The 95,237-nt window shown below is 37.5% G+C and carries 96 protein-coding genes, 3 pseudogenes and 1 riboswitch (1 of these 100 only partly in view); of the genes and pseudogenes, 75 read left to right on the top strand and 24 right to left on the bottom strand.

From position 1 onward, the window contains the following. The first annotated feature begins 104 nt into the window (after positions 1-104). From ACFFIX_RS14615 to ACFFIX_RS14580, 8 genes are all read left to right on the top strand, one after another. A complete protein-coding gene (locus ACFFIX_RS14615; RefSeq protein ID WP_378935181.1) occupies positions 105-392 on the top strand; it encodes an alanyl-tRNA editing protein in 288 nt (95 codons plus the stop codon). Between the two features lie 107 nt (positions 393-499). Continuing rightward, on the top strand, positions 500-835 hold the full coding sequence (locus ACFFIX_RS14610) for a DUF2294 domain-containing protein (protein ID WP_378935179.1): 336 nt from the start codon (positions 500-502) through the stop codon (positions 833-835). Positions 836-1,032: 197 nt separating this feature from the next. Continuing rightward, on the top strand, positions 1,033-2,082 hold the full coding sequence (locus ACFFIX_RS14605) for an ABC transporter substrate-binding protein (RefSeq protein ID WP_378935177.1): 1,050 nt from the start codon (positions 1,033-1,035) through the stop codon (positions 2,080-2,082). Positions 2,083-2,100: 18 nt separating this feature from the next. Next, positions 2,101-3,030 (top strand): nucleoside hydrolase, encoded by a 930-nt coding sequence (locus ACFFIX_RS14600; protein WP_378935176.1) that lies wholly within the window; start codon positions 2,101-2,103, stop codon positions 3,028-3,030. Between the two features lie 25 nt (positions 3,031-3,055). Continuing rightward, entirely contained in the window at positions 3,056-3,877 is an 822-nt protein-coding gene (locus tag ACFFIX_RS14595; protein ID WP_378935174.1) for an ABC transporter permease, read from the top strand. Between the two features lie 6 nt (positions 3,878-3,883). After that, a complete protein-coding gene (locus ACFFIX_RS14590) occupies positions 3,884-4,672 on the top strand; it encodes an ABC transporter permease (RefSeq protein WP_378935172.1) in 789 nt (262 codons plus the stop codon). Between the two features lie 15 nt (positions 4,673-4,687). Continuing rightward, on the top strand, positions 4,688-5,752 hold the full coding sequence (locus ACFFIX_RS14585; protein WP_378935170.1) for an ABC transporter ATP-binding protein: 1,065 nt from the start codon (positions 4,688-4,690) through the stop codon (positions 5,750-5,752). Between the two features lie 17 nt (positions 5,753-5,769). After that, a complete protein-coding gene (locus ACFFIX_RS14580) occupies positions 5,770-7,482 on the top strand; it encodes an adenine deaminase C-terminal domain-containing protein (RefSeq protein ID WP_378935168.1) in 1,713 nt (570 codons plus the stop codon). A gap of 84 nt (positions 7,483-7,566) precedes the next feature. Here ACFFIX_RS14580 and ACFFIX_RS14575 read toward each other — a convergent pair whose 3' ends face one another. From ACFFIX_RS14575 to tenA, 4 genes are all read right to left on the bottom strand, one after another. Then, positions 7,567-8,346 (bottom strand): energy-coupling factor transporter transmembrane component T family protein, encoded by a 780-nt coding sequence (locus tag ACFFIX_RS14575; RefSeq protein WP_378935166.1) that lies wholly within the window; start codon positions 8,344-8,346, stop codon positions 7,567-7,569. Further along, positions 8,340-10,022 carry an ABC transporter ATP-binding protein gene (locus ACFFIX_RS14570; protein WP_378935164.1) on the bottom strand — a complete coding sequence of 561 codons (1,683 nt, stop codon included), beginning with the start codon at positions 10,020-10,022 and terminating at the stop codon, positions 8,340-8,342. Before ACFFIX_RS14570 ends, ACFFIX_RS14575 begins: the two co-directional genes overlap by 7 nt. Continuing rightward, on the bottom strand, positions 10,000-10,611 hold the full coding sequence (locus tag ACFFIX_RS14565) for an ECF transporter S component (RefSeq protein ID WP_378935161.1): 612 nt from the start codon (positions 10,609-10,611) through the stop codon (positions 10,000-10,002). The genes ACFFIX_RS14570 and ACFFIX_RS14565 overlap by 23 nt, the downstream gene beginning before the upstream one ends. A gap of 147 nt (positions 10,612-10,758) precedes the next feature. After that, the gene (gene tenA / locus ACFFIX_RS14560; RefSeq protein ID WP_378935159.1) at positions 10,759-11,451 is read right to left on the bottom strand and encodes a thiaminase II; all 693 of its coding nucleotides are present in this window, start codon (positions 11,449-11,451) and stop codon (positions 10,759-10,761) included. Positions 11,452-11,899: 448 nt separating this feature from the next. Then, positions 11,900-12,001, bottom strand: a riboswitch (TPP riboswitch). A 1,035-nt stretch (positions 12,002-13,036) separates the two neighbouring features. Here tenA and ACFFIX_RS14555 point away from each other — a divergent pair. The 13 genes from ACFFIX_RS14555 (at position 13,037) to ACFFIX_RS14495 (ending at position 27,852) form a co-directional block, all read left to right on the top strand. Further along, positions 13,037-13,762: an RraA family protein gene (locus tag ACFFIX_RS14555; protein ID WP_378935157.1), complete on the top strand. Its 726-nt coding sequence runs from the start codon at positions 13,037-13,039 to the stop codon at positions 13,760-13,762. 99 nt (positions 13,763-13,861) lie between these two features. Continuing rightward, entirely contained in the window at positions 13,862-14,725 is an 864-nt protein-coding gene (locus ACFFIX_RS14550; protein ID WP_378935156.1) for an NAD(P)-dependent oxidoreductase, read from the top strand. Positions 14,726-14,895: 170 nt separating this feature from the next. Next, positions 14,896-16,236: an ABC transporter substrate-binding protein gene (locus tag ACFFIX_RS14545; protein WP_378935154.1), complete on the top strand. Its 1,341-nt coding sequence runs from the start codon at positions 14,896-14,898 to the stop codon at positions 16,234-16,236. A 162-nt stretch (positions 16,237-16,398) separates the two neighbouring features. Continuing rightward, on the top strand, positions 16,399-17,289 hold the full coding sequence (locus ACFFIX_RS14540) for a carbohydrate ABC transporter permease (RefSeq protein ID WP_378935152.1): 891 nt from the start codon (positions 16,399-16,401) through the stop codon (positions 17,287-17,289). Positions 17,290-17,299: 10 nt separating this feature from the next. Beyond that, positions 17,300-18,208: a carbohydrate ABC transporter permease gene (locus ACFFIX_RS14535; protein WP_378935150.1), complete on the top strand. Its 909-nt coding sequence runs from the start codon at positions 17,300-17,302 to the stop codon at positions 18,206-18,208. Between the two features lie 37 nt (positions 18,209-18,245). Continuing rightward, the gene (locus ACFFIX_RS14530; protein WP_378935193.1) at positions 18,246-19,307 is read left to right on the top strand and encodes a LacI family DNA-binding transcriptional regulator; all 1,062 of its coding nucleotides are present in this window, start codon (positions 18,246-18,248) and stop codon (positions 19,305-19,307) included. Positions 19,308-19,318: 11 nt separating this feature from the next. Then, positions 19,319-20,014: an RraA family protein gene (locus tag ACFFIX_RS14525; protein WP_378935148.1), complete on the top strand. Its 696-nt coding sequence runs from the start codon at positions 19,319-19,321 to the stop codon at positions 20,012-20,014. After that, positions 19,992-21,092 carry an Ldh family oxidoreductase gene (locus ACFFIX_RS14520; protein ID WP_378935146.1) on the top strand — a complete coding sequence of 367 codons (1,101 nt, stop codon included), beginning with the start codon at positions 19,992-19,994 and terminating at the stop codon, positions 21,090-21,092. Before ACFFIX_RS14525 ends, ACFFIX_RS14520 begins: the two co-directional genes overlap by 23 nt. Then, entirely contained in the window at positions 21,086-22,279 is a 1,194-nt protein-coding gene (locus ACFFIX_RS14515) for an iron-containing alcohol dehydrogenase (protein WP_378935144.1), read from the top strand. The genes ACFFIX_RS14520 and ACFFIX_RS14515 overlap by 7 nt, the downstream gene beginning before the upstream one ends. 24 nt (positions 22,280-22,303) lie before the next feature. Beyond that, on the top strand, positions 22,304-23,800 hold the full coding sequence (locus ACFFIX_RS14510; RefSeq protein WP_378935142.1) for an aldehyde dehydrogenase family protein: 1,497 nt from the start codon (positions 22,304-22,306) through the stop codon (positions 23,798-23,800). A 137-nt stretch (positions 23,801-23,937) separates the two neighbouring features. After that, positions 23,938-25,353, top strand: coding sequence for a 6-phospho-beta-glucosidase GmuD (gene gmuD, locus ACFFIX_RS14505; protein ID WP_378935140.1), 1,416 nt, complete (start codon positions 23,938-23,940; stop codon positions 25,351-25,353). An 89-nt stretch (positions 25,354-25,442) separates the two neighbouring features. Beyond that, positions 25,443-26,336, top strand: coding sequence for an ROK family protein (locus ACFFIX_RS14500; RefSeq protein ID WP_378935138.1), 894 nt, complete (start codon positions 25,443-25,445; stop codon positions 26,334-26,336). Positions 26,337-26,412: 76 nt separating this feature from the next. After that, positions 26,413-27,852 (top strand): glycoside hydrolase family 1 protein, encoded by a 1,440-nt coding sequence (locus tag ACFFIX_RS14495; protein ID WP_378935136.1) that lies wholly within the window; start codon positions 26,413-26,415, stop codon positions 27,850-27,852. A 55-nt stretch (positions 27,853-27,907) separates the two neighbouring features. Here the strand turns inward: ACFFIX_RS14495 and ACFFIX_RS14490 are convergent, their stop codons facing one another. From ACFFIX_RS14490 to ACFFIX_RS14475, 4 genes and pseudogenes are all read right to left on the bottom strand, one after another. Beyond that, complete coding sequence (locus ACFFIX_RS14490) at positions 27,908-28,162, bottom strand: hypothetical protein (RefSeq protein ID WP_378935134.1); 255 nt, start codon at positions 28,160-28,162, stop codon at positions 27,908-27,910. A 240-nt stretch (positions 28,163-28,402) separates the two neighbouring features. After that, positions 28,403-28,741, bottom strand: a complete 339-nt coding sequence (locus tag ACFFIX_RS14485; RefSeq protein WP_378935132.1) for a YrdB family protein — start codon at positions 28,739-28,741, stop codon at positions 28,403-28,405. 266 nt (positions 28,742-29,007) lie between these two features. Beyond that, positions 29,008-29,675 (bottom strand): annotated as a pseudogene (locus tag ACFFIX_RS14480) (MBL fold metallo-hydrolase). A gap of 1 nt (position 29,676) precedes the next feature. After that, positions 29,677-30,312, bottom strand: coding sequence for a TetR/AcrR family transcriptional regulator (locus ACFFIX_RS14475; RefSeq protein ID WP_378935130.1), 636 nt, complete (start codon positions 30,310-30,312; stop codon positions 29,677-29,679). A gap of 193 nt (positions 30,313-30,505) precedes the next feature. Here ACFFIX_RS14475 and ACFFIX_RS14470 point away from each other — a divergent pair, with 193 nt between their 5' ends. From ACFFIX_RS14470 to ACFFIX_RS14325, 30 genes are all read left to right on the top strand, one after another. Continuing rightward, positions 30,506-31,288, top strand: coding sequence for a helix-turn-helix domain-containing protein (locus tag ACFFIX_RS14470; RefSeq protein ID WP_378935128.1), 783 nt, complete (start codon positions 30,506-30,508; stop codon positions 31,286-31,288). 126 nt (positions 31,289-31,414) lie between these two features. Continuing rightward, positions 31,415-32,173: an alpha/beta fold hydrolase gene (locus ACFFIX_RS14465; protein WP_378935126.1), complete on the top strand. Its 759-nt coding sequence runs from the start codon at positions 31,415-31,417 to the stop codon at positions 32,171-32,173. A gap of 394 nt (positions 32,174-32,567) precedes the next feature. Beyond that, complete coding sequence (locus ACFFIX_RS14460; RefSeq protein ID WP_378935124.1) at positions 32,568-34,418, top strand: BglG family transcription antiterminator; 1,851 nt, start codon at positions 32,568-32,570, stop codon at positions 34,416-34,418. Positions 34,419-34,422: 4 nt separating this feature from the next. After that, a complete protein-coding gene (locus tag ACFFIX_RS14455) occupies positions 34,423-35,550 on the top strand; it encodes an amidohydrolase/deacetylase family metallohydrolase (RefSeq protein WP_378935122.1) in 1,128 nt (375 codons plus the stop codon). A gap of 13 nt (positions 35,551-35,563) precedes the next feature. Next, a complete protein-coding gene (locus tag ACFFIX_RS14450) occupies positions 35,564-35,881 on the top strand; it encodes a PRD domain-containing protein (protein WP_378935120.1) in 318 nt (105 codons plus the stop codon). Positions 35,882-36,050: 169 nt separating this feature from the next. Then, positions 36,051-36,410, top strand: a complete 360-nt coding sequence (locus ACFFIX_RS14445; protein WP_378935118.1) for an SFCGS family glycine-rich protein — start codon at positions 36,051-36,053, stop codon at positions 36,408-36,410. Between the two features lie 4 nt (positions 36,411-36,414). Beyond that, the gene (locus ACFFIX_RS14440) at positions 36,415-36,768 is read left to right on the top strand and encodes a DUF4312 family protein (RefSeq protein WP_378935116.1); all 354 of its coding nucleotides are present in this window, start codon (positions 36,415-36,417) and stop codon (positions 36,766-36,768) included. Between the two features lie 13 nt (positions 36,769-36,781). After that, positions 36,782-37,567 carry a DUF4311 domain-containing protein gene (locus ACFFIX_RS14435; protein WP_378935114.1) on the top strand — a complete coding sequence of 262 codons (786 nt, stop codon included), beginning with the start codon at positions 36,782-36,784 and terminating at the stop codon, positions 37,565-37,567. 1 nt (position 37,568) lies between these two features. Then, positions 37,569-38,246, top strand: coding sequence for a DUF4310 family protein (locus ACFFIX_RS14430; RefSeq protein ID WP_378935112.1), 678 nt, complete (start codon positions 37,569-37,571; stop codon positions 38,244-38,246). Between the two features lie 11 nt (positions 38,247-38,257). Continuing rightward, complete coding sequence (locus ACFFIX_RS14425) at positions 38,258-39,361, top strand: DgaE family pyridoxal phosphate-dependent ammonia lyase (RefSeq protein WP_378935110.1); 1,104 nt, start codon at positions 38,258-38,260, stop codon at positions 39,359-39,361. Between the two features lie 5 nt (positions 39,362-39,366). Continuing rightward, positions 39,367-40,083 carry a KDGP aldolase gene (locus ACFFIX_RS14420; protein WP_378935108.1) on the top strand — a complete coding sequence of 239 codons (717 nt, stop codon included), beginning with the start codon at positions 39,367-39,369 and terminating at the stop codon, positions 40,081-40,083. Between the two features lie 64 nt (positions 40,084-40,147). Next, positions 40,148-40,801, top strand: coding sequence for an HAD family hydrolase (locus tag ACFFIX_RS14415; protein WP_378935106.1), 654 nt, complete (start codon positions 40,148-40,150; stop codon positions 40,799-40,801). A gap of 286 nt (positions 40,802-41,087) precedes the next feature. Beyond that, entirely contained in the window at positions 41,088-42,296 is a 1,209-nt protein-coding gene (locus tag ACFFIX_RS14410; RefSeq protein ID WP_378935104.1) for an alanyl-tRNA editing protein, read from the top strand. Positions 42,297-42,343: 47 nt separating this feature from the next. Further along, positions 42,344-42,739, top strand: coding sequence for a Uma2 family endonuclease (locus tag ACFFIX_RS14405; RefSeq protein ID WP_378935103.1), 396 nt, complete (start codon positions 42,344-42,346; stop codon positions 42,737-42,739). Continuing rightward, the gene (locus ACFFIX_RS14400; protein WP_378935101.1) at positions 42,717-42,944 is read left to right on the top strand and encodes a Uma2 family endonuclease; all 228 of its coding nucleotides are present in this window, start codon (positions 42,717-42,719) and stop codon (positions 42,942-42,944) included. Before ACFFIX_RS14405 ends, ACFFIX_RS14400 begins: the two co-directional genes overlap by 23 nt. Before the next feature lie 551 nt (positions 42,945-43,495). Next, positions 43,496-44,533: a LacI family DNA-binding transcriptional regulator gene (locus ACFFIX_RS14395; RefSeq protein ID WP_378935099.1), complete on the top strand. Its 1,038-nt coding sequence runs from the start codon at positions 43,496-43,498 to the stop codon at positions 44,531-44,533. Between the two features lie 346 nt (positions 44,534-44,879). Continuing rightward, positions 44,880-46,142, top strand: a complete 1,263-nt coding sequence (locus ACFFIX_RS14390; RefSeq protein ID WP_378935097.1) for an ABC transporter substrate-binding protein — start codon at positions 44,880-44,882, stop codon at positions 46,140-46,142. A 98-nt stretch (positions 46,143-46,240) separates the two neighbouring features. After that, positions 46,241-47,167, top strand: a complete 927-nt coding sequence (locus ACFFIX_RS14385; RefSeq protein ID WP_378935096.1) for a carbohydrate ABC transporter permease — start codon at positions 46,241-46,243, stop codon at positions 47,165-47,167. Beyond that, positions 47,167-47,997: a carbohydrate ABC transporter permease gene (locus tag ACFFIX_RS14380; protein WP_378935094.1), complete on the top strand. Its 831-nt coding sequence runs from the start codon at positions 47,167-47,169 to the stop codon at positions 47,995-47,997. Before ACFFIX_RS14385 ends, ACFFIX_RS14380 begins: the two co-directional genes overlap by 1 nt. A gap of 30 nt (positions 47,998-48,027) precedes the next feature. Continuing rightward, the gene (locus ACFFIX_RS14375; protein WP_378935092.1) at positions 48,028-49,353 is read left to right on the top strand and encodes an alpha-glucosidase/alpha-galactosidase; all 1,326 of its coding nucleotides are present in this window, start codon (positions 48,028-48,030) and stop codon (positions 49,351-49,353) included. A gap of 471 nt (positions 49,354-49,824) precedes the next feature. After that, on the top strand, positions 49,825-50,484 hold the full coding sequence (locus tag ACFFIX_RS14370) for a GntR family transcriptional regulator (protein ID WP_378935090.1): 660 nt from the start codon (positions 49,825-49,827) through the stop codon (positions 50,482-50,484). 234 nt (positions 50,485-50,718) lie between these two features. Then, positions 50,719-51,819 (top strand): mannonate dehydratase, encoded by a 1,101-nt coding sequence (gene uxuA / locus ACFFIX_RS14365; RefSeq protein WP_378935088.1) that lies wholly within the window; start codon positions 50,719-50,721, stop codon positions 51,817-51,819. Positions 51,820-51,970: 151 nt separating this feature from the next. Beyond that, on the top strand, positions 51,971-52,981 hold the full coding sequence (allD, locus tag ACFFIX_RS14360) for an ureidoglycolate dehydrogenase (RefSeq protein WP_378935086.1): 1,011 nt from the start codon (positions 51,971-51,973) through the stop codon (positions 52,979-52,981). A 128-nt stretch (positions 52,982-53,109) separates the two neighbouring features. Next, the gene (locus tag ACFFIX_RS14355; RefSeq protein WP_378935084.1) at positions 53,110-54,111 is read left to right on the top strand and encodes a TRAP transporter substrate-binding protein; all 1,002 of its coding nucleotides are present in this window, start codon (positions 53,110-53,112) and stop codon (positions 54,109-54,111) included. 72 nt (positions 54,112-54,183) lie between these two features. Next, positions 54,184-54,678 (top strand): TRAP transporter small permease, encoded by a 495-nt coding sequence (locus ACFFIX_RS14350; protein WP_378935082.1) that lies wholly within the window; start codon positions 54,184-54,186, stop codon positions 54,676-54,678. Then, positions 54,678-55,949, top strand: a complete 1,272-nt coding sequence (locus ACFFIX_RS14345; RefSeq protein WP_378935080.1) for a TRAP transporter large permease — start codon at positions 54,678-54,680, stop codon at positions 55,947-55,949. Before ACFFIX_RS14350 ends, ACFFIX_RS14345 begins: the two co-directional genes overlap by 1 nt. A 12-nt stretch (positions 55,950-55,961) precedes the next feature. Next, on the top strand, positions 55,962-56,978 hold the full coding sequence (locus tag ACFFIX_RS14340; protein WP_378935078.1) for a zinc-binding alcohol dehydrogenase family protein: 1,017 nt from the start codon (positions 55,962-55,964) through the stop codon (positions 56,976-56,978). A gap of 14 nt (positions 56,979-56,992) precedes the next feature. Further along, a complete protein-coding gene (locus ACFFIX_RS14335) occupies positions 56,993-57,130 on the top strand; it encodes a hypothetical protein (RefSeq protein WP_378935076.1) in 138 nt (45 codons plus the stop codon). Then, positions 57,127-57,963 carry an SDR family oxidoreductase gene (locus tag ACFFIX_RS14330; protein ID WP_378935074.1) on the top strand — a complete coding sequence of 279 codons (837 nt, stop codon included), beginning with the start codon at positions 57,127-57,129 and terminating at the stop codon, positions 57,961-57,963. The genes ACFFIX_RS14335 and ACFFIX_RS14330 overlap by 4 nt, the downstream gene beginning before the upstream one ends. A 304-nt stretch (positions 57,964-58,267) precedes the next feature. Further along, positions 58,268-59,242, top strand: a complete 975-nt coding sequence (locus tag ACFFIX_RS14325) for a Gfo/Idh/MocA family protein (protein WP_378935072.1) — start codon at positions 58,268-58,270, stop codon at positions 59,240-59,242. Positions 59,243-59,326: 84 nt separating this feature from the next. Here ACFFIX_RS14325 and brnQ read toward each other — a convergent pair whose 3' ends face one another. Beyond that, positions 59,327-60,661, bottom strand: a complete 1,335-nt coding sequence (gene brnQ, locus ACFFIX_RS14320) for a branched-chain amino acid transport system II carrier protein (protein WP_378935070.1) — start codon at positions 60,659-60,661, stop codon at positions 59,327-59,329. A gap of 395 nt (positions 60,662-61,056) precedes the next feature. Between brnQ and ACFFIX_RS14315 the strand changes: the two genes are divergently transcribed. Genes ACFFIX_RS14315 through menC form a run of 5 tightly spaced genes read left to right on the top strand, consistent with a single transcriptional unit; the run spans position 61,057 to position 66,486 of the window. Further along, the gene (locus ACFFIX_RS14315) at positions 61,057-61,914 is read left to right on the top strand and encodes a MurR/RpiR family transcriptional regulator (RefSeq protein ID WP_378935068.1); all 858 of its coding nucleotides are present in this window, start codon (positions 61,057-61,059) and stop codon (positions 61,912-61,914) included. A gap of 39 nt (positions 61,915-61,953) precedes the next feature. After that, complete coding sequence (locus tag ACFFIX_RS14310; protein WP_378935066.1) at positions 61,954-63,333, top strand: YjiH family protein; 1,380 nt, start codon at positions 61,954-61,956, stop codon at positions 63,331-63,333. Positions 63,334-63,371: 38 nt separating this feature from the next. Continuing rightward, on the top strand, positions 63,372-64,508 hold the full coding sequence (locus ACFFIX_RS14305) for an amidohydrolase (RefSeq protein ID WP_378935064.1): 1,137 nt from the start codon (positions 63,372-63,374) through the stop codon (positions 64,506-64,508). 31 nt (positions 64,509-64,539) lie between these two features. Then, entirely contained in the window at positions 64,540-65,349 is an 810-nt protein-coding gene (locus ACFFIX_RS14300) for a GNAT family N-acetyltransferase (protein ID WP_378935062.1), read from the top strand. Positions 65,350-65,376: 27 nt separating this feature from the next. Beyond that, positions 65,377-66,486, top strand: coding sequence for an o-succinylbenzoate synthase (gene menC, locus ACFFIX_RS14295; RefSeq protein ID WP_378935060.1), 1,110 nt, complete (start codon positions 65,377-65,379; stop codon positions 66,484-66,486). A 392-nt stretch (positions 66,487-66,878) separates the two neighbouring features. Here menC and ACFFIX_RS14290 read toward each other — a convergent pair whose 3' ends face one another. The 3 genes from ACFFIX_RS14290 to ACFFIX_RS14280 all read right to left on the bottom strand — a co-directional run bounded on the left by ACFFIX_RS14290 (position 66,879) and on the right by ACFFIX_RS14280 (position 70,670). Beyond that, positions 66,879-68,465 carry an alkaline phosphatase family protein gene (locus ACFFIX_RS14290; RefSeq protein ID WP_378935058.1) on the bottom strand — a complete coding sequence of 529 codons (1,587 nt, stop codon included), beginning with the start codon at positions 68,463-68,465 and terminating at the stop codon, positions 66,879-66,881. A gap of 89 nt (positions 68,466-68,554) precedes the next feature. Then, complete coding sequence (locus ACFFIX_RS14285) at positions 68,555-69,091, bottom strand: CBO0543 family protein (RefSeq protein ID WP_378935056.1); 537 nt, start codon at positions 69,089-69,091, stop codon at positions 68,555-68,557. A 526-nt stretch (positions 69,092-69,617) separates the two neighbouring features. Continuing rightward, the gene (locus ACFFIX_RS14280; RefSeq protein WP_378935054.1) at positions 69,618-70,670 is read right to left on the bottom strand and encodes a lactonase family protein; all 1,053 of its coding nucleotides are present in this window, start codon (positions 70,668-70,670) and stop codon (positions 69,618-69,620) included. A gap of 165 nt (positions 70,671-70,835) precedes the next feature. Between ACFFIX_RS14280 and ACFFIX_RS14275 the strand changes: the two genes are divergently transcribed. Beyond that, positions 70,836-71,012, top strand: a complete 177-nt coding sequence (locus ACFFIX_RS14275; RefSeq protein ID WP_378935052.1) for a hypothetical protein — start codon at positions 70,836-70,838, stop codon at positions 71,010-71,012. On the opposite strand, the gene ACFFIX_RS14270 is transcribed toward ACFFIX_RS14275, so the two are convergent. From ACFFIX_RS14270 to ACFFIX_RS14260, 3 genes are all read right to left on the bottom strand, one after another. Further along, the gene (locus tag ACFFIX_RS14270) at positions 71,004-71,204 is read right to left on the bottom strand and encodes a hypothetical protein (protein ID WP_378935050.1); all 201 of its coding nucleotides are present in this window, start codon (positions 71,202-71,204) and stop codon (positions 71,004-71,006) included. The genes ACFFIX_RS14275 and ACFFIX_RS14270 overlap by 9 nt on opposite strands. Positions 71,205-71,220: 16 nt before the next feature. Continuing rightward, positions 71,221-71,568, bottom strand: coding sequence for a DUF4257 domain-containing protein (locus ACFFIX_RS14265; RefSeq protein ID WP_378935048.1), 348 nt, complete (start codon positions 71,566-71,568; stop codon positions 71,221-71,223). A gap of 71 nt (positions 71,569-71,639) precedes the next feature. Next, positions 71,640-71,804, bottom strand: a complete 165-nt coding sequence (locus tag ACFFIX_RS14260) for a hypothetical protein (RefSeq protein WP_378935046.1) — start codon at positions 71,802-71,804, stop codon at positions 71,640-71,642. Positions 71,805-71,982: 178 nt separating this feature from the next. Here ACFFIX_RS14260 and ACFFIX_RS14255 point away from each other — a divergent pair, with 178 nt between their 5' ends. Both ACFFIX_RS14255 and ACFFIX_RS14250 read left to right on the top strand, forming a co-directional pair. Next, complete coding sequence (locus ACFFIX_RS14255; protein WP_378935044.1) at positions 71,983-72,552, top strand: TetR/AcrR family transcriptional regulator; 570 nt, start codon at positions 71,983-71,985, stop codon at positions 72,550-72,552. 57 nt (positions 72,553-72,609) lie between these two features. Then, positions 72,610-73,542, top strand: a complete 933-nt coding sequence (locus ACFFIX_RS14250) for an SDR family NAD(P)-dependent oxidoreductase (RefSeq protein ID WP_378935042.1) — start codon at positions 72,610-72,612, stop codon at positions 73,540-73,542. A gap of 261 nt (positions 73,543-73,803) precedes the next feature. On the opposite strand, the gene ACFFIX_RS14245 is transcribed toward ACFFIX_RS14250, so the two are convergent. Next, on the bottom strand, positions 73,804-74,580 hold the full coding sequence (locus tag ACFFIX_RS14245; RefSeq protein WP_378935040.1) for a SurA N-terminal domain-containing protein: 777 nt from the start codon (positions 74,578-74,580) through the stop codon (positions 73,804-73,806). 367 nt (positions 74,581-74,947) lie between these two features. Here ACFFIX_RS14245 and ACFFIX_RS14240 point away from each other — a divergent pair, with 367 nt between their 5' ends. The 7 genes and pseudogenes from ACFFIX_RS14240 (at position 74,948) to ACFFIX_RS14210 (ending at position 79,753) form a co-directional block, all read left to right on the top strand. Further along, positions 74,948-75,046, top strand: a complete 99-nt coding sequence (locus tag ACFFIX_RS14240; RefSeq protein ID WP_378935038.1) for a YjcZ family sporulation protein — start codon at positions 74,948-74,950, stop codon at positions 75,044-75,046. A 77-nt stretch (positions 75,047-75,123) separates the two neighbouring features. After that, entirely contained in the window at positions 75,124-75,264 is a 141-nt protein-coding gene (locus ACFFIX_RS14235; RefSeq protein ID WP_378935191.1) for a YjcZ family sporulation protein, read from the top strand. A gap of 53 nt (positions 75,265-75,317) precedes the next feature. Beyond that, positions 75,318-75,581: pseudogene (locus ACFFIX_RS14230) on the top strand (metallophosphoesterase); the annotation flags it as partial. A gap of 358 nt (positions 75,582-75,939) precedes the next feature. Then, positions 75,940-76,812 (top strand): pyrroline-5-carboxylate reductase, encoded by an 873-nt coding sequence (gene proC, locus ACFFIX_RS14225; RefSeq protein WP_378935189.1) that lies wholly within the window; start codon positions 75,940-75,942, stop codon positions 76,810-76,812. A gap of 57 nt (positions 76,813-76,869) precedes the next feature. Continuing rightward, positions 76,870-77,988 carry a glutamate 5-kinase gene (gene proB, locus ACFFIX_RS14220; RefSeq protein ID WP_378935036.1) on the top strand — a complete coding sequence of 373 codons (1,119 nt, stop codon included), beginning with the start codon at positions 76,870-76,872 and terminating at the stop codon, positions 77,986-77,988. A gap of 35 nt (positions 77,989-78,023) precedes the next feature. Further along, entirely contained in the window at positions 78,024-79,283 is a 1,260-nt protein-coding gene (locus tag ACFFIX_RS14215) for a glutamate-5-semialdehyde dehydrogenase (protein ID WP_378935034.1), read from the top strand. Between the two features lie 338 nt (positions 79,284-79,621). Beyond that, the gene (locus ACFFIX_RS14210; RefSeq protein WP_378935031.1) at positions 79,622-79,753 is read left to right on the top strand and encodes a YjcZ family sporulation protein; all 132 of its coding nucleotides are present in this window, start codon (positions 79,622-79,624) and stop codon (positions 79,751-79,753) included. Positions 79,754-79,792: 39 nt separating this feature from the next. Here ACFFIX_RS14210 and ACFFIX_RS14205 read toward each other — a convergent pair whose 3' ends face one another. The 3 genes from ACFFIX_RS14205 to ACFFIX_RS14195 are packed head-to-tail and all read right to left on the bottom strand — an operon-like array spanning position 79,793 to position 81,716. After that, positions 79,793-80,482 carry a hypothetical protein gene (locus tag ACFFIX_RS14205; RefSeq protein WP_378935029.1) on the bottom strand — a complete coding sequence of 230 codons (690 nt, stop codon included), beginning with the start codon at positions 80,480-80,482 and terminating at the stop codon, positions 79,793-79,795. Continuing rightward, positions 80,479-81,351 carry an ABC transporter ATP-binding protein gene (locus ACFFIX_RS14200; RefSeq protein WP_378935027.1) on the bottom strand — a complete coding sequence of 291 codons (873 nt, stop codon included), beginning with the start codon at positions 81,349-81,351 and terminating at the stop codon, positions 80,479-80,481. The genes ACFFIX_RS14205 and ACFFIX_RS14200 overlap by 4 nt, the downstream gene beginning before the upstream one ends. Continuing rightward, on the bottom strand, positions 81,348-81,716 hold the full coding sequence (locus ACFFIX_RS14195; protein WP_378935026.1) for a GntR family transcriptional regulator: 369 nt from the start codon (positions 81,714-81,716) through the stop codon (positions 81,348-81,350). The genes ACFFIX_RS14200 and ACFFIX_RS14195 overlap by 4 nt, the downstream gene beginning before the upstream one ends. A 176-nt stretch (positions 81,717-81,892) precedes the next feature. Between ACFFIX_RS14195 and ACFFIX_RS14190 the strand changes: the two genes are divergently transcribed. Continuing rightward, on the top strand, positions 81,893-82,927 hold the full coding sequence (locus ACFFIX_RS14190; protein WP_378935187.1) for a M42 family metallopeptidase: 1,035 nt from the start codon (positions 81,893-81,895) through the stop codon (positions 82,925-82,927). Positions 82,928-82,989: 62 nt separating this feature from the next. Here ACFFIX_RS14190 and ACFFIX_RS14185 read toward each other — a convergent pair whose 3' ends face one another. Continuing rightward, positions 82,990-83,553, bottom strand: coding sequence for a sugar O-acetyltransferase (locus tag ACFFIX_RS14185; protein WP_378935025.1), 564 nt, complete (start codon positions 83,551-83,553; stop codon positions 82,990-82,992). A 416-nt stretch (positions 83,554-83,969) separates the two neighbouring features. Beyond that, a complete protein-coding gene (locus tag ACFFIX_RS14180) occupies positions 83,970-84,488 on the bottom strand; it encodes a hypothetical protein (RefSeq protein WP_378935023.1) in 519 nt (172 codons plus the stop codon). Positions 84,489-85,143: 655 nt separating this feature from the next. Here ACFFIX_RS14180 and ACFFIX_RS14175 point away from each other — a divergent pair. From ACFFIX_RS14175 to ACFFIX_RS14155, 5 genes are all read left to right on the top strand, one after another. Continuing rightward, positions 85,144-86,019, top strand: coding sequence for an ABC transporter ATP-binding protein (locus ACFFIX_RS14175; RefSeq protein ID WP_378935021.1), 876 nt, complete (start codon positions 85,144-85,146; stop codon positions 86,017-86,019). A 15-nt stretch (positions 86,020-86,034) separates the two neighbouring features. After that, a complete protein-coding gene (locus tag ACFFIX_RS14170) occupies positions 86,035-86,829 on the top strand; it encodes a DUF2705 family protein (RefSeq protein WP_378935019.1) in 795 nt (264 codons plus the stop codon). Between the two features lie 23 nt (positions 86,830-86,852). Further along, positions 86,853-87,506: a TetR/AcrR family transcriptional regulator gene (locus ACFFIX_RS14165; protein ID WP_378935017.1), complete on the top strand. Its 654-nt coding sequence runs from the start codon at positions 86,853-86,855 to the stop codon at positions 87,504-87,506. 114 nt (positions 87,507-87,620) lie between these two features. Continuing rightward, positions 87,621-88,136, top strand: a complete 516-nt coding sequence (locus tag ACFFIX_RS14160) for a YtxH domain-containing protein (RefSeq protein ID WP_378935015.1) — start codon at positions 87,621-87,623, stop codon at positions 88,134-88,136. 346 nt (positions 88,137-88,482) lie between these two features. Continuing rightward, entirely contained in the window at positions 88,483-89,367 is an 885-nt protein-coding gene (locus tag ACFFIX_RS14155; RefSeq protein ID WP_378935013.1) for an EamA family transporter, read from the top strand. Between the two features lie 280 nt (positions 89,368-89,647). Here the strand turns inward: ACFFIX_RS14155 and ACFFIX_RS14150 are convergent, their stop codons facing one another. Further along, positions 89,648-90,787 carry a histidine kinase N-terminal domain-containing protein gene (locus ACFFIX_RS14150; RefSeq protein WP_378935010.1) on the bottom strand — a complete coding sequence of 380 codons (1,140 nt, stop codon included), beginning with the start codon at positions 90,785-90,787 and terminating at the stop codon, positions 89,648-89,650. Positions 90,788-91,487: 700 nt separating this feature from the next. Between ACFFIX_RS14150 and ACFFIX_RS14145 the strand changes: the two are divergent. From ACFFIX_RS14145 to ACFFIX_RS14135, 3 genes and pseudogenes are all read left to right on the top strand, one after another. Continuing rightward, positions 91,488-91,634, top strand: a pseudogene (locus tag ACFFIX_RS14145) (ATP-binding cassette domain-containing protein); the annotation flags it as partial. Positions 91,635-91,669: 35 nt separating this feature from the next. Beyond that, the gene (locus ACFFIX_RS14140; RefSeq protein WP_378935008.1) at positions 91,670-91,882 is read left to right on the top strand and encodes a hypothetical protein; all 213 of its coding nucleotides are present in this window, start codon (positions 91,670-91,672) and stop codon (positions 91,880-91,882) included. Positions 91,883-92,107: 225 nt separating this feature from the next. Continuing rightward, positions 92,108-93,598, top strand: a complete 1,491-nt coding sequence (locus ACFFIX_RS14135) for a cobyric acid synthase (RefSeq protein WP_378935006.1) — start codon at positions 92,108-92,110, stop codon at positions 93,596-93,598. Positions 93,599-94,039: 441 nt separating this feature from the next. On the opposite strand, the gene ACFFIX_RS14130 is transcribed toward ACFFIX_RS14135, so the two are convergent. Together ACFFIX_RS14130 and ACFFIX_RS14125 are read right to left on the bottom strand one after the other, a co-directional pair. Next, a complete protein-coding gene (locus ACFFIX_RS14130) occupies positions 94,040-94,867 on the bottom strand; it encodes an endonuclease I family protein (RefSeq protein WP_378935004.1) in 828 nt (275 codons plus the stop codon). After that, positions 94,867-95,237: the 3' end of a S8 family peptidase gene (locus ACFFIX_RS14125; protein ID WP_378935002.1), read on the bottom strand. 595 nt of this gene lie beyond the right edge of the window; the window shows 371 of its 966 coding nt (coding positions 596-966); its start codon lies off the right edge, out of view; it ends in the stop codon at positions 94,867-94,869. The genes ACFFIX_RS14130 and ACFFIX_RS14125 overlap by 1 nt, the downstream gene beginning before the upstream one ends.

Raw genomic sequence — 95,237 nt, 5'->3', positions numbered from 1 at the left:
TCAATAGTAATGTTTCAAACAAGGTATAACGTCCTTTCGGCTGCCATTACTACTTAAGAAATTGATAGTACAGATACTATGTATCGGGTTTGTAGTATAACTTAATGTCTACTTTATCTTATCAGATATTTACAACAACGTTAACAGCTGCGTTTGAAGGAGTTTTTTCCTATAAAACGGTCAGTTTTTATTTGGGAACAGAAGTTTCAACGATTGAATTAGCTATCAAAGATTTAACGGAAACAGAAGCAGCTGAAACGGAGATTTTAGTTAATCGTATTATCAAGGAAATTGGCCGATCGTTAGGACCTGTTGGAGGCCAAATGCATTTGGAACTACATAGACAAACCATGATAGTTCGGATATTACTAAAGATTTTTCATAAATTTTGATATAAACACACTTTTTTCATTAAAAACCGTATGTTATCTTGTAAAAGGATAAAATTTATGTATAATAATTAATAATAACAGTTTGGCAGGTGATTCACATTTTTCCGATGGACTCTAATGAAGCGAAGAAATTACTTTCTCATATGTACAATGAGGTATCAAAGGAATTGTTCGGTGTCGGTACAACACTGCTGAAGGTTACAGTTGAGCAGAATGTGATTTCGTTTCAAGCTATACACCGTCGTGCTCCGCGTTCTGCTGCTTTAGAGGGTGAGGTTCCTAATTTAAAGCAAGAAGTCGACTTTCATATGTCACTTCTTTTTAAGAAGAAAATAAGAAAAAAGATGGAAGAACAGACGAGTTGGGATATCGAAGCTGTTCTAAGAGATTATGACTCAGCTACCCAACGTGCTTTTACGAATATAGTAATAAAGGAAAATTAAAATAATGGATTTCCTACTCGGATTTATCTGAAGAGGAACGCCAAAATATCGAGACTACATGATAGGCTTATCTTTGTTTACAAAGAAAAGACAATCTTGGGTAGAATTTTTATTCTATTTAAGATTGTCTTTTTTTTTTTAATAAATAATCAAGAAAGGCAATACTAAACACAAATAAAATATTGGAGGTTTAAATGATGAAAAAAATTGTTAGTTGTCTCATAGTGTTATCTCTGTTTGTATTAGTTGCATGTACTTCAAATGAAAATCCTACTAGTGAAAAGGAAAAGCCAGCGAAATTGGTAATTTCCACTTGGGGGTTCGCTGCGGACTTCTTTCGTGATGAAGTTTACAAACCGTTTGAAGATAAGCACAATGTTGAAATTGTTCTGGATACAGGAAACAATGCCGATCGCTTGAACAAAGTACGTCAAGGAAATTCAGATGTGGATGTTATCTTCCTGTCTGATTACTATGCACAGCAGGGTATTGATGATGGTTTATTTGAAACAATTGATCGCAGCAAGGTTGCGAATATTGACAAAATATACGATATGGCTAAAGCTCCACTTGGCGAAAATTATGGACCAGCCTATACAGTAGCCCAATTTGGTATTGCTTATAATCCAGATGAAGTAGGTAAGGAGATTGCTTCGTGGAAAGATCTTTGGAGTAATGAATTAGAAGGTAAAATTACGATTCCTGGGATTACTTCTACAACAGGGCCAATGTTTTTAGATGCTGCTTCAAAAGTCAGTGGTAGTAAAGAATTTAATGAAGATAAAGCTTTTGAGCAAATGAAAATGATTATGCCAAATGTTGTAAAGGAATATGGGCAAACATCTGAGTTTGTCAACATGTTTGCACAAGGGGAAATTGTTGCAGGCCCTATAATGGAAATGTACTTTGCCGATTTGCAGGAAGCCATTCCAAATGCCAAGTTTGTGTCACCTGAAGAAGGCGGATACGCAGTAATGAATACGGTGAATGTTGTTAAAGGAAGCGATCAAAAAGAATTGTCTGAGGAATTTATTAATTACATTTTAAGTAAGGAAGTTCAGGAGAAATCAGCAAAAGCGAAGGTGGATTCTCCAGTAAACACAGATGTTCAGCTTACTGAAACAGAGGCACAAGGCCTAACCTATGGAGAAGAAGTAATTAATGATTTATTAGTATTAGATATGAAATTTATCAATGAAAGTTCTAAAGCATGGATCGATCGTTGGAATAGAGAGCTCGTACAGTAAGAAAACGAGGTGTGATCAATGAGGGAAAAATTGATTCTCGATGTGGATACTGGAATCGATGATGCAATTGCGATCATTCTTGCTGTGAAAAGTCGTCAATTTGATATATTGGGAATCACAACAGTTAACGGGAATGTATCACTTGATTCTGCCACGCGGAATACGTACAAAATACTAGACCTTTTAGGTGAACAAGCAATTCCAGTCATTAAAGGGGCCAACACTCCTATCCTCAGGAATACATTTTTTGAACATCGAATTCATGGTGAAGACGGTCTTGGTGGTGCCTTAAAGGATGTTCATGTTAAACAACATAATGATGATGGTTTTGCTCCAGACTTTATGATTAATTCCATTTTAGGCTTTTCTAAAAAAGTAACGTTGGTGATGACAGGACCTCTTACGAATTTAGCATTAGCTGTAAAAAAATGTCCGCAAATTGCCAAGCATGTAAAAGAAGTGATCTTCATGGGAGGAGTTATACAAGGAGTTGGCAATGTGACACCAACTTCGGAGTATAACACGTATGTTGATCCTGAAGCAGCAAAAATTGTTTTACATGCTGGGTTCGAATCAATAACACAAGTCGGGCTAGATGTCACAAGAAAGGCTCTTTTGACTGACGAGCATATCCAATTGATTACAAACCGTACACTTGCTAATTATATAAAAGAAAGTACTGCTGATTACAGAAACAAGTATTTTGAACGGAACGGTGTTTTCGCCTGTGCCATGCATGACCCTTTAGCCGTGGGGGTCGCGTTGCAAAAAGATCTTGTCACGAGAGAAAAATACTATGTGGATGTGGAAACAAAAAGCGAGCTTTGTGACGGACAAATGGTTTGTGATTTACAAAACCGGCTTATGAAGCCTGCAAATTTAAATGTTAGTCTAGGTGTAAATGCGAAGGAGTTTTTTAACCTGTTTATTCGCATCATCAACTCATAATTTAATTCGAACAGGGGTTTAGGAGATGAAAAAATATTATCTATACCTGCTGCTGTTGCCAGGAGTTCTTTTTTTAACGATCTTTATGATTATTCCAATCTTCTTAACGATTGGATCGACAGTTAATAATGAGAGTGGTTTTACCATACAAGGATATATCGATTTTTTCCAAGATCGATACTTCATTGGAATTCTGCTTACGACACTTAGAGTGAGTATGATAACAACCATTATCTGTATTTTGCTAGGGTTTCCAGCAGCGTACTATATTTCAAAACTTGGATCAAGAAAAAAAGCAATCATGCTTTTGCTGACGATTTTTCCGCTTTTAACAAGCCCTGTTGTTCGTTCGTTTAGTTGGATGGTCATTATAGGAAGGAATGGAGTATTGAACAATCTGTTAATGAGCGTGGGCTTGATTGAAGAACCTCTTGACATTTTGTACACGCCAACGGCCATTATTATCGGATTAGTGCACTTGTTTTTACCGTTGATCATCGTAACACTTGTTGGAGTAATGGAAAATATCGAATCCGATTTATTAAAAGCAGCGGAAAGTTTAGGGGCATCAAGATTGGCTGTATTTTCAAAGGTAGTTATTCCACTTTGTGTTCCAGGCTTAGTCATTGGAAGCATTCTAGTTTTTGTAGGGAGCTTTACTGCTTATACAACACCTGCGTTACTTGGTGGAAAGCAGCGTGTCATTTCAACGTTTCTTTATCAAAATGCCATTACATTGAATGATTGGAATCTGGCTTCGATTGTTGCTACGATCATGATCGTTGTCACAATTTTGATTATTACGATTATGAATGGAATGGCTAAAAAATTAAATCCAAAGGGGTAGAGGTGTATGCAGGAAAAAAATCGAGGATTGGCCCTGTTTACATTCCTAGTGTTTATCTTCTTACTAGGGCCTTTACTGATCATATCGATAACATCATTTGAAGGCGGCACTATTTTAAAATTTCCACCAGAACAGTTTTCTTTAAAATGGTATAAAAATATTTTTGAAGTGAAGATGTTCTTAACCACATTCAATACTTCTATTCTAGTTTCACTTGCAGGCAATCTTTTAGCACTATTGATTGGTGTACCTGCAGCCTATGCATTAAGCAGGTTTGATTTTAAAGGTAAAAGTATTGTGAATGCATTTTTTGTTTCTCCCATATTGATCCCGGGAATCGTGCTAGGCTTTACGTTTTTGCGTTACATTGTGGTGATATATCAGCTTCCAATTTATGCGGGTCTGTTTATTGGACATACAATCATTATGCTTCCTTTCATTATACGAGTTATTTCTTCAAGCTTATCAAACTTTGACTTTTCAATTGAAGAAGCAGCCGAGAGCCTAGGTGCGAGTAAGCTAGGAACCTTTTTTACAGTTGTTCTCCCAAATATAAAATCAGGAATTTTAGCGGCTGTTATGATCGCCTTTTTAGAATCCTTCAATAATGTTGATATTTCAGTCTTTATGACAGGTCCTGGGGTAAGTACGCTTCCGATTCAGATGTTGACATATGTAGAGAATTATTTTGATCCTACTATTGCAGCTATTTCTGTATTGCTCATGTTCATTACCGCCTTCTTCATGTTTATGGTTGAGAGGCTCATGGGTTTGTCATATTTTACAAAACGATAAAGGGAGTAATAATGGATGGCTTTATTTACTTTACAAGACATATCTGTTGCTTACAACAAACAAAATATATTGAAAGATTTTAATCTTGAGATTGAAAAAGGGAAGCTTGTTTCACTGCTTGGACCGAGCGGCTGTGGAAAAACGACAACCTTGCGTTTAATTGCAGGATTTTTACAAGCTAACCATGGAAAGTTTTTATTTAAAGATAAGGATTATACAAAAGTACCTGTGAATAAGCGGAACTTTGGCTTTGTATTTCAAAACTATGCATTATTTCCACACTTGTCAATTTTCGATAACATTGCATTCGGCCTTAGGTTACGAAAAATAGCTAAAAGTGAAATCGAAAAGCGTGTCATGAATGTTTTAGACATCGTTAATTTAAAAGGATTTGAAAAAAGATATCCTCAGGAGCTTTCCGGAGGACAAAAGCAGCGTGTAGCTATCGCAAGGGCACTTATTATTGAACCAGATATTCTATTATTTGATGAGCCTTTAAGTAATCTCGATGCAAATTTAAGGGTGAATATGAGAGTAGAGATCCGCCGTATCCAGCAAGAGCTAGGCATTACTACTGTGTATGTTTCTCATGACCAGGAGGAGTGTTTCTCAATCTCTGATCAGGTGGCGATAATGAATAATGGCGTTATTGAACAGCTAAACGACCCTGCTACCATCTACAAATATCCAGGGACTAAATTTGTCGCTGACTTCATCGGGTTTAAAAACTTTATTAAGTTTGATAAACGGTCAGATTATGAGGATAGAATTGAACTTAGTAAGTCTGGTCAAGTCTTTGTCATTCAAAAAGACTCACAAATGATCAATACTTCTGGAAAAACAGGTGCTATCCGTCCGGACAATTTCTTGATTCAGGCAAAAGATACTCTTGAATCTCCTCTAGAAAACGGGTTATATGGCAAAGTTAAGGTAAGCACATATCTTGGAAGAAGCTATCAGTATGCTGTTGAAACGAGTTTAGGAGATTTCACGGTGAACAAGGAAATGATAGAACCTTATCGTGCTGGTCAGGAAGTTATCCTGGGAATTCCAAGAAACCAAATGGTGCTTGTTGATTAGCATAGGGAGGGTAAACAATGGAGATTGATCTGCTGGTAGTAGACAGTTACGTCTATAACAGCTATTTAAAAACATTTATTAAAGGGAATGTAGTGATCAAGGATGGGAAGTTTTTGTATATTGGTGAACGAGAGTTAGAAACCTTCCAGCCTAAGAAGTTTATTGACGGTAATGGAAAGTTTTTGATCCCAGGTTTGATCGACATTCACTTGCATATTGAAAGCACGATGGTGACTCCTTCTACGTTTTCTTACGGGTTAATTAAAAATGGTGTGACTACCATTGTCCCGGAACCGCACGAGATGGCCAATGTGTTTGGGATTTCAGGTGTAAAGGAAATGATTAAGGCTAGCAAGGAATGTATTGTGGATATGTTCTATGCCATTCCAAGCTCTGTACCTGCGACGTCAATGGAAACAACAGGTGGGACAATTGAAATTAGTGATATAGATGAGTTGATTCAAACAGAAGACATTAAATGCTTAGGCGAGATCATGAACTACTATGAGGTTATTTCCGAGCCAGATTGCAAAACAAATCAAATTTTGTCGCATGTCCGTTCCCACTATCCGGAGTTAATCATAGAGGGGCATGTTCCAAAGCTGCTCGATTTAGACTTGCAAAAAATGGTCTATGCGGGAGTGAATTCAGACCACACCCATCAAACTGTTGATGGAATGGAAGCTCGGATTGAAGCCGGAATGTTTCTTGAGATTCAAGAAAAATCGATGACTAAAGAGGTTATAGATTATTTAACTGAAAAACAAGTAGATGAGCATTTCTGTTTTATCACGGATGATGTCATGGCTGACTCTTTCCAAAGAAGAGGACACCTCAATGTACTCCTAAAGAAAGCGATCCAAATGGGCATGTCTCCAGAAAAAGCAATTTATGCATGTACTTATACACCAGCACAGCGCATGAGAATGTACGACAGGGGAGCAATTGCACCAGGAAAAGTTGCAGATTTTCTGCTTGTATCAAATCTGCAAAGCTTTGATATTGAAATGGTATACAAAAAAGGTGAGCTTGTATATGATTCTGCAATGCCCTATGAGCAGTCAGTAAAGGAAAGACAATTTCCTGAGGCATTCTACCAAAGCGTGAAGCTTGAAGAGCTCAAAGTAGACAATTTTGAAGTTCAGCTTCCACTCAAGGATGATCGTTACAAGTGCCGCATTATGAACGTTCAGGACGGTTCAACCTTTACCGAGGAAATACATGATGTGCTTGAGGTGAGAGACGGTAAGCTTTACTGGGAAGAAAGTTCCTACGGACTAATTACAACATTCGAACGGTATGGAAAAAACCGTAACTATGCGCAAGGATTAATTGGTGGAGATATATTGAAGCGGGGCGCAATCGCTACTACCTATTCCCACGACAATCACAACCTTTTAGTAGTAGGTCAAAATAAGCAGGATATGTTGCTTGCTGCTAATGAAGTTATACGTAATCAAGGTGGAATTTGTTGCGTAGAAAATGGGAAAATCCTTTCCGTACTCCATCTTCCAGTAGGTGGGATTTTATCTGAAGAGCCATTGGAAGTGATCTCTGGGAAGGTTCGTCATCTAACAACTGCGCTCAAATCATTAGGATACAAGCATTACAATGTTATCATGTCATTCAGCACACTTTCACTTCCTGTTAGTCCAGCATTAAAAATAACCGATCATGGATTGATAAACGTAAATGAAGGGAAAATAGTACCTCTAGTAGTGGCTGATTGAGAGAAGTGATTGAAACTAAAGAATCCTCATATAGATGGAAACAGGAGGTCATTCAAAATCTGATTTTGAATGACCTCCTGTTTATTAAAATAAGTATCTTTTTCTTAAGAAAATCAATCCAGTATATAAAATAACCAAACCTCCCCCAAAAAACAAATCCTTTTTTGTCCACGGAACGACATGGTAGAAGCTGCGCTGTCGGCTGCCATCGAAGCCTTTTGACTCCATTGCGATAGCGACTCTCTCTGCTTTTCGAATCGCGCTGGCTAAAAGAGGGATGATATATCGTTTCGTTTCTCGAAAACGTTCGGTTAATCCACGTGATTCTCCTAATCCACGGATACGATGTGCTGCACGGATCTGATTCAACTCTTGTTTAAATAAAGGGAGAAATCGGTATGCGGCCATCATTCCATATCCGAACCGAGGCGGGAGCTTACAATGTTGGATCAGACTTAGCATAAGCTTTGTAGGCTCAGTTGTGAGCACAAATAATAATGACCAGGAAGCAAATAGAAGGGAACGAAGCCCTAAAGAGATACCTGTTACGACATTTTCAAGAGCAACTGGCATACTTCCAATCTGAAATAGAATCATTTCCCCCCGTTGATTAGGAAAGACAACATTTATCCAAATAAAACTAAAAGCAAATAAACTAAAAGGTAGGAGAATCAGTAATAAAAAACGAAAAGAAACGCCTCCTAAAATGATGATGGCTCCTACTGTTAAGATGAGCAGGACAAAAGGAGTCCATGGATCAAAAATTGGAACCATGAAGAAGATTACGACAACAATACTTATTAGCTTCAAAGTTGGGTTTACTTGTTGTAAAAAATGGTTGCCTTTTTGATACTGCTCTAACATAGAAACGCCTCCTCCTTAACTCCCCTTGTTAACGATTGTAAGGAGTAGGAAAGGGGTACTTTAATTGAGGCTTTTTCAAGCAATTCTTGTTCCTTAAAAAAAGGAACAACGTCGCCGTGATAGGTAATTTCACTTTCATTTAACAGAATGACTTTATTCGCGTATTCGGAGACTAGCTCCATATCGTGAGTAATCATAAAAATGGTTTTACCGCTTTGATTTAATTCTTTTAATAAATTCATAATCGTATTCGTATTGACATAATCTTGGCCAAATGTCGGTTCATCCAGAATGAGAAGTTGTTGATCATTCATAAGCATGGTCGCGACAGACAGACGACGTTTTTGACCCTGACTTAATGAAAAAGGATTATTTTGTCTTTGTTCTGTTAAATAAAATTGCTCTAAAAGTTCATCAACACGTGGTTGCCACTCTTCTTTTCTCCACCCACGTATTTTTAAACCATATGCCAATTCTTGCTCCACCGTATCACATATGAATTGGTGTTCAGGATTTTGAAAAACATAACCTATTTTTTGGATAAGTTCTGATGTTTTTAATTTGCTAAAGGGATCGTTATTTAAAAAGATTTCACCCTTTTCAGGCTTTAAAAGTTTAATTAAAAGTTGTGACAATGTACTTTTGCCAGCACCGTTTGGACCAAGGAGGGCGACAAAATCACCACTTGAAACTGAAAAATTAATGTTCTTTAACACAGGGTGATTTTGATAAGAAAAAGAAATATTTTTGAATTGTAGAATCGTCGAACGATCAGAATGTTCATTGCTATTTTGTTTGTTTGTCTCCATTTGAAGAGTTTGGATATCTAGTTGTTGTCCTGTAAATCCTTTTTTCCACTCTTCCATTGTGAGAGGGAAAAGACTCCATTTCATGCCTTGACTCTCTAACTCTTTTGCATACTTACATATTTGCGGTACCCAAATACCTTGCTGAATGATAGCAGAAAAATAGTGGTTAAAAATGTCTCGTGGAGCACCATCTGCGATCAGTTCACCTTCTTTTCCTAGGACAATCACTCTTTCTAAGTATGGCAATAGATGATCAAGCTTGTGCTCAATAAAAAGTAACGTTTTGTTTAATTTATAAGAGAGCTCAATCAATAAATTAAATATTTCCTCAGTGCTGGTGGGGTCTAGGTTTGCTGTTGGTTCATCTAAAATAAACACTTCAGGATCCATCGCAAGTAAGCATGCAAGCCCAAGTTTTTGTTTCATTCCACCTGAGAGCTCTTTTAATTGTGCTTTTCTCCAGTTTGTAAGTCCAACTAACTCTAAACTTTTCTCCAGTCTTCTTTCCATTTCCTCTCTATGGAGGCGGAGGTTTTCCAAACCGAACAGGACCTCATCTTCAACAGATAACATACAAAATTGTGTTTCAGGATCTTGAAACAGGATGCCTACTCGTTCGCTTATTTCACGGAAACTTAATTCGATTGGAGAGTATCCATCTACCGATACTGAGCCAGTCATCTCAGCTTCTATAGATCTTGGGATTATCCCGTTTAGCGTAAGTGCTAACGTGCTTTTTCCGCCACCGCTAGGACCAAGAATCAGTACCTTTTCCCCTTTATTGATTTTTAAATTAATCCCTTGCAACACCTTTTTGAGTTGAAAGGGATAGCTTACTGTTAAATCACAAATGTCGAGATAGCTCATCATGATCCACTTTCTGCTGACGATAGATTTTTCCTAATGCAAAATTATCTAGTACACCTGTACGACATAAGGCATCAGCGATACGTTTGCTTCCCCATCCAGCTAGTAAGGCACCGCTAATGAGCATTGACACGATCATCAAACCGATAATGAATGAAGAGTATTGACTATACCCATACAGATAGTAAATCGTGATAAAGTTAGCCACAATGCCAAACATACCAGCTAACATTAAGTTAGGTAAACGGTAGCTTCGATATAAAAATAAAGCTAGAGCTAGTTCGGCCCCAAGTCCTTGAGTAAAACCGAGAATAAGTACAGCACCTGCACTGACTGAACCGACAAGAATTTCAGTTCCAGCAGCAATCATTTCGGCAATTAAAGCAACTCCAGGCTTTCGAATAATGTAAGCACAAACGATCGGTGCCATAATCCAAAACCCAGTAATCAATCCAAAGCCAATTGGCCCAAATACGCCTTGTATAAACTGGCCAAAGAAAATCCAAGCAAGATACAGAATACCAAAAACAACCGAAATTGAAGCAATCACAACAATTTCTCTTAAATTTAAAGACTTTGAATTTTTCATGTGGATCTCCTTTTGAAAAGCCATTTTTGCTAACTTTGTAGTATTGAAATAAAACGATTACTCAGATATAAGAGTGAAAGCAATCGGCTACAAACCGATTGCAATATTACTTTCACAAACATCAACTTTTCTATTAGAAAAGAATCTTTACTCTACAACAGCAACACGTTCTTTTTGTACAGGCCAGTCTTGCAAGGTATAGGCCATATCAAAAAATAGATATTCAAGCTGACAGCTTAGCATGAAGTGCTCCTTCATTTTGGTTCTTTCTTGTTCAGAAGCCTCTTCAGCTAGTTGATCAAGCCTCTTTAGGTAGAGATTCATTCGTGGATCTTCTTGGCCACCATAAAACGTAATCCAGTCATAAAAAGGATGAGACTGATCTGGTTGGAATTCTTCAATGATCCGATCTCCAATGTATAAATAAATATATGGACAAGGTAGAACGACAGCAATTGTTTCACCTAGCGTTCCAGAGCGACCAACATTTAGCATATGTCTCGTATAATGCTGTGCAGTTGGTGCTAATGGGAATCCTTGCAGATCTTCAAACTTAACTCCCGCTACATGACAAAAGTTATTATGTGGGTGTACTTCACTATTTAATACAAAGGAAATGCTCGTATTAAACATGACCATATCTTCACGATTTGTACATTTTGAGATACCCAATGCATACGCCTGGATAATTGCATTTAAGTATTCAAAATCCTGTTTCACATAATGAATTAATTGCTCCTTACCAAGTGTACCGTCTGCAATCCCCCTGACAAATGGGTGATTGTAGCATGCCTCGAAAATGTGATCCGCTTCTTTACGCAATTGTTCTGAAAAGCTCATTAAAATTCCTCCTTTTTTATTAGCATCAGAATTTATATGAATTATAAACTCAAAATGCGTTTCGCAAGTCCAGCTCCGACGCACAGGACGTGCAAGTGCAGTCAATGCGACAGGACGTCGCGCTTTTGACTGCCAGCGCCTAGCCCCTCGAGGTCATAAGTCAATTCTAAATTGAAGGCAAAGAACGCCTTCTATTTAGAATCATCTTATGCTTGTCGGAGGCCTGCAGGATGCAGGTCAGAAAGGCGTTGCAACAGGACGTTGCGAACTTAGCTTTTCTTCCTCTAACAAGGCGCTTGCGCTTTTTTATTAAAAGGAAATCCGAACTGCGGGGAGTGATCTAATTCAATAAAAAAAGCCGCTCCGGAATGGAGCGACTTTTTAATAAATAGTCTTATTCTTAATCAACTAGATTCATAATAAATCTGACATTAAGATTAGACAAACATTTATGCCGACTCCACTTCCCTACGCTAGTACGAACTAGATCAGGTTCAAAGGGATTAAGAATAATCTTATCTCAGCCAAAACGGCACCCCCAGTGGACTTCCTATTTAATTGACTAAAACTTACCACGTGAGAGTAAATTTGTCAAAAAAGATTATTAAACTTTTTATCATTTAGTCTATCATATTTGATATTTTCTTAAGGTGAAATTAATAAATCTAGGGCTTAGAAGGAGGATAAAGGAATTGATAACTTAATAGATATGGAACGTCCTCGAAATAGCTTTACCCACTTATCGTTTAAACTCATGCTTTTAATTAACCCCGAATTTTGAGTATCCATATTTTTTGACGAACACATATTATTACATGCTGACATTTTAGTATGTGAAGATGACCTTTCCAACTAACGCTAAAAATGAAAACAAACCAATACTTTCCTTCATCACGATACCCCCCCATTAATTTCAAGAATTTTTAACCTTACTTTGGTATTTTTAGAATAACAAGCGATCACTTTCTTGTCACACAACATGTAAGAGAATGTAACGCGATTATTTTTTTCTTTTAATAAATGTTCCTTTTTTCCTTTTATTAATAAAATAATTTGTCTACATATAAACGAAACAACTATGGTCATATTTTGCTTAACGATTAAATATAAAGCTTGTTGAAATCCAGAAAATAAGTATCTAGATTATTTTCAAATCAACATGGAATAATACATCTCAAAATTAGTTATACTGAATTTTATTTTAGTAGAAGAATTGATTAAGAGTTTTAAGTATCTAAAGATTTTAAATATTCCAAAAAGTGTGTTGACTTTAAAAACCCAACGTTGTAAGGTTTTAATTGTAAGGGGAACGGTTTCCAAAATCGATTTCCAAAGTTGCTTTTAAGACTTACACCTTTAGTATTTGATCCAAAAACCACTATATCTTCTTTTTCCTCACGACATTCACAATCTTGAAAGTACTGATGACTGAAAGATAAAGCGCTGTTTTTATATTTGAAAATTAAAGCGCTTTCATTTTAAGGAGGTGAATCTATTTCCGATACCTAAGTACTACTTCTAATAGGACCAAAGCCGTTTTCTAAAGTGAACTGATTTGAACTATACAAAAAAGGGAGAGATATAAATGTCAGTAAATGAAACAGTAAAAACTAAAGAGGTAACAGATGATCGTAAAGAAATCCTAGAGTTGTATAAAGATTTGCGTGTAACAGATGTTCGTGATGGTATGGATTGGATTGGCATGAATGGGTTTGGAACTGTCCATTATGAAATTAAGCCATTATTCCGTACAAAAGTAATCGGGATTGCTCGTACAGCGCGTTATTTACCATTTGAAGGTCCATATCCAAAAGTAACTGGTGACGAATATACAACTTGGTCCAATTGGTATTATAAGGAGGTTTGTACAGATCCTTGGGGGAAAGATATCGAAGAAGGAGATTTCGTTTGCCTTGATATAGCTGGTATTGATGTAGGTCTACTGGGCTCAAATAATACGCTCGACTTTAAAGGAAAAGGTGCAAGAGGCTATTTAACAAACGGCGGAGGAATTAGGGATACAGATGAAGTTATTCTTCAAGGAATACCTGTCTGGTCTAAGTTTGTTTCTCAAGGGATGGATCAAGCGCGAATTCGTTACCATGAAAAAGACATCCCAATTGCCATTGGTGGAGTAGCAATTTACCCAGGAGATGTAGTTGTTGCGGATGGTGACGGCGTTGTAGTTGTTCCTCGTAAACTAGCAAGAGAAGTAGCAAAATATGCTCACCAAGAATTAAAGGGTGATAAAGAAGGTAGAAGAAGACATTACGAAAGATTAGGGTTGGAGTTAGATAACACAGTACTATAATATCTTAACTTTTCTCTTAATATCGGAAAAATACTTATACTTAAAAGTCAAAGGGCTGACTAGGTTGTGTCAGTCCTCTAATTGGAGGGATTATGTTAAATGGGTTTCAAACGCATTGGCTTTATCGGACTTGGAGCTATGGGATTTCCGATGGCAAAGAACCTTCTGAAAAATGATTATGAGTTACATGTTATTGCACATAGAAATCGTGAACCTGTCGATGAATTAACAGCACAAGGTGCTACTGAGCATAAATCAGTAGCAGATATTTTCTCACAATGTGATTGTATTATTAGTATCCTCCCAACTGATAAAGAAATGGAGAGCGTCCTTCTAAATCAACAAGTACTAGATGCGATAAACCCTGATAGTGTTCTAATTGAAATGACATCAGGTTCTCCAGAAATGATGAAAAAGGTTCATGACGCTTATCAGCTGAAGGGAATTCCCGTATTGGATGGACCTGTAAGTGGCGGTACGATTGGTGCAGAGAATGGAACGTTAACTGTCATGGTTGGTGGTGATCCTGATGTACTTGAAAGAACAAGGCCAGTACTTGAAGCAATGGCGAAAAATATTTACTTAGTTGGCTCTGTTGGAGCTGGAAAAGCAATAAAGGCCATTAATCAAATGTTAGCAGGTATTCATATGGTTGCATCAGCAGAAGCTGTTGCTTTAGCAGAAAAGCTTGAAATCGATATGGATAAGCTTAAGGAAGTTGTGGGTAACAGCTCAGGGGCTTCATGGATGTTAGCAAATAAAATGGATGGCCTCGTAAAGCGAGACTTTACGCCAGGCTTTAAATTAAATTTAATGAAGAAAGATATCCAAATCGCAGTGAATGAAGGGGTAGATAAACAACTACCACTCGCAAATTATGTTCTTGAGCTCTTTAAACAATCAGAAAAAGAATCTGGTGAAGAGGATTTTTCAGCTATTGGTAAATCATCGCTTTCTACATAGTGAGTTAGTAGTAACTACTATGAAGGCTGTTGTGGAAGTATGCAGCGGGAGTTAATTTGTGGACAGGGATTACTAGAGAGAGAATATTTTACTATTAAACTACCTACAGTAGCTAGCTATTTCGACTATTCATAACAGGGACGAATGTTGAACAAAGGGTAGCCAAATTTATGGATGGGGTGAATGAAGTGGGTAAAATGAGAGCGCTTATAATTTTGGTATTCTCCGTTTTTCTTATCATTGGTTTAGCTGGCTGTTCAGGTGGAGAAACGACTAGTACTGATGAAGGGTCTAAGGGTGAAGGCTCAAAGGATGAAAAGGTTGAAATCCGTTTTTCTTGGTGGGGAGATACGAAGCGAAACGAAGTGTATAACGCAATTGTAGATCGTTTTGAAGAAGAGCACCCAAATATTACAGTTGAACGTGAGTTTGGTGGTTGGACAGATTATTGGGATCGACTAGCGACTCAAACGGCTGGTGGAAATGCACCTGATGTTGTTAGTATGCATCAATTTTATGTTGCAGATTACGCACGTCGAGATGCCTTGCTGAATTTAGGTGAGTTTGCAGATTCAGGAACGATCAATTTAGAGAATTTCCCTGATACAACGATTGATAGTGGTAAAGTCGGTGAGGATCTGTATATGGTTGCAAAAGGAGTAACAATGTCAGGCTGGGTTTATAATACAGCATTGTTCGATGAGCTTGGAGTAGAGTACCCAGATATGAACTGGACATGGGACGATTTTGTCGCAAAAATGAAGGAATTAAACAAAGCTTCTAATGGGGAAATATGGGGATCTGCTGATATGAGTGGCGGACAACTACAACCTAATATCCGCTACTTCCTAAGACAAAAAGGTAAGGATCTATTTGATGATGAAGGGAATTTATCCTTTACGAAAGAGGATGTTGTTGAGTGGTGGACAATGTGGGATGAATTACGTAAAGAAGGTGCGATTCCCGATGCTGCAACCTCTACTGAGTACGAAGGTGCTTCATTAGAACAAAATCTATTCGTAACGGGGAAAACTGCGGTTCAGCAGCTACCAGCTAATCAAATTTATCTATACCAACAGCAATTCCAAGAAGGTGAAATTCAGATAGTAAGAATGCCAGAAGTTGAAGGTGGAGAAAACGGAGAATACATTGAAGGTGCTTATTTAAGCATTACAGAAAAATCGAAACATCCTAAGGAAGCAGCAATGTTCATCGATTTCTTTGTGAATGCAGAAAAATCCCTTGAATTATTCAAAGTTGAACAAGGTGCTCCAGGTTCTAAAGAAATGCAAGAATATGTTAAACCACTTTTAGATCCTGCTCAACAACGAGCAGTCGACTTCATTCAACAAACAGTTGAAGATGCAAAACCTGCTGCATATGCTCCGCTTGGAATTAATGAAGTAGAGCAAGCATTTAAAGATAATGCAACTGCAATTTCATTTGGAGAGAAGTCAGTAGAACAAGCTGCAGAAGATTTTATCGAGTCTGCAGAAAGTATTTTAAAATAGTCTAGATTATTAACTGACACTATTCTTAGTAGTGATGAGGGTGACTCAGTAGTTAAGTGCCGGATTCCTTCAGATGGATAAGAAAACAAACAATCCACCTGAACTTGATGTTGAATAATCAGGCGCTTACGAGTCATCCTCATTAAATATGGAGGGTTTAGGATGAAAACTCTAAAACAAAGTTGGCAGAAGAATTGGGTAGGATATTTCTTCTTAACACCATGGTTAATTGGCTTACTGGGACTAAGTGTCATTCCAATGGCAGCTTCTCTCTATTTTTCTTTTACTAGCTATGATATGTTTTCTGCACCAAAGTGGATTGGTATCGAAAACTATATTGAAATGTTTCAGGATGGTAAGTGGCTTAATAGCGTTAAGGTTACCCTTACCTATGTATTTATCGGTGTTCCGTTACAATTAGGATTTGCCCTTGGTGTAGCTGTTTTATTAAATCGAGGTTTAAGAGGACTCCGAATCTATCGAGCTATTTATTATGTACCATCGTTATTTGGTGGAAGTGTTGCGGTTGCCTTACTTTGGCGCCAATTATTCGGTGGTGATGGATTATTGAATGGTTTACTAGCGACGATTGGTCTTGAAGGAAAGAACTGGATTTCTTCACCAGATACAGCACTATATACACTCATTCTTTTGACAGTCTGGCAATTCGGTGCACCTATGGTTATCTTCTTGGCGGGATTAAAGCAAGTACCTATAGAATTATATGAATCTTCTAAGATCGATGGTGCTGGACCAATTAGACAGTTTTTCAGCATTACCCTTCCATTAATTACCCCTATTATCTTTTTTAATCTAGTTATGCAGATCATTAACGCATTCCAGGCATTTACTCCTGCCTATATTGTCAGTGGTGGCAGTGGTGGACCCATTGATTCTACTTTATTTTACACTCTATATCTCTATCAAAAGGGCTTTACGCAATTTCAAATGGGATATGCATCCGCGATGGCTTGGTTTTTATTAATCTGTATTTCATTCGTTACGGCACTCGTTTTCGTTTCCTCAAAAAAATGGGTGTACTACCAAGAATAGAGGTGATGATATGGAAACAAGTAAATCGACAGAATCTCTTCATCATGTAACAGCTTTGAACCAAAACTTTCAAGTGAATAAAAAGAAAGTAAACCCTAAAAATATTGTTCTTCATGTTCTTATTATTGGCATAGGGATAATCATGCTCTATCCGCTTTTATGGATGGTAAGCAGTTCATTTAAAGAAGGAACTGAGATCTTTAAAAATGTTTCGTTTCTGCCCACTAAAGTAACTTTCGAAAATTATTTGCAAGGATGGGCAGGGCTATCTGGTATTCAATTTAGTAGATTCTTTTTAAACACATTTACATTAGTTTTCTTCTGTATTATTGGGAATGTTATTTCTTGTTCAATGGCGGCTTACGCTTTCGCAAGGCTCGACTTCTCTTTAAAAAAGGTTCTGTTTGCGATCATGCTGGTCACAATGATGCTTCCATTTCATGTCACTGTTATTCCGCAATACATTATGTTTAATAAACTTGAGTGGATTAACACGTATATACCGTTAATATTACCGAAATTTTTAGCGGTGGATGGGTTCTTTATTTTCTTAATGGTTCAATTTATTCGCTCTATCCCACGTGAATTAGATGAAGCTGCAAAAATAGATGGGTGTGGGCCGATCAGAATGTATTATTCGCTGATCATGCCTCTTGCATTACCAGCTGTCATCACAACGATTATCTTTACATTCATTTGGACGTGGAATGATTTCTTTAGTCAGCTCCTGTATATAAGTGACATTAAACTTTATACAGTTGCATTAGGATTGAGAATGTTTTTAGATGCGACCGGTCAGAATTCTTGGGGAGCATTGTTCGCAATGTCAACACTTTCACTTATTCCATTGTTTATCATCTTCATTTTCTTTCAAAAGTATTTAATCGAAGGGATAACAACTGGTGGGGTAAAAGGGTAAGAATATCTTTGAATGTAAAATTTAGGGTGGCTATGTAATTGTTTTACGAGAAAAGAGGTTAATTAAAATGAAGGTGACAATTTCGGATGTTGCAAAAATGGCTGGTGTTTCTAAATCTACTGTTTCGAGAATAATGAATGGAAACCTTGAACAAAACACGGAAGGAACAATTCAACGAGTATTAAAAGTAATAGATGAATTAGATTATAAGCCAAATGCATTAGCGAGAAGCTTAAAATCAACAAAAACAAATGTAATTGGAATTATCTTATCAAAGCTCCAAAATCAGTTTTGGTCAAGTGTTTTAGAAGGTGTTGAAGATACATGTAGGAATTCTGGCTACAATTTAATGATTTGTAACTCCAATGAAGAAGCACAGCTTGAGGAAGATCATATTCGTTCATTTCAAATGCATCAGCTTGATGGATTGATTATTAATCCAACATTAAAGAATCCGCACCTCTATAAGAAGCTATCAGAAGATCAATTTCCTTTTATAGCAATCAATCGGAAAATGTATGATCTAGATGTTCATATGGTTACCGTAAACAATATAAATGGTGCCAAAGTGGCTATACAGCATCTAATCGATTCAGGAAAAACAAGAATTTCCATATTTTTATATCCCCCTGATGGAATAAGTCCTAGATTAGAGAGATTAGAAGGTTATAAGCAGGCTCTTCAAAGCAATGGGCTTAAAGTTAGCCAATCTCTTATTCAAATAGTTGGAGAAGGTAAGGGGGAAGTAGAAGATGCGGTGAAAAAGTTGCTTCATTCTTCTGACCGACCAGATGCCATTTTTTCAACGAATAACATGATGACTCTAGAAATTTTAGAGGGGATAAAGAATCAACAATTAAAGGTACCAGAGGATATTACGCTTGTTGGGTATGATGAAACAATTTGGGCAAAGCATCTGAATCCCCCGCTCACAACTGTTAACCAACCTGCGTATGAAATGGGGAGTCTAGCAGCTAAAAAGTTAATTCATCTAATCGAGGCAAAGGGAGTAGAGAGTGAGATTCCAAAGGTCGTTTCACTTGAGCCTAGTTTAATTATACGTGAGTCTTGTGGAAGCAAACTTCAACACAAAAATTAGGAGGGTTTGTATTGAATAATAGCGGATTTCGTATTTTACCTATTAACCGGAAAGTTGACAAAAAAATCATAGAGGAATATAGAAATGTCGTTACACCTCATATTAGTGATAATTTGAATCGGATGCATGCGATTGGATCCAAGCTTCGTCCTTATCATAAAGAAGGGAAATTAATAGGAACTGCTATAACGGTTAAAACAAGACCTGGTGATAATTTAGTCGTTCATAAAGCAATCGATATTGCCCAACCAGGTGATGTCATTGTCGTAGATGCTGGAGGAGATACAACAAACGCAATCGTTGGAGAAATAATGCTTCGGATTGCAAGACGGAATGGAATTGTTGGTTTTGTAATAGATGGTGCTATTAGAGATACAAAAGCGTTTATGGAGGGCGATTTTCCAGTATATGCTGTTGGAGTGACTCATCGAGGACCTTATAAAGATGGTCCAGGTGAGATTAATGTACCTATTTCAATTGATGGTATGTGTGTAAATCCTGGTGATCTCTTAATTGGTGATGAAGATGGTCTTGCAGTAATTCCTGGAGAAGATGCTGAGGAATTGTTAATTAAAATAAAAGCACAGGAAGTCAAGGAACTAGAAATCTTAGAATCTATCGAAAACGGTACCATTGATCGGAGTTGGGTTGATGAAACGCTGAAGCAGAGAGGTTGTGAATTTAATGACAGTTCCCAAAAGGTTTGATTGGGAAAAATTACAACAATTTTGCTCTGATGTTTTTGTAAATGCTGGGGTCATGAGAGACAGTGCTGATATTGTAGCAGCTTCTTTAATTCAAGCAGATTTGAGAGGTGTGGACTCACATGGTGTGGTCAGAACGGCCATTTATTTAAATAGAATTGAAAAGAATATGATCAACCCATCAGCTGAAATTTTAATTGAAGCAGAAGATGATGCCATTGTTTTAGTGAATGGAAATAATCATTTTGGGGCAGTAGTCGGTACGAAAGCTCTTGATATTGCTTTACATAAAGCACAAGAAAAAGGTGCTGCAATTGTAGGTGTAAAAGGTTCAAACCATTTTGGAACAGGTGCATTTTATGTACTAAAAGCCATAGAGAAAAACATGATTTTATTGGTGTTATCAAATGCTTCACAAACAATGCCACCAACAGGAGGGATAAGACCATTTATTGGAACGAACCCTTTAGCAATAGGCGTACCCGCTGGTGAAGAAGAGCCTTTCATATTAGATATGGCAACAAGTGTTGTTTCTAGAGGGAAGATTATTGTCGCTGACCAAAAAGGGGAAAATATTCCTTTAGGTTGGGCAATAGACAAGGATGGGAATCCAACAACTGACGCTAGAGATGCTCTAGAAGGTTCTGTATTACCTGTCGGTGGCGCTAAAGGATATGGAATATCTATGTTTATTGATATTTTAGCAGGTGTATTAACGGGTGCAGGGTTTGGTAAATATGTCAACAATATGTATGAAAATTGGGATGAACCACAAAACGTCGGTCACTTTTTTCTAGCAATTGATATCAATCGATTCATGCCAATTGAGACATTTAAGCTGCGTATGGATCTTTATTTGAAAGAAATAAAAGGCGAACCAAAAGCTAACGGAGTTGAAGAAATATATATCCCAGGGGAAATAGAGACTCTTAAAGAAATCGAACGAAAGAAAAATGGAATTGAATTGCCAAGCAAAGTGGTAGAAGAATTGATAGAGATAGGAAAGCGTTATCATTTAGATCTGCTGAATGCTACCATTTCACAGGAAAATGAACATAGGGAGGCACTTAAAGAATGTTAACTTCAACCACTTTTCGTTATGAAATCCCAACTATTGTTGAATTTGGCCAAGGAATTGTTCATGAGCTAGATAAGCATGTAAAAGCATTAGGTGGCAAGAAAGCATTGATCGTTGGAGATCCAGGTGTCCTTGAAGCGGGAATTGTACGACGTGTCGAAGAGCCTCTTGAAAAATCGGGAATTCCTTTTATTACATTTACAGAAGTAGGTGTAGAAGCATCTATAGATTCAGTAGACCGTGGAATAGAGCTCGCTTTAACAACAGGATGTGATCTTGTAGTTGGCGTTGGTGGAGGGAGTGCCCTTGATACGGCAAAATCGATTGGAATCATGTTAAAGAATGCCGGGGATATAAGAGATTACGTGGGATTAGATAAAGTCCCAGGACCTGGTGCACCTGTTATTGCGATCCCTACTACAGCTGGTACTGGGAGTGAGATGACTCGATTTGCGGTACTATCCGATAAAGAAGCAAAGGCAAAATTAAGTGTAGGAAGCATGTATATTTGCCCAACTTTAGCTCTATGTGATCCAGAGTTAACGACTTCTTTACCACCACATATTACAGCCGCAACAGGTATGGATGCACTGACACATGCACTAGAATCATATGTAAATAAGGCAACACAACCAATATCAGAGGGTTTGTCCATTCAATCTATGAAACTAATTTCAAAGAGTCTTAGATTAGCTGTCATCCAAGGAGAAAATATTGATGCACGTCATGACATGCTAATGGCTAGCACCCTTGCAGCGATGGCTTTTAATACAACCCGGCTCGGTTTAGCACACGCGTTAGCTATTCCATTAGGGGCACATTTTAAAATTCCACATGGTGTTGTAAATGCAATTTTACTACCTGAGGTTATGCAATTTAATATTATCGGAAATACAGAAAAATTCGCTGAGATAGCCAAAATTCTTGGTGAAAAAACGGATCATCTTACAACCAGAGAGGCTGCTGAGCTTGCTGTAACTGCTGTTCGTAGGCTAAATAAAGATGTAGGAATCACTCAGGTCTTAACAGACTATGGAGTAGAGGAAGAGCATCTTGATTTAATCGTTGAAGAAGCTATTGCTTCAGGAAATGTGCCGGTAAACCCTGTCAAACCAACAAAAGAAGATTTAAAAAATATTTGTAGGGCTGTTATGAAAAAAAAGAACAAAGAAAAAGTTGCGATCGGTTAAATTTTTTAGGAGGTGGGAGAGTAGATGATTTCAATGATAAATACAGACATGTTAGCATGGTTAGATAAAAATGTAGAGAAGTCATATGGAAACTTTATAAACGGTGAATGGACTGAGAGTAGCAGTGGAAAAACATTTCCGATTTACAATGCTGCAAAAAAAAATCAAATACTAGGCTTTTTCCAGGATTCAAACGAAAAAGATGTTGAACTTGCTGTCGAAGCAGCACATCAAGCATTTAAAAGTTGGGCAAAGGTACCTGGTCCAGATAGAGGAGTTATTATCTATCGATTTGCAGATTTACTTGAGAAGAATGTTGATGAATTAAGCTACATGCTTTCAGCAGAGCAAGGAAAATCAATCGCAGAATCAAAAGGAGAAGTCCTTCGTGCAGCAAAGGAAGCACGTTTTTGTGCAGGCGAAGCATTCCGAATAGAAGGTGATACTTTACCTGGAGAAAGAGAAAATCTATATAGTTCAACGATCAGACAACCAATAGGGGTAATTGCGGCGATTGCACCTTGGAATTTCCCTGTTGTAACACCTGTCAGAAAAATCGCACCTGCCCTAGCATATGGGTGTACAGTCGTTTATAAGCCTGCATCAGCAACACCATGGACTTCAGCACGAATAATGGAATTACTTACAGAAGCTAAAGTGCCAAAAGGGGTCGTGAATTTAGTTGTTGGCGGTGGATCTAAAGTTGGTAATCCGTTAGTTGAACATCCTTTAGTGAGAGGAATTAGTTTTACTGGATCAACGAAGTTAGGTATCGAAATTAATGAAAAGGCAGCAAGACGGTTGGCAAAAACCCAACTTGAGCTAGGGGGTAAAAACCCAGCAGTTGTTTTGGATTACGACAATGTAGAATATGTTGCAAAACAAATTGTTTCGGCTGCATTTGCTTGCAGTGGGCAAAGATGTACTTCTATAAGCCGGGTTATTGTTGTAAAAGATAAAAAACAAGAACTTACAGATGCATTACTACAGGAAATAAAACAAATGAAGGTAGGACCTGCTTGGGAAAGTAACATTTCCATGGGCCCTCTAGTGAATCAACAACAACTAGATTCCGTACAAGAATATCTTAAAATTGGCATCAATGAAGGTGTACGACTCCGGTATGGTGGTGAAATTCTCTCGACAGGGATATTTGCTGATGGAGCATACATGCAACCAGCTTTATTAGATTCCGTTACCCCTCAAATGAGAGTCGCAACCGAAGAAATTTTTGGTCCTGTTTTATGTGTAATTGAAGCAGAGGATGTAGAATCAGCATTTCAGATTGCAAACTCAGTAAGCTATGGTTTAGCTGCTTCAATTTTTACTGATCAATTCGGGGCTGCTCATCAATTTGTTCAGGATGCTGAAGTTGGAATGGTTCATGTTAACCATGGAACGGCAAGTGCTGCCCATATGTCATTTGGAGGATGGAAACAATCTGGCTTTGGTTCATTTTCGATTGGGAAGTCAAATAGTGAATTCTTTACTGATCTCAAAGCGGTTTATTATCAATATTGATCATTAACAAGTTCCTAAAATAATAGTGAAGTAGATAAATGTTGGCATTTGAAAAATGAAAATGGAGGGATCGGATACTTAATTGTATAAACAGTCAGAAGCTAAGAGTTTGATTCTTTACAATGGGGGGAACGAAAATGAAAACGCTTGACGAAGTACAAAAAGATTTGCACTATCGCTTTCCGGAAGGGTTTTGGTGGGGATCTTCTGCATCGGCAACCCAAACTGAGGGTGCTGCAAATCTTGATGGAAAAGGACAAAACATTTGGGATTATTGGTACGAACAAGAGCCCAATCGTTTCTTTAACAAAGTTGGTCCAGTAGTCACGTCTCAATTCTATTACCGTTATAAAGAAGACATTGCATTAATGAAGGAAATTGGCCATAATTCCTTCCGTTTATCGATTTCCTGGTCGAGAATGTTTCCAAACGGTAAAGGAGAAGTAAATGACAAGGCGGTAGACTTCTATAATAGCGTAATTGACGAATTGGTTGCGACTGATGTGGAACCGTTTGTGAATCTCTATCATTTTGACATGCCTATGGCGATGCAAGAAATAGGTGGGTGGACGAATCGTGTAGTAGTTGATGCTTTTGTAGACTATGCAACAGTGTGCTTTAGGTTGTTTGGTGACCGTGTTAAAAAGTGGTTTACACATAACGAACCTATTGTTCCAGTCGAAGGCGGTTATATGTACGACTTTCATTATCCAAACGAAGTAGACTTTGGAAAAGCGATTCAAGTTGGCTATCATACCCTTTTATCAAGTGCAAAGGCCATCAAAGTATACAAGGAATTGGAACAAGATGGCAAGATAGGTATTATCCTTAACTTGACTCCTTCATATCCACGAAGTCAACACCCTGCTGATGTAAAGGCTTCTCAACTTGCAGATGCCATTTTTAATCGCTCCTTTCTTGATCCATCTGTAAAAGGCGGGTTTCCTGCTGAACTTGTATCTATATTAAAAGAAGAAGGTTACATGCCAATGATTGAAGAAGGAGACATGGATATTATTAAAGCCAATACAGTCGATCTCCTAGGTGTGAATTATTATCAGCCAAGAAGGGTTAAAGCAAAAGAAAATCTTCCTAATCCTGAGGCACCATTTATGCCCGATCGTTATTTTGACAATTATGTGATGCCTGGACGGAAAATGAATCCTCACAGAGGTTGGGAAATTTACGAAAAAGGTGTCTACGATATCCTAATGAATGTAAAAGAAAATTACGGTAATATTGAATGTTTTATTTCAGAAAATGGAATGGGTGTAGAAGGAGAAGAGCGTTTCCGTGATGAAAATGGAATGATTCAAGATGATTATCGAATTGAGTTCATTGGAGAACATTTAAAATGGGTTCATAAAGCAATCCAGGAAGGTGCAAATGTAAAAGGATATCACTTGTGGACCTTTATGGATAATTGGTCATGGACAAATGCGTATAAAAACCGATATGGTTTTGTCTCCGTTGATCTTGAAAAAGATTCAGAGCGCTCGATTAAAAAGAGTGGGCACTGGTTTAAGAAAGTTTCAGAGAATAACGGTTTTTAAGTAAGATGGCCAATTTGGCCATCTTCTTTTGAAGGACATGAAATAGAATGCAAAACCCTCTTATAAATAAGCAATTGGAGGTCCTACACATGAGTTACTATGCAGTCTTTGATGTAGGAGGATCGGCCATTAAATATGCTTTGATGGACGAAATGACTACGTTTCTAAAGAAGGGTTCAGTGAAAACCCCAATGGAAGGAATCGACTCATTTGTTAAAACGATTAATCAAATAGTCGAGCAGTTTAAAGAGAAATACTCTATTGAAGGGATAGCACTTAGTATGCCTGGTGCAGTTGACGTGAAGACGGGTTACATTGGTGGCGGTAGTGCCATCCCGTATATTCATGGTCAGAATATAAAAGAACTAGTGCAAGAAAAAACTGGAGTAAGAGTTGAGCTAGAAAATGACGCAAATTGTGCTGGTTTAGCTGAAGGGTGGATGGGGGCAGCGCGAGATGTCAATGATTATGTCTGCATCGTCATAGGCACTGGAATTGGTGGTGCAATCGTTCTTGATAAAAGGCTTCGCCACGGAAAAAACCTACATGCAGGAGAGTTTGGTTATATGTTGATGGAAGGTTATCTCGAACATCCCCTCGGAAGGAACTGGAGTCAAGTAGCGTCGACGGCTGGTTTGGTACGCTATGTGGCAAAACGAAAAGGAGCGGATAGTCGTGTTCTAGATGGCAAAACTGTATTTGAAATGAGCGACCAAGGGGACGCGGATGCGCAAGCAGAGATTAATACTTTTATTAAACGTTTAGCAGTTGGTATTTATAACGTCCAATACGTTATAGATCCAGAGAAAATCTTAATTGGAGGTGCTATAAGTAAACGAGAGGATTTGATTGAAAAAATTAACCAGGAACTTAGTTTGATGAAAGATGATAAATCTCGTTTACATGTCACCGTTGAAAAATGTGCATTTGAAAATGATTCTAATCTAATTGGAGCACTCTATCATTACTTACAGACTCAATAAATGTAAGCGTTACCATAGTAATCCAGCCTAATGCTTAACGGCTAATAGAAAAGAATTGAAAGGACGGGGAAATAAAATGAACAAAAAGACGATGATGGTTCCGGATGACTTTATTATTGGGGCAGCTGCTTCAGCATGGCAAACAGAGGGTTGGTCTGGCAAGAAAGATTTGCAAGACTCTTATTTAGATCTTTGGTATAAAAATAATCATCATGTTTGGCATAATGGATATGGACCTACAGTTGCAACTGATTTTTATAACAGATACAAGGAAGATATCCGTTTAATGAAAGAAATTGGGTTAACTCATTTTAGAACATCAATTAATTGGTCTCGTTTTCTACTAGACTATGAGAATGTAGTAGTCGATGAAGAATATGCAAGTTACATAAATAATGTGATTAATGAACTTATTGAGAATGGTATAGAGCCTATGATTTGTCTCGAACACTACGAAGTACCTGCCAATCTTTTTGAAGAGTATGGTGGATGGGGATCAAAGCACGTTGTGGAATTATTTGTGAAGTATGCAGAAAAAGTACTAGACCGGTTTGGTGACCGTGTCATAAATTGGTTTACATTTAATGAGCCAATTGTTCTCCAAACTCGCGTTTACTTAGATGCCATACGTTATCCGTTTGAACAAAATACAAAGAAATGGATGCAGTGGAACTATAACAAAGCATTAGCTACTGCCAAAGTCGTTCAGTTATTTAAAGAAAAAGGGTATAAAGAAAAATATGGTTCAAAAATTGGCGTGATTTTAAACCCTGAAGTTACGTATGCTAGGTCAACAGCCGAACATGATTTGGATGCTGCGAGAATATATGACTTATTTTTCAATCGAATATTTTTAGATCCCTCTATAAAAGGAGAATATCCAAGGGAACTCTTCGACCTAATGAATACGCATAACATTATGTTTGAGTCTACGGAAGAAGAATTACAAACGATTAAAGAGAATACAGTCGATCTAGTTGGATTGAATCTCTATTTTCCGCATCGAGTAAAATCACGGTCAACTGCTTGGAATGAAAATACTCCTTTCCACCCTTCTTATTACTATGAGATGTTTGAACTTCCAGGCAGAAAAATGAACCCTCACCGTGGCTGGGAAATATACCCTCCGATTATGTTTGACATAGCTATGCGTATGAAGAATGAGTACGGAAATATAGAATGGTTTATTGCTGAAAACGGAATGGGGGTAGAAAATGAATATCTATTTAAAAATGAAGAAAATACAATTCAAGATGATTACCGGATTGAGTTCATTGGTGAGCATTTAAAGTGGTTACTGAAAGCTGTAGAAAAAGGCGCAAACTGTAAAGGTTACATGGTTTGGGCATTCACCGACAATGTTTCACCGATGAATGCTTTTAAAAACAGGTATGGACTTGTTGAAATTAATTTAGAAGAAGGTAGAAATCGCAAATTAAAGAAATCAGCTTATTGGTACAAGGATCTTATTGAAAGCAAGAAGTTACTAGTAAATAGTGACAATAGTTATAAATAATAGGTAGTATGTATAGACAAAGTATCCGAAAAGGCATACTTTGTCTTTTCGGATACTAGCTTTCCCGTACAAACACTGAAAGTCCGAAAACTCCCAATCTCTCTTCAAATACTTTTTTGAATCCATTGTCTAGTAGACAATCCTCTGCACAAACCAATTGTTCTCCATTTTCTAAAAAGCGGTCACATGGATCGGCATTGCCAATAACTGTTGCCTCGACAATTGTACGTGGAGCTCTTCGTTTTAGCGGGTTTCTTTCCCAAAGAATTGTAACGACGTCAGGGGGTCTTGGAATTGATACATTACTCATAGTCATCACCTCAATTCATTCGATCAGTATAGTTAATGAAATTGATAGACAAGTTGATTATGTAAGTATCATGCGTATTAATAAAAAGGCGTATTTTGTACTACGATGGTAGAGACACATTCTCAGTTTTTTTAATATCAATACACATTCATAGAGTTACAATTTCCGTAACGGGCAAAGATACAGAGAAGTCTCCATTTGTCTGGAGGAAGATGTTTCTTCTTTTTAGGAACCGCAATGTTATAGTTTTAACAGATGCAAGATAGCCGTTTCAATGATAGCTACAGCTATGAAAATCATAGCGAGCTTTCTGTGCCCTGATAGATGCAAAGCAATGGCGGCAGAAAGGAATACGCTCAGCTGAAGAATAATCCGTAAAAATAACGGGACAGGGACGGTTGCTTTCGGTGAAATGAATGTCCCCCAAATAAATGCTACAAGGAGAGGGGAGCCAATACCTAGGATAACTTTAACAGGCAAACTTGTGCTTGCGCGGAATCCCCATAAGGACCAGGAGGCGAGAGCAAAAAGCTCCAAGAGAAAAAACAGCGAAATAATGGCTGCTTCAAAAATAAACAATAGAAACTCACCTCTTTTCCTTGTTGTTTAGGAAATTATAAAATTCTTGTACTGTGGATAACGTTTCTGCATCCAGCTCCAGCGCCTAGCCCCGACGCACAGGACGTGCTAGTGCAGTCAATGGGACAGGATGTCGCGTTTTTGACTGCCTCGAGGTCATAAGTCAATTATAAATTGAAGGCAAAGAACACCTTCTATTTATAATCGCCTTATGCTATGCCTAAGGCTGTTCAAGGCGCCCCGCGCTTTTGTTCTTTGGCGATCTATTATAGTTCCGAATTACGTAAGTATTCTTCCATTTGATCAGCCGGATTGAAAACAGAATTTCCATGGCAAACCTCTAAACGAAGGGGTTTCAACTGGGTAACAATAGAGCTGCTGTTTATAGCTTCCTTCATATCAGCCGTAAACATTGACATAGGTTTCTGGAGATTGCCTTTTTTAGAGGTAAATAGATCACCAGCCAACATAACTTGGTCTTGCTCATGGTAGTAAACGACATGCCCAGGCGAGTGTCCAGGTGTGTGGTAAGGCGTTAATCCTGCCATTAATACCAGCTTCCTTCACCGTCTTTAGGTAGGGCTTGAGTGATGTTTTTAGAAACAGTCACAGCCGCCTTCTTCCGACGCGGATAGGGTAGCTCTCCCTCCATATAGGGGATTTCAATACTGTGCGCATAAACCGGAACTTCTCTTAGCTTTAAAGCGGAAGAAATGGAGCCAACATGATCCGAGTGTCCGTGTGTCAGTACAATTCTTTTTAGCGGTCCCGCATGCAATTCCTCAATAAAATTCAGTATTCCTTTCGTCATCATGGGTAGCCCGGCGTCCACAAGTGTGACTCCGTCATGCTCGACAACCACCCAAACATGAACGGGAATGATGAACCAAGTTTTTAAACTCCAAATGTGATTTGAAATCTGTAGCGTTTTCATCTTATTTCTCCCTTTTTAATTCTGATTTTTCGTTAAAGCCTAATAGAAGGACATCGACGGCAGTATCGAATGTAGGTGAGAGCCTTTCGAGCAATTCTGATAGTACCTCCTCATGGTTGAGGTAGGTAGTCACAATGCCATGAATGGTGTAGAAAAAAATGCGTGTGAAGGCTAATAGATCTTTGCTTTCGGTTTTGGGAAGAGAAGACTGAATCACCTCCATCCATAAACCAAAAAGCGCGTTTCGGAGTTTATTTATTTCAAGGTCAGGATCCTTTATATCCACTCTGGAGGCATTCGCATTGATTAGGGTTGTATACATGCTTTGGTTTAAAAGCGAAAAATGGATAAACTCAAAGCTTATGGCTTTTAGTTTTTCTGAAGAAGACAAGTCCGCTTGCAGGGAAAGTTGTTCCAAATTGACTTTTAACTCTTGTAATAAGGGCATTGCCAGCTCGTGAAGCAGTGTCTCTTTATCATTAAAATAAATGTAGATAGCTGTATGTGAGCATCCCGCATCCTTCGCAATTTCTCTTATCGTTACATTGCTGTAGCCTTGTTCTCTAAAAAGTTTTCCGGCTGCATGCAGGATGCTTTTTCTCGTTTCCTCTGATCTTTGTTCTTGTTTTCTGGCCATTCTGACTATCACTCCTACAATATAACCGATGGTTAGTAACCGTTGGTTATATTGTAACCAGTGGTTACTTTTATGTCAACGGTGTTCATTCGACACTAACATTCCCATTCCTCAAAAAAAATTTCAATTTCCATGCTACCCAACCACCCTAATTTCCCTATATAGAAAGTGAAGGAATATAGGGGGGATCATTATGAGTAAAAAAGCAATCACATTTATCGCGTGTCAACAAACGTATCAGCAGCTAGTTGCTTTTCATTCAATAGAAGAATTAAATGAATCTGTATACGCTCACCTTTCAAAACACAAGGCTACTTTATCGAAAACGACCGTTGAAATTTTAAAATTAATTGGTCGTTACAGTGTGAAATATTTAGGAGTGTCTTTTTTAACTAAGCAGCGAATTGGTGAGAGTATCGGGAAGAGTAGGCGGACGGTTATTCGGATTTGTCATGAGTTAGAGGAGCTGGGCATCATTAAGCAGTATGCCACAAAACGTAACAGTGATCAGCAGCAAACGTCGAATGCGATTGTCATTCAGAAGTTTATAAAAGAGGAAGAAATGCTTGTTGAAACAGCAAATGTCACACAAGACAAGCCTCAAAATGTCACACCAAAAAACCATTCTTCTTTAAGCAATCCTAAAGATCAAGATCATACGTATTGGAGTCCAATTCGTTCTGCCTATGAGAAATTTCAGGAGATGTGCCATTGCTTTACGAACGAACAGCGGACCGTCAGTCGACTGTATGGCATTTATTTAGCGCAAATTAAATGTATCAAAAACGTCTATCATGCTGGGACGCTCCTTCAAATTGCTGTACAAGCAATAAAGATTTCGTTTCAAGCAACCAAGAAAAAAACAATTCAGAACATTTTTGGTTACTACAATGGCGTGTTAAATGAGTTGTTGGATCAGCTTTATTATCAGGATATGAAGGAGAACTTTTGGAGTCTCGGGCACGTGGAGGATTAATTTTTAAAAGTTAAAATTCTTACAAAATCTTAATGATTTAACTAAAAAATATTTACAATTACTTGCTATTCTAGTTGTATAGATAATGCACTTCGATTAAATACGAACCCTTTAACTGGAGGAATCATGAGAGAAACGATCGTATTTATACACGGATTAACAGGGAGTAAACAAGCATTTCGTAAACAAATTGCATATTTAGCTGATAGCTACAATACATACGTTTATGATTTACTAGGGCACGGTGAAGATCGGGGAAAAGCGGTCGATTTTACCTTGAAAAACTTGGTGAAGCAGCTAGAGGATTTTTTTGAGGAAAAAGGAATTGAACGTGCACATATTTGTTCATTGAGCTATGGGTGCTATCCTAGTACAATTTTTGCGAACAAGTGGCAGGATAAAGTATTAAGTCTTTGTTTTATTGGGGGCCATTACAACTCACCTTCACCTTTAAGGGATATTTTTCAACAGTACTGGGACTGTCGGAATGAACCGTATCCTCTGTGGCTAAAGAAATATTCTCATGCGATTTATCCGAAGGACGGTTTGATTGATCCGTATTCAATTGTTTCTAATAAAGTTTACTACAAATATGGTCTCGAGCTGCATAAAGACATTTTAAGAGATGCACTTGAACATCGTTTAAATTATGATTTGCGTAGTGATCTTGCGAGTTTGACGTTGCCGGTTCTTTGGGTGATGGGGGATCATGATTCGTTGTATAAATCTAGTTTAAGAGATTTGGATCAGGTCATTCCTCATGTTGTATACAGTGAGTTGAAGCATGCTGGTCATGCTGCGAATTTGTTTCAGCCGAATTGCTTTAAAGAAGTGTACGGAGTATTTCTTGGAGATTTTTCAAGTGTTAATCCAAGGTATGCTTAGGTAAACGCATTAACAATAAAGAACGTTTTTTAGGTCACAAACGAATTAAAAGAGCTTATGGAATTAGCAAAGTAATAGTGGAAACTAGAAGCCGTGACCTAAAAGGTCGTGGTTTTTTTCGTACATGAATTTTTTTGATACCTAGTTGGTGTAGTTTCATTTTAATATTAATATATTCGATTTTGCCCTTAATCTAGCAACTTGGTGGACAATACGTTACCATATTGTATTAAACGAGTGGGGGTTGGTCTTCAATATTAGTTTATTGAATATTCATATGAATTTGACTTCACCAATAAAGGTGAAAAGATTTGGTCTGTAAACTTTATTAAGTGAATCATATAATTAATGTAATCGGTTGCAAGTAAACAACTACTAGTAGAGCGGTGAGTATATGTTGACTGCAAGAGAGCTTGAGATTTCTAAAAAGTTACTGAATTCTAAATTACCAATAAGAATCAAGGATTTATCGGTAGAGTTCGGAGTAAGCACTAGAACGATAAAGTATGACTTAGAAAATGTTAGAGGATGGTATAAAAGCCAGGAGACAAATGTAATTTCTCAAACGAATAAAGGAATATGGATTGATTGCAATGATAGTGAGCGCATGGAACTTAGAAATATCCTAACGCAATCCGAAAGCACCAACATATACCCTAATCAAACCGTGCGAGGAAGAAGAATTGTTATGTTATTGCTATTAACTAACAATTATGTAACGGCATCAGATCTTGCAGTGGATCTTAATGTGAGCAGAAACACAATTTTAAGCGATTTAAACCTGGTTGATGAGTTTCTTGAATCTTGGGCAATCAAGCTTGAAAGAAAGCACAGAACGGGATATCGACTAATAGGAAATGAACTTCAGCTCCGCTTTATGCTTGAACACATTATCTACAATGATTTAGATGATTATGAAATTTATAAAATGACAACACGGATTACAAAAGGAGAAACAAATTTTGAACCGGGTACTGTGTTAAATGAACCTTTAAAGAGGGTCTATAGAATAGTAGAAAACTGTATGAGTGATTTATTTGAACCTTCCTTAACTCAAAGGTTACGTTTATCAGATTTATTGAAAATACAGCTTCGGCTCACCTTTTCGGTTACAAGGTTAAACTTAGGCCATACCATAGGTAGCTATAGGGTTTTGGACCAGAACCAACATACGGATCAGGTATCCTTGTTCGTGTTCTCTGTGATGGAAAAGATCCATTCTGATATGCAGCTTCCGCTTTTAGAAGAAGAATACCTATATATATCAGGCGGTATGGATCTAGAAACAGGACATATGGATTTAATCGATATAACAGAAAAAATGATTAACTATGTAGGTGAGCTGGAGTGTCTTGATTATCAAAAAGATCCTAAACTCTTCAGTAATTTACTCGCCCATTTGTCGCTACGGTTTCAAAATGGAACATTATATTTAAATGAAATGAATCCAATTGCAAATGAGATTAAACGAAATCATGGCGAATTGTTCAGAAATGTTCAAGATGCATGCCGCAAATTCATAAAACAACACGCTTTTATAACACAAGACTCTTTTATCTCTTATATTGTTCTTCATTTTCTCGTATCATATGAAAATACGTTTAAAAAGAAAACAAAGGTGAAGGTACTATACGTATGCTCGACAGGAAGAGGTGTCGCGCGTCTGATAAAAAATAGGGTTGAAAAAGAGATTCCTACTATAGAGATTGTAGCGTATTGTTCCTTGTTGGAAGTAGAAGATATTTGTCAGCATAAAGAAGTAGATTTGATTGTTAGTGTGTTTCCTGTAGAAACGAGTATACCTGTCGTAGTTGTGGAGGCGCTCCCAACTAAAAGCGATATTGAAGAACTCCGTGACATGGTTAAATTACTCATCGGCATCGAAGCCCCAGTATCCAATCAGTTGTTAGAAGGCAGTGAATTAAATCTAGTTAGTGAAGATAGTGAAACCATTAGTCAGGAGATTATTCTAAAAGGCTTTGAAGTCATTCATGATTTATTGGAAGTCTTTCCATTAGCAACAAAAGAAAATTGGAAGAATGCTTTCATGATGCACGTTTTCCTAATGGTTCATCGTTATCATTTCGATAAACAATACGATCAATATCTCTATACGACCTATCAGATCGAGGAAAATGACGAGGAAATTATTAATAAAGTACAAAGCATTTTGAAGGATAAGGATATGCATGTTCACGAGGCCGAAATCATTACCCTCTTACAATACTTTAAAAAATGGAAGTGATTTGATGGGTGGAAGCATCATCATTCAAGATGGCTTGGTTATCGATCCTGAGACCGCCACAATTGAAAAGAAAGATGTAGGTATTTTAAATGGAGTATTTGCTCCAATTGAGGAAGTGCGGAATCTAGCAGGGGACATGATTAAATATATAGATGCTTCAGGTTATTATATTGCTCCTGGTTTTATAGATTTACATGCACATATTTTTAAGGAATATACAGATTTGGGAATCGAAGCAGACCTTGTTGGTGTGAAACAGGGGGTTACGACAATTGTAGACGCGGGTAGCTCAGGATATGACAACTATCATTTATTCAAGGAAACGATTATTGAGAAAAGTCAAACCGAAATATTATCGTTTCTCAATATCTCTAGGAATGGGTTATGTAATGGACTTTCCGAGCTTGCTAATTTAGAAGATTTGATGACCCTTGAGGAAGGAATAGAAATATTCCATCAAGAGGGAAGCGTCGTTGGCCTTAAAGCACGTATGAGTAAATCTGTTGTAAAAGACAGTGGTATAAAGCCTCTTGAACATGCTAGGAACCTCGCGAATGAACTTCAGGTTCCCATTATGGTTCATATTGGAAATCCGCCTCCGAATTTACAAGAGATTTTTCCCCTTCTTCAAGAAGGAGACATTGTCACACATGCTTTTCACGGTAAGAAACATGGTGTGATTAATGAAACGGGGGATATGCTGCCTGAAGCAGTTGATGCCTTAAACCGAGGAGTGCGGTTTGATGTTGGTCACGGAACTTCAAGCTTTAGTTATAAAAAGATGAAAATGATGAAGGAGCACTATGATTTTTCGTTCACTATAAGCACGGACATCTACAATAGAAACTATCTTCATCCAGTTGGCAGTCTAATGATTACGATGACGAAGCTTCTTGCATTAGGCTACTCATTAACAGAAGTAGTGAAAGCGGTAACAATACAAGCTGCAGAAACTCTAAATCTAGTAGAACAAGGTACATTCAGGCAAGGAACAAGAGCCGATGTGACAATCTTTGGCCTCGAAGAAAATGACACGCCGCTTATTGATTCAGAAGGAGAAGAACTGGTATATGATCAAGTTCTAAAGCCATATATTACTCTTCGTAATGGAAAGGTGGCATACATGAAGTAGGATGGAAGTGCAAATGGAAGAATTATATCAGAAGAGTGAAGATCCTGGTTTGTGTAAGGCACTAATGTTATTCATGGATGAGCTTTTGAAACGAGCAAAAATTCAAATGACAAATGCTCAGAAGTTGTCATTACTATCACATGTCACAGCAATGGTCTACCGCTCTAACCATAAAGAAATGATTCAACCTATTGATAAGACCCTATTTGAGGAAGTATCAAACGAATCTATTGAAATGGCAAATAAAGTATGTGGTAGGATGCCTGATCTACACGAGGATGAAAAGTATTTACTATCTATACATTTTGAATCTGCAAAAATAACTAATTGAGTAAATTGCACAATATATGAAACTGAACCGAAAAACGATTGTGTCAAACTTAGGATTGTTAATTTCACTTACCTGAGAATATTAATAGTTCAAATCCGAAAAAGGTTCGCTTTTCAATTTAATATCCGATCTATGAAAATATTCTATTAATTTAAAGGGGGAAATAAAGATGAGTCAAGTTGTTGTTGTAATTGGGGATCGCTTAGGAAAAGGCCAAAATGTTGCAAAGGGTGTGGAATCTGCAGGCGGAAAGGCTATAGTCATTGCAGGTGTAGGTGCAGATATGCGTTTAGGTGACGTGATGAAGGCAGAAAATGCGGATTTAGGTATTTCTTTCTGTGGAAGCGGTGGCGCTGGAGCCATTACTGCCCAAACAAAGTACGGTTACCAAGCACACTATGGAATGCGCTCAATTGATGAAGGTGTTACTGCAATTAATGAAGGGAAACGCGTTTTGGGCTTTGGTTTTAATGATGTTGAAGAACTTGGAAAGAGAATTACAGAAGCATTATTGAAAGCTAAGGCTTAAGTACATGGAAACGACTATTAATCGTAAAGTAAGAGTGGAAGGAACTGGGAAATCAAGGGAGCAGGCCCTCAACATGGCGTTAGGAAAAATCCAAAGGAAAGTAATGGATGAGTATAAGGCGATGATACTTCGAATAGAACCTTTGGGAACAGAGGTCATTGAGGCAATTGAACAGACCTATACCGAACGCTTCTTGCTGTTTTTCTTTCCCAGAAAAAGACACAACTATAAGGTCGTTTTAGATGTCGATGTAAATATTATTCTATTAAAAATCGATGAAATTGAATTCAGAAAAATTGAAGATACGAGTGGAGTCATTAAGCGTATTCTCCGTAATGAACATATAGAAAGCAAATAAGGAGGGTGGAACCATGGAGGTATTGGAGGTAGCGATAAAATCAATTATTATTGGTGCCCTTGTAGGTATAGGTGTTGGGGCAGGTGCGGCCAGAATGTTTCATGCACCTAAAGTTCAAGGAATGGGAGCTTTCCGTACACTGGGAGAGCTAAATGCTTGTGCAGGAGATAGAGCGTCTCACTTTTCATTTGGGTTAGGTTTCTTCTTTAACGCTTGGGCATCTGCTGTGGGAGCGGGTGCTTTTACACAGGATGTTGACCACCGTGTTATTCCTAACTGGGCAGCAGCTGTATTGATGCGTAAGGGAAGTAGCCCTGAGGACACGCTACATAATCCGAAGAAAATGGCTATCGCTGGCGGAATTATTGGCGTTATTGTGGTTGCATTCCTAAATCTTACAGCTTCAGCGGTTCCAGAATCACTGCAAGCTACTGCTGTAATGGTGCTAGTGCCAGCAGCAAACCTTTTAATTAACCCGGTTATGCCAGTTATTTTCTGGCTGGCAGCATTAGATGCAGGCAAGCGTTCAGGGATGTGGGGAACAATTTTCGGGGGAGCTGCGCACTTAATCATGGGAAATGCCGTACCTGGAGTTGTGTTAGGGATTTTGATCGGTAAAGGTGTAGATGATAGCGGTTGGAATAAAGTAACTAGAACATTGATTACATCTGTTATTCTCCTATTTGTCTTAAGTGCTTTCTTCCGCGGTTTCGACATTCAAATGCTTGAGAGTATGCAAATAAATGCACCAGAATGGCTCCTAAACTTACACAAACTATTGGGATTAGAGGTGAAGTAAATTGAGTTCACAAACTTCAGGAATCGTAAATGAAAAAGATTATAGTAAAAACTTTTGGTATGCTGATTGGTCTTTCCCTATTTTTGTAGCTCTCCTTTCAGCTGGTATCTTTGCAGGAACCCACATGTATTATGTTTATAAAATTGGTGCCTTCAATGATGTAGCCATTGTAGCCATGTTAGAAGCTGGAATGCAAGGCGCAGGTTATGGTGCCGCTGCTGCTTTTGGAGCAAGCTTCTTATTTGCACGTATATTAGAAGGCTCACTAGTAGGTATTCTTGATATTGGGGGAGCGCTTCAAACGGGAATAGGAATCGGTATTCCAGCCGTATTGCTAGCATCAGGTATTACAGCACCATTAGAAAACTTTATTCTATCATTAATTACTGGGGCTTTTTTAGGGATTATTGTTGGATATTTAATTATTGGGATTAGAAAATTTACAGTGGGACAGTCAAACTCAACTTTTGGAGCAGACATTATGATGGGTGCAGGTAACGCATCAGGCCGTTTCCTTGGTCCGCTTATTGTTATTTCTGCTTGTAGTGCGTCTATTCCAATCGGTTTCGGTTCCATTATTGGTGCAACGATATTCTACGTATGGAAAAAACCAGTAGCAGGTGGTGCCATCCTTGGTGCGATGCTTTTAGGGGCTATATTCCCAATTCCTTTAGAATGAGGTGAGAGAAAATGAGTATATTTGAATCATTTGGGTTACGTAAAGTGATTAATGCAAGCGGTAAAATGACTGCTTTAGGCGCTTCAGCCGTGAGCAATGAGGTGGCAGAAGCTTTAAAGCAAGCCTCTCAAGATTATGTCGATATAGAAGAAATGATGGAATACTCTGGGAAAGCAATTGCTGAATATACAGGTGCAGAGGATGGCTGTCCAACATGTGGTGCCGCTGCAGGAATTGCCATCTCTACCGCAGCTATTATTACCGGGAAAAACCTGACCTTAATAGAAAGAATGCCCGATTCTGAAGGATTAAGAAACGAAATAATTATTCAAAAAGGCCATCAAGTCCACTTTGGTGCTAACATTGGACAAATGGTCCGCATAGGTGGAGGTAAAGTTATTGAAGTGGGCAGTGCCAATAAAGTGGAAGCTGATCATATCGAGCAAGCAATAACCGATAAAACGGCCGCTCTTCTATATGTCAAGTCCCATCATGCTGTCCAAAAAGGGATGCAGACGATTGAAACCATGATGAATATTGCCCAAAAACACAATATACCATTCATCATTGATGCAGCTGCAGAAGAAGATTTTAAAATGTATATAAAAATAGGTGCCGATATTGTTATATACAGCGGTGGTAAAGCACTAGAAGGTCCAACATCTGGTTTTATTTGTGGAAAAAAAGAATTGATGGAAGCCTGCCGTAAGCAATATAAAGGAATAGGGCGTCCGATGAAAGTTGGAAAAGAAGGAGTCGCTGGTCTTCTTACAGCTTTAAAACAGTATGCTTCTTTGGAAGATAATGCAGAAGACCAGATTGAACGAATGACACAACTTAATCAATCACTAGAAGAGGTGGAAGGACTTACATGTTCCATTAAGCAAGATGAAGCTGGTAGAGCCATTTATCGTGCACAAATTGAAGTTAACGCAGATAAAACAGGAATGAGTGCGCAAGAGCTACTTAATCGCCTTGAAACAGGAAATCCGGCTATCTTTTTACGACACCATTATGTGAATATAGGTATATTATCTGTTGACCCTCGTCCATTGTTAAAAGGACAAGAAGCTATTATCGCAAATACAATCAAGAGCATATTGAGGGAGGGGTAACTTAATTGAATCAAAAGGTTATTTTTAATGTATTGGCCAAAGATGTAGACAACGCGAAAGAGCTTTTTCATGAAGCCGGAGACCGTGTGTTAGTAGGTATTATGGTGAAAAACTTTCCAACTGAAGAAGCGGTAATTGAGCAAGTTGAATTATATAAAGACAATGATATTCCTGTCTCAGTGGGTCTTGGGGCAGGAGATCCTACAATGTGGAAGAAGGTTGCTGACGTTTCTGCTAAAACCTTACCTGTGCACATAAATCAGGTGTTTCCTGCAGCCGGTTATACGTTAGGACGTATGACGCAGTTAAATGCGACAAATATCATTGTAAATTCTTTGATAGAGCCATCGGGTACACCAGGAGAAGTATATATTTCAACAGGTCCTAAGAGTTCTGACTACAAGGTAAAAGTATCATGTGATATGGCTGCAGCAATGCTTGCCGAAATCGGTGTTCATTCAGTGAAATTCTATCCAATTGATGGGGAGAAACGTTTAGGTGAAGTAGCGGCCATGGTTATGGCATCAGTAAAGGCTGGCTTGAAAATTTTCGAACCAACAGGCGGTATCGATGTGGAAAACGTCCATCGCATTGTGCAAACATGCCTAGATAACGGTGCAGAAACGGTCATTCCTCACTTATATACATCCTTAATTGATAAGAAAACTGGAGAAACAGAAGTAGAAAAGATCAAGCAATTACTAGCTATGGAATGGAACTAAATTATTAACCTAAAGGAGCTTTTCATGAAAGCTCCTTTTTCCTATAGAGGAGGATTGAATAAGTATGCAAAATTTTGCCGTCATCTTTGATATGGATGGGGTCATTGTTGATAGTGAACCTATGTATCAAAACTGGAATCATCAATTATTTGAAGAATTAAATATTACGGTTCCGGTACAAATCCGATCACAATTCGTAGGCATTAGCCCCAAGCGTAAATGGCACCTAATAAAAGAGCATTGCGGAATAACTGAATCGATTGAGGAACTAGTCCTAAATCAACGAAGGTTTTTTGGAGATAAGTCCGTTAATTTTAAGGACATTTTATTCCCAGGAACCCTTCCCTTATTAGAACTTCTAAAAGGTAAAGGGATTAAATTAGCTTTAGCATCTTCTTCTGATAGAGAGCGTATCAATAGCGTATTGAGTTCTTGTGATTTAGTAAAATACTTTGATGAAATCGTAAGCGGCCATGAGTTTGAAGAAAGCAAGCCTCACCCTGATATTTTCCTTCATACTGCCAAAAAATTAGGTATTGAACCAGAAGAATGTATCGTTATTGAAGATTCCATTTATGGATTGACCGCAGCCACTCGTGCAGGAATGAAAAAGGTTGGTGTAAAACATAAGAGAATCCCAATGGATTTATCATTAGCAGATATAACAATAGAGTCTCTCGAAGAACTAAATTATGAAGCATTAGAAAATTTGTTATGAATTTTGGAAGGAGACACATGTGGGAGAACCGTATGCCTCATCGTTCCGTAAGCTTATACAATATGTTTTTATTGAAGAAGAACCCTGCTGAGGTTATGAAGGTTATGAGAGTGGTTACTGAATCAGCACGCTGAGGTATTAGAGGGATTCTAGGTAATAATATTAATAAAAAGGATGACGAGCTACAATTTTAACTGCTCCTAAGACCAGAGAAGTAGATGTTATCAGAGTCCTGTTGATACTATAATATAGAAAGGATAGCAAATGATTATTTGGAGTGTGAACTATGACAACAAAACTATATTATCAAAGTCCATATACAGAATCCTTTTCAACACCCGTAACGAAGCAAGCTAAGGATGAAGCTGGAAACTGGTTCGTTGTACTAGAGGGAACAGCTTTTTATCCAACAGGTGGGGGCCAGCCTCATGACACGGGGAATTTAAATGGTATCAGCGTCGTGGACGTACAGGAAGTCGACAGTGAAATTCGCCACTATCTTGAGAGCCCATTACCTGATAGCAACGCAGTAATTCATGGTGAAATTGACTGGAATCGCCGTTTTGACCACATGCAGCAGCATGCAGGGCAACACCTTTTATCAGCTGCGTTTGAAGAGTTATTTTCCTATAAAACGGTTAGCTTTCATCTTGGAAAAGAGATTTCAACGATTGATTTAGCAATTAAAGATTTAACTGAAAAAGAAGCAGTCGAAGTAGAGAATACAGTCAATCGTGTGATACGTGAGAACCGACCTATTGAAGCAAAATGGGTCAATGAACAAGAATTATCCCAATACCCTCTTAGGAAAAAACTAGCAGTCACTGAAAATATCCGACTCGTCATTGTCCCAGACTTTGATTATAACGGGTGTGGAGGCACGCATCCAGAAACGACTGGAGAGGTAAGTACTCTTAAGATTTTAAGCTGGGAAAAGCAAAGAAAGCAGATTCGTATTTCTTTTGTATGTGGAAATCGTGTTCTCAAACAGCTTCATCAAAAGCAAGCTGTGCTAACTCAATTAACTGGGCTATTAAATGCTCCAGAGCAAGGTATGGTCGAAGCTGTGAAAAGACTTCTTGAACAAAGTAAGAATCAGGACAAAGCGATAAAGGAAGTAAAGGAAGAACTGATTCAATACGAGGCGAAGAGCTTTGCTTCTCAAGTTGAGACTATTAGTGGTCGTAAAATAATAAAAACTGTTTTCCAAAACCGTCCCATCGCAGAGCTTCAAAGCCTTGCTCGCAGTATTATTGCAGAAGTTAGTAATGTAGTTATTTTCCTTGTAGCGGAAAATGAGGACAAGTTACAGTTTGTCTGTGCTCGTGGTTCAGCCTCTGATGTAAACATGAAACCTATTCTTGAGAAAATCTTACCGATCATTAACGGAAAAGGTGGAGGAAGTGAAAGCTTTGCTCAAGGTGGGGGAGAGAATCTTTTGTCTGGGGAGGAGCTTATCGATAAGTTGGTAATTTCTTGCAGCACTACTTTCTGAAGAGAAAATAAGGTGATATGTTCATCTACTGCTATTTTTAGTACAATATGGGTAATTCAATAATTTTTTACGAGAGGAATGATCCAATGTCCATTCCGAATGAACAACCTAAATACTCATATACCGATTATCTAGCTTGGGATGAGGGAGAACGAATTGAGATTATTAATGGAGATGTGTTTAACATGTCACCTGTCCCATCTCGAAAGCATCAACAAGTACTAAGAGAATTGTCTACTGAAATGACGCTTTACCTTAGAGATAAAGAATGTGAAGTGTTTTTTGCGCCTTTTGATGTTCGGCTGCTTGCAGATGATAAATCGGATGATGAAACATTCAATATTGTTCAACCAGATTTAACTGTAGTGTGCGATAAAGGTAAGCTAGATGAAAAGGGCTGTAAGGGTGCGCCAGATATGATTGTGGAAATTCTATACCGTTAAGATCGATCGATGGAAAAAGTATCAACTCTACGAAGCTGCGGGAGTGAAGGAATATTGGATCGTTGATGTAACGAACGAGTCAATTGAGGTTTACATTTTAAAGAACAAACAGTATGAGTTTGTTGGTGTCTTTACAAAAGAGGAAGCCATTTCAGTTCATATATTAGAAGGATTTGAGTTGAAACTGGATAAGGTATTTGTGTAAAAGGGCTCCTCAAGTTTTCAGCTATAAAAAGTGTATATCGAAAAAAACGGTGTTGCTGCTATAGCAATGCCGTTTTTTACATTTTAAAATCCAGTTTGACTGAAAATATCCAGTAAATATTTAGTGTAGTGAGGTAGTAGGTAAATGAAAAACGATTAGACATATAGTCTTTTTTTCTAAGTAAGAATTCTGAATTTCTTTTTTACAAAAAAAATTTCTAATAAATCTCCTTTATTAAAATAGAATTATCTCCTTTTACGATTTATTTGGTTCTATTCTAGTAAATATTTAGTAAAATAGTACCTCTGTAGAGTAGCTATACCCTGCCTTTTTTTGTAATCTATTGCTAAAAGATTAGTGAAAACTAGCTTTAATTAACGGTATATTGATATAAATTAATTTCAATTACAAGCTACTTCTAATTTACAGAATAATAAAAAAATATTGTAAGCGCTTAATTTGTGTGATAATCTCATATCAAGAAGTAAATATTTAGTGATAAAAAAGGAAACTTTATGGTTTTGTAGTAAATAAATTTAGTGAGGTATTTTATGATAACTATCAAAGATATTGCAGCAAAAGCAAATGTCTCAAGTTCGACAGTATCGAGAGTATTAAATGATGACCTAACTCTAAAGGTTACAGAGGAAACGCGTCATCGGATTTTAGAAATTTCTAAAGAGCTAGGTTATACAACGGTAAGAAATCGCCGGAATGTACAAAACTTGGCTAATTTAAATAATCCTCGAATTGGGATCTTTCTAGCACACACACTTGAAGAAGAAATAGATGGAGTTGATGATCCATATTTTACTTCGATTAGGCAAGGTGTTGAAAGTGAATGTTTAAATCGCGGGGTATTTACGAACAAGGTTTTTCGGTTATCTGAGAATAATCAAAAACAGATTGTAGGTGATCTAGATGGATTAATTATTATTGGTGGAATTAGTCTTAATGCCATCAACCAATTATGTGGTCACTTAGACAACATTGTTTTTATCAATCATTCACAAGAAGAGGATAAGTATGATTCGGTAGTAGTTGACTTTGAAAAAGCAACAAAAAACGCTTTGGAGCACATGTTTTCTCTTGGATACACTCGCATTGGATACATAGGTGGAAAAGAGAGAGAACAAGATTCTGGAAAAAATTTGATCATTGAGGATAAGCGACAAACAACGTTTGAAACAATGATGAAATCAAAAGAAATCTATCATGAGGATCATGTTCTTATTGGAGAGTATACGATGGCGCAAGGATATGAATTAATGAAGAAATTGATAAAAAAGGGTAATCTACCGCAAGCATTTTTTATCGGTAGTGATTCAATGTCAATTGGGGCAATGCGTGCTTTGCGGGAATCCAATCTAAGAGTTCCTGAAGATGTAGCGATTGTCAGTTTTAATGATGTGCAAATGGCGAAATTTGCAAGTACTCCCTTAACGACTGTTAAAGTCCACACTGAACAAATGGGACGGTTTGGCGTGCAATTATTGTTAGACCGAATTAATGGAAGAGAGATACCTCTTAAAGTAACAGTCCCAACAAGACTAGTGATTAGAGAAAGCTGTGGAGTCAATAGTAGATAACGAGAAAATTAGGAGTTGAAAATTGTGATCGTACGCTAATTTTAAGGAGGTGATGGATTGAAGAAGAAATTTAATGGTTTTACATAGTTAACGAAAGGAGGAAATGTGAAAAAGAGATCAAAAAGTCAAAGGAATTCCAAGAAGTTTGATTTGGCAGAATCAACTTTACATAGAATTGGTACCTATGACTCTTTTAATCTCCTTAGCTCCCAAATGAATAAGGAAAATGATATAGACACTAATTATAAAATAGGAATCATTTAATAGCAAAAATTTTGATTGATTACAACTTTTCCAACTAGAATTGGAGTTTCATTAAGAAAATGAAATGAGGGGGAAGAAGAACATGAGGAAATTTATTAGTGGACTTATTTTTGTAATCGCATTCACACTTTTTGCGTCTGGTTGCTCAAACAAGGGAGCATCTAGTAATTCGGATGAAAGTGGGGTAACGTTGTCACTTTTCTTAACGATGTCAAACGAGGGTGAAAAAAAAGCAATTGAAACGGTTGTATCGAAATTTGAAGAAGAAAATCCCGATATTAACATCGAAGTAAATCTACCTGGTGGAGGCTATGAGGATATGCTTCGAGTAAAAATGGCAGCAAATGATATGCCTGATTTATTCGATACTCATGGCTGGGCAAAGCTTCGATATGGCGAATATGTAGCGGACTTAAAAGAGATGGATTGGGTGCAGAATCTTGATCCAGCTTTAGACCAAATTTTAAAGGATGAGGAAGGAAAAGTATACGCATATCCTTTAAATCAAGCAAAAGATGGAATCAGTTACAATGCAAATATTCTTGAAGAGTATGGCATAGAACCACCAACAACACTAGATGAATTTATAGCTGCATTGGAGACAATCAAAGAAAAAAGCAAAGGCGATGTTGTGCCTTTATGGATTCCTGGTGGAGATAACTGGACAATCGCGCAAATATTTGATCAGATGGCTACTCCATTATTAATTACTGAAGAAGAGAACAGTTATGGAGATCAGTTAAAAGACGGATCATTTGATTGGTCGAATTACACACTGTTTGCTGAAAAAATGAAAGAAATGCAAGAAAAAGAATTATTAAATGAAGACGTATTAACAGCAAAATTCACGCAAGCGGCTGAGTTAATGGCTCAAGATAAGATTGCTTTCACGTTTGTCGGCGGCTCACTAGGACCGGATGCAACTGAGTTAAACCCAGAAGTGAAGGTTGGTACGATGCCAGTCCCTGCCATTCATGAAGGTGATGTGCAAAGCTGGATAGGGGGAGAACGCTTTACACTTGCGGCTTGGAAGGATTCAGAAAATCTAGAAGAAGCCAAACGTTTTATCGATTTCGTCTCCCAACCTGAAAATGTAAAGTTAATAGCTGAAGGAACATCGTCACCAGCTGCTCTAACGAATACAGAAGCAACAAACTACTATTCAGAGTTTTATAGCGAATACGAAGACATCAATGTGCAACCTTATTTTGACCGTGTGTATTTACCAAGCGGAATGTGGGATGTTATGGCAACTACAGGACAAGAATTGCTAGCCGACACCCTAACACCTGAACAGCTTTCCGAAAAAATGGGAGAAGAATACAAGCGATTAAGAAAGCAATAGCATTGTTAATATCAGTTATTTGGATAAGGGAGGAGTAAATCTTCATTATCTCCTCCTCTCCAAGCGAACTCTCAATGTCAAAATGAGGAGTTGAATCGATGAGCGAGTTAGTAACAAAAAAAGTTTTTTCACTATCTAAAAAGGCGCCAAAACTCAAAAGCAAAAAGGAATCATCACTTTGGTGGATGTACTTCCCAAGCTTAGTTGTTGTTTTCCTATTTATTTTGTATCCGTTCTTAAACGGAATCCAGTTATCCTTTACAAATTGGAACGGTTTTTCTCAGGACTATGACTTTGTAGGTTTTGAACAATATTCTAGATTATTCACTGATCCAACGACATGGCTTGTTCTGAAAAATACCTTACTCTACGGAATTGGAAGTACAATTTTACAAAATGTTCTAGGCTTAGCTTACGCTCTACTGTTAAACCAGAGTATAAGAATGAAAGCTATTACTCGTACGATTATTTATCTTCCCGTTATTATTAGCCCATTGATTATGGGGTACATTTGGTACTTTTTCTTTGCTTTTCAAGGTGGGGCACTGAATGATCTTTTGCTTTTTTTAGGATTTGAAAAAGTTAATGCGTTAGGAAATCCTGGATTAAACTCTTGGATTATCGTATTTGTGAATACGTACCAGTATGTAGGAATTGCGATGATCATTTATTTAGCTGGTTTACAAAGTATTTCAAAGGATTACTACGAAGCATCTCAGCTTGATGGTGCATCTGCTATTCAACAGTTTAAAAACGTCACACTTCCCTTATTAATGCCATCGATCACGATCAATATCGTCTTAAATATTATTGGTGGATTGAAATTGTTTGATGTCATTATTGCCCTTACAGGAGGGGGACCGGGTAACGCTTCCCAGTCCATGTCAACTTTTATGTATGATCTCTATTTTAAGAGGCAGGATGCAGGTTATGCAGCAACACAAGGTGTTTTTATGGCTTTTGTGATCCTCGTCTTAAGCTTATCTGCCCTCGTTTACTTTAAACGAAAGGAGATCGAGGCATAATGAATCATTACAATAAAAAAAGAAACCGAGTGTTAACTATACTTGCTTTTTGTGTCATGGTATTTCATATTATGCCTTTCTATATTTTGGTAACAACTGCCTTGAAAGCAAAAGGTGATTTTAGTTCGAAATGGGCGTTTCCTGAGCAAATTAGCTTTCAGAATTTTACGGATGCATGGAAAATCGCTAACTTAGGTCCTTCATTTATGAATACAACCATTATCACAGTTGCTTCAGCTGTCTTATTAATTTTTTTAGGATCAATGGCAGCATATCCAATGGCACGGCGTCAAACAAAATTAAATAAATTTTTCTATATCTTGTTTATCGCGATCATGATTATACCACCATTAACAGCGTTAGTGCCTTTGTACAAAATGGTTGTTAATATGGGGATGATGAATACGTATGAGGTAGCCATTTTAAACAATGTGGCAGCATATATGCCGCTCACGATCTTTTTATATGCAGGATTTATTCGTTCCACTATTCCAAGGGAATTAGAAGAAGCGGCCAAGATAGACGGTGCGAGTACATTAGTGATCTTTTTCCGAATTGTTTTTCCTTTGTTAAAGCCAGTAACTGCTTCGATTCTAATTATTGCGTGTGTATTTATTTGGAATGACTATCAATTTGCTATTTTCTTTTTACAAGATAGTGCGATGCACACAATAACTGTTTCATTAGCGAGCTTCTTTGGGCAAAATCAAAATAATCTAAATTTAGTTGCAGCAGCTGCGATTATTGCAATGCTACCAATGACTGTTCTGTTCTTATTTTTACAAAAGTATTTTATTGCGGGTCTATCATCTGGATCTGTAAAAGGTTAATTTATAACAACTTTAGGAAGGAAGATGAAAATGTCTAAAATTACGTTTATGGGTGCAGGAAGTACAGTGTTTGCGAAAAATGTTCTAGGAGATTGCATGTTTGTACCCGCACTATCAGGCTTTGAATTTGCTTTGTTCGATATTGATGAGCAACGTTTAAAAGATTCAGAGAACATGTTAAATAATTTAAAGAATAACATTGATAGTAATGTACTGATCAAATCATATTCTGATCGAAAAGAAGCGTTACGTGGAGCCAAGTACGTCATCAATGCGATTCAAGTTGGTGGGTACAAGCCTAGTACAGTAATAGACTTTGAGATTCCTAAAAAGTACGGCCTTCAGCAAACCATTGCTGATACGACAGGTATTGGTGGGATCTTCAGAGCCCTCCGTACAATTCCGGTTATGTTGGATTTCGCAAAGGATATTGAAGAGGTTTGTCCAGATGCGCTTTTCTTAAATTACACAAATCCGATGGCAAGTCTAACAGGGGCAATGCTACGCTACACAAACGTGAAAACGATTGGTTTATGCCATAGTGTTCAAATTTGCACAGAGCATTTGTTCAGAGACTTAGAAATGGACCACGACGGAATCGAAGAAAGAATTGCTGGTATTAACCATATGGCGTGGTTGCTTGAAGTAAAACGGGATGGCAAGGATTTGTATCCAGAAATTAAACGCCGTGCAAAGGAAAAACAAAAAACAAAGCATGATGATATGGTTCGCTATGAATTAATGGATAAGTTCGGATACTATATCACAGAGTCTTCCGAACATAATGCAGAATACCACCCATATTTTATCAAAAGAAACTATCCTGAGCTAATTGAACGTTTCAATATTCCACTTGATGAGTACCCACGTCGTTGTGTTAATCAACTTGAGAGTTGGGAGACAATGCGGGAAGACATGGTGAATAACAGTCAGCTTACACATACTCGCTCACATGAATATGGATCAAGAATTATTGAAGCAATGGAAACAAATGTACCGTTCAAATTTGGCGGAAATGTTTTAAATACAGGTCGTTTAATTAGTAATCTTCCAGAAAATACAGTAGTCGAAGTACCATGTGTTGTCGACCGCAATGGCATTATGCCAACGTATATTGGGGATCTACCGGAACAATTAGCAGCACTAAACAGAACAAATATTAATACACAGCTTCTAACAATTCAAGCTGCTGTGACTGGCAAACGAGAGCATGTCTACCAAGCAGCAATGCTTGATCCACATACGAGTGCAGAGTTATCAATGGATGATATTATCGCGATGTGTGATGAGTTAATTGAAGCACATGGCGATTGGTTACCGCAGTTTATGAATAGTGGATCAAAAATAGGGGTCTGACCCTATTTCAAAGGTGACTGACCACACACTTAAAAGCAGTATGCACCATATTTTGATAAGTTTGAAATCGCCAAATCGTCACTTGCTAGTGATAAAGGACATATTAAGAAAAAATAATGAATGTATTTCAAAGAAGGGCTGGGTTCATTCCAGCTCTTTTTAACATATAAGAAAGTATAAAATTTGATACTAAGTCTGCGTTTCTGAATCCAGCTCCAGCGCCTAGCCCCTCGAGGTCATAAGTCAATTCTAAATTGAAGGCAAAGAACGCCTTCTATTTAGAATCGCCTTATGCTTGTCGGGGCTGACCAAGGCGCTTGCGCTCTTTTTATATTTTTGCACCAGAATCAAAACACAATATTTTAATAAAACTAAATATTTTAACTTTTCAAATGAATACTAATATGCTACCATACTTGTATGGTAGTGTATTAAGCAAAGAGGGTGGGTAATTTGAATATAGATTCTAAAATGAAAACGCTGTCAACAAGAGGTCATATCTATTCTCTCTTAAAAGAAGACATTTTGAAATTAATTCTTTTGCCAGGTGATCAAATTTCCGAAAAAGAAATCTCAGAGAAATTTAAAGTAAGTCGAACACCTGTTAGAGAGTCTTTTCTTCAGCTATCAAAAGAAGGGTTATTAGATATTTATCCTCAAAAAGGGACATGCGTTTCGCTAATTGATTTAAATCTTGTGGAAGAGGCAAGGTTCATGAGAGAGCACTTAGAGATTGCTGTTATTAAGTTAGCTTGCGAAAATTTTTCACAGGAAAAACTTTTTTCACTAGAGATGAATTTAAAAATGCAAGAAATGTGTATGAAAGAAAGAAATTACGAACAGTTATTCCAACTTGATGAAGAACTTCATCAGACGATTTTTGAAGAATGTAAAAAAAGCAATATTTGGTTTACAATTCAACAAATGAACATGCCCTTTAATCGAATCCGTGTGTTAAGGTTAGTAGCTGATTTTAATTGGGATAACATTTATCATCAACACTTAATGATTGTAGAGGCCATTAAAAATAAAAAACCAGAAGTGGCTGTAAAGGTTATACAAGAACACTTAACAATGGTTGTTTTTGATAAAGAAAAACTAAAAGAAGAGTATCCTAGTTATTTTAAGTAAAACTTTAAAAAAGAATGAATTAGAAAATTGAATATTCTAATAAATATATTCAATTCTATCATTTTTGTAAGCGCTACCTTTATTAATATTAAAAGCTATATTTACAAGTGAAAAAGAGTGTATTAAGATATTAAAATTATTTTTATTTAAGAGTAAGGGAGATTTCTCAAACATTGAAGGTCTCGAAAATTATTGAATAAACAAGTAAGAAAAGATATTTGGAGGGGTTAAGCGATGAGAATGGTATTTAGATGGTACGGCGAGGATAATGATAGCGTTACACTTGATCAGATTAAACAAATCCCAGGTGTAGAGGGAATTGTTTGGGCGCTCCATGATATTTCTGCGGGTACAGAGTGGCCAATGGAGAAGATTGTTGAAGTTAAAAAACTAGGTGACAAGTATGGTTTAAACATAGAGGTTGTCGAAAGTGTGAATATTCACGAAGATATAAAGCTTGGGCTTGCAACTAGAGATCATTATATTGAAAATTATAAACGTACCATTGAGAAGTTAGCTAAGGTTGGAGTAAAAGTAATTTGCTATAACTTTATGCCTGTATTCGATTGGATCAGAACGGATTTACATAAAGAACTAGAAGATGGTTCAACAGCTCTATTCTATGAAAAGGCGAAGGTCGACAGCATGGATCCTATCGAGCTAGTGGGAAAATTATCTAAAAATCCAGAGTTTACAATGCCTGGTTGGGAACCTGAGAGACTAGCACATCTTTCTAAACTTTTTGAAGCGTATAAAAACGTCACGGAAGAAGACTTATGGAATAACCTTCAATACTTTTTAGAACAAATTATTCCAATCGCTGAGATAAACGATATTAAAATGGCGATTCATCCTGATGATCCGCCATGGCCTGTTTTCGGACTGCCAAGAATTATGACGAACAAAGAGAACATTAAAAGATTGTTAAACCTTGTTGATAGCCCATTCAACTGCGTCACTCTGTGTAGTGGTTCTTTAGGTGCAAATCCTGATAACAATGTTGCAGAGATGGTAAGAGAATTTGCAGATCGAATTCCCTTTGCTCATATTCGAAATGTGAAAATCTATGAAAATGGCGATTTTATTGAGACATCTCATAGAACTTGTGATGGTTCGGTAGACATTTGTGACATTGTGAAGGCCTACCACGAGAATGGTTTTACAGGGTATGCAAGACCTGATCATGGCAGACATATTTGGGATGAGGAATGCAGGCCTGGATATGGGCTTTATGATAGAGCTCTTGGAATTATGTATTTATGGGGTTTATGGGATGCTTACGAAAAAGCTAAGCAGGGGGTAACTGCATCTAAGCAGAAGGTAACCACAAGCTAGGAAGCCTTCAAACGATACAGCCATTAGTAAATCAGTTTGACCAAGCAGCACAAGTCCTATTATAGATGCAGCTATTATTGATAGTATAGGAAATCAACTTCACACGAAGAGATGAAAAACAAGCATGAGAATATAGAGTAGGAGGATCAATATGCCTAGTATTGTGATTTCACATCAAGAAGCTAAAAAACTTGTCATACAAAAACTAACGAATGCTGGTTTAAACAGTGAACATGCCAAGAAAGTAGCTGAAGTTCTTGTACATGCTGATTTGCGCAATGTGAATTCACATGGGGTGCTCCGTACCGAGCATTATGTTAATCGTTTACAAGCTGGTGGCATTAACCCAAACCCGTCTATTTCTTTTCATAAAACAGGTCCAGTGACTGGTGTGGCCGATGGTGATGACGGTTTTGGTCATGTCATTGGTGACATTGCCATGCAGCACGCAATCGACATGGCAAAAGAAAATGGAATAGGAATGGTAACAGTAAAGAATAGCAGTCATTGCGGTGCTCTTAGTTATTTTGTTCAAAAAGCAGCAGAACAAAATTTAATTGGAATGGCGATGTCTCACACAGATAAAATTGTTGTTCCATTTGGTGGAAAAGAATCATTTTTAGGAACAAATCCAATGGCATTTGGAGTTCCAGCTAAAAAGAATAAGCCGTTTATTTTGGATATGGCAACTTCAAATGCCGCTCTCGGTAAAATTCTCCAATATAAAGAAGAAGGAAAAGAAATCCCATCTGATTGGGGAGTGGATGAAAATGGTGAAACGGTCACGGACCCAACTAAAGTAGTGTCTCTTTCCCCATTTGGAGGTCCGAAAGGCTATGGACTATCACTTATCGTTGATATTTTCTCGGGACTGTTAGCGGGTGCGGCATTTGGTCCCCATATTTCTAAAATGTATGGCGATTTAGACAAAAAAAGGAAGTTGGGTCATTATTTCTGTGCCATTAACCCTTCGTACTTTACGAATACAGATGTATTTTTAGAGCAAATGGATCAAATGATGGATGAGCTTCGAAATGCACCTCCAGCACCTGGCTTTTCACAAGTATTTGTTCCTGGGGACATCGAACAAAGCAATGAAGAATTGAATCTTGAACATGGCATTTCCATCGCATCAACGGTTTATCACTATTTAACAACCTAAACTTAATCGATCTTAAAAATCAGGTTCTACCAGCTAATCTGAGATCTTTAGGAAAGGGGTGATGCGTGGTAGAAAAATAACTGATAGGAGTATCAATGAAATAATGAAAATATAAGGGGGATTTAAGAATGAAAAAAATAAGTTTATTATCAGCAATTCTTGCAGTTATGTTACTTTTAGGAGCTTGTAGTTCAGGTGGGGATGTCGGTGGAAATGCACAAGAAGGTGAAGTAATTAAGTGGAAGCTTGGACATTTGGCTGATGAAAATCATATTTGGCATAAAACAGCTACAGAGTTTGCGAATTTAGTTAAAGAAAAATCAGAAGGACAAATTGAAATTACACTATACCCAAATAACTCATTAGGTGGGGAAACAGATACAATTAATGCGATTCAAGCAGGAACCGCCGATCTTGTCGTTTCAGGTGAAACATTGCAGAACTGGGCTCCAAAAGCTGCTTTAATGGCAACTCCGTATGCGTTCAAAAATTTAGAACATGTTAAAACGGTTGTTGAAGGTGAAATTGGAGACGAAATTGAAGAGGAAATTAAAGAGAAAGCTCAATTAACATCTCTCTATTACCATACTCGTGCACCACGTAACTTAACCTCTTCTGAGCCAATTAAGTCTCCAGAAGATCTAGAAGGATTTAGTATGCGTGTTCCGAACGTTCCTTTATTCTTGGATGCATGGGAAGCAGCAGGTGCAAAACCTCAAGTAATGGATTTTAATGAAGTGTTTACTGGAATACAACAAGGTGTTATTGATGGGCAAGAGAATCCTGTCGATTTAATTCAAAGTGGTGGTTTATATGAAGTTCAAGATTATGTGAATAAAACAGAACATGTATACTCTTGGATTTATATTTTAGTAGGAAATAAGCAATTAGAATCTTTAACAGATGAGCAACGTGAAGCTGTTTTTGAAGCGGCTCAAGAAGCTCAAGCTTTTGGAGAAAAATTATATGATGAAGAAATTGGTGCTATTGAAAACGAATTGAAAGAAGAGGGCATGGAATTTGTTGAAGTGGATCAAGATGCTTTCCGAGAAGCGATGACCCCTGCAATACAATCATCTCTTTCAGAAGAACAATTCGAATTATATGAAAGAATTTTAGGATCAGAGTAAAAAAATAAATAGGCACCGTTGACAATAGATAAGTCAACAGTGCCTTTCCTTTAGAAAGGAGTCAACTGAAAAATGAATCTTTTAAAATGGGTAACTCGTATACTATCGTTTTTAACGATTGTAAGTTTTGCAGGAGTTATTATTATAGTTACGATTCAAATATTGTCCCGCTATTTCCCGTATTCCTTCATTTGGACTGAAGAGTTAACGCGTTATTTTTTCTTATATGCAATTTGTTTTGGAGCACCACTTGCATTACTTCGAAATGAATTTATTAATGTGGACCTAATTATAGGCAGATTTTCAGGGACAGTGAAAAGATATTACGAGATTGGTATCTATTTAACAATACTACTATTAAGTGCAATCATGGTGAAAGAAGGATATGCCTTTATGCAATTGGGAAATAATCAATCTTCTGCTACGATGCCATTTCAAATGTCTGTTATACATGCATCCATATTTATCATGAGTATTTTCTTATTGATCTTTTCATTGATCAAAATTGGCTTCTTAATTCGTAATAAAAAGAATCCTTATGAAGTAGATGGAGGTGGAGAAATCTAATGGCCCTTTTATTGTTCGTCTCGTTTATCATTTTAATCTTTCTAGGCGTACCGGTAGCTTTTGGTTTAGGTCTTTCATCCCTCATTTATTTAATTGTAGCTGATATTCCACTAAACATTATTCCACAAAAGATGTTCAGTGGTTTAAATTCATTCGTTTTACTTTGTATACCAGGCTTTATTCTTGCTGGTAACTTAATGAATGCAGGTGGAATAACAGATAGGATTATTCAGTTTGCTAACAATCTTCTTGGCCGTATTCGCGGTGGATTGGGATTAGCTAATGTTGGTGCTTCAATGGGTTTTGCTGGTATTTCAGGGACAGCCCTCGCAGATACAGCGAGTATCGGGGCTATTCTTATCCCAGCCATGAAAAAGGAAGGTTATGGTGCAGGTTTCTCTGCTGCGGTTACAGCATCCTCTTCAACGGTAGGACCGATTATTCCACCATCCCTTCCAATGATTATAGTCGGTACACTAGCTTCCCTTTCAATTGGAGATTTATTTTTAGCTGGTGCAATACCAGGGATTTTGCTTGGTTTAGGCTTAATGATCCCAACCTATCTCATTTCAGTCAAAAGAAACTACCCAAAAGGTGAACGAAAATCTTTAACAGAAATTTGGAAAAGCTTCACTGGTGCGTTTTGGGCACTATTAATGACCGTCATTATTTTGTATGGAATTTTAGGAGGGTATTTTACACCAACTGAAGCATCCATTGTTTCCGTCATTTATGCTTTAATTGTTGGAATATTTATTTATAAAGAATTACCAATTAAAAAAATTCCGGAAATTATGCTTTCTACCATGACTTCTACTGCTTCTATTATGTTGCTCGTAGGGTTTGCCAATCTGTTTGGATGGATTATGGTTAGCGAACAAATTCCGCAAATGGTAGCTGATCTTATTTTAGGAATTTCAACTAATTCTGTTGTCGTTATCCTTTTAATCATAGTGTTACTTCTATTTGTTGGTACTTTTATGGAAACAATTGCAGCATTGGTCATTTTGTTCCCAGTTTTATTACCTGTCGCTATGACAATAGGAATGGATCCTATCCAATTCGGTGTCATGATGGTGTTAACTTTAGTTATTGGTCTAGTCACTCCACCAGTCGGTGTTTGTTTATTCGTTGCCTCCCAGATTGGAAAAGTATCAATTGGGACAACTACAAGGGAACTTATTCCATTTATTGGTGTTAGTTTGATCGTATTATTAATCGTTGCTTTTGTACCACAAGTTACTTTGTTCTTACCAAATTTATTTGAATAAGGGAGTGTCAAGATGAAAGCTGTTCGAATTACAAACCCGATGGAGTTAGTTTCATTGGATGTTGAGAAACCAGTTATTAACGAAGCACATGAAGTGATTGTAAAAGTTAAACGAGTGGGCATTTGCGGATCTGATATGCATATTTATCACGGAACAAATCCTCTTGCTACATATCCTCGAGTGGCGGGTCATGAAGTTGCTGGAGAAGTTGTCGCAGTTGGAGAAAGTGTGTCAATTTTGAAACCTGGAGACCATGTAGTAGTCGAACCGATTCGTTATTGTGGTGAATGTTATGCCTGCCGCAAAGGCCGTCCGAATGTATGTGAATCACTATCTGTATTTGGCGTACATGAAGATGGAGGGATGCGAGAGTTTATCGTCCTTCCTGAAAAACAATTACATGCTGTCAATCCATCGCTTGATTGGGACGAAATTGTTTTTGCAGAGCCATATACAATCGGTGCTCAAGCAGTGTGGAGAGGGAATGTTAGAGAAGGAGACACCGTTTTCATCCAAGGTTGCGGCCCAATAGGCATTTGCATTTTGAAAATGGCGAAGCTTGCAGGTGCAACCGTCATGATGAGTGATCTAAAAGAAGAACGCCTAGATTTTGCGAAAGAAAATGGAGCAGATCTAGTCATTCATGCAGCAAATGAGGCTATTGAAGAGAGAGTTATGGAATTTACGGAAGGTGAAGGAGCTAATGTAGTCATTGACGCAGTGTGTCTACCTTCTACATTTGAATTAGGGCTAAAAGTAGCTTCTATTGCAGGTACGGTTGTTGTTTTAGGATTTGATGAGCGAACAGCAGCTATTTCACAATTACCGATAACGAAGAAAGAGTTGACGATAGTAGGCTCTCGTCTGCAAACCGATCAATTTAAGAAAATTGTTACTTTATTAAATGAAAACAAACTTCAATCGAATGGGTTGATTACCCATAAATTTGCTTTAAAAGATGTACAAGAAGCTTTCACATTCGTTGAAGAAAATCCAGACATCGTCAGAAAAGCACTTATTGTGTTTTAGTAGGAGGAAAACACGTGATAAAAAAGTTGGAAGTACTGAAATCGTTAGAGACAATGAAAGTCGTTGCTGTGATTCGGGGGAAGAATGCAGAAGAAGGTGTGTTCGGTCAATTGGATGCTTTTCATGAAATTATAAAGGAGGAGTTGTCATGATTCCTATACATGATCATTTATCAGGACGAGTCGCTGTGGTAACAGGAGGAAGCGGAGTACTATGTTCGGAAATGTGTCGGGAACTTGCAAGACATGGCGTGAATATAGCGATATTAAATCGTACGGTTGAGAAAGGTGAAGCGGTAGCTGAAGAAATCCATCTACAAGGTGGAACGGCTATTGCCATAGCTGCCGATGTGCTTGACCGGGCTTCATTAGAACAGGCGAGAGATCAAGTAGTCGCCCGATTTGGAAGAGTAGATATATTAATAAATGGGGCAGGTGGAAATCACCCAGACGCCATAACTTCACCGGAAACATATGGAGAAGCTGTGGAAGGAAAATCATTTTTTGATTTAGATGAGACAGGATTTTCACAAGTATTTGCAAGTAATTTCACAGGGACATTTTTGGCGAGCCAAGTCTTCGGTGAAAAGCTGTTGGAACAAGAATCACCGGTCATCATTAATATGTCTTCTATGAGTTCATACTCTCCGATGACAAAGGTTCCTGCTTATAGTGCAGCAAAAAGTGCGATCAATAATTTCACAATGTGGATGGCCGTCCACTTTGCAGAAACAGGATTACGAGTGAATAGTATTTCACCTGGCTTCTTCTTAACGAAGCAAAACCGTGATTTATTGGTAAATGAAGATGGAACACTAACACCAAGATCGAATAAAATTATCACAAATACACCGATGAAACGCTTTGGAAAGCCTGAAGACCTTCTCGGTACACTACTCTGGTTAGTTGATGAATCTTGTTCTGGATTTGTTACCGGGATTACTGTACCTGTTGATGGTGGGTTTATGGCATACTCAGGTGTGTAAGCGAGTAGTTTAATACCTGCCAACAATTACACTTTATGCAGATAATAAAATGGGAGTTTTCTCTAAAAAGTAAAATACGCGAACTGCAGGAATTCAGAATGTTCTATAATGTGTATGAACGGAGTATTGAAAGATAGTGATGATTATGGTGCTAGGAACAATACAGTTCTTAAACCAATAATAGAAGCGATGGAATTGTAAATCGCAGCTTGTAGACTGAGTCTAAATAATTTAGATCAGTTTGCAGGCTTTTTTTTTATTCATGTTAAAATTAAGAAAATCGATAAGAGGAGGATATTACCCAATGCTAAAAATCGGAATTGTAGGCACAGGATGGTTTAGTGGAGTACATGGGAAAATCCTTTCGACCATGGAAGGCGTCCAAATAAAGGCGGTATTGGGAACAACTAAACAAAAAGCTGATGAGTTTGCTTATGAATTTGATCACGCGAAAGGGTATGGAAACTTTGTTGAGATGCTAGATTGTGAGAAACTAGATGCCGTTTATATTTGTGTGCCACCATTTGCACACGGAGAATTAGAGTTGCAATTAATAGAAAGAGGAATCCCTTTTCTAGTCGAGAAGCCCCTTAGTGTAGATCTTGAAGTTCCTAAACAGGTAATCTCAAAACTACAACGAAATCCTTTAATTACTTCGGTTGGCTATCATTTTAGGTACCGCGATTCAGTAAAATTCTTAAAAAATGAATTAGAAAATAGCACTCTTGGCATGGTTACAGGAGGTTGGATGGGGTCTATGCCTACCGTTTCTTGGTGGCGGAACCAGGAAACATCAGGTGGACAATTTGTTGAACAGACAACTCATTTAGTCGACCTTTTAAGGTATTCAGCAGGTGAAGTGGAAGAAGTCTACGCGGTTTTTGGTAGTAGATCGTTACATAAAACATATGATTTTGTAACAGTTCCTGATATTGGGACGGTCACACTCAAAATGAAGAGTGGTGTAATCGCTAATCTGTCGAATACTTGCATTCTTCCAGATGGTGACTCTAAAGTAGGATTGGATTATTACAGTGATAAAGGAATTTTACATATCAATCATGATCGTTTGGAGAAAAGTATCGGTGGTTTAAAGTCTGTTCACCAAGATACGGTGGATCCTTATTTGCTTGAGAATGAGGCCTTTCTTCATGCAGTGCGAACGGGGGATTCTTCAAGAGTTCTTTCTAATTATTATGATGCATTTCGCACACAGGAAGTTGCGGTTGCTGCATTGAAGTCAGCGGAGAGCGGGGAGCCGGTTAAGATAAATTTATAACGATAAGAACCTTCTCTTTAACTAAAAAAGTGTCAGTCCTCATGGTAGCCCTAGAGAATTGACACTTTTTTCTATTAACCTAACCTACGAAGCTTTCACATCTATATGCTCTACGATCATTCGCTGTGAACTGTGTTCACTCAAAGCGATCCCTATACCCGTACCAACAAGTGCCGGTACGACCCATTCTAACCCAACAGAGGAAAGTGGAAGATAGTTTGTAAACGTTAGAAGCGGACCATCGTTCAAACCAAATGCTTTTAATCCTCCAATCACTGCAAATACTCCAGTAAATAATATAGCACTTCTGTACACTAGTTTTGAGTTTTTAAAATAACGGTTAAAAAAGGTAAGTGTAATTAAAACAATCGTCAAAGGATAAGCAGTAACAAGGAATGGTACCGAAACTTTAAGTATTCCTGCTAAACCCAAGTTGGATAGAGTAAATCCAATCAGGGTGACCGCTAATACAACTAACTTGTAACTAGCCCTCGGAATAAGGTTTGAAAAATATTGCCCACAGGCTGTTGTTAAGCCAACTACTGTTGTAAAACAGGCTAATGTAAAGATGAACCCTAGTAGGATTTTTCCGCTTTGTCCTAATAAAAGTGTTGAGGCAGCAGTCAGGATATCCGTGCCATTTTCAAATGAACCACTCGATGCCATTTTGCCTCCTATTAATCCCAAACTTACATAGACTAAAGTGAGCAATATTCCGGCAATCACACCTGATCTCAATGTATAGTTTATTAATTTCTTTCTGCCTGTTACACCTCTTTGTTGAATCGATGTAAGGATGACGATTCCAAACGCTAGTGCACCAAGGGCATCCATTGTTGAATATCCTTCAATGAATCCTTTGAAAAAGGCTCCACTTTCATAGGTAACTGCTGGTGATTGGAGCGGTGCATCCAATTTTACAAAACCGACAGCACACAAGATTACGATGGATAAAAGCAAAATAGGAGTGATCCAGCGGCCCATATACTTTTCCATTTTAGAAGGGTCCAAGCTAATAATATAAACAATTGCAAAGAATACAGCCGAATAGAAAAATAGAATCATAGATGAGTTCCACGAATCATTAATGAAAGGTTTAACACCCATTTCATACGAAACACTAGCATTTCTCGGAATGGCGAGAAATGGACCAATCGACAAATAGATGATCACCATAAAGACTTTACTGAATAAAGGGTGAACACGATTCCCAATCGTTTGAGCACCATCTTTAACAAGAGAAACAGCAAACAACACGGCAATCGGTAATCCAACACCAGTTAGAATAAATCCTAACATGGCCATCCAGTAGGATGTACCTGACTGAGCTCCTAAAAAGGCAGGGAATATTAGGTTTCCCGCTCCAAAAAACATCGAAAATAACATCATTCCAATAAATAAGGTGTCTAATTTCTTCACTGTAGTTTCTCCTTTATTGAAAAAAATAAAAAGCTCTCCTGAACATCAGCACTCGCTTAGCGCCGATAGGATGGAGAACAGAATTTTTCGCTAGCTCTTTTTTTCAATGATTTTACGTATTAAAGGATAATAGCAGAGCGAAAAGAGGATGTCAATCTATTTAGATAATTTAGTTATATTTTTATAGGAAGTTTAAAGTTCTTCGTATAACTCGGAAATGATGGCAAATTTTCTGCGAAATGGTAGCGAGTTTAATAGACGTACAGATTAAGCAGTTTCGAGTAGGTTATTGTTAATAATTAGAATAATTAAAAAAATAACTTGTATATGAAGTATTTAATACATTACAATGAAAAAAAGAAGTTTTTCCTTCATAACGTATGAAAGGAGTAATTATGAATCAGAAAACGTTTCCACAAATCATTAAAGAAAGCTTTCTTACATTATCTCCAGGTCAGAAAAAAGTCGCTGAGTTTTTACTACACCATATGAATGAAGGGGCGTTGCTTACTGCTTTTCAGATTGGTCAGCAGGTTGGAGTAAGTGAGACCACGGTGATTCGGTTAGCGTATGCACTCGGATTTAGTGGTTATTCTGGGATGCAGGAGATGGTTCGTAAAGATTGGCTTGCAAACCAACACTCAGTTAGTGATGAAGGAAATTATCCACGAAAAGAAGACCGTGATGAAGAACATTTATTTAGCGATGTGATTGATCAAGAACGACTAATTTTGCAGCAGTTATTGAATCAATTAAGTCCGGATGAGATTTGGAAAGCTGTTGATGAATTAGTTAAAGCAGACCGAGTCTATATCGGTGGATTAGGAAGTTCGTACGCTGCTGCTTATTGGTTTTATTACACATTAAAGCAACTAAGAGAAAATGTGTTTCTCTCCAGTCCAACCGGATTTTTACTAGAGGATATCTGTGAATTGACTGAAAAATCGGCTGTGGTGATTTTTTCATTCCCTCGTTATAGGAGGGAAACTCATAAGCTAGCTAACTTCGCAAAAAAACAAAAAGCTATAATCGTTGCTATTACAAACAGACAGCTTTCACCGATTGGCCAACTAGCAGATATTACGTTAACAACAGAAGAACAGATGGAATCTGGCCACCATTCGATTGCATCTGTTGTCAGTCTTCTGGAGGTCATTATTGCTGGAATACATATACGCGATCGTGAAAGAATTAGTATTCGGCAGCAAAAATTAGAACTTCTTTACACAGATCAAGAATTGTTTTTAGAGTAGTACGGAAGAAAAACACAAGAAACAAAAGGGGGAAATGAGATGAATGGGCTACCAAAAACAAATGATAAAGTACAGGTAAATATGTTTTCCATGAAAGATTATTTGAAATTTTTAATTCCATCATTAGTAGGAATTCTATTGTTTATCGTACCGATCACATCTGAAGACGGAATCACAATTCCTGTTGCCTTTCTAGCAAATCAAATTAACACATTTTTGGGTGATCTTATCCCAATGATAACAATGTTTATCATTACTCTTTCCGTTATTGGTTCTTTTATAGCAGTGTTCTTTAAACCTCGTTTTATCACAGAGAGTTTATTTTTAAATAAATTGTTGAACGTGAGTAAGTTTTGGCTATCTGCACGTTTTCTAGGGATGCTTTTTGCAATAATTACTCTTTACGAAATGGGACTGGAATGGATTTATTCAGAGAATACGGGTGGATTATTAATGTATGATTTAATTCCGATTCTTTTTTCTACGTTTCTATTAGCGGGTTTATTATTGCCCCTTCTATTAAACTTTGGATTACTTGAATTTTTTGGGGCCTTATTAATGAAAGTGATGAGACCCGTCTTTACATTGCCTGGGCGTTCGTCACTAGATTGCTTAGCTTCTTGGGTTGGAGATGGAACGATTGGCGTTTTATTAACAACGAAACAATATGAGGAAGGATATTATACGAAACGAGAAGCAGCCGTTATTGCGACTACGTTTTCGGTTGTATCGATTACATTCTCGATCGTCGTAATCACTTACTTGAAATTAGAGCAATATTTCATTCACTACTATTTAACGATTATTTTTGCAGGACTTGTTGCTGCCCTAATCATGCCTCGTATTCCACCACTGTCTAGAAAATCGAATTCTGGCTATGAACATACCGATTTACAAGTCGAAACAAATATTCCTTCTGATATTTCAACTGTTAAATGGGGGATAAATCAAGCGGTAAATAAAGCTAAAAAAAATAACTCAGCCACTTCTATTTTAAAAGAAGGGTTTCAAAATGTGTTAGATATGTGGGTAGGTGTGCTTCCAATTGTCATGGCAATTGGGACGATTTCATTAGTGGTTGCTGAATTCACACCGGTTTTCAAGATTCTTGGAATGCCGTTCGAGCCAATTCTTACGTTATTACAAGTTCCTGAAGCAAATGAAGCTGCTCAAACGCTCGTTGTTGGGTTTGCAGATATGTTTTTACCAGCTGTTATTGGTAGTGGAATTGAAAGTGAGTTAACACGGTTTGTCATTGCGTGTGTGTCGGTCACTCAACTTGTGTACATGTCTGAAATGGGTGGATTACTCCTTGGATCTAAGTTACCAATCAGTATAAAAGATTTAATCCTCATCTTTTTATTACGTACATGCATTACATTGCCAATCGTGGTGGCAATTGCTCATCTGATTTTTTAACCGTGAGGGAGTTTAGTATTAGCTAGGAGGTACTCAAATTGATTGACCCTATTCAGTTTATTCATGAGCAGCGACAACATATTTTACAAACCTATCAAGAGCTTCATCTACTCGCTGAACCAAGTTGGAAGGAAGAAAAAACCTCGACTTATATTCGAGAGAAGCTTCTACAGGCAGGTGTAAGTGTTCAGACCTATGATGGTCATTTTGGCTTGGTCGCTGAAATCGAAGGAGAAAAGCAAGACGTGATTGCGATTCGTGCGGATATGGATGCATTAGTTCAAGAAGTAGACGGAGTCGTAAAAGCTAACCATTCATGTGGTCATGATGCACATAGTACGATGGTTTTAGTTACGGCGCTTGCTTTAGCACAAAGGAATCAACCATTTACTCATACCATACGGTTTATTTTTCAGCCTGCAGAGGAAAAGGCAGCAGGGGCCCAGCAAATGATGGAAGATGGTGCTCTAACAAATGTTAAGTTTCTTGGAGGTATTCACTTACGCCCATCGATTGAGGTTCCTTTTGAAAAAGCAGCACCAGTCATTCTACATGGATCAACTGCAAGCGTAAAAGGCGTGATCAAAGGGATACCAGCGCATGCAGCACGACCTGAAGAAGGAAATAATCCGATTGAAGCAGCGAGCCTATTAATACAAGCAGTCAGTCAGATTCGTCTAAGGGAGAACGGTCGATACTCTATAAAAATGACGGAGCTGCATAGTGGTGAATCGTCTAATTCCATTCCAGAAACCGCTCGTTTTACATTGGATCTTAGGTCAGAATCGAATGGAACGATGGAAAAACTTATTGACATGGCCCAACATACTATTGGTACGATCGCTGAGTTAACTGAGACAGAAATTAAATACAGCATTGAGGAGTATTCACCAGCTGCGGTAAAGCATCCAAGAGCAATGGGTTTAGCTCAACATGCGATCGCTGACATTCTTGAAGAAGAAAATGTAGAATCACCCTGTGTGTCTCCAGGTGCAGAGGACTTTCACTTTTATACATTGAAAAATCCAGACTTAGCAGCAACAATGATCGGATTAGGCTGTGATTTAACACCTGGATTACATCACCCGAACATGCAATTTAATCAAGAAGCCTTGATATACGGATCAAAAATTTTAACTAAGCTATTACTACTAGCAGATACGAAGCAATGGTAGGAGTTCGACCGTACGTGGAGGAGGAGAACGTTTGATACAAAAAGTTTTATCATCTATTTTAATTCGGAACCTTCAAACTGTAGAGGAGCTAGAATCAGTCCGCAACTTAGAAGCCATCATTTGGAGTATGGAAGATTCGGTACCTCTTAACCAAACGATCGCTGCTGTTAAAAATGGCGGTTTTGTATTAGGTGCATTTTTAAATGGAGAGCTAATTGGCTTTCAATATAGCTTTCCAGGCTTTGACGGAAAGAAAATCTATCTTTGTTCTCATAGCTTAGGGATTTCTCCTGATTATCGTAAATTTGGAATTGGTGAAAAGTTGAAGATTGCTCAAAAAGAAACTGCGCTTCAAAAAGGGTATGATCTTATTACTTGGACATTCGATCCGTTAGAAACGGTCAATGCGCATCTTAATTTCCATAAGCTAAGGGGTACCAGTACAACGTATATGGAAAATGCATATGGTGAAATGGCTGATAACTTGAATGCTGGAATTCCGACGGACCGCTTATTAGTAGAGTGGTGGATTAATCATTCGACTAAATCTGAGAATATTTTTTCTGTTAGTGACCGTTATTTAACGATAAAAACCAGCACTCAACAAAACGATTTAATCCCAGAACAAACGGATCTAACATTAGAGAATCATAGGTTATTTGTTCCAGTCCCTAGTAACTTTCAAGAATTAAAAACAGACAATTTTCTACTTGCGGTAATGTGGCGAGAAAAGTCACGCCAAGTTTTTACTCATTATTTAAATCATGGATGGGTCGTCACTGATTTAATAAGAGATAATGAAATTCCTAATCAATATCTCTATCTCTTAGAAAAAAAATAAGCAAAGAATCACAAGGAGATTTTAACTATGGAGATTAAGAGCATCACTTTGAGGCATATAAAGATGGACCTGTTGTACCCATTTACAACAAGTGTTGGGACAGAATTTGATAAAGATATTATCCTTGTTGAAGTAAAATCAAAAAGTGGATTATCTGGGTGGGCAGAATCTGTTTCAATCAATGAACCCATTTATAATGAAGAAACGGTGAAAACGAATTGGCATATGATGAGTGATTACTTAATTCCACTGTTATTCCAAGACTCAATGAAACATCCGAACGAAGTTTCTGACCGTTTTAAGCCGATTCGCGGCAATTATAATGCAAAAGCCGCACTTGAATGTGCCATTTGGGATCTTTATGCAAGGGAAAAGAATCTTTCTTTAGCGAAGGCATTAGGTGGTGTAAAGGATAAGGTTGAAGTAGGGATTAGTGTTGGAATTCAAGAGTCTGAACGAAAAATGCTTCAGCAAATTGAAGGATATCTAAACGAGGGATATAAACGAATAAAAGTAAAAATTAAACCAAGTTGGGATGTTCATATCTTAAAGGCAATCCGTCAAGAGTTTCCTTCTATTCAATTGATGGCAGATGCCAATTGTGCTTACAATTTGAATGATATCGAACATCTTAAAGAATTAGATGCATTTCATTTAACGATGATTGAACAGCCCTTTGATTGTGATGACATCATCGACCATGCCAAGTTACAAGCGGAGCTCAAGACCCCGATCTGCCTTGACGAAAGCATTCATACAGTTGAAGATGCACGAAAAGCAATCGAACTAGGAAGCTGTAAAATCATCAATCTTAAAATTGGTCGTGTTGGTGGATTAACCGAATCTAAAAAAATACATGACCTATGTGAAAAACACGATATTCCTGTTTGGTGTGGTGGAATGCTTGAAGCAGGAATCGGCAGAGCTCACAACATCGCCATTACAACTCTAGCGAATTTCACCTTACCTGGAGACACAGCTCCATCTTCCCATTATTGGAAACAAGACATTATTGAACCAGAGGTCGAAATGAAAGACGGCTATATTTATGTACCAGAAAGTGCTGGAATAGGTTTTGTGCCAAATATAAAAAGAATTGATGATGTTACGTTGTATAGTAAAACGTTTCGTAATTAGTTCTATTTACAAATCATCATCTTTTCATTAAGCATTGTAAAAGATTTAAAAACTGGTAGAGCTTTGATGAACCATATAATTTGTCATATATGTTTAATGAAAGAAAGTATAGCAGCAGATTTAATCGTTGATTTAGTAACAGGGAAGATTAACTTTAAGGTGGTAGTACAGAAGGTCAGCATCACTCATATAGAAAAGGATTATAAAATAAAAAGACACCATTAGTATGATTAAAAGGTGTCTTTTTACATATCTATAGGGATCCCGCCCTCAATTTGACAAACCCAAGCTAAGGAAATTCCTGTAAACGTGTCTCTGTCTTTAGCTATAGAAAATGGTAAAAAAGAGCATAGGGATCAGATAAGTTAGTTGAATTAATAGGTTTTAATGAATTAATTAATTTGTTTTATATCTCCTTCTAAGACATCTAATATCCACCTTTTTAAATCAACAATCCGTAAATGATCAATGCTTTTATCGGTCCCTGTAACTATCATAGGTGTAAGTGAATCATCTTTATGCATAGAACCGTGAGCACCTCCACCAGCATGTTCAGGAGAACTTTCTCCTATAAATTCGTAGCCGGGTTTAGCATCCACTATTAGAAAATCTCCTTTTTGTGAATGTAATGCGCCATATAATCTTGCTAATCCATCAGGGTAATTTCTGTAGCTAATATGATGATTACCATCTATTTTTAAATCTAAAATTGCACGATTTCCTTTTATATCCCAAGTTTGATCATAAACATCTTTATAAGATCCGCCAGGTTTAAATTGAAAAGTGCCCTTGTGGCGTCCCGAAATTACTTGAACCATATCGTTTTTTTTCCAGGCAATCCAGGCAATCCGTGAATCTGTCTGCAATTTATTAGCTATATCTTTTATAGAAAAATCATTATTGATTTTATATACATATGCCATTCGTTCATTTGCTGTAATGACAACTTCATCCTTATTTCGAACAGGCTCCCCCAGCTTTAAAACATTATAATCAGATAGTGCCTCTCTTAAGTCAATTAAAGCTTCCTTTTTGTTCTTTTTAACTGCCGATTGATTGCCGTCCCCAATAATGATCCAAATGATAGTATCAAGAGCGTTTTCCCACTTTGGATAAGCATTTAATACTTCCTGTAGATGTTTATCAAGTTTCTCAATCCCTTTTGTTGTCATAGGGCCCTTTCTATGAACTGCATGATCATTTTCTGGCATGTACAAAATTGTAAATTCAGGAAGTACATCGTTCTTTAAAAGATACTTTAATTCTTGAGCAGCAAATGCATCGTTAAGCCCCAATCGATTTATTACATGATTATTTTTCGGGTCCAGTCTGATTAAATCTCCGAAAGACAATATCTTTGGTCCTTTTGTCTGATATTGATCAGGTAAGGGAGTCGTTTTTGCTAAGAACTTCGGAATTTTTAGGGTATGTTTATAATTTCCCCTGTATATTAAAGCATTTATAGAAGCAGTTTGTACCCCGTTGTTGTCTAATTCTTCATGTATGGTTTTAACATTTGAATCGAGATCCACATTATTAAATTGAAATAGGCTGTTTTGAGCAAACTCGGGAACTCCATACTTCAAGGTTTCAAAAAATCCGTTTCCGTAACTAATAATACGTTGTTCGTCTTCCTTAAACCAGACTAGACCAGGGATCTTATGTTTGTCAGGATTAGTACCTGTTATTAAAGTACTGTCAATGGTAACTGACATTGTTGGATAGGAACTTACCAATTCCTTACTATATAGACCATGCTTTAGAAAAAATTCTAGGGCCGGGGCTTTATCCTCCTGGATGGCTTTTTTTAAAGGTTTGTCCATTAATGAATCAATAACAAGCAGGACAACTTTAGGAGAAGCAGAGTCCTTTGTTTGCAAAACTATTGGAGAACTTCGCTCATTCTTTGCACCATGATGAGAGAAACCAATAATCAGTAGGATTGAAAGGAATACGAGAATTATTAAGCGATATATCATTAGGACTCCACCTCCGCTAAAGGACCTATCTGTTGATGGAAAGAACCTTACTGATACCTGTGATTATGCAAAATTGAAATAGTCTCTTTTTAATGGTTAAGTTGCTTCCCTTTAATAAAGTCCATTACGATCTTTACAATAATTCCAATCACGAGCAAAACAACAAATGAGTAAAAGTAAGTCCAATTGTGTAATTTATAGAGATCAAGATAAACAAAGATCGGCTGGACAATAAAAGAGATTATACTTGCAACAATAAAATCGGCAATAATAAAAAACTTCCACCTACTAAATACTTGATACATTAAGGCCATAATACTAGGAACAACAATAAATTCTACTGTAGCGATCGGTGTAAGAAACTGAACTAACTGATGAGGATGACTCCATAATTGGAAGTACTCTCCGATATCATCAAAAATAGTATTGATTACATAAGCGACCATAAATGCAAGTGTGATCAGTAAAATCCTTTGTCGATCTATAAAGAAAAGAAATAATATGAGGAAGATCGCATTCATGATGAGGATAACCCACCAATGAAAACTGAACAAATCATGGTTAATCCAATAATCCATTTCCATTTGATGTAATGTACTGGTTATGCTTTCTATTTCTTTATACATATAATACCTCCCTTGCAGTAAGTATCTCCTGGAGCGATACTATTAATGCGTCTGATTTTTATCTAGATTGTATAAATTATGCATTCTTAGTTTACATACTAGTGAGGAAAACTTACCTATATAGGATAAAAAAGGGGACTTACTTTTTTTACTGCAATCTTTGTTTAAACGAATTAACCAAAAATTATAATATTTACTAGTTTGTGAAAGCGTTTTACAATAGAAGTGTGCTGCTATTATGAAAGTAGTTTTTGAGATACAAATGCTAATTAAGTAGATGAACATAGTAGGCTGCAATTGCTTTTTATAAAAAAGCATTGCAGTCTATTTTGTCAATGAATCAAAGAGGAACCAATTTCGTAAATGAATGTTATTTATTCTTCTAAAAGTTGATAAACGCTTATTAATAAAAAAATCGAGTATAAATCCTATGCGATTTACACTCGATTTCTTATGCTATTAATAATGTTTCTTCACATATCGGAACTACATAAAATAAGTTGCCGGTCCTTTTTCTTTTCCTATTTTACACATTCAAAAACTTCACACAAACCGGATCTGGCACTACAACATCAGACTGCAACAAAGTAAGTTTACCAGTCTCCTCGTCTCTAGCAAACAAGACTAAATTACTGCTTTCTTGATTAGACGCAATAAGAAACTTTTCAGATGGATCTAATACAAAATCGCGTGGCCATTTTCCTTCTGTTGAGGTGTATTCAACAAACGCAAGCTCACCGGAGTCCTTATTGACGCTAAAAACAGCGATGCTATCATGGCCGCGATTTCCAGCGTAGACAAAACGACCGTCAGAAGATAAGTGAATTGCGCTTCCTTGGCTGTTTTCTGTAAAGTCCGCTGGAATAGTTGGGATGTATTGCAGCTCTGTAAAGCTCCCATTTTCAGGATGATAGTTTAACACAAGAACTTCATTACTTAACTCAGTCATGACATATGCGAATTTTCCATTTGGGTGCCATGCGATGTGACGTGGACCACTTCCAGCTTTTACAGACAAGTTGCTTACTTCTGTTAGTTTGCCATCGTTCACTTCATATGTGATCACCTTATCAATTCCCAAATCTACAACAACAACATACTTTTCATCAGGAGTAAATCCAGCATAATGAGTATGTGGTTTTTCTTGTCTTTCTTTGTTTGGACCGGAACCTGTTAGCTGAATAGTTGATGCTGCAGGTTGAATGGAACCATTTTCTACTAAGTAGGATTCAGCCGTTCCATTGTGGTAATTTGCTGATAAAACATTGCGATTTCCACGATCCACGCTCACATGACATGGAGATGCACCTTCTACGACTTGTGAATTAACCGCCTGAAGATCTCCAGTCTCACTGTTTACTGTATATGAGGCAACTCCACCTAATTGTCCTTTTTTTACAACTGCATAAAGATTTTTATTATCTTCACTAAGAGTTACATATGTAGGGTTGTCCAGTTCAGCAACACTCTTAACGTCGCTGAGTTTTTTAGCTGTTGTGTCTAATGTGAAGCTGTAAATTCCTTTGCTTTCACCTTTTGTGTAGGTGCCGATGTAGCCTATGTATTTTTTGTTTGTCATTGGGGGTGCTCCTTTCGAGAATGGGATTAGGTTTATTGTAACATTATGAGAGGAAAATATTGAGTTTGAGTTATTACATGCGTACATAACGTATTCCGATATTTTCTTTACTAAGTCTTTCCTCTTGGTAATTTCCTCCCAACCAACTCGAAATACTTGCTATAAATGGAGGGAAACAGTGCACATATTGCGATCGAGTGGATTCTAAACGAAAAACCTCGTCGGTACGCGGTAATCGCTGTAACACTTTTTTTAACAAGTAATGGTGTTGCTTCGTATCGGTATGCAGAAAAGCAAAAGCACTTTAATCATCTTAATGGATTAAAGTGCTTTTTACTGTAATTTATTTTCTTGTCGACCTAAGGCCTTATGAATAATCTGCATTATTTGATGTTCATAAGTCTCAAGTTCAATAACCGATCTTGCATGATCCAGAAGAGTTTGTAATTCTTTAAATTTCTTTTTTTCATTTTTTGTTAAATTGACTTGAATCTTATTTTTTTCACTTTTTTTATGATCTAGTACAGCTGTCATCTTTGAACACTCCTTCCTATTGTACGTCGTACTGATTAAGTTTTTCTTTTACATCCTGCTTTTTATCAGCTAAACGTTTGTTCATCATAGAGTTAATAAAGCTACTTCCTCCAACACCGCTAACAAAGGAAATATACATTGCGTATCCAAGAGAGAGTTGTGAATAATAAGGTAATACTGCAGCTGCACCTGCGACGATGCCGAGAAATAACTCAGACATACTTCCATAGAGAAAATGTGTGTCACCATTGTGGTCAGTGAACTTTCTCGGTGTAGTAAAGCGACCACCAACTAGAGCAGTTTTTGTAATACCTCCTACTAGTCCAAAGCCTGTCCCTATCAAGATTGCCTCAAATAACTCCATTTTATCCCATCCAGGTCATTGTTATGTTACTAGTATAATCCAAAGATAGGATGAAAACTAGTGTATTTTGGTTAACTATTTTTATGAAATAAAATAGACTTTTCAATAATATCCTTTGCTAAATGATAGTATGTTTCAACTTCAATTAAGGAGTTAGCGGAGTCGATTTTAGAAATATACCCATAATACAAAAGCTTTTCTTGCTTGGATAAAGTAACTCTAATTTTATCTTTCATTGTATCTGCTCCTTCGCATGGATAAGAAAGTATATGTGTAAAAGGAGACTCTTATTAACTGTTTAGCCGAAAATAATGTGTTTTAAACAATACAGCTTAGACAATAAAATTCGAGCATTGACATCTGGAAAAAAATCCATTAGTCTTTAATTGAACAGTGGTCAAAAAGGAGAATAACATGTCACCTAGAAAATCTGTACAACATGAATTAACACGAGATATGATAATGGACGCAGCAAGGGATTTATTTGCACAAAATGGCTATCAAAACGTTTCGATGAGACAAATTGCCAAAGTGCTAGGTTATAGCCATGGTTCAATTTACTATCATTTCAAAAATAAAGCAGAATTATTTTATGCGTTGGTACAGAAGTATTTTCATATGCTGGATGAGATTTTAGATGCGATTATGAAACAAGAACTGCCGTCTAAAGAAAAGCTTCAACAAGTGTTGTTAGGGTTTATTGAGTTTGGTCTTACCCATCAAAGTCACTATGAGATAATGTTTTTAATAAAAGATGAGGAAGTACGCAACTTCATTAATCAAGGACCGATTAAAAGTTATGAAAAATTTGCTCAAAGTGTCAATTCGTTATGTGATAGCAAGGTGACTATTCAAGAGATTTGGTCGATCTTTTTGTCACTGCATGGGTTTGTGATTCAATATTGTCAGCATGTAAATACGTATGAAGATGTAAAGGATATGGCGAAAGCACACGTGAAATTTTTAATGAGAGCGGTTGGCTAATTTTTTTTTACTATTTATTGAACAGTGGTCAATAAAATTTTGAAAGGGGAATTTTAAATGAAAAAAGCTTTAGTAGTAGGTGCTTCAGGTGGAATGGGGTATTCAATTGTTAAAGAATTATCGAACAGAGGAATTGCTGTTGTTGCATTCGCGAGAACGAGGAAGAAGCTGGAAAACCTGTTTGAGCATGATCCAAAAGTTGAGATTGTAACAGGTGATATTTTTCAAACAGAGGATCTTCTCGCTGCCTCAAATGGTGTAGATGTAATCTTCCAATCTGCGAACATTCCATATACGGATTGGGAGGAAAAGCTCGCTACGTTTATCGGAAATATTGTAAACGTAGCGGAAATTCAAGGCGCGAAGCTGGCACTTGTCGATAATATCTATGCGTATGGGCGGAGTAAAGGTGGAAGGGTGACTGAAATAACCCCTAAAAACCCTCACACCAAAAAGGGAAAAATCCGTTTACAGGTGGAAGGGATTGTAAAGAATTCTACTGTTCCCGCATTGATTGCTCACTTCCCTGATTTTTACGGCCCGAATGCTGAGAATACACTGATGCATTATATGCTCCAAAATGTTGTGAAAAGTAAAAAAGCGAGTTATGTTGGCGATCAAAATATTAAGAGGGAGTTTATTTATACACCAGATGGAGCGAAGGCAATTGTTAATTTAGCGCTTCGAGAGGATGCCTATGGACAGAACTGGAACATTCCGGGATGTGGCGTAATTACAGGAGTTGAGATCGTAAAGCATATACGAGAAATTGTTGACTATCGAAAACCCGTTTCAACGGTTAGTAAAAACATGATTAAATTATTGGGGATTTTTAGTGGGAACATGAGAGAAGTGATCGAGATGTTTTATTTAAATGAACAGCCGGTAGTGTTGAGTGGGAAGAAGTATGAAGCACTAATTGGCAAATTGCCACAGACTTCGTACCATGATGGTTTGAGGGAGACAATCGAGTTTATGAGGAACAAGTAAAAAAGCTACCGGTTAGAGCCGGTAGCTTACATAGTCGCTAAGGAAATTATAAAATTTTTGAACTGTGGATAACGTTTCTGCATCCAGCTCCGACGCACAGGACGTGCTAGTGCAGTCAATGCGACAGGACGTCGCGTCTTTGACTGCCAGCGCCTAGCCCCTCGAGGTCATAAGTCACTTCTAAATTGAAGGCAAAGAACGCCTTCTATTTAGAATCGCCTTATGCTTGTCGGGGCTGACCAAGGCGCTTGCGCTTTTGTTCTAGATTTTGATATCGATTTTTGCTTTTTTCTTTAAATCAGCAACAACTTGTGCTAGTTTTTCTTGCGTTTTTTGACCTTGAAGTTGTTGTTTTACATTATCTTTTACTTCTTCAAATTCAGGTGTTTGCTCAGCATCACCTTGTGAAGCCATTTGTTCGTAGAACTCTTTTGCTTCCTCATCTGTTACTTCTTCAACTTTTACGTCTTTTTCAACGTATTGTGTATATTTTACATTGTCAGCAACTTGCTTTTTAAGTTCATCAAGCGTAATTTTATTCGTTTTTAATGCTTCTTCAAAAGCTTTATCATCTTCATAATTTGCTTTTAATGTATCAATTTCTTTGTTGATGTCTTCATCTGTTGCTTTGTAGCCCTTTTTATCAGCTTCTTGTAATAGAAGAGTTTGGCCGATTAGTGTTTCGATTGTTCCTTCTTTGATCTGCTTTGCAAGCTCATCGGTTGTTGGGTCTTGTCCCATTTGTTGATATTGCATTTGCGTTGCAGCAAGTGCGCCATTGTACTCGATGCCTTTTAATTCTTGGTCATTTACGATTGCGACAACTTTGTCATCTTCTACTTGTTGTGCTTCAAGCTTTTTTTGCATTTCTTCCATTGCTGCAGCTTGCTCTTCTTCAGAAGGTTGTCCCTCTTCAGCAGCTTGACCTTCTTCTGTTTTTTCCTCTTCTTTTGGTTCTTTCGCTTCGTCATCACCGTTACACGCGGCTAGTGCTACAGCCATAAGTCCAATCATTATCGTATACATCCATTTTTTCATCAAAAAGTATTCCCCTCTCTTTAATTACTAAAAAATCACTTAGTGGAAATTGTACACCACTTGATGGGAAAATGAAAGGGATATGGCGGAGAATGGTTGAAAATGGGAGTGGAGATGACGATTGCTAATTTAGCTAAATCTATAAAAAATCCGCACAAAACCCCTTCAAAACAGGCATTTGTACAATCCAATTCCCGCATGTAACATAAGATGTATCACAAAGTTAAATGCTTCATTCATAACTCCTTCTTTAGGCCCTGCCAAAAAAATTGGTGGGGTTTAACTTGTCTCTCGGGCGAATGCCCTTACCTATTTGAAACCTTAGCATAGTGTAAGAGTAGAAAGAGAGAAAAGGAGGTGCCCCAAAATGGGTGCTGAAGGTTATGGTTCAGGCTTTGCTTTAATCGTTGTGTTATTCATTTTGCTTATCATTGTAGGCGCTGCTTACGTTGGCAATTGTTACTAAGTTTCACTGAAAATCACAAACTAACTTATTTTTAAGAGGAGAGATATTTAATGAATTATCCACACGGAATGAACAATATGCAATTGAGCCCAGCTTATGATCACGGATGCCATTACGGTTATGCAGCACCAGTTGCAGACTGTAGATATGGAAGCACATTTGTATTAATCGTTGTCTTGTTCATCTTGTTAATTATTGTTGGAGCAGCTTGGTTATAAGTTTCACAAGTGGGCTAGCACTTTGCTAGCCTTTTATTTTTTTTACACATGAAGTGAATTTACGTATTCTTGGTACGTCAGATATTCATACCCACAGTTTTAACTATGACTATTACAAAACCTCAGAGACGATTGAATTTGGACTAGCTAAAACAGCTACTCTCATTAAAAACGCTAGAAAAGAATCCAAAAATACTTTACTATTTGACAATGGTGACTTGATACAAGGAAATCCACTTGGTGACTACAAAGCAAAAATAGACATCCTTGAAGATGGAGAGATGCATCCTGTTTTTAAAGCCATGAGTCTTTTAGATTCCTACTAAATGCGTCCTCACATGCAAACAACATTTCTGAAGTGAGAACAGTTTCTAGTTCAACCTATTATTCTCTTTTAATAAAACAAATGAACTGGATCCCTACGAAACAATTAGTAAATGTACCTTGGCGATTTTTGAAGCCTCTTAATAAATTTTTCCATATTAATCCCTGAGAGCGTTCTTCTCGCCTTGAGGCAGAGTTACTTCCAATTAGATGTTAATGGTACCGCTTACACTCCCTATTTGACCCTTATCCTTATGACTTCCCTTTAGACCATTGATTATGAAAATGAGCGTGTTAGTATAGAGTCGTTGAGCAAAAAATACGAACGAAAATACGAACAGCATTGGAGAGATAGCATGCTACACAAAAAAAACAATTGCGTTTTTAGGTGCAGGATCAATGGCTGAAGCGATGATTTCAGGGCTAGTAAAAGCCGGGATCGTTCCAGCAAACCAAATTATTGTAACAAATCGAAGCAATCAAGACCGACTTAATGAATTAGAGGGGATTTATGGAATTAGAGGGGTAAAAAGAGACGATCTTCTATTTGAGGAAGTTGATGTGTTTATTTTAGCCATGAAGCCGAAAGATGTGGAGCGTGCTCTACAATCAATTTATGACGATGTAAAACCTGATCAACTTATTTTGTCCGTTTTAGCTGGCATTTCAACTTCATATATGGAGCAGAACCTGCGCGCGGGACAGCAAGTGATTCGTGTGATGCCGAATACATCTAGCATGATAGGTGAATCTGCGACAGCACTATCACCAGGTAAGCAAACAACTCGTAATAATGTAAAGCTTGCAACAGATATACTCCGCTGTATTGGAGAAGTCTATCTAATTAATGAAGAAAAAATGGATATTTTCACAGGACTTGCGGGAAGTGGTCCAGCGTATTTTTATTATTTAATGGAGCATATGGAAAAAGAGGGGCAAAAAGCAGGTCTTGATACAGAAACAACCCGACAAATTATCGCTCAAACCATTGTTGGTGCAGCGAAAATGATTCAAGAGCAAGATGAAACACCAACTGAATTAAGAGAAAATGTGACATCTCCAAACGGAACAACTGCAGCTGGGTTAGATGCGCTAGACAATTTTGGCGGAGGCGAAGCAATTTCTCAAGCAGTTAAGCATGCCTCAAAACGCTCGCAGGAAATTAGCTCTCAATTACAGAAAACCTTATTAAAACCAGAAGAAAAGAAACTTAAAGCAATCTAAAAAAACTGGGAAAATAGCAACAGAATTCAATCATTAACTAACTCAGGAGTGATGCAAGTGACCCAAGACAAGAAAAAACGGGTTGTCATTAAAGTAGGAAGTAGTTCTTTAACAAGTCGACAAGGAGAAATAAGCCGTAGAAAACTTGAAAAGTTAGCAGACGAAATCGTCCTTTTAAAAGATGAGGGCTACGAGGTTGTTTTTGTATCCTCAGGAGCGGTTGCAGCTGGGTACCGAAAACTAGGCTGTTTAGAACGACCTACCACATTGCCAGAAAAACAAGCAGCAGCATCAATTGGTCAAGGATTATTGATCGAAGCGTATTCTGAACTTTTTTTATCACACGGATATGTTGCTTCACAAATCCTTATCACGAGAAGTGATTTTTCAGACGAAAATCGTTATAATAATGTTCGAAACACCCTAAATGTGTTGTTAGAACGTGGAATTATACCGATCGTCAATGAAAATGACACAGTTACAGTAGATCGCTTGAAGTTTGGAGACAATGACACGTTATCAGCAAAAGTAGCAGGTCTAATCGAAGCAGATAAACTAATTGTCTTGTCAGATATTGATGGACTTTATGACTCAAATCCAAACGATAATAAACAAGCAAAACTACTTCAAAAAGTGAGAGAAATTACCCCGGAAATTGAAGCGGCTGCTGGTGGTTCTGGAAGTACGGTCGGAACAGGTGGAATGAAATCTAAAATTGATGCAGCGAAAATCGCAATGGCATCAGGTATTTCGACCTTTTTAGGAAAAGCAGGTGTCCCTAATATTTTAATTGATGCTGTAAACCATACGGCAAAGGGGACATATTTTGAAACTGAAAAAAATACACTCAATTTAAATCATAAAAAACAATGGATTGCATTCAATTCTGGTACAGAAGGCGAATTAATTATTAATTCAGAAGCGAAAACTTCTCTCCTAAAACACAAACAAAGTATACTTCCATCAGGCATTCATGATGTAAAAGGGTATTTTAGAAAAGGTGCTGTTATTATTATAAAGGATACAGCTGGAGAGGAAATTGGACGCGGTGTGATCAATTATTCATCTGAAAAATTAAAAACTCTTAGTACAGATGCGCATGAAAATGATAAAATTGTCGTTAATATCGATTACCTTGTTTGTCATCTAGAGCTGTCAATTCCAGTCGGTTTGTAATTTACACGTAGGGTCGATTTAAGGGGAGGACTTATATGATAATCAGAGAAACTGTCAATGTAGAAAAACAAGCCATTGAGGCAAAAAAGGCAGCAAAAACACTTAGCTTGCTTTCAACAGAAAAGAAAAATGAAGCATTACTTATTGTAGCGGAAACACTTGAGGCAGAATATCAAACCATTTTAGCAGCTAACGAAGCTGATCTAGAAAAAGGACGCGAACAAGGATATGAAGCAGCTTACATTGATCGTCTCGCGCTCACAAAGGAACGAATTTTTGACTTCGCTGAGGGGTTACGACAGGTTGCAAAACTAGAAGACCCAATTGGCGATATTCAATCAAGCTGGACGCTCGAAAATGGTCTTCATGTAGAGAAAGTGACCGTTCCACTTGGGGTAATTGGGATGATTTATGAAGCTCGTCCAAATGTAACCGCGGATGCGACAGGTTTGGCTTTAAAATCAGGGAACGCAATCGTTTTAAAAGGGGGCTCTTCTGCGTTATTTTCAAATAAAGCTATCGTAGCTGTGATTCATCGTGCCTTGGAAAAGACTGCAATACCGAAAGAAGCTGTGCAATTCATTGCCAGCACTGACCGTGAGGCTACTCAAGCATTGTTTACAATGAAAGAGCATATTGATGTGTTAATTCCACGCGGTGGGGCATCTCTGATAAATGCCGTTGTAAATAATGCTACGGTGCCAGTCCTCGAGACAGGTGTTGGAAATTGTCACATTTACATTGATAAAGAAGCGGATATAGAGAAAGCATTGAAAGTTCTCGTCAATGCTAAAACCGATCGACCAGCTGTTTGTAATGCAGCGGAAACAGTGATTGTGCACAAAGCTTGGTTCGATATAAATCGTGATGCTTTAATCAAGACATTTGCAGACAATGGAATTACAGCTCACGGTGATGAGTACGCGGTGCGCCACATTCCAAACGCACAAGTTGCAAATGAAGAAGATTGGGCGAATGAATATTTAAGCTTAGATATCGCAGTGAAGGTCGTCGAAAGTGTGGATGAAGCAATTCAGCACATAGACCAATATGGAACAAAGCATTCTGAAGCGATTATTACCGAAAACAAAGCTACGGCTCGTCAATTTATGAATCTCGTTGATGCATCTGCAATTTATCACAATGCCTCAACACGTTTTACCGATGGAGGAGCACTCGGATTCGGCGCCGAAATTGGAATATCCACTCAAAAACTACACGCCCGCGGTCCAATGGGCTTACCAGCTTTAACCACGATTAAGTTCCTAATGACAGGTGATGGACAGATTCGTTAGGGTAATTTGTAAAAGCCCCTTCTCTTTTGAGGGGGGTTTTTGTGTTGGGGAAGTTGAGTTTTACGGTTATTCAGTAGCTGAAACACATCAAACTCCGCCCACCAGCCCATACGCTCTCAACCCACACTCCGCCTATCACCCCACCAAAAAATCCTACAATCTAGGATTTTCCCAACTTTTTTCACTTTCCTGTGCAACCGCCCATACGAAAGCAAGGCACCTTACATAGGGTAATAGTACAACAAAAAGGAGTCAATAGAACTCCTACAATGGGACAAATGTTTTGTCTTATATCTTGTTGGGTGTTAGCAACATTAAATACAAGGAGTGATTCATTCATGCACGGTTACGGTTATGGACATGGTTGTGGTGGATACGGATACGGTGGCTATGGTGGCGGAGGAAGTGCATTCGCGCTTATCGTTGTACTTTTCATCCTATTAATCATCGTCGGCGCTGCTTGGTTATAAGAAAAAACCTCATCCAATGGATGGGGCTTTTTTTGGCATTTAGGCAGGCCGACTAGAAGCTCTTACTAAAAACAACCAGCTGATTGACAATAACAAGATTGCGGTAAGGCTAATCATGGTCATGTTATAAGTAAACTGGGTTGAAAAGTTCCTAATAAAAGTAAACAGAATCTCCTGAGTTCCCGGCATTAAAACGGCTATAAGCAGCATCGCGATTGGGATGTATCCTCCAATTTGTCCAAACCTGTAAACGATAGAGCCAGTCAAATAAGAAGAACAGAAGAAGAAGAATATTAAAATACTGTCTGAACCAATTGTCTGTATCCAGCTAGAAGAGGTAAGCAAAGCGTCTGTTGGAGCAAGTAATTGAATTGCCTCGATTTGAAATGTAGTTGTTAAATACTCAACGATGATATCTATTCCAAAGTTAATGAGAGCCATACTGATTGCAAAAAGAACGAGAAAGATGCTTGCCGAAAGATGAAAAGTTGTTCGAGTTGCACCGAACTTAATGCAATAGGGCATGGTCTTTTTTGTGAAAAAAAATCCGACAATTGAACAATAAATACATACTGCCATTAGTGGTGAGATGATAACGTGTGTCTCAAATAGGTTAGCGATGATCAACAGAGCAACCACAGACGCCATAAAAATCGACCAAAAGATAAGCACCGAACTTTTAATATCAATAAAAAAGAAATACAGATTTGCTTTTATTTCTCTTGTCATGCTACAACGCCTCCTTTGTTTGATGTTAAATGAATCATTAAATCCTGAATGTGAACTTGTTCCACTGATAAGCCTAGTCTTTTTGCATCTGCGAAATTATAGTTTTCTCCATATAAAACGGCAGTTAATTGACCCATAAACTCTTTTTCTGAAAGGACGTTTTTACCTTGAGTAAATGTCCTGACATCCTCACTTTTGCCATGAATCATCATGCTTCGTTCCTTTAACTCATCGGTTGTCATTTGGAGGACGAGTTCTCCTTCTTGCAGGATCAGCACTTCTTCGAATAAGTTGCTTACCTCATCAATTAAATGGGTGGATAAAATGATTGTACGTGGATGTGCTTCATATTCTTCGAGAAGAATTTCATAAAAGCGAGCCCTCATTGCAGCGTCCAGGCCAATATAGGGTTCGTCGAAAATAGTGATCGCAGCACGACTTGCTAACCCGATGATAATTCCTAGACTTGAGACCATTCCTTTTGAGAGTGCTTTTACTTTTACAGTTTCATCAAGCTTGAATTCCTTGAGAAGAGATTGTGACGTTCGGGCACACCAGTTCGGATAAAAGAGGGAGGCTGTTTTCAACACTTCCTTCACTTTTAATGTAGTTGGGAAATTATCCGTTTCATTGATAAGACAAATATTTTCAAGCAATTTTCGATTATTAAAAGGGTTTTCGTTGTTTAATTTTACTGTTCCAGTTGTTGGAAGAATATGACCAGCAATGATATGCATCAGCGTCGTTTTTCCGGCGCCATTTCGGCCTAGGAGTCCATATATTTTATGTTCTTCTAATTGAAAGGAGAGATCCGTCAAACTTGTTTTCTTACCGTATGTTTTTGTTAGCTTTTTAATTGAAATGTTCATTCGCTTTCCTCCTTTAAGATGAGGTCCCTGAGTTCATGGATTGATATATTTAGTGTTTCGGCTTCTTTTTTTAATGGGACGATGTAGCTTTGATAAAATTCCTTTTTTCTTTTTTCGACAAGGACTTGTTTTGCACCAGTCGAAACGAACATGCCGATCCCTCGCTTTTTGTATAATATTTCTTGGTCAACAAGCTGATTAATTCCTTTTGCCGCGGTTGCGGGATTAATTTGAAAAAATGAAGCGAACTCGTTTGTAGAAGGGACTTTATCTCCTTCATTAATTGAACCGTTCAATATGCTTTCTTCTAGTTGTTCAGCTACTTGTTGAAAAATGGGTCTTTCTTGATTCAAGGAACGATTCATAGCGTCCTCCTTACTTAAGTGGTTCGTTACTTATGCAACTAACTATAATACCTTGAGGATCAATCGTCAAGTAATTTTTTCCAGGGAAAAAGTTTAACTGATAAAAGGATCTTTAAAAAAATGTATAATAGGAGATAGAATCTAGGATTGAAAGGGGTAATGGTGTGAAAAACACGATAGATGAAACGTTACAATTAATTAAAGAGCTAGTATCAATAGCTAGTCCATCAGGAAATACAAACGAAGTGATTACATATGTGGAAAAGTATTTAGCTGAGTTCCAAGTTGAAACAACAAGAAATCGCAAGGGAGGGTTAATCGCCACCATCCCAGGAACGGATCAGAAAAATCATCGAATGCTTACGGCACATGTTGATACGCTGGGTGCGATTGTTAAAGAAGTAAAATCTAGTGGTCGATTAAAAATTGATTTGATTGGTGGGTTTAATTACAACTCGATTGAGGGTGAATACTGTCAAATTGAGACTTCCACTGGAAAAAAATACACGGGGACAATCTTGATGCACCAAACGTCAGTACATGTGTATAAGGATGCAGGAAAGGCGGGGCGTAACCAAGCAAACATGGAAGTTCGACTCGATGAAGTGGTACATAATGCGGAAGATGTGCGAGAGCTTGGAATAGAAGTTGGAGATTTCATCTCGTTTGACCCAAGAGTTGAGATTTTGCCGAGCGGATTCATTAAATCGAGACATCTTGATGACAAAGCAAGCGTTGCGATATTGTTGCAGCTGATTAAACAAATCAAAACAGAGGACATTGTAATGCCGTATACAACTCATTTTCTAATTTCAAACAATGAGGAAATTGGGTACGGAGGAAACTCCAACATAACGTCTGAAACAATCGAGTACTTGGCGGTTGACATGGGTGCGATGGGGGACGGTCAATCCACAGATGAATATACTGTGTCAATTTGTGTAAAAGATGCAAGCGGCCCATATCACTACGAGCTTCGCAAACGACTTGTTGAGCTTGCGAAGAAGAATAACATTGACTACAAATTAGATATTTATCCTTATTATGGATCTGACGCATCTGCGGCAATACGCTCTGGGCATGATATTGTTCATGGTTTGATTGGACCGGGTATCGATTCATCTCATGCGTACGAGCGGACACATAAGTCATCAATTGAGCATACGGCGAAGTTGCTTTATTATTATGTTCAGTCGGAGATGGTTAGGTAAAAAATTAATTTAACCAAATCAAATGTGGACTAACACCAATTGTTAGTCCACATTTTCTAAGTCTATTCAATTTCTTTAATTACCCTCGCTGGATTCCCACCAACCACTACATTATCAGGTACATTTTTGGTAACAACGGCTCCTGATGCAATCACAGCATTGTTTCCAATTGTCACACCTGGGTTAATGATAGCTCTGCCGCCAATCCAAACATTGTCACCGATTGTAACTGGTGCTCCATATTCAGGTCCAGCAATTCGTTCAGCAGCTTTTAGTGGATGCGTTGCGGTATAAATATGTACACCTGGCGCGAGCATGCAGTTGTCCCCAATTCTCACTTCACAAATATCTAGAATAAGGCAATCGAAATTCGCATAAAAATTTTCACCAACATGAATGTTGTAGCCATAATCACATCTGAAGATTGGTTCAATGTAGATGTTTTCTTTAGTTGAGCCAAAAAGCTCTTTTAATAGCTCTGTTCGCTTTTCTTCTTCGGTTTCAATCGTCTGGTTGTACAAGCGATTTAGTCTTCTTGCATTCTCTCTTCCTTTAACAAGTTCTGGATCGGAAGCAAGGTAAAGTTCACCAGCTAGCATTTTTTCTTTTTCGGATTTTAAGCTCATGAACATCGCTCCTCAGATAGATTTAAATCTTCTTATAGGATAGTCCATTCTCTAATTGTAATCCACATTTAGTTGATTCAAGAACAAATAACTAACCTCGTAAAAGACAAATAGATCATTTTGACCCAGTTGAAGACGTTAACTGATTCAAACTGATCTATTAAATGAAAAAATAGACACCAATACTAAACATGTTAGAGATCCTAGAGGTATAATTGCACGAGAATCGAGATAATTGCACGGAATCGAGATAATTGCACGAGAATCGAGATAATTGCACGAGAATCGAGATAATTGCACGAGAATCGAGATAATTGCACGAGAATCGAGATAATTGCACGAGAATCATGATAATTGCACGAGAATCGAGATAATTGCACGAGAACCATGATAATTGCACGAGAACCCAACTTCTCCTATGCGCGCCAGACAATTTCTCCAGCTTTTTCATCATAGTCAATCTCAACTTCAAAATCATGTTTTTCATAAAAATGAACAAGGCGATCTACGTGGTTCCAATCTCGTTCGGCGATGTCGCCTGTGATGACTGGAATGTTTTGACCCTTTGCAACTTCTTTTAAATAGTCTATACAAATGGATCCAAAACCTTTGTTAGCGGGGCCTTTAATATCACCAATGTGTATGCTATTTTGGTCGGTAAACGTTGCATGAATTGAAAAATCCCATTGTCCTTTATACGAGCTTTCACAATCATTGAGCATGATTTTACATGAGTTTTCATCTTCTGATGTGTAAACGATCACCCATTTGTCTTCTTTAGTTTGATCAATGCCTAGAACCTTGCTTCTTTTGGCAATTTCCTTGAGATTATCTTGCATACGAAATACTTGAAATTCCAGCTCCTCTAGTACTTCTTTTAGCTCTTCTGGATCGTCTGTGCGGTTGTCTTGTAATAAAGCAAAACTGCTAACCATTGTTAACTCCTTTCACGGTGTGGTTATTCACATAGAACATCTATAATTATTGTCTTAAAATGTGAGACTGTAAGCTAAATGCCGAAGTGGCCGATATCCGCGCCAAATCGCCGTATTCCAAGCCAAAATGATCAATAACCAACAAACAGTATACTATTTTACTAGAATTCCAAAGAAACTTCAACATTTTTAGAAAGATTGGCATTAAGAGGTAAAGGTGTATGCATTTATTACAAAAAAAAAACAGCCTCATCTGAAGCTGCTTGTAATTTAAGCATTAACTTTCTGCACTATATTCTTTCATGCCACCATCTTCATACTTAACGCTCAGCTTGAATTCGCGGTAGTCTCATTGGCGTGTATAAAGTTAAATCATCACCTAAAAAGGTCATGTAACGAGAATGTTTGCTTATTGTTCATCACCGCCTGCAAGGCGCTCCCAACCTTATTTTCTTCCAGCACATGAAGTACCTTTTCCCTAAGATCTTGAGTCGTCATGTTCACCAGCTCCTTCTAAAAGGTTTTACTATGTATATTCCTTTATATTAAAATTTCAAACTAGCTAAAAAACACATTGACTACAAAGTCAATATACCTTAAACTAAAGTTGACTCGCTAGTCAATTATGTATTTATTGTCCAAGGAGGGCATGAAAATGAAAGCTGTTGAAGTGAAAAACTTGACAAAGTTTTATAAAAAAAGCAGAGGGATTGAGGATGTAACTTTTTCGATTGAAGAGGGTGAAGTCTTTGGTTTCATAGGTCCAAACGGTGCTGGAAAGAGTACAACAATTCGTACGCTTTTAAATTTTATTTATCCTTCCAGTGGCAATGCGACCATTTTTGGCAAAGACATTATTCGTGATACAAAGGAGATTAAGCAGTCGATTGGCTACCTGCCATCAGAGGTTCATTATTATGACGATATGAAAGTGATGGATCTATTAATGTACTCTGCAAAGCTTCATAAAAAAGCAGATAAAAAACGTTTGACCGAGTTAGCTGGAACATTGCAGCTAGATCTAACGAAGAAGATAGAAGATTTATCGTTTGGGAATCGAAAAAAGGTCGGGATTGTTCAAGCGTTATTACATGAGCCAAAGTTGCTTATTTTAGATGAACCAACTGGTGGTCTGGATCCATTGATGCAGAGTACGTTTTTTCAATTGCTTGATGAAGAAAGACAAAAGGGTGCAACGATCTTCTTCTCGTCACATATTTTGAGTGAAGTTCAAAAGATGTGTGATCGTGTTGCGATTATTAAAGAAGGAAAATTGATCAAAGTGGAGCGTGTTGAAACGCTAACAAAGAATAACCTGAAAAAAGTAAGAGTTACACTTGATGGCACTAAAATATCAGCCTTAGTTCTACCTGGAATCATTCAGCAAGAAAATACCGCTAACGAAATAAACCTGCTTTATCGAGGTGAAATACGTGAGCTGCTCACTGAGCTTAGTACGATTTCCGTGAAAGATTTGCTTATAGAAGAGCCCTCTTTAGAAGAAGTATTTATGCATTATTATGAAAAGTAGAAGGAGGTTTAAGAGATGATTTTTAAACGTGAGTTATTGAGAAATAGAAAGTCGTTAATCATATGGAGCATTATCCTTGTAGGTCTGATTTTGATGACGTTAAGTATTTATCCGCAGTTTGCAGAGCAACAAGAAAGCATGGAGGAATTACTAAAAGCGTATCCCGAGTCTATGAAAAAGGCATTTGGAATGGATACTTTATCAATGGGAAGCCTGATTGGATATTACGGGATTCAAGTTTATTTTATGACGACACTATTAGGAAGCATTTATGCAGTCATGCTCGCAGCGGATATTGTTGCTAAAGAAGAAAACGAGAAAACGATTGAATTTTTACTAGCTAAGCCAATTTCCCGTAGTCAGATTCTAACTGAAAAACTTCTTGCCGTGTTCATTAACGTTGTTATTTTAAATTTAGTGATTGTTTTGGTAAGCTTAGTAGGATTTCAATTTTCGGAGCAAGACATCGCTATGAAATCATTTTTACTACTTTCGATTGCACAGTTGTTGTTGCATTTGTCCTTTGCAGCATTGGCGTTTCTACTATCAGCGATCATGAAAAAAACGAGAACAATTGTGTCTGTGTCGCTAGGGATTGTTCTTTTATCCTATCTATTAAGCATGGTGTCTGGAATTTCGGATCAGCTCGAATTTCTTCAATACGTGAGTTTTTTCAAATATGTAGATGCAGCAGACATCATTCCAGATAATACAATTAAACCACTTTATCTAGTGATTATGACCGTCGTTATCATTGGAAGCATTAGTGCAACTTATCTTTTCTACCGGAAAAAGGACATTGCCGTTTAATACTAAAATACGAGGTGTAAGCATTGTACACTGCTTTTGAGAAGTTACCTGATGAAAGAAAAATACTGATTCTAAAAATTTGTATCGAGGAATTTGCTGAAAACGGCTATGAAAAAACATCAACCGATAAAATTACCAGTCGAGCTGGAATTTCAAAAGGGATCTTATTTCATTACTTTAAAAGTAAGAAGAACCTTTTTCTCTACATTGTGCATCATATTTATGAGTTGCTAACAATTAAAGTAATTGCTGAGATAGAAAAGATTGATGAGCAAGAATTTTTTAAGAGAATAAAATTAATCATTCTCGCAAAACAAAAAATAACGTTGGAATATTTACTAGAATCTCAATTATTTATAAATGTATTGGCCAATCCGCCAGTAGCTATTAAAAGTGAAATAGAAGAAATGTATGTAAAGCATTTAGAGAAATATGGAGACCCACACACAAAGGAGCTTGTGTACTTGCAAAGCTTACTAGGATCATTGGAATTACGTGAAGGTGTAGATCATGAACATGTAATGAATATTACGATGTACACTCTTGAAAAGCTGCAGAATAAATATTTAGCACTTTATAAAAACGGAGAAGTTGACATTTTAGAAAATCCCGAACCAATGTTAAAGGAATTTGACTCGTATATCGAGATCATAAAGCGTGGGGCATATAAAAATTAATCAAACATGATAAACGTCTGCTCACTTAATGAGTAGGCGTTTTTTATGTTTAGCCATCTACTAGATTGGGAATGAGATAAACAAGATTAGTTTAATTTTAAGGAGGAGATTTTCATGACACAGGTAACTGTTGAAAAGAGTAAAAATCAAAGTAGTAAGCTATTAAAAGGTGTTTTAGTTGGTGGTATTGTCGGTGGTTGTTTGACTTTTTTTGATAGAGGCACACGAAATAAAATGAAAACGAAAGCGACTACTCTAAAAAGTTCTTCTAAAGATATGGTCACCTATGTTAAAGAAAATCCAAATGAAGTAAAGGATCAGATGATTCACCAGGTGAAAAGTGCAACAAACTCATTAAATGAAGCAATCAATGATGCGAAAAATCTTTATGAAAAAGTAAATGAAAATGTGTTTGGACGTGTGGAAGAAGTTCGAGAAATGACCAATGAAACACTTTCGACTGCGAAGGACGCAAAAGAAGATTTGAAAAACATTGGTTCAAAAGTAAAAGAAGCGGGACAAGAGGCATCGAGTGCGATTGATATTGATAAAAGTAAATCAGATTCTAATCAATTTTCAACGAGTACAAATGTAGCCAATACAAACAGTAATGCTGTTATCCGTCATTAAAGATGGAGAATTAAGCAGTGTCTTTAGGGATTCTGCTTTTTTTTGTGCAAAACTACTTCAGGAGCTTTGGAAGTCAGGCTCTGGGGATGAGCTCCACATGCTCTCGCATATGTTAGTAAAGTTAGTGGGTTAATTGGGTTAATTGACTTAACTGAAAAAAAACCACATAAAAATGCTTTATTTATTTCAACTATTGCCCTACAATAGATTGTAATAAAATAATCAAAAGCTGCGAAACTAGTTTCCAGCAGGTGGATTTTTCGTGTAGGTAGATTACTTTACTTTTCGCCACCCATCTCTTTTTAGAGATGGGTGGCTTTATTGCGTTTTTAAGGAGGTTTTTAGAATGGGAATTTGGAAATATGCTTTACTTGTTTTTCTTGGAGGTTGTTCTTATGGAGTCGTGTCAACGTTTGTTAAGCTAGGGTACAGTGAAGGGTTCGGACTCAGTGAAGTTACGGGAAGTCAATATTTTCTCGGTGCTATTATGTTGTGGATCATTGCAATATTCGTACCAAAGATCCATTTGAGTGCCAAACAATGGCTGATTCTGATGATTAGTGGAATACCTATGGGATTAACTGGTATTTTTTACAACAAAGCTCTTGGTTATGTTGATGCTTCATTTGCGATAATCCTTTTGCTGCAATTCACATGGATTAGTATTGTTTTGCACTATATTTTTGATAAGAAAGCTCCAAACCGAAAAAGCTTGTTCGCAACCGCAATTATCCTTTTAGGATCGGCTCTTGCTTCAGGTTTTTTAAAAAGTGACATCACCTTTTCGTTTGCTGGAATTAGCTGGGGGATGCTTGCGGCATTATCCTTTGCTACCTTTATTTTTATTAGTGCACGTACAAGCATACCCGTTCATCCGATTTACAAAAGTGCGATAATGACAACAGGTGCGTCATTGTTTATCTTTATTCTGTTGCCACCGACATTCCTTATAAACGGGTCGCTTTCAAGTGGACTGCTCATGTATGGTCTTCTAATCGGATTGTTTGGCTCGCTCATTCCACCTGTCTTTTTTAATATCGGCATGCCTAAAGTGGGCAGCGGTTTAGGCACCATTCTAAGTGCTTCTGAATTACCAATGGCTATCCTCATGTCCTCCGTAGTTCTGCACGAAGTTGTCACTTTTTCCCAGTGGATCGGTATTATTGTCATTCTAGCAGGGATTGCTTATCCAAATTTCCAGAGGAAAAAGTCTCGGATTACTGATCTATAATTTAGTGAAATAGGTTTATAAATTCCCGGTTAAGTGAAATACATAGTAAGTTAGATTACATTTGTCGGGGGTCCTAATTCCAGGGAAAGTTATCGGTGATTTAGATAAAGTGAGAAACGGGGATGAAATTGCATTTTCATTTTTTAAGAATAGTCAGGATCAATTGGTTCTAGAAACGCTTCTATTAAACTAAACACAAACAGATCTGTTGGGAACTTCTATTTTTACTAGAAGTGTCCTTCTTTTAATGCTTATTGAAAAACAGGCGTTGCGAGAGTCTTCACAACATTTCCTGTTTTTCAGATATTTTCTTTTTGCTGCATTTTGGTAGTGAAATTGAAAAAGTGGTTAAACCGTTACCTGAACTACAAGAAATGGTTCCGTCATTCTTTTCAACGATTTCCTTACACACATACAAACCAATTCCCGTTCCCATTTCTTTAGTTGTATAGAAAGGTTCAAAAATAACGTTAATTTCATCTTGGGATAAATCTGGTCCATTATTTGTAATATTTAACGTCACTTGGTTTTGAAAATCTTCAACGCTTAGTTGAATGTTTCTTGGCTTTTCGACTTGCTTTAATGCATCAATTGAGTTCAAAATTAGATTAATGCATACCTGCCTTAATTCCTCTTTGTTTGCTTCAATGATTAAATCTCTACTAATTTCACTTTGAACATCCACATCGCCATCTAAAAGACTTGGATATAAAAAGTTTAATAGCTCGTCAAATAAGTTGACAAAAGAAATTTCTGTTTTGCCACTCGTTGTCACTTGTTTTTTTGAAACGTGTAGAAATTGAGTGATTTTAAACTTTAGTTGTTCAAGTTCATGTTCAATGATATTGATGTATTTTAAATTTTGATCTTCGTCTTTTAATAATTTTATAAATCCAATAATGGCTGTTAAAGGGTTTCTAAATTCATGTACAAAGCTTGAGGACATTTGTCCCAAGAGTGATAATCGATCTTTGTGGGTTTGATTGATAAATGAATCTTTGTCGATTAACTGTTGCTCTTTTAATTCCGTATAATTTGTAACAGCGTGAAAGCAAAATTGATCAAATAGTTTGTTAATATCATCAATATGTTGCTGTAATTCTTCAATTTTCAGACCTGATTGATTCACATATTTGATAATAATACTTCTACCAGAGTTCACGTTGAAGACGAAGTCACCGATATTAATATTTGCTTTTACTCGCTCCACAGCCACTTTAGATGCTAGCTGTTTGATCTCATCTTCGGACAAAGGATTCAATAGATTGCGTTTCACCAACTCATACATTGAAATTCCATTTCCTTTAATTCTATGAAAATAAACGTCCTCAGGCTCAATATATATAGTAGTTAGCCAGGATTCAAAAAAATCAGCTGTGTTTTTTTCAAGAAAGTCAATTAAAAGCTGAGGGGATGACAAACAGACTCACCACTTTCAATTAGTCTTTATGTCATTTTATAATATTTTTCATTAAAGAGAAACAAAAAATCTTGCGAAAATGGTTTTTCCCGCTGAATATTTACATATCAGTTTGTATTTTTGGTATATTCTTACTACAAGGAGCAAACTACCTAATTCTATTTTGCATAAAGCCAGATAATTGCACGAGAACCGAGATAATTGCACGAGAACGGAGAATAATTGCACGAGAATCGAGATAATTGCACGAGAATCGAGATAATTGCACGAGAACGGAGATAATTGCACGAGAATTGAGATAATTGCACGAGATCCGAGATAATTGCACGAGATCCGAGATAATTGCACGAGAACCGAGATAATTGTCCGAGAATCGAGATAATTGCACGAGAATCAAGATATATGCACGAGAATCAGAATATATGCACGAGAACAGACTTCAGATCAAGCTTCAACATCCAAGGAGGTTACAAAGTGAGCAGTTTCTTTTTAAAACATTCCCATTGGTTATTACTGGTGATGATATCAATCGGCTTCATCACGAGTTTTTTTACAGTACCAACATCAGTATTAGACTGGATAGCAGTAACTTTTGGAGGCATAGGTTTCTTGGCTTTTCATTATTGAAAAGAAAAAAAGAAGCAGTAACTAGCAAAATACTAATTTTCTATGTCTGTACAAAACTAAAGGAGTGAGGAAAATCCATATAACCAAACAAGCAGTTCTTTCAATAAAAGAATTAAAAAAGATTTATGGCTCAAAAGAGGTTTTAAAAGGAGTTAATCTAGAGGTTTTCAAGGGAGAAATCATCGGGTATATCGGTCCGAATGGGGCTGGTAAGAGTACGTAAAAGTAAAAGATTCCGTCGAGTGGCGATATAGGGTGCTCTTTCAATACTATCGTAGTCACAATGTTGCTCGAAAGTTTTTCAGTTGGGTATTTTATAGTGGGAAGGTTCAAGCTTATTTTATTACTTGGGAAATAAAGGGCGAAATTCCTTCATCTGAAGAGGCTACAACCATTATAAAAATACATGGTCGCCATTTTGACGGAGGGAAACTCGTCAAGAAATCAACTCCTCTAAAAGTAAAATAATGGTAGTTATAATGTAGTTCAACTTCAAATCATAGTAGTTAGTCATAAAGGAAAAAATAGTTTGACAGTATTCCAGTTTACCCATGCACGAGATTCGAGATAATTGCACAAGAACCCCGATGATTACACGTGAATCCAAATATTGCACCAGAATCATCATTTTTTGGAACATACAATTAATATCGTGATAGATTTAGTTGAAATAGCCGGAAGTAGGTGTTCGAAATGAAGGGAATCATGTTACAAGGAACTTCATCAGATGTTGGAAAAAGCTTTCTTGTCACAGCTTTATGTGCTTTTTTCAGGAAGCAAGGATTGAAAGTCACTCCTTTTAAATCGCAAAATATGTCAAATAATTCTTATATTACCTTTGATCATAAGGAAATTGGCCGTGCCCAAGGTATTCAAGCAGAGGCTGCTGGAATTGCGGCAACGGTATACATGAATCCAATTTTGTTGAAGCCGAGAACGGATATGACTGCTGAGGTCATTTTATTTGGAAAAAGCTATCATTCTTTTAGTGGGAGAGATTATCGAACTGAATTTTATGAATTAGGATTAAAGGCTATAAAACAATCCCTGCAAGAGCTGGATAAGGAATATGAACTCGTTGTTATCGAAGGGGCTGGTAGTCCTGTTGAAATGAATTTAAATGATCGAGAGCTTGTGAATATGAAAGTGGCTGAGCTAGCAGATGTTCCGGTCATTTTAGTAGCCGATATTGACCGTGGTGGAGTTTTTGCGAGTATTGTAGGAACTCTTGCATTGTTGAATGAGGAAGAGAAAAAGCGGGTAAATGGCATCATCATTAATAAGTTTCGAGGTGATCTTTCATTATTTGAAGATGGAGTGAAGTGGATTGAAGATTACACAGGAGTGAGTGTGCTTGGCGTATTTCCATATATTCATAACCACATGGTCGATGGAGAGGATTCTTTGTCAATTTCGAGCAGGTTTTTAGGTAGAGATCAACAGGAAATCGATCTTGTCGTAATCAAGCTTCCTTACATATCGAATTATACGGATGTTGAGCCATTTTCATATGAAAGTGATGTGTCGGTAAGATTTGTAGAGCATGAGGATGATTTTGGCCATCCCGACGCGCTCATTCTTCCAGGAACACGAAGCACGATTGCAGATCTTCACTATTTGAAATCTGTAGGTCTAGATAAAAAGATTAAGAATTACGCAACGAATGGTGGGTTCATTTTTGGTATTTGTGGCGGCTATCAAATAATGTCTAAATCGCTAGTTGACGAAGCTGGATCTGACACAGGAATCATAGGAAATACTGTTGAAGGTTTGAGTATTCTACCTGTAAACACAACCTTTTCAGCTATAAAAAAAACAATTAGAAATAAAGGGGAACTCCATCAGGGTTTAGGTTTTCAGTCTATGCTCATTGACGGGTATGAAATTCATCAAGGATCTACGGTAAGAGACGAGGATGCTCTCCCTTTTCTAGGGCTAGAAGATGGGGAGAAAGATGGCTGCTGGATCAATGATGGTCGTATCATTGGAACGTATTTTCATCACATTTTTCATCATGACCAGTGGAGGTCAGCGTGGCTTAATCGAATACGCGAGAAGAAAGGAATCCCGAACCAAGAGCCAATTGTTGTTCATGATCTAAAAGAGCTTCAATATGATCAGCTTGCGCTCTATGTGGAAAAGCATCTAAATGTTGCTGAGTTGTCGAGAATTGTTAAGTACTGAAATATTAAAAAACAGTGTGGACGAAAAACTCGTTCATGCTGTTTTTTTGCTATGAGATAGCTGGAATAATCCAAAGCTGTAATTGGTAAAAAAGGAATAATCTTCTCCTGTCCGTACAAAATAGGATAGAGGTGGTAAGGGGATGTCATTCTACCATAATTTATTTAAGAAAAAAAAGTACCAGCAAACGAAAAGAAGTGACATACCTAGTGAGATTATCGAGGATAATCCGTTTTCACCCTTTCCACAAGTTCATAGCACAGAAAGGCCTTGTAGGGTGGGTTAACCTTTCGCTGGGTTCTGTGATGACGCTAATGGTATGGGTTTATCAAACATGGTTTTGGTGAGCTTTTGTGATAATAGAAGAGTCCCTACCTAGATTCGAGATAGTAGGGATACTCTTTCACATCCTTTAAACCTGCAAGTAAGTAATCAATGGTTTCAAATAAAAGCTTTATAAACCCAGTCGGGGTAATCAATAAACGGGTTTCGATTTCCTTGAAGTTCATATATTGCTAGATTACGATGTTTTTCATAAGTTGAAACAGGATAATCTTCATGCCATTTGATTAATAGCTCAAGATCAATCCTAGCGGCATTTGGTTCTTGTAACCTATTGGGGTAGCGAACTAAAAAATACATCATCGCTCTAGCCACGATCCCTTTTCCGTACTCAGGTTCAAATTTGCTTTCTTCATATTTACCACAGTGCTTAAGAATATCTGAAACGGAGATTACAGGTTCGTAATCTTCAAAATCATGATAAGGATAATTACTTCTGCGCTGATTGCAATCTCGTTCACAAGTAAACAAGTGATGAAGATCACCTTTCATCGGTTGAGCTTTGTTGAACCAAGATTGGGGGACAACATGCTCACAATTATATAAGACGTCTTCATTTGGTTTTGACAATTGCTGAAGCTTGAAATCTTCTGCAATGACAGCTTCTGGGTTTCTTTGTTTTCCTGAATAAAGACTCTTTAAGTTCCCGTCAGATTGCAAATCCACCCATGGATAAAGATAGCGAGAAGGATCATAAGCCAACGTGTGTTGATGACTGCTTTCTAAAAGTTGATGTAACTTTTCTTTGGAAATTGTACGACCATTATGCTCTATGTCTGCGTAGTATTCTTTGATAATCGGGTAGTCTTTATCAACATCATAATAAGCTTTAGAATCAGTTTTTACTTGTATTCTAGTGGACCGACATTCTTGTAAAAGTTCTTCCAGACCTAAGGACGATAGGTTTCTTAATTTTATCGTATTCATCAGACGGAAAGTGAAGCTGCTTTTTGTTTTGCTAAGGTTTCTAAAAGGTGATCTGGGACAGTTAAATAGATGAGTCCATTACCTTCTAGGCTTTTTGGGTGGCCAATTGGAATGGTTCGCTTAATGAGTTGGGCATAGTATTCAGGCTCGGTAAGCGTACGATCAAATTCACGGTCTTCGAGCTCTTTAATTAAAGCTAGTGCACCAGAAACATGGGGGGCTGACATGGATGTTCCGCTAAACTCTGCGTACTTTCCACCAGGAATGGTTGAAAGGATTTTTTCGCCTGGTGCGACTAAATCAATTTCATTATTGGAGTTTGTAAAGTAGGAGGATTCTCGGTTAAAGTTTATGGCTCCTACGGAAATCA

The organism is Metabacillus herbersteinensis, from assembly GCF_042433335.1.
GTDB lineage: Bacteria > Bacillota > Bacilli > Bacillales > Bacillaceae > Metabacillus > Metabacillus herbersteinensis.
The sequence above is the reverse complement of the archived record's forward strand: the minus strand, read 5'-3'. Positions and strand labels throughout refer to the sequence as shown.

Coding starts and splice junctions, on each gene's coding strand:
- ACFFIX_RS14615 (WP_378935181.1), top strand. CDS start 105: ATGTCTACTTTATCTTATCAGATATTTACAACAACGTTAACAGCTGCG.
- ACFFIX_RS14610 (WP_378935179.1), top strand. CDS start 500: ATGGACTCTAATGAAGCGAAGAAATTACTTTCTCATATGTACAATGAG.
- ACFFIX_RS14605 (WP_378935177.1), top strand. CDS start 1,033: ATGAAAAAAATTGTTAGTTGTCTCATAGTGTTATCTCTGTTTGTATTA.
- ACFFIX_RS14600 (WP_378935176.1), top strand. CDS start 2,101: ATGAGGGAAAAATTGATTCTCGATGTGGATACTGGAATCGATGATGCA.
- ACFFIX_RS14595 (WP_378935174.1), top strand. CDS start 3,056: ATGAAAAAATATTATCTATACCTGCTGCTGTTGCCAGGAGTTCTTTTT.
- ACFFIX_RS14590 (WP_378935172.1), top strand. CDS start 3,884: ATGCAGGAAAAAAATCGAGGATTGGCCCTGTTTACATTCCTAGTGTTT.
- ACFFIX_RS14585 (WP_378935170.1), top strand. CDS start 4,688: ATGGCTTTATTTACTTTACAAGACATATCTGTTGCTTACAACAAACAA.
- ACFFIX_RS14580 (WP_378935168.1), top strand. CDS start 5,770: ATGGAGATTGATCTGCTGGTAGTAGACAGTTACGTCTATAACAGCTAT.
- ACFFIX_RS14575 (WP_378935166.1), bottom strand. CDS start 8,346: ATGTTAGAGCAGTATCAAAAAGGCAACCATTTTTTACAACAAGTAAAC.
- ACFFIX_RS14570 (WP_378935164.1), bottom strand. CDS start 10,022: ATGAGCTATCTCGACATTTGTGATTTAACAGTAAGCTATCCCTTTCAA.
- ACFFIX_RS14565 (WP_378935161.1), bottom strand. CDS start 10,611: ATGAAAAATTCAAAGTCTTTAAATTTAAGAGAAATTGTTGTGATTGCT.
- tenA (WP_378935159.1), bottom strand. CDS start 11,451: ATGAGCTTTTCAGAACAATTGCGTAAAGAAGCGGATCACATTTTCGAG.
- ACFFIX_RS14555 (WP_378935157.1), top strand. CDS start 13,037: ATGTCAGTAAATGAAACAGTAAAAACTAAAGAGGTAACAGATGATCGT.
- ACFFIX_RS14550 (WP_378935156.1), top strand. CDS start 13,862: ATGGGTTTCAAACGCATTGGCTTTATCGGACTTGGAGCTATGGGATTT.
- ACFFIX_RS14545 (WP_378935154.1), top strand. CDS start 14,896: ATGGATGGGGTGAATGAAGTGGGTAAAATGAGAGCGCTTATAATTTTG.
- ACFFIX_RS14540 (WP_378935152.1), top strand. CDS start 16,399: ATGAAAACTCTAAAACAAAGTTGGCAGAAGAATTGGGTAGGATATTTC.
- ACFFIX_RS14535 (WP_378935150.1), top strand. CDS start 17,300: ATGGAAACAAGTAAATCGACAGAATCTCTTCATCATGTAACAGCTTTG.
- ACFFIX_RS14520 (WP_378935146.1), top strand. CDS start 19,992: ATGACAGTTCCCAAAAGGTTTGATTGGGAAAAATTACAACAATTTTGC.
- ACFFIX_RS14515 (WP_378935144.1), top strand. CDS start 21,086: ATGTTAACTTCAACCACTTTTCGTTATGAAATCCCAACTATTGTTGAA.
- ACFFIX_RS14510 (WP_378935142.1), top strand. CDS start 22,304: ATGATTTCAATGATAAATACAGACATGTTAGCATGGTTAGATAAAAAT.
- gmuD (WP_378935140.1), top strand. CDS start 23,938: ATGAAAACGCTTGACGAAGTACAAAAAGATTTGCACTATCGCTTTCCG.
- ACFFIX_RS14500 (WP_378935138.1), top strand. CDS start 25,443: ATGAGTTACTATGCAGTCTTTGATGTAGGAGGATCGGCCATTAAATAT.
- ACFFIX_RS14495 (WP_378935136.1), top strand. CDS start 26,413: ATGAACAAAAAGACGATGATGGTTCCGGATGACTTTATTATTGGGGCA.
- ACFFIX_RS14490 (WP_378935134.1), bottom strand. CDS start 28,162: ATGAGTAATGTATCAATTCCAAGACCCCCTGACGTCGTTACAATTCTT.
- ACFFIX_RS14475 (WP_378935130.1), bottom strand. CDS start 30,312: ATGGCCAGAAAACAAGAACAAAGATCAGAGGAAACGAGAAAAAGCATC.
- ACFFIX_RS14470 (WP_378935128.1), top strand. CDS start 30,506: ATGAGTAAAAAAGCAATCACATTTATCGCGTGTCAACAAACGTATCAG.
- ACFFIX_RS14465 (WP_378935126.1), top strand. CDS start 31,415: ATGAGAGAAACGATCGTATTTATACACGGATTAACAGGGAGTAAACAA.
- ACFFIX_RS14460 (WP_378935124.1), top strand. CDS start 32,568: ATGTTGACTGCAAGAGAGCTTGAGATTTCTAAAAAGTTACTGAATTCT.
- ACFFIX_RS14455 (WP_378935122.1), top strand. CDS start 34,423: ATGGGTGGAAGCATCATCATTCAAGATGGCTTGGTTATCGATCCTGAG.
- ACFFIX_RS14450 (WP_378935120.1), top strand. CDS start 35,564: ATGGAAGAATTATATCAGAAGAGTGAAGATCCTGGTTTGTGTAAGGCA.
- ACFFIX_RS14445 (WP_378935118.1), top strand. CDS start 36,051: ATGAGTCAAGTTGTTGTTGTAATTGGGGATCGCTTAGGAAAAGGCCAA.
- ACFFIX_RS14440 (WP_378935116.1), top strand. CDS start 36,415: ATGGAAACGACTATTAATCGTAAAGTAAGAGTGGAAGGAACTGGGAAA.
- ACFFIX_RS14435 (WP_378935114.1), top strand. CDS start 36,782: ATGGAGGTATTGGAGGTAGCGATAAAATCAATTATTATTGGTGCCCTT.
- ACFFIX_RS14425 (WP_378935110.1), top strand. CDS start 38,258: ATGAGTATATTTGAATCATTTGGGTTACGTAAAGTGATTAATGCAAGC.
- ACFFIX_RS14415 (WP_378935106.1), top strand. CDS start 40,148: ATGCAAAATTTTGCCGTCATCTTTGATATGGATGGGGTCATTGTTGAT.
- ACFFIX_RS14410 (WP_378935104.1), top strand. CDS start 41,088: ATGACAACAAAACTATATTATCAAAGTCCATATACAGAATCCTTTTCA.
- ACFFIX_RS14405 (WP_378935103.1), top strand. CDS start 42,344: ATGGGTAATTCAATAATTTTTTACGAGAGGAATGATCCAATGTCCATT.
- ACFFIX_RS14395 (WP_378935099.1), top strand. CDS start 43,496: ATGATAACTATCAAAGATATTGCAGCAAAAGCAAATGTCTCAAGTTCG.
- ACFFIX_RS14390 (WP_378935097.1), top strand. CDS start 44,880: ATGAGGAAATTTATTAGTGGACTTATTTTTGTAATCGCATTCACACTT.
- ACFFIX_RS14385 (WP_378935096.1), top strand. CDS start 46,241: ATGAGCGAGTTAGTAACAAAAAAAGTTTTTTCACTATCTAAAAAGGCG.
- ACFFIX_RS14380 (WP_378935094.1), top strand. CDS start 47,167: ATGAATCATTACAATAAAAAAAGAAACCGAGTGTTAACTATACTTGCT.
- ACFFIX_RS14375 (WP_378935092.1), top strand. CDS start 48,028: ATGTCTAAAATTACGTTTATGGGTGCAGGAAGTACAGTGTTTGCGAAA.
- ACFFIX_RS14370 (WP_378935090.1), top strand. CDS start 49,825: ATGAAAACGCTGTCAACAAGAGGTCATATCTATTCTCTCTTAAAAGAA.
- uxuA (WP_378935088.1), top strand. CDS start 50,719: ATGAGAATGGTATTTAGATGGTACGGCGAGGATAATGATAGCGTTACA.
- allD (WP_378935086.1), top strand. CDS start 51,971: ATGCCTAGTATTGTGATTTCACATCAAGAAGCTAAAAAACTTGTCATA.
- ACFFIX_RS14355 (WP_378935084.1), top strand. CDS start 53,110: ATGAAAAAAATAAGTTTATTATCAGCAATTCTTGCAGTTATGTTACTT.
- ACFFIX_RS14350 (WP_378935082.1), top strand. CDS start 54,184: ATGAATCTTTTAAAATGGGTAACTCGTATACTATCGTTTTTAACGATT.
- ACFFIX_RS14345 (WP_378935080.1), top strand. CDS start 54,678: ATGGCCCTTTTATTGTTCGTCTCGTTTATCATTTTAATCTTTCTAGGC.
- ACFFIX_RS14340 (WP_378935078.1), top strand. CDS start 55,962: ATGAAAGCTGTTCGAATTACAAACCCGATGGAGTTAGTTTCATTGGAT.
- ACFFIX_RS14330 (WP_378935074.1), top strand. CDS start 57,127: ATGATTCCTATACATGATCATTTATCAGGACGAGTCGCTGTGGTAACA.
- ACFFIX_RS14325 (WP_378935072.1), top strand. CDS start 58,268: ATGCTAAAAATCGGAATTGTAGGCACAGGATGGTTTAGTGGAGTACAT.
- ACFFIX_RS14315 (WP_378935068.1), top strand. CDS start 61,057: ATGAATCAGAAAACGTTTCCACAAATCATTAAAGAAAGCTTTCTTACA.
- ACFFIX_RS14310 (WP_378935066.1), top strand. CDS start 61,954: ATGAATGGGCTACCAAAAACAAATGATAAAGTACAGGTAAATATGTTT.
- menC (WP_378935060.1), top strand. CDS start 65,377: ATGGAGATTAAGAGCATCACTTTGAGGCATATAAAGATGGACCTGTTG.
- ACFFIX_RS14290 (WP_378935058.1), bottom strand. CDS start 68,465: ATGATATATCGCTTAATAATTCTCGTATTCCTTTCAATCCTACTGATT.
- ACFFIX_RS14285 (WP_378935056.1), bottom strand. CDS start 69,091: ATGTATAAAGAAATAGAAAGCATAACCAGTACATTACATCAAATGGAA.
- ACFFIX_RS14280 (WP_378935054.1), bottom strand. CDS start 70,670: ATGACAAACAAAAAATACATAGGCTACATCGGCACCTACACAAAAGGT.
- ACFFIX_RS14275 (WP_378935052.1), top strand. CDS start 70,836: ATGGAGGGAAACAGTGCACATATTGCGATCGAGTGGATTCTAAACGAA.
- ACFFIX_RS14270 (WP_378935050.1), bottom strand. CDS start 71,204: ATGACAGCTGTACTAGATCATAAAAAAAGTGAAAAAAATAAGATTCAA.
- ACFFIX_RS14265 (WP_378935048.1), bottom strand. CDS start 71,568: ATGGAGTTATTTGAGGCAATCTTGATAGGGACAGGCTTTGGACTAGTA.
- ACFFIX_RS14260 (WP_378935046.1), bottom strand. CDS start 71,804: ATGAAAGATAAAATTAGAGTTACTTTATCCAAGCAAGAAAAGCTTTTG.
- ACFFIX_RS14255 (WP_378935044.1), top strand. CDS start 71,983: ATGTCACCTAGAAAATCTGTACAACATGAATTAACACGAGATATGATA.
- ACFFIX_RS14250 (WP_378935042.1), top strand. CDS start 72,610: ATGAAAAAAGCTTTAGTAGTAGGTGCTTCAGGTGGAATGGGGTATTCA.
- ACFFIX_RS14245 (WP_378935040.1), bottom strand. CDS start 74,580: ATGAAAAAATGGATGTATACGATAATGATTGGACTTATGGCTGTAGCA.
- ACFFIX_RS14240 (WP_378935038.1), top strand. CDS start 74,948: ATGGGTGCTGAAGGTTATGGTTCAGGCTTTGCTTTAATCGTTGTGTTA.
- ACFFIX_RS14235 (WP_378935191.1), top strand. CDS start 75,124: ATGCAATTGAGCCCAGCTTATGATCACGGATGCCATTACGGTTATGCA.
- ACFFIX_RS14215 (WP_378935034.1), top strand. CDS start 78,024: ATGATAATCAGAGAAACTGTCAATGTAGAAAAACAAGCCATTGAGGCA.
- ACFFIX_RS14210 (WP_378935031.1), top strand. CDS start 79,622: ATGCACGGTTACGGTTATGGACATGGTTGTGGTGGATACGGATACGGT.
- ACFFIX_RS14205 (WP_378935029.1), bottom strand. CDS start 80,482: ATGACAAGAGAAATAAAAGCAAATCTGTATTTCTTTTTTATTGATATT.
- ACFFIX_RS14200 (WP_378935027.1), bottom strand. CDS start 81,351: ATGAACATTTCAATTAAAAAGCTAACAAAAACATACGGTAAGAAAACA.
- ACFFIX_RS14195 (WP_378935026.1), bottom strand. CDS start 81,716: ATGAATCGTTCCTTGAATCAAGAAAGACCCATTTTTCAACAAGTAGCT.
- ACFFIX_RS14185 (WP_378935025.1), bottom strand. CDS start 83,553: ATGAGCTTAAAATCCGAAAAAGAAAAAATGCTAGCTGGTGAACTTTAC.
- ACFFIX_RS14180 (WP_378935023.1), bottom strand. CDS start 84,488: ATGGTTAGCAGTTTTGCTTTATTACAAGACAACCGCACAGACGATCCA.
- ACFFIX_RS14175 (WP_378935021.1), top strand. CDS start 85,144: ATGAAAGCTGTTGAAGTGAAAAACTTGACAAAGTTTTATAAAAAAAGC.
- ACFFIX_RS14170 (WP_378935019.1), top strand. CDS start 86,035: ATGATTTTTAAACGTGAGTTATTGAGAAATAGAAAGTCGTTAATCATA.
- ACFFIX_RS14160 (WP_378935015.1), top strand. CDS start 87,621: ATGACACAGGTAACTGTTGAAAAGAGTAAAAATCAAAGTAGTAAGCTA.
- ACFFIX_RS14155 (WP_378935013.1), top strand. CDS start 88,483: ATGGGAATTTGGAAATATGCTTTACTTGTTTTTCTTGGAGGTTGTTCT.
- ACFFIX_RS14135 (WP_378935006.1), top strand. CDS start 92,108: ATGAAGGGAATCATGTTACAAGGAACTTCATCAGATGTTGGAAAAAGC.
- ACFFIX_RS14130 (WP_378935004.1), bottom strand. CDS start 94,867: ATGAATACGATAAAATTAAGAAACCTATCGTCCTTAGGTCTGGAAGAA.